Source organism: Pseudovibrio sp. M1P-2-3 (genome assembly GCF_031501865.1).
In the GTDB taxonomy this organism is placed as follows: domain Bacteria; phylum Pseudomonadota; class Alphaproteobacteria; order Rhizobiales; family Stappiaceae; genus Pseudovibrio; species Pseudovibrio corallicola.
The window spans coordinates 1,547,153-1,662,136 of sequence record NZ_JARRCW010000001.1 but is presented as its reverse complement, the minus strand read 5'-3'; the positions used below and the strand labels follow the sequence as shown (position 1 = coordinate 1,662,136).

At 49.1% G+C, this 114,984-nt stretch carries 115 protein-coding genes and 7 tRNA genes (2 of these 122 only partly in view); 39 read left to right on the top strand and 83 right to left on the bottom strand.

All coding sequences use genetic code 11. The annotated features are described in order from the left end of the window. The 4 genes from P6574_RS07650 to P6574_RS07635 all read right to left on the bottom strand — a co-directional run. Nucleotides 1–324, bottom strand: the 5' portion of a protein-coding gene (locus P6574_RS07650) for an NADH-quinone oxidoreductase subunit A (RefSeq protein ID WP_310619763.1). The gene continues 42 nt to the left of window position 1, outside the view; 324 of the gene's 366 nt are visible here — the first part of the coding sequence; it begins with the start codon at nt 322–324; the stop codon falls past the left edge of the window. Nucleotides 325–1,144: 820 nt separating this feature from the next. Beyond that, a tRNA-Asp gene (locus tag P6574_RS07645) sits at nt 1,145–1,221 on the bottom strand. A 42-nt stretch (nt 1,222–1,263) separates the two neighbouring features. Then, a tRNA-Asp gene (locus P6574_RS07640) sits at nt 1,264–1,340 on the bottom strand. Nucleotides 1,341–1,376: 36 nt separating this feature from the next. After that, nucleotides 1,377–1,453, bottom strand: a tRNA-Asp gene (locus P6574_RS07635). A 393-nt stretch (nt 1,454–1,846) separates the two neighbouring features. Here P6574_RS07635 and P6574_RS07630 point away from each other — a divergent pair. Together P6574_RS07630 and P6574_RS07625 are read left to right on the top strand one after the other, a co-directional pair. Beyond that, nucleotides 1,847–2,002: a hypothetical protein gene (locus P6574_RS07630; RefSeq protein WP_310619762.1), complete on the top strand. Its 156-nt coding sequence runs from the start codon at nt 1,847–1,849 to the stop codon at nt 2,000–2,002. 51 nt (nt 2,003–2,053) lie between these two features. After that, nucleotides 2,054–2,980, top strand: a complete 927-nt coding sequence (locus tag P6574_RS07625) for a peptidoglycan-binding domain-containing protein (RefSeq protein ID WP_310622119.1) — start codon at nt 2,054–2,056, stop codon at nt 2,978–2,980. A gap of 102 nt (nt 2,981–3,082) precedes the next feature. Here the strand turns inward: P6574_RS07625 and P6574_RS07620 are convergent, their stop codons facing one another. The 13 genes from P6574_RS07620 to P6574_RS07560 all read right to left on the bottom strand — a co-directional run bounded on the left by P6574_RS07620 (nt 3,083) and on the right by P6574_RS07560 (nt 14,604). Continuing rightward, on the bottom strand, nt 3,083–3,514 hold the full coding sequence (locus P6574_RS07620) for a hypothetical protein (protein WP_310622118.1): 432 nt from the start codon (nt 3,512–3,514) through the stop codon (nt 3,083–3,085). Nucleotides 3,515–3,779: 265 nt separating this feature from the next. Further along, a tRNA-Val gene (locus tag P6574_RS07615) sits at nt 3,780–3,855 on the bottom strand. Between the two features lie 56 nt (nt 3,856–3,911). Next, nucleotides 3,912–3,987, bottom strand: a tRNA-Val gene (locus P6574_RS07610). Between the two features lie 326 nt (nt 3,988–4,313). Beyond that, complete coding sequence (locus P6574_RS07605) at nt 4,314–4,589, bottom strand: HU family DNA-binding protein (protein ID WP_310619761.1); 276 nt, start codon at nt 4,587–4,589, stop codon at nt 4,314–4,316. A gap of 186 nt (nt 4,590–4,775) precedes the next feature. After that, on the bottom strand, nt 4,776–7,205 hold the full coding sequence (lon, locus tag P6574_RS07600) for an endopeptidase La (protein WP_310619760.1): 2,430 nt from the start codon (nt 7,203–7,205) through the stop codon (nt 4,776–4,778). A gap of 343 nt (nt 7,206–7,548) precedes the next feature. Beyond that, nucleotides 7,549–8,814, bottom strand: coding sequence for an ATP-dependent Clp protease ATP-binding subunit ClpX (gene clpX / locus P6574_RS07595; RefSeq protein WP_310619759.1), 1,266 nt, complete (start codon nt 8,812–8,814; stop codon nt 7,549–7,551). 252 nt (nt 8,815–9,066) lie between these two features. Then, the gene (gene clpP / locus P6574_RS07590; RefSeq protein ID WP_310619758.1) at nt 9,067–9,702 is read right to left on the bottom strand and encodes an ATP-dependent Clp endopeptidase proteolytic subunit ClpP; all 636 of its coding nucleotides are present in this window, start codon (nt 9,700–9,702) and stop codon (nt 9,067–9,069) included. Nucleotides 9,703–9,990: 288 nt separating this feature from the next. Then, a complete protein-coding gene (gene tig, locus P6574_RS07585) occupies nt 9,991–11,337 on the bottom strand; it encodes a trigger factor (RefSeq protein WP_310619757.1) in 1,347 nt (448 codons plus the stop codon). A 247-nt stretch (nt 11,338–11,584) separates the two neighbouring features. Continuing rightward, a tRNA-Leu gene (locus P6574_RS07580) sits at nt 11,585–11,667 on the bottom strand. A 16-nt stretch (nt 11,668–11,683) separates the two neighbouring features. Continuing rightward, a complete protein-coding gene (locus P6574_RS07575) occupies nt 11,684–11,839 on the bottom strand; it encodes a hypothetical protein (protein WP_310619756.1) in 156 nt (51 codons plus the stop codon). Nucleotides 11,840–12,092: 253 nt separating this feature from the next. After that, a complete protein-coding gene (locus tag P6574_RS07570; protein ID WP_310619755.1) occupies nt 12,093–12,278 on the bottom strand; it encodes a hypothetical protein in 186 nt (61 codons plus the stop codon). 423 nt (nt 12,279–12,701) lie between these two features. After that, on the bottom strand, nt 12,702–14,186 hold the full coding sequence (locus P6574_RS07565; RefSeq protein WP_310619754.1) for an NAD(P)H-hydrate dehydratase: 1,485 nt from the start codon (nt 14,184–14,186) through the stop codon (nt 12,702–12,704). A gap of 16 nt (nt 14,187–14,202) precedes the next feature. Then, nucleotides 14,203–14,604, bottom strand: a complete 402-nt coding sequence (locus tag P6574_RS07560; protein ID WP_310619753.1) for a VOC family protein — start codon at nt 14,602–14,604, stop codon at nt 14,203–14,205. Nucleotides 14,605–14,701: 97 nt separating this feature from the next. Between P6574_RS07560 and P6574_RS07555 the strand changes: the two genes are divergently transcribed. The 3 genes from P6574_RS07555 (at nt 14,702) to glnA (ending at nt 16,842) form a co-directional block, all read left to right on the top strand. Continuing rightward, a complete protein-coding gene (locus P6574_RS07555) occupies nt 14,702–14,905 on the top strand; it encodes a hypothetical protein (RefSeq protein WP_310619752.1) in 204 nt (67 codons plus the stop codon). A 59-nt stretch (nt 14,906–14,964) separates the two neighbouring features. Beyond that, nucleotides 14,965–15,303, top strand: coding sequence for a P-II family nitrogen regulator (locus tag P6574_RS07550; protein WP_310619751.1), 339 nt, complete (start codon nt 14,965–14,967; stop codon nt 15,301–15,303). A 129-nt stretch (nt 15,304–15,432) separates the two neighbouring features. Continuing rightward, the gene (gene glnA / locus P6574_RS07545; RefSeq protein ID WP_310619750.1) at nt 15,433–16,842 is read left to right on the top strand and encodes a type I glutamate--ammonia ligase; all 1,410 of its coding nucleotides are present in this window, start codon (nt 15,433–15,435) and stop codon (nt 16,840–16,842) included. Between the two features lie 104 nt (nt 16,843–16,946). Here glnA and P6574_RS07540 read toward each other — a convergent pair whose 3' ends face one another. The 4 genes from P6574_RS07540 to P6574_RS07525 all read right to left on the bottom strand — a co-directional run bounded on the left by P6574_RS07540 (nt 16,947) and on the right by P6574_RS07525 (nt 20,577). Continuing rightward, nucleotides 16,947–17,486, bottom strand: a complete 540-nt coding sequence (locus tag P6574_RS07540) for a hypothetical protein (protein ID WP_310619749.1) — start codon at nt 17,484–17,486, stop codon at nt 16,947–16,949. A 659-nt stretch (nt 17,487–18,145) separates the two neighbouring features. Next, the gene (locus P6574_RS07535) at nt 18,146–18,922 is read right to left on the bottom strand and encodes a transporter substrate-binding domain-containing protein (RefSeq protein ID WP_310619748.1); all 777 of its coding nucleotides are present in this window, start codon (nt 18,920–18,922) and stop codon (nt 18,146–18,148) included. Nucleotides 18,923–19,207: 285 nt separating this feature from the next. Continuing rightward, complete coding sequence (gene arsB / locus P6574_RS07530; protein ID WP_310619747.1) at nt 19,208–20,248, bottom strand: ACR3 family arsenite efflux transporter; 1,041 nt, start codon at nt 20,246–20,248, stop codon at nt 19,208–19,210. Beyond that, on the bottom strand, nt 20,245–20,577 hold the full coding sequence (locus P6574_RS07525) for an ArsR/SmtB family transcription factor (RefSeq protein WP_310619746.1): 333 nt from the start codon (nt 20,575–20,577) through the stop codon (nt 20,245–20,247). The genes arsB and P6574_RS07525 overlap by 4 nt, the downstream gene beginning before the upstream one ends. A 216-nt stretch (nt 20,578–20,793) precedes the next feature. Here P6574_RS07525 and tyrS point away from each other — a divergent pair, with 216 nt between their 5' ends. Next, nucleotides 20,794–22,047, top strand: a complete 1,254-nt coding sequence (gene tyrS, locus P6574_RS07520) for a tyrosine--tRNA ligase (protein ID WP_310619745.1) — start codon at nt 20,794–20,796, stop codon at nt 22,045–22,047. A gap of 52 nt (nt 22,048–22,099) precedes the next feature. Here tyrS and P6574_RS07515 read toward each other — a convergent pair whose 3' ends face one another. Then, complete coding sequence (locus tag P6574_RS07515) at nt 22,100–23,368, bottom strand: MFS transporter (protein WP_310619744.1); 1,269 nt, start codon at nt 23,366–23,368, stop codon at nt 22,100–22,102. A 214-nt stretch (nt 23,369–23,582) separates the two neighbouring features. On the opposite strand from P6574_RS07515, the gene P6574_RS22080 reads away from it, so the two are divergent. Both P6574_RS22080 and P6574_RS07510 read left to right on the top strand, forming a co-directional pair. Further along, a complete protein-coding gene (locus tag P6574_RS22080) occupies nt 23,583–23,990 on the top strand; it encodes a DUF2165 family protein (RefSeq protein WP_405048078.1) in 408 nt (135 codons plus the stop codon). Further along, nucleotides 23,987–24,178, top strand: coding sequence for a DUF2165 family protein (locus P6574_RS07510; protein ID WP_310622117.1), 192 nt, complete (start codon nt 23,987–23,989; stop codon nt 24,176–24,178). The genes P6574_RS22080 and P6574_RS07510 overlap by 4 nt, the downstream gene beginning before the upstream one ends. A 76-nt stretch (nt 24,179–24,254) precedes the next feature. On the opposite strand, the gene P6574_RS07505 is transcribed toward P6574_RS07510, so the two are convergent. After that, nucleotides 24,255–27,527, bottom strand: a complete 3,273-nt coding sequence (locus tag P6574_RS07505; protein ID WP_310619743.1) for an AsmA-like C-terminal region-containing protein — start codon at nt 27,525–27,527, stop codon at nt 24,255–24,257. A 212-nt stretch (nt 27,528–27,739) separates the two neighbouring features. On the opposite strand from P6574_RS07505, the gene bcp reads away from it, so the two are divergent. The 3 genes from bcp (at nt 27,740) to P6574_RS07490 (ending at nt 30,410) form a co-directional block, all read left to right on the top strand. Further along, nucleotides 27,740–28,222 (top strand): thioredoxin-dependent thiol peroxidase, encoded by a 483-nt coding sequence (gene bcp, locus P6574_RS07500; protein ID WP_310619742.1) that lies wholly within the window; start codon nt 27,740–27,742, stop codon nt 28,220–28,222. Between the two features lie 17 nt (nt 28,223–28,239). Beyond that, nucleotides 28,240–29,061 (top strand): ferritin-like domain-containing protein, encoded by an 822-nt coding sequence (locus tag P6574_RS07495; protein ID WP_310619741.1) that lies wholly within the window; start codon nt 28,240–28,242, stop codon nt 29,059–29,061. A 203-nt stretch (nt 29,062–29,264) separates the two neighbouring features. Continuing rightward, on the top strand, nt 29,265–30,410 hold the full coding sequence (locus P6574_RS07490; protein ID WP_310619740.1) for a M23 family metallopeptidase: 1,146 nt from the start codon (nt 29,265–29,267) through the stop codon (nt 30,408–30,410). Nucleotides 30,411–30,622: 212 nt separating this feature from the next. On the opposite strand, the gene prfB is transcribed toward P6574_RS07490, so the two are convergent. The 3 genes from prfB to P6574_RS07475 form a co-directional block, all read right to left on the bottom strand. After that, a protein-coding gene (gene prfB, locus P6574_RS07485; RefSeq protein WP_310619739.1) for a peptide chain release factor 2 occupies nt 30,623–31,754 on the bottom strand; the annotation gives its coding sequence in 2 pieces (ribosomal slippage) (nt 30,623–31,684 and nt 31,686–31,754; 1,131 coding nt in all). Nucleotides 31,755–31,870: 116 nt separating this feature from the next. Continuing rightward, complete coding sequence (locus P6574_RS07480; RefSeq protein ID WP_310622116.1) at nt 31,871–34,327, bottom strand: penicillin-binding protein 1A; 2,457 nt, start codon at nt 34,325–34,327, stop codon at nt 31,871–31,873. A gap of 205 nt (nt 34,328–34,532) precedes the next feature. Then, nucleotides 34,533–35,801, bottom strand: coding sequence for an N-acetylmuramoyl-L-alanine amidase (locus tag P6574_RS07475; RefSeq protein ID WP_310619738.1), 1,269 nt, complete (start codon nt 35,799–35,801; stop codon nt 34,533–34,535). Nucleotides 35,802–36,550: 749 nt separating this feature from the next. Between P6574_RS07475 and P6574_RS07470 the strand changes: the two genes are divergently transcribed. The 6 genes from P6574_RS07470 (at nt 36,551) to aat (ending at nt 45,103) form a co-directional block, all read left to right on the top strand. After that, nucleotides 36,551–39,538, top strand: a complete 2,988-nt coding sequence (locus P6574_RS07470) for an Rne/Rng family ribonuclease (RefSeq protein WP_310619737.1) — start codon at nt 36,551–36,553, stop codon at nt 39,536–39,538. A 276-nt stretch (nt 39,539–39,814) separates the two neighbouring features. Next, nucleotides 39,815–41,278 (top strand): M48 family metalloprotease, encoded by a 1,464-nt coding sequence (locus tag P6574_RS07465; protein ID WP_310619736.1) that lies wholly within the window; start codon nt 39,815–39,817, stop codon nt 41,276–41,278. A gap of 45 nt (nt 41,279–41,323) precedes the next feature. Continuing rightward, nucleotides 41,324–42,067, top strand: coding sequence for a DsbA family protein (locus tag P6574_RS07460; protein WP_310619735.1), 744 nt, complete (start codon nt 41,324–41,326; stop codon nt 42,065–42,067). Nucleotides 42,068–42,572: 505 nt separating this feature from the next. Then, complete coding sequence (gene accB, locus P6574_RS07455) at nt 42,573–43,037, top strand: acetyl-CoA carboxylase biotin carboxyl carrier protein (RefSeq protein ID WP_310619734.1); 465 nt, start codon at nt 42,573–42,575, stop codon at nt 43,035–43,037. 13 nt (nt 43,038–43,050) lie between these two features. Then, a complete protein-coding gene (gene accC / locus P6574_RS07450) occupies nt 43,051–44,400 on the top strand; it encodes an acetyl-CoA carboxylase biotin carboxylase subunit (protein ID WP_310619733.1) in 1,350 nt (449 codons plus the stop codon). A 37-nt stretch (nt 44,401–44,437) separates the two neighbouring features. Continuing rightward, complete coding sequence (gene aat / locus P6574_RS07445) at nt 44,438–45,103, top strand: leucyl/phenylalanyl-tRNA--protein transferase (RefSeq protein ID WP_310619732.1); 666 nt, start codon at nt 44,438–44,440, stop codon at nt 45,101–45,103. Here aat and P6574_RS07440 read toward each other — a convergent pair. Further along, a complete protein-coding gene (locus P6574_RS07440; RefSeq protein ID WP_310619731.1) occupies nt 45,092–45,628 on the bottom strand; it encodes a DUF2155 domain-containing protein in 537 nt (178 codons plus the stop codon). The genes aat and P6574_RS07440 overlap by 12 nt on opposite strands. Nucleotides 45,629–45,875: 247 nt before the next feature. On the opposite strand from P6574_RS07440, the gene P6574_RS07435 reads away from it, so the two are divergent. Next, nucleotides 45,876–47,939, top strand: coding sequence for a mechanosensitive ion channel family protein (locus P6574_RS07435; protein WP_310619730.1), 2,064 nt, complete (start codon nt 45,876–45,878; stop codon nt 47,937–47,939). A gap of 322 nt (nt 47,940–48,261) precedes the next feature. On the opposite strand, the gene P6574_RS07430 is transcribed toward P6574_RS07435, so the two are convergent. From P6574_RS07430 to P6574_RS07420, 3 genes are all read right to left on the bottom strand, one after another. Then, nucleotides 48,262–51,102, bottom strand: a complete 2,841-nt coding sequence (locus P6574_RS07430; RefSeq protein ID WP_310619729.1) for a valine--tRNA ligase — start codon at nt 51,100–51,102, stop codon at nt 48,262–48,264. 273 nt (nt 51,103–51,375) lie between these two features. Further along, nucleotides 51,376–52,737 (bottom strand): TolC family outer membrane protein, encoded by a 1,362-nt coding sequence (locus P6574_RS07425; protein WP_310619728.1) that lies wholly within the window; start codon nt 52,735–52,737, stop codon nt 51,376–51,378. A 367-nt stretch (nt 52,738–53,104) separates the two neighbouring features. Continuing rightward, the gene (locus P6574_RS07420) at nt 53,105–53,764 is read right to left on the bottom strand and encodes a protein-L-isoaspartate O-methyltransferase family protein (protein ID WP_310619727.1); all 660 of its coding nucleotides are present in this window, start codon (nt 53,762–53,764) and stop codon (nt 53,105–53,107) included. Nucleotides 53,765–53,792: 28 nt separating this feature from the next. Here P6574_RS07420 and P6574_RS07415 point away from each other — a divergent pair, with 28 nt between their 5' ends. Continuing rightward, nucleotides 53,793–54,059, top strand: a complete 267-nt coding sequence (locus P6574_RS07415) for a hypothetical protein (RefSeq protein ID WP_310619726.1) — start codon at nt 53,793–53,795, stop codon at nt 54,057–54,059. 511 nt (nt 54,060–54,570) lie between these two features. On the opposite strand, the gene P6574_RS07410 is transcribed toward P6574_RS07415, so the two are convergent. The 3 genes from P6574_RS07410 to P6574_RS07400 all read right to left on the bottom strand — a co-directional run bounded on the left by P6574_RS07410 (nt 54,571) and on the right by P6574_RS07400 (nt 64,784). Next, nucleotides 54,571–63,342 carry a non-ribosomal peptide synthetase gene (locus tag P6574_RS07410; RefSeq protein WP_310619725.1) on the bottom strand — a complete coding sequence of 2,924 codons (8,772 nt, stop codon included), beginning with the start codon at nt 63,340–63,342 and terminating at the stop codon, nt 54,571–54,573. Between the two features lie 43 nt (nt 63,343–63,385). Continuing rightward, nucleotides 63,386–64,512, bottom strand: a protein-coding gene (locus P6574_RS07405; RefSeq protein ID WP_310619724.1) for an IS3 family transposase whose coding sequence is annotated in 2 segments (ribosomal slippage) — nt 63,386–64,248 and nt 64,248–64,512 — 1,128 coding nt in all. Because the reading frame shifts where the segments join, the coding sequence is not laid out codon by codon here. A gap of 104 nt (nt 64,513–64,616) precedes the next feature. Next, nucleotides 64,617–64,784 (bottom strand): hypothetical protein, encoded by a 168-nt coding sequence (locus P6574_RS07400; RefSeq protein ID WP_310619723.1) that lies wholly within the window; start codon nt 64,782–64,784, stop codon nt 64,617–64,619. A 499-nt stretch (nt 64,785–65,283) separates the two neighbouring features. On the opposite strand from P6574_RS07400, the gene P6574_RS07395 reads away from it, so the two are divergent. After that, the gene (locus P6574_RS07395) at nt 65,284–65,796 is read left to right on the top strand and encodes a ClbS/DfsB family four-helix bundle protein (protein WP_310619722.1); all 513 of its coding nucleotides are present in this window, start codon (nt 65,284–65,286) and stop codon (nt 65,794–65,796) included. A 459-nt stretch (nt 65,797–66,255) separates the two neighbouring features. Here the strand turns inward: P6574_RS07395 and P6574_RS07390 are convergent, their stop codons facing one another. Together P6574_RS07390 and P6574_RS07385 are read right to left on the bottom strand one after the other, a co-directional pair. Further along, the gene (locus P6574_RS07390) at nt 66,256–67,041 is read right to left on the bottom strand and encodes an SDR family NAD(P)-dependent oxidoreductase (RefSeq protein WP_310619721.1); all 786 of its coding nucleotides are present in this window, start codon (nt 67,039–67,041) and stop codon (nt 66,256–66,258) included. Nucleotides 67,042–67,154: 113 nt separating this feature from the next. Next, nucleotides 67,155–67,991, bottom strand: coding sequence for a cyclase family protein (locus tag P6574_RS07385; protein ID WP_310619720.1), 837 nt, complete (start codon nt 67,989–67,991; stop codon nt 67,155–67,157). 326 nt (nt 67,992–68,317) lie between these two features. Here P6574_RS07385 and P6574_RS07380 point away from each other — a divergent pair, with 326 nt between their 5' ends. Further along, nucleotides 68,318–68,824 (top strand): hypothetical protein, encoded by a 507-nt coding sequence (locus P6574_RS07380; protein ID WP_310619719.1) that lies wholly within the window; start codon nt 68,318–68,320, stop codon nt 68,822–68,824. Nucleotides 68,825–68,908: 84 nt separating this feature from the next. Here P6574_RS07380 and P6574_RS07375 read toward each other — a convergent pair whose 3' ends face one another. Continuing rightward, entirely contained in the window at nt 68,909–69,817 is a 909-nt protein-coding gene (locus tag P6574_RS07375) for a DNA methyltransferase (protein ID WP_310619718.1), read from the bottom strand. Between the two features lie 12 nt (nt 69,818–69,829). Then, on the bottom strand, nt 69,830–69,988 hold the full coding sequence (locus tag P6574_RS22075) for a Com family DNA-binding transcriptional regulator (protein ID WP_405048077.1): 159 nt from the start codon (nt 69,986–69,988) through the stop codon (nt 69,830–69,832). Between the two features lie 326 nt (nt 69,989–70,314). Between P6574_RS22075 and P6574_RS07370 the strand changes: the two genes are divergently transcribed. Beyond that, nucleotides 70,315–70,881 carry a DUF1993 domain-containing protein gene (locus P6574_RS07370; protein ID WP_310619717.1) on the top strand — a complete coding sequence of 189 codons (567 nt, stop codon included), beginning with the start codon at nt 70,315–70,317 and terminating at the stop codon, nt 70,879–70,881. A gap of 144 nt (nt 70,882–71,025) precedes the next feature. Here P6574_RS07370 and P6574_RS07365 read toward each other — a convergent pair whose 3' ends face one another. Then, nucleotides 71,026–71,559 carry a DUF6362 family protein gene (locus tag P6574_RS07365; RefSeq protein WP_310619716.1) on the bottom strand — a complete coding sequence of 178 codons (534 nt, stop codon included), beginning with the start codon at nt 71,557–71,559 and terminating at the stop codon, nt 71,026–71,028. A 229-nt stretch (nt 71,560–71,788) separates the two neighbouring features. Between P6574_RS07365 and P6574_RS07360 the strand changes: the two genes are divergently transcribed. Next, nucleotides 71,789–74,545: a VCBS domain-containing protein gene (locus P6574_RS07360; protein ID WP_310619715.1), complete on the top strand. Its 2,757-nt coding sequence runs from the start codon at nt 71,789–71,791 to the stop codon at nt 74,543–74,545. An 81-nt stretch (nt 74,546–74,626) separates the two neighbouring features. On the opposite strand, the gene P6574_RS07355 is transcribed toward P6574_RS07360, so the two are convergent. Genes P6574_RS07355 through P6574_RS07345 form a run of 3 tightly spaced genes read right to left on the bottom strand, consistent with a single transcriptional unit; the run spans nt 74,627 to nt 75,941 of the window. After that, a complete protein-coding gene (locus P6574_RS07355) occupies nt 74,627–75,439 on the bottom strand; it encodes a DnaB-like helicase C-terminal domain-containing protein (RefSeq protein ID WP_310619714.1) in 813 nt (270 codons plus the stop codon). Further along, complete coding sequence (locus P6574_RS07350) at nt 75,415–75,711, bottom strand: hypothetical protein (protein ID WP_310619713.1); 297 nt, start codon at nt 75,709–75,711, stop codon at nt 75,415–75,417. Before P6574_RS07350 ends, P6574_RS07355 begins: the two co-directional genes overlap by 25 nt. After that, the gene (locus P6574_RS07345) at nt 75,708–75,941 is read right to left on the bottom strand and encodes a DnaB-like helicase N-terminal domain-containing protein (RefSeq protein ID WP_310619712.1); all 234 of its coding nucleotides are present in this window, start codon (nt 75,939–75,941) and stop codon (nt 75,708–75,710) included. The genes P6574_RS07350 and P6574_RS07345 overlap by 4 nt, the downstream gene beginning before the upstream one ends. A 226-nt stretch (nt 75,942–76,167) precedes the next feature. Between P6574_RS07345 and P6574_RS07340 the strand changes: the two genes are divergently transcribed. Both P6574_RS07340 and P6574_RS07335 read left to right on the top strand, forming a co-directional pair. Next, nucleotides 76,168–76,341, top strand: coding sequence for a hypothetical protein (locus tag P6574_RS07340; protein WP_310619711.1), 174 nt, complete (start codon nt 76,168–76,170; stop codon nt 76,339–76,341). Between the two features lie 92 nt (nt 76,342–76,433). Then, nucleotides 76,434–76,507: transfer RNA gene (locus P6574_RS07335), tRNA-Cys, on the top strand. Nucleotides 76,508–76,886: 379 nt separating this feature from the next. On the opposite strand, the gene P6574_RS07330 is transcribed toward P6574_RS07335, so the two are convergent. From P6574_RS07330 to P6574_RS07315, 4 genes are all read right to left on the bottom strand, one after another. Next, a complete protein-coding gene (locus tag P6574_RS07330) occupies nt 76,887–77,147 on the bottom strand; it encodes a hypothetical protein (RefSeq protein ID WP_310619710.1) in 261 nt (86 codons plus the stop codon). A gap of 281 nt (nt 77,148–77,428) precedes the next feature. Beyond that, complete coding sequence (locus P6574_RS07325; protein WP_310619709.1) at nt 77,429–77,671, bottom strand: DUF1653 domain-containing protein; 243 nt, start codon at nt 77,669–77,671, stop codon at nt 77,429–77,431. Nucleotides 77,672–77,686: 15 nt separating this feature from the next. Then, nucleotides 77,687–77,839 (bottom strand): hypothetical protein, encoded by a 153-nt coding sequence (locus P6574_RS07320; RefSeq protein ID WP_310619708.1) that lies wholly within the window; start codon nt 77,837–77,839, stop codon nt 77,687–77,689. A 16-nt stretch (nt 77,840–77,855) separates the two neighbouring features. Next, nucleotides 77,856–78,305: a DUF4326 domain-containing protein gene (locus tag P6574_RS07315; protein ID WP_310619707.1), complete on the bottom strand. Its 450-nt coding sequence runs from the start codon at nt 78,303–78,305 to the stop codon at nt 77,856–77,858. An 83-nt stretch (nt 78,306–78,388) separates the two neighbouring features. Between P6574_RS07315 and P6574_RS07310 the strand changes: the two genes are divergently transcribed. The 8 genes from P6574_RS07310 (at nt 78,389) to P6574_RS07275 (ending at nt 82,897) form a co-directional block, all read left to right on the top strand. Continuing rightward, nucleotides 78,389–78,886 carry a hypothetical protein gene (locus tag P6574_RS07310; protein ID WP_310619706.1) on the top strand — a complete coding sequence of 166 codons (498 nt, stop codon included), beginning with the start codon at nt 78,389–78,391 and terminating at the stop codon, nt 78,884–78,886. Between the two features lie 73 nt (nt 78,887–78,959). Continuing rightward, entirely contained in the window at nt 78,960–79,637 is a 678-nt protein-coding gene (locus tag P6574_RS07305) for a hypothetical protein (RefSeq protein WP_310619705.1), read from the top strand. A 57-nt stretch (nt 79,638–79,694) separates the two neighbouring features. Continuing rightward, entirely contained in the window at nt 79,695–80,003 is a 309-nt protein-coding gene (locus tag P6574_RS07300) for a cupin domain-containing protein (protein WP_310619704.1), read from the top strand. 115 nt (nt 80,004–80,118) lie between these two features. Beyond that, nucleotides 80,119–80,625, top strand: coding sequence for a hypothetical protein (locus tag P6574_RS07295; protein WP_310619703.1), 507 nt, complete (start codon nt 80,119–80,121; stop codon nt 80,623–80,625). 153 nt (nt 80,626–80,778) lie between these two features. Then, entirely contained in the window at nt 80,779–81,564 is a 786-nt protein-coding gene (locus tag P6574_RS07290; protein ID WP_310619702.1) for a S1/P1 nuclease, read from the top strand. Further along, complete coding sequence (locus P6574_RS07285) at nt 81,561–81,797, top strand: hypothetical protein (RefSeq protein WP_310619701.1); 237 nt, start codon at nt 81,561–81,563, stop codon at nt 81,795–81,797. The genes P6574_RS07290 and P6574_RS07285 overlap by 4 nt, the downstream gene beginning before the upstream one ends. 408 nt (nt 81,798–82,205) lie before the next feature. After that, on the top strand, nt 82,206–82,409 hold the full coding sequence (locus tag P6574_RS07280) for a hypothetical protein (RefSeq protein ID WP_310619700.1): 204 nt from the start codon (nt 82,206–82,208) through the stop codon (nt 82,407–82,409). A 32-nt stretch (nt 82,410–82,441) separates the two neighbouring features. After that, nucleotides 82,442–82,897, top strand: a complete 456-nt coding sequence (locus P6574_RS07275; RefSeq protein ID WP_310619699.1) for a hypothetical protein — start codon at nt 82,442–82,444, stop codon at nt 82,895–82,897. 9 nt (nt 82,898–82,906) lie between these two features. On the opposite strand, the gene P6574_RS07270 is transcribed toward P6574_RS07275, so the two are convergent. From P6574_RS07270 to P6574_RS07145, 26 genes are all read right to left on the bottom strand, one after another. Then, entirely contained in the window at nt 82,907–83,119 is a 213-nt protein-coding gene (locus tag P6574_RS07270) for a hypothetical protein (RefSeq protein WP_310619698.1), read from the bottom strand. Then, nucleotides 83,116–83,307, bottom strand: a complete 192-nt coding sequence (locus P6574_RS07265; protein WP_310619697.1) for a hypothetical protein — start codon at nt 83,305–83,307, stop codon at nt 83,116–83,118. Before P6574_RS07265 ends, P6574_RS07270 begins: the two co-directional genes overlap by 4 nt. Beyond that, nucleotides 83,300–83,725, bottom strand: coding sequence for a hypothetical protein (locus P6574_RS07260; protein ID WP_310619696.1), 426 nt, complete (start codon nt 83,723–83,725; stop codon nt 83,300–83,302). The genes P6574_RS07265 and P6574_RS07260 overlap by 8 nt, the downstream gene beginning before the upstream one ends. Then, entirely contained in the window at nt 83,722–84,192 is a 471-nt protein-coding gene (locus tag P6574_RS07255) for a lysozyme (RefSeq protein ID WP_310619695.1), read from the bottom strand. The genes P6574_RS07260 and P6574_RS07255 overlap by 4 nt, the downstream gene beginning before the upstream one ends. Nucleotides 84,193–84,253: 61 nt before the next feature. Further along, nucleotides 84,254–85,219: a hypothetical protein gene (locus P6574_RS07250; protein WP_310619694.1), complete on the bottom strand. Its 966-nt coding sequence runs from the start codon at nt 85,217–85,219 to the stop codon at nt 84,254–84,256. Beyond that, nucleotides 85,216–85,617, bottom strand: coding sequence for a hypothetical protein (locus P6574_RS07245; RefSeq protein WP_310619693.1), 402 nt, complete (start codon nt 85,615–85,617; stop codon nt 85,216–85,218). The genes P6574_RS07250 and P6574_RS07245 overlap by 4 nt, the downstream gene beginning before the upstream one ends. Then, entirely contained in the window at nt 85,614–85,967 is a 354-nt protein-coding gene (locus P6574_RS07240) for a hypothetical protein (protein ID WP_310619692.1), read from the bottom strand. Before P6574_RS07240 ends, P6574_RS07245 begins: the two co-directional genes overlap by 4 nt. A 3-nt stretch (nt 85,968–85,970) precedes the next feature. After that, complete coding sequence (locus P6574_RS07235) at nt 85,971–92,447, bottom strand: host specificity factor TipJ family phage tail protein (protein ID WP_310619691.1); 6,477 nt, start codon at nt 92,445–92,447, stop codon at nt 85,971–85,973. Further along, complete coding sequence (locus tag P6574_RS07230) at nt 92,411–92,821, bottom strand: hypothetical protein (RefSeq protein WP_310619690.1); 411 nt, start codon at nt 92,819–92,821, stop codon at nt 92,411–92,413. The genes P6574_RS07235 and P6574_RS07230 overlap by 37 nt, the downstream gene beginning before the upstream one ends. Then, nucleotides 92,818–93,345: a DUF1833 family protein gene (locus P6574_RS07225; RefSeq protein WP_310619689.1), complete on the bottom strand. Its 528-nt coding sequence runs from the start codon at nt 93,343–93,345 to the stop codon at nt 92,818–92,820. Before P6574_RS07225 ends, P6574_RS07230 begins: the two co-directional genes overlap by 4 nt. Then, entirely contained in the window at nt 93,342–93,707 is a 366-nt protein-coding gene (locus tag P6574_RS07220) for a hypothetical protein (RefSeq protein ID WP_310619688.1), read from the bottom strand. The genes P6574_RS07225 and P6574_RS07220 overlap by 4 nt, the downstream gene beginning before the upstream one ends. Then, on the bottom strand, nt 93,704–95,875 hold the full coding sequence (locus P6574_RS07215) for a GumC domain-containing protein (RefSeq protein ID WP_310619687.1): 2,172 nt from the start codon (nt 95,873–95,875) through the stop codon (nt 93,704–93,706). Before P6574_RS07215 ends, P6574_RS07220 begins: the two co-directional genes overlap by 4 nt. A 229-nt stretch (nt 95,876–96,104) precedes the next feature. Next, nucleotides 96,105–96,434, bottom strand: coding sequence for a hypothetical protein (locus P6574_RS07210; RefSeq protein ID WP_310619686.1), 330 nt, complete (start codon nt 96,432–96,434; stop codon nt 96,105–96,107). Between the two features lie 9 nt (nt 96,435–96,443). Continuing rightward, on the bottom strand, nt 96,444–96,863 hold the full coding sequence (locus P6574_RS07205) for a phage tail tube protein (RefSeq protein WP_310619685.1): 420 nt from the start codon (nt 96,861–96,863) through the stop codon (nt 96,444–96,446). A 2-nt stretch (nt 96,864–96,865) separates the two neighbouring features. Then, entirely contained in the window at nt 96,866–97,261 is a 396-nt protein-coding gene (locus P6574_RS07200; RefSeq protein ID WP_310619684.1) for a DUF3168 domain-containing protein, read from the bottom strand. Beyond that, nucleotides 97,258–97,737, bottom strand: coding sequence for an HK97-gp10 family putative phage morphogenesis protein (locus P6574_RS07195; protein ID WP_310619683.1), 480 nt, complete (start codon nt 97,735–97,737; stop codon nt 97,258–97,260). The genes P6574_RS07200 and P6574_RS07195 overlap by 4 nt, the downstream gene beginning before the upstream one ends. Next, a complete protein-coding gene (locus tag P6574_RS07190) occupies nt 97,737–98,057 on the bottom strand; it encodes a phage head closure protein (protein WP_310619682.1) in 321 nt (106 codons plus the stop codon). The genes P6574_RS07195 and P6574_RS07190 overlap by 1 nt, the downstream gene beginning before the upstream one ends. After that, nucleotides 98,057–98,641 carry a head-tail connector protein gene (locus tag P6574_RS07185; protein ID WP_310619681.1) on the bottom strand — a complete coding sequence of 195 codons (585 nt, stop codon included), beginning with the start codon at nt 98,639–98,641 and terminating at the stop codon, nt 98,057–98,059. The genes P6574_RS07190 and P6574_RS07185 overlap by 1 nt, the downstream gene beginning before the upstream one ends. Beyond that, entirely contained in the window at nt 98,641–98,766 is a 126-nt protein-coding gene (locus tag P6574_RS07180; RefSeq protein WP_310619680.1) for a hypothetical protein, read from the bottom strand. Before P6574_RS07180 ends, P6574_RS07185 begins: the two co-directional genes overlap by 1 nt. 64 nt (nt 98,767–98,830) lie before the next feature. Then, nucleotides 98,831–99,997 carry a phage major capsid protein gene (locus P6574_RS07175; RefSeq protein WP_310619679.1) on the bottom strand — a complete coding sequence of 389 codons (1,167 nt, stop codon included), beginning with the start codon at nt 99,995–99,997 and terminating at the stop codon, nt 98,831–98,833. A gap of 11 nt (nt 99,998–100,008) precedes the next feature. Beyond that, entirely contained in the window at nt 100,009–100,851 is an 843-nt protein-coding gene (locus P6574_RS07170; protein ID WP_310619678.1) for a head maturation protease, ClpP-related, read from the bottom strand. Beyond that, nucleotides 100,829–102,061 (bottom strand): phage portal protein, encoded by a 1,233-nt coding sequence (locus P6574_RS07165; protein ID WP_310619677.1) that lies wholly within the window; start codon nt 102,059–102,061, stop codon nt 100,829–100,831. Before P6574_RS07165 ends, P6574_RS07170 begins: the two co-directional genes overlap by 23 nt. 1 nt (nt 102,062) lies before the next feature. Next, on the bottom strand, nt 102,063–103,850 hold the full coding sequence (locus P6574_RS07160) for a terminase large subunit (protein ID WP_310619676.1): 1,788 nt from the start codon (nt 103,848–103,850) through the stop codon (nt 102,063–102,065). Next, on the bottom strand, nt 103,847–104,305 hold the full coding sequence (locus P6574_RS07155) for a P27 family phage terminase small subunit (RefSeq protein ID WP_310619675.1): 459 nt from the start codon (nt 104,303–104,305) through the stop codon (nt 103,847–103,849). The genes P6574_RS07160 and P6574_RS07155 overlap by 4 nt, the downstream gene beginning before the upstream one ends. A gap of 132 nt (nt 104,306–104,437) precedes the next feature. Continuing rightward, entirely contained in the window at nt 104,438–104,794 is a 357-nt protein-coding gene (locus tag P6574_RS07150) for an HNH endonuclease (RefSeq protein ID WP_310619674.1), read from the bottom strand. Between the two features lie 316 nt (nt 104,795–105,110). Beyond that, nucleotides 105,111–105,362 carry a hypothetical protein gene (locus P6574_RS07145; RefSeq protein WP_310619673.1) on the bottom strand — a complete coding sequence of 84 codons (252 nt, stop codon included), beginning with the start codon at nt 105,360–105,362 and terminating at the stop codon, nt 105,111–105,113. A gap of 78 nt (nt 105,363–105,440) precedes the next feature. On the opposite strand from P6574_RS07145, the gene P6574_RS07140 reads away from it, so the two are divergent. Both P6574_RS07140 and P6574_RS07135 read left to right on the top strand, forming a co-directional pair. Continuing rightward, on the top strand, nt 105,441–106,484 hold the full coding sequence (locus P6574_RS07140) for an SDH family Clp fold serine proteinase (protein ID WP_310619672.1): 1,044 nt from the start codon (nt 105,441–105,443) through the stop codon (nt 106,482–106,484). Further along, entirely contained in the window at nt 106,481–106,681 is a 201-nt protein-coding gene (locus P6574_RS07135) for a hypothetical protein (RefSeq protein ID WP_310619671.1), read from the top strand. Before P6574_RS07140 ends, P6574_RS07135 begins: the two co-directional genes overlap by 4 nt. Nucleotides 106,682–106,759: 78 nt before the next feature. Here the strand turns inward: P6574_RS07135 and P6574_RS07130 are convergent, their stop codons facing one another. Next, nucleotides 106,760–107,506 carry an HNH endonuclease family protein gene (locus tag P6574_RS07130; RefSeq protein ID WP_310619670.1) on the bottom strand — a complete coding sequence of 249 codons (747 nt, stop codon included), beginning with the start codon at nt 107,504–107,506 and terminating at the stop codon, nt 106,760–106,762. A 223-nt stretch (nt 107,507–107,729) separates the two neighbouring features. Between P6574_RS07130 and P6574_RS07125 the strand changes: the two genes are divergently transcribed. After that, a complete protein-coding gene (locus P6574_RS07125; RefSeq protein WP_310619669.1) occupies nt 107,730–108,347 on the top strand; it encodes a sulfotransferase family protein in 618 nt (205 codons plus the stop codon). Between the two features lie 170 nt (nt 108,348–108,517). On the opposite strand, the gene P6574_RS07120 is transcribed toward P6574_RS07125, so the two are convergent. The 10 genes from P6574_RS07120 to P6574_RS07075 are packed head-to-tail and all read right to left on the bottom strand — an operon-like array spanning nt 108,518 to nt 113,480. Continuing rightward, a complete protein-coding gene (locus tag P6574_RS07120) occupies nt 108,518–109,123 on the bottom strand; it encodes a transcription termination/antitermination NusG family protein (RefSeq protein WP_310619668.1) in 606 nt (201 codons plus the stop codon). 38 nt (nt 109,124–109,161) lie between these two features. Beyond that, a complete protein-coding gene (locus P6574_RS07115) occupies nt 109,162–109,488 on the bottom strand; it encodes a hypothetical protein (protein WP_310619667.1) in 327 nt (108 codons plus the stop codon). Next, nucleotides 109,485–110,261, bottom strand: coding sequence for a DNA cytosine methyltransferase (locus P6574_RS07110; protein WP_310619666.1), 777 nt, complete (start codon nt 110,259–110,261; stop codon nt 109,485–109,487). The genes P6574_RS07115 and P6574_RS07110 overlap by 4 nt, the downstream gene beginning before the upstream one ends. After that, nucleotides 110,258–110,974, bottom strand: coding sequence for a Rha family transcriptional regulator (locus P6574_RS07105; protein ID WP_310619665.1), 717 nt, complete (start codon nt 110,972–110,974; stop codon nt 110,258–110,260). Before P6574_RS07105 ends, P6574_RS07110 begins: the two co-directional genes overlap by 4 nt. 33 nt (nt 110,975–111,007) lie before the next feature. Then, complete coding sequence (locus P6574_RS07100; RefSeq protein WP_310619664.1) at nt 111,008–111,379, bottom strand: hypothetical protein; 372 nt, start codon at nt 111,377–111,379, stop codon at nt 111,008–111,010. Beyond that, complete coding sequence (locus P6574_RS07095) at nt 111,379–111,669, bottom strand: hypothetical protein (RefSeq protein ID WP_310619663.1); 291 nt, start codon at nt 111,667–111,669, stop codon at nt 111,379–111,381. The genes P6574_RS07100 and P6574_RS07095 overlap by 1 nt, the downstream gene beginning before the upstream one ends. Nucleotides 111,670–111,684: 15 nt before the next feature. Continuing rightward, nucleotides 111,685–111,996, bottom strand: a complete 312-nt coding sequence (locus P6574_RS07090; protein ID WP_310619662.1) for a hypothetical protein — start codon at nt 111,994–111,996, stop codon at nt 111,685–111,687. Next, nucleotides 111,965–112,783, bottom strand: coding sequence for a hypothetical protein (locus tag P6574_RS07085; protein WP_310619661.1), 819 nt, complete (start codon nt 112,781–112,783; stop codon nt 111,965–111,967). Before P6574_RS07085 ends, P6574_RS07090 begins: the two co-directional genes overlap by 32 nt. Further along, nucleotides 112,780–112,998, bottom strand: a complete 219-nt coding sequence (locus P6574_RS07080) for a hypothetical protein (RefSeq protein WP_310619660.1) — start codon at nt 112,996–112,998, stop codon at nt 112,780–112,782. The genes P6574_RS07085 and P6574_RS07080 overlap by 4 nt, the downstream gene beginning before the upstream one ends. Further along, nucleotides 112,995–113,480, bottom strand: coding sequence for a hypothetical protein (locus tag P6574_RS07075; RefSeq protein ID WP_310619659.1), 486 nt, complete (start codon nt 113,478–113,480; stop codon nt 112,995–112,997). Before P6574_RS07075 ends, P6574_RS07080 begins: the two co-directional genes overlap by 4 nt. A gap of 145 nt (nt 113,481–113,625) precedes the next feature. On the opposite strand from P6574_RS07075, the gene P6574_RS07070 reads away from it, so the two are divergent. Both P6574_RS07070 and P6574_RS07065 read left to right on the top strand, forming a co-directional pair. Beyond that, a complete protein-coding gene (locus tag P6574_RS07070) occupies nt 113,626–113,799 on the top strand; it encodes a hypothetical protein (RefSeq protein ID WP_310619658.1) in 174 nt (57 codons plus the stop codon). An 87-nt stretch (nt 113,800–113,886) separates the two neighbouring features. Beyond that, nucleotides 113,887–114,270 carry a hypothetical protein gene (locus P6574_RS07065; RefSeq protein ID WP_310619657.1) on the top strand — a complete coding sequence of 128 codons (384 nt, stop codon included), beginning with the start codon at nt 113,887–113,889 and terminating at the stop codon, nt 114,268–114,270. Here the strand turns inward: P6574_RS07065 and P6574_RS07060 are convergent. Next, on the bottom strand, nt 114,267–114,515 hold the full coding sequence (locus P6574_RS07060; RefSeq protein ID WP_310619656.1) for a hypothetical protein: 249 nt from the start codon (nt 114,513–114,515) through the stop codon (nt 114,267–114,269). The two genes, P6574_RS07065 and P6574_RS07060, sit on opposite strands and share 4 nt — an antisense overlap. Nucleotides 114,516–114,703: 188 nt before the next feature. Here P6574_RS07060 and P6574_RS07055 point away from each other — a divergent pair, with 188 nt between their 5' ends. Further along, a protein-coding gene (locus P6574_RS07055; protein ID WP_310619655.1) for a helix-turn-helix domain-containing protein crosses the window boundary here: on the top strand, nt 114,704–114,984 show its 5' portion. Its footprint extends 52 nt past the window's final position; only the first 281 of its 333 coding nucleotides appear in the window; it begins with the start codon at nt 114,704–114,706; the stop codon falls past the right edge of the window.

The following is a 114,984-nucleotide window of genomic DNA, read 5'->3' as shown; positions in this document are numbered from 1 at the left end:
ACCGATAGTCAGAACACCAAGGAACACCATCATGCTTCCAAAGCCGTACCAACCCAGATCCCCGAAGGAAACAGCCCACGGAAAGAGGAAGGCAACTTCTAAATCGAATATGATGAACAGGATCGCCACCAGATAAAATCGGATATCGAATTTCATCCGGGCGTCATCGAAGGCATTGAAACCGCACTCATAGGCGGACAGTTTTTCTGAATCGGGGCTTTGATACGCCACAAGGAAAGGCGCAACAAGCAGTGCGAGCCCGATTACAAGAGCTATACCAATAAAGACAACAATCGGGAGATATTCCCTTAGGAGGTCTTCCATTTTATTTTCGCGTCCCTACGCGCAAATGGCCATGCGGCGATAGAATTCTGGAAGCGGCATTTTAGACTATTGAAAAGCTAAAATCTGCCACATTGCTCCGCACGATTAACTTAGCCCTACGCACTACGCAAGTCCTTAAACTACAGGAAAGGCGTAAGGTTTTATGCTTCAATTGAGCCAGCATATAACGCAAGCAGTAAGCGAAGCTCTAAAACGGCAGGTTTCCAAGAGATTTAATTTCTTGACATTTTAACTCATGTTTAGAAAAAAAATAAGGCAAACCTCTTGAAAACTTCTCTTCTAATAGCCATTTGGCGCGGAATCGCTCCACATTTCAGTGCGCTCTCAATGCAGAACTCTTCGTAAATCAAGGTAAAGCGTTCCTTTAAAAGCCACAGAAACTCCAAGAATATCAGGGGTACCTGAGCAACTCCAGCCACTCCGTCCAAGGGGCCAGTATGGCACCTCCCCCCTCCGAGATATGGGACAAAGCTTCTAGAACAAGCAAATCTCGACCTATAAATTTCACAACCAACCCCAGATCGCTCTGACCAGTTTAACCAAAACTGGAGAGGAGTGCACGCCCTCAAATAATGAGCAGCGCACTTCAAAACAGATGCACAAAAGTGGCAGCACTTTCCTTTAGGAGCGCAACACTTTGTATTGATAGAGCTTGAATAATTGAATACTTCCAGACTTTCAGAAACTGAAGGAGAAGATCAAGGAAAGAGTAGTTTGAAAACCAAGAAGACCAGAAGGCAAAAACACGAAACGCCGCTACTCATTGGAGAAGCGGCGTTTTCGTATATAAAACCTTGAGTGGCGCGAGTGACGGGACTCGAACCCGCGACCTCCGGCGTGACAGGCCGGCACTCTAACCAACTGAGCTACACCCGCCCAAGGTATATATTTCTTTCCGGGCCACCATTCTTTAAAGAATGGCGCGAGTGACGGGACTCGAACCCGCGACCTCCGGCGTGACAGGCCGGCACTCTAACCAACTGAGCTACACCCGCCCCCGGAACCAACTCAACAAACACAACTCCTTAGACTGGCGCGAGTGACGGGACTCGAACCCGCGACCTCCGGCGTGACAGGCCGGCACTCTAACCAACTGAGCTACACCCGCTTTTGTCTGAAGCAGCAGTGTGTTGCTGTCTGGTGAGCGCTGATGTACGGCCTGACCGATGCGAAGTCAAGCGTCCTGTTTTTAGTTTATGTGAATTCTTTAAAAAAGGTCCTCTTCCTGTGAAGATTTAGAGCTTTTTGGCCTCTAAATGTGGATAATGATCCCTTTCCACAGGGTGAATCTACGTTTTTTGTCAAAGACCTGAGGGAAAAAATAAAAAGTTCCGCTAGAAAAATTTCTTTGGCGCACACAAACATGCCCCATCTTTTTAAAAAACATCTCCCACTTGCTATAAATCATCATAAATACCTAATAAAATTTGGTGTAATTTTTCATTACACACGCTAACATGGTTTTAATTCTCATTTATTCATCAGCCGGGATACACTTTTTATGGCATTTGGAAATAAGCTCAGCGCGATCGCACTCTCTCTTCTCATGGGGTCGACCGTTTCGGTAAAGGCTGACACCGCCGACCTCCTGATCGGTCTTGGTGCAGGCGTTATTGGCAAAACACTTCTCGACCAGTCCGCAAAGCAACCTCAATGACGCTCTGCCCCGGTACAGCACTCCGGCGTAAGGTTAAGCCGCGCAGATGCCATACAGGTACAAATGCGCCTGAATAAACTGGGCTACGGTGCGGGCCGCCCCGACGGGGTTATGGGCCTAAACTCCCGCCGCGCCGTTCGCGACTTCCAAAGAAGTATTGGTGAGTATCCAGATGGCTATCTTACAGCAGCGCAAATGGCAAAACTTTTTGCCATGACAGACCCGCAAGCACCCACTCATATAGCCCCTGTCGCCCACGCCCCCGTGGTGCATGCACCGGCAGCCCCTATTCAGGCACCTGCAACAACCAACAACTTGAAAAAAAGCGTTGAGATCAACCAGATCTATATTAACGCATCAGCCGAGGCGACAACCAACCAAGCTGCTCCCGCAGGTTCCACCAAGAGACCACTTCTTGACCCCCTCGCCCCGCCGACAACAATTGGACTTAGCACCCGCATGCGAGTTCATGATTTAGAAGAGATGCTTGGAGCAAAAGGGTATAAAGAGTGCGCAACCGCAAATTATGTGACAACCTGCAAACTGACCACAGGAACCCTTAATGAAACTCTGGTAGTTGCAACCATTGACTCCATCATTCACACAGTGCACCGGGTAATCACACTCTCAGCTCCCGCTCCCCGCTCTGCCATTGATAAAAAGATGAATGAGTCTTTCCCGACCCTTGCCAAATTCTCCAAGATGCGCGCCAGCACAAGCAGCGCTTGCACTATGGACTTTACCAATAACCGTGGCTTGACCTACAAGCGTATAAACGCTGTTGGAGATGCTGCCCTAACCACACATGAAGCCAACAATGGTTGTCAAGACTACTATGCTGTTGAATATGGCAGTGCTGAGACAGTCAGTACAATTGAAGTCCTGCTTCACGATGGCAAGTTGATTACCGCTGCTTTGGAAAATGGAAGTGACGTTTTCCCACAAAATGCGGCACTTACTGAAGATCTACAATTTTAATAATCACAACTTGTGCAGGGCAACCATTACTGCCCTGCACGAAACCTCAATATATCTAAGGCTCAAGCATCTTCTTGTTCCCTTTTTGAAACCCGCGGTGTCCTACGCTGGCTTACTTTCCCGCCACTTCACCACCGCAGCACACACCAAGCCAAACAGCATATGACCGACCAGTGAAGCCCATGTGAGCTGGACAAAGCCGAGGAACGGGGGAAGACCCGCAATCCAGTGGGCCATTATGTAAAGAGCAAAAACCCACAGGCCCATACCAAAGCCCAGACCAACTATCCACCAGGGAAGAAATGGCAGTATGACACGCGCAATGGGCCGGGCAATATACAAGTAGCCGATGGGATAAAAAACAACACCCACCACCAGATGAATCAGCTCTGCCGTCAATAGGTGACTAAACCCAAAGACCGACTGCACCAGAGCAGCAGGCTCCAAGGGGCCACCCACCCAGTACGGAGTAATGAAGCGTGCCCAGATCTCCCAAGTCAGATCTGCGGCAATGCCTGCCAACAGGATGGTCATAAATGTTTGAAATGTGAGAGGTGGGCAGATATGTTCGTAGCCACGCCCACCGACGTTTTGCTTGCCTGTCATTTCATGCTCCCGTTGTTCGGGTGGCACCCTAAATAAAAGGGTGAGCGTCCCACCAAAGAAGGATCAGGACACAACCTTTGCGGACTTTACAAAGAGTATAAACCCTAAAGATATTAAGGAGTTTGAAAGAAACGACTTATTCAGCGTTCCAAACAAAAACAAGAACAACTTAGTTTTGAGGGGAATAATAAAATGGTGGGCGATGAGAGACTCGAACTCCCGACATCTTCGGTGTAAACGAAGCGCTCTACCAACTGAGCTAATCGCCCGACTTGCTTCATAAAAGCATTTAACAACTATTTGCCAATCCATCTCAAAGGAGAAATGGTGGGCGATGAGAGACTCGAACTCCCGACATCTTCGGTGTAAACGAAGCGCTCTACCAACTGAGCTAATCGCCCGACTTGCGCGTGTTGCGTCGTCGTTGGAGGGGTATTTACAGAGCTCCTTTCCTCTTGGCAAGGGCCAAATTGCATTTTCAACAAAAGCACTGTGCGTAAAAGGGTTTTTCCCCCTCCCCTTTGGAAAACTTTGCTTTTCCGGAGGGATTATCCCCTTCAACTCTCCGTATTTTTATAAAAAGAACCCGGCACTCAAGGAATGCTGGGTTCTTGAACTTTAAGCGTGGCACCCAAACAAATTACTGCTGCCTTGGGAGCCTATACGCAAATAAAATCAAACCTGTGAAATGCCTTAATAAAACCTGCCACAGATTAAGAGTGAGCTCTTAGGAGTTCACTGCGTCCTTCAAGCCTTTACCGGCTTTGAACTTGGGAGTTTTGGACGCTGGGATCTGGATAGCTTCGCCAGTGCGTGGGTTACGGCCTTCAGTTGCGGCACGCTCAGAAACAGAGAAGTTACCAAAACCAATGATCCGAACCTCATCGCCAGACTTCAGTGTCTCGGTGATAGCTTCCAGAGAAGCTTCAACGGCTTCACCTGCCTGCGCCTTTGTCAGACCGGTTTTCTCTGCTACCGCTCCGATCAGATCATTTTTATTCATGACAGTCCCTTTCTAAGTCACTGGGGGGATCCCTTAGATTCGTAGTTCCCCGTTGCCGGACATTCAAACTATTTAACGGGCAAATCAAGATGAAAATGGCAGGAAACAGCCATTTTATGGTGAGTATCAACCAAAAAAGCCTCGAAACTTGTCCGAGGCTTTCGTTCTTAGGGTTCAAGCAAGCTTCTAGTGAGCAATTACACCCGATTTTTCATCGGACTTACCCATAGACTCTGTGGCCTTAGCCTGATCTTCTTCTGTCCATTCAATTGCTTCCGGCATACGCACAAGCGCATACTGCAAGACTTCATCCATCCGTGAAACTGGAATGATTTCCATTTCATTTTTCACGTTGTCCGGAATGTCAGCCAGATCCTTGGCGTTATCTTGAGGGATCATAACGGTGTTAATACCGCCGCGCAAAGCCGCAAGAAGCTTCTCTTTAAGCCCACCAATTGGCAGAACCCGACCGCGCAGTGTAATTTCACCGGTCATAGCCACATCTTTGCGGACCGGAATTCCGGTCATAACCGAGATGACGGCTGTTGCCATTGCAATACCTGCTGATGGGCCATCCTTAGGCGTTGCGCCTTCTGGAACGTGCACATGCAGTTCGCGCTGGTCAAACAGCGGTGGCTTGATACCGAAATCTTCAGAACGGGAGCGCACATAGGACGCAGCTGCGGAAATAGATTCTTTCATCACTTCACGCAGGTTACCCGTAACGGTCATTTTGCCTTTACCCGGCATCATGACACCTTCGATCGTCAGCAATTCACCGCCAACTTCAGTCCACGCAAGGCCGGTGACAACGCCAACCTGATCCTCTTCTTCAACCTGACCATAGCGGAAGCGCGGCACACCCAGATAATCCTCGACGATCTGCTCATCCACTTTGATGGTCTTTTTATCGTTCATCAAAATGTCTTTAACAGCCTTACGAGCGAGCGAGAACAGTTCACGCTCCAAATTACGTACACCTGCTTCACGGGTGTAAAGGCGGATCACTTTGCGAAGTGCATCATCAGAGGCTTCAAACTCACCCTTTTTCAGGCCATGATCTTTAATGGCTTTAGGCAGAAGGTGACGGCGGCAGATCTCGACCTTTTCATCCTCTGTGTAACCAGCAATTCTAATCACTTCCATACGGTCCATAAGTGGGCCGGGAATGTTCAGTGTATTAGCTGTGGTTACGAACATGACGTTGGACAGGTCATATTCCACTTCCAGATAGTGATCCATGAACGCTGAATTTTGTTCAGGATCAAGAACCTCGAGCAGAGCGGAGGATGGGTCACCGCGGAAATCCATTCCCATCTTGTCAATCTCGTCCAGCAGGAACAGAGGATTGGACTTCTGCGCCTTTTTCATGGACTGGATGACTTTACCGGGCATGGAGCCGATATACGTGCGCCGGTGACCGCGAATTTCAGCTTCATCACGCACGCCGCCAAGCGACATACGTACGAACTCACGTCCGGTTGCCTTCGCGATGGATTTACCCAAAGATGTCTTACCAACACCTGGAGGACCAACAAGACACAGGATTGGACCACGAATGGTGCTTGCCCGCTTTTGAACCGCCAAGTATTCAATAATGCGTTCTTTGACCTTTTCCAGACCATAGTGGTCCGTATCAAGAACCTTCTCCGCCAAGGCCAAATCGTGCTTCACCTTGGATTTGCGGCCCCACGGGATACCCAGCAGCCAATCCAGATAGTTGCGAACCACGGTTGCTTCCGCAGACATCGGGCTCATCTGCTTGAGCTTTTTCAGCTCCGCGTGGGCCTTTTCCTTGGCTTCTTTGGAAAGCTTGGTTTTCTCAATACGCTCTTCCAGCTCACCCAGTTCGTCGCGGCCTTCTTCGCCGTCGCCCAGCTCCTTCTGAATGGCTTTCATTTGCTCATTCAGATAATACTCGCGCTGGGTTTTTTCCATCTGGCGCTTAACACGGGAGCGGATACGCTTTTCAACCTGAAGAACGGAGATCTCCCCTTCCATCAAGCCAAGAACTTTTTCTAAACGGTCCGCAACGGAAACTGTTCCCAGAATCTCCTGCTTCTCATGAATTTTAATCGCAAGATGGGATGCAATGGTATCTGCAAGCTTGGACGAATTTTCAATCTGATTGACTGCACCCAGAACTTCAGGGGAAACCTTCTTGTTCAGCTTCACGTAGTTTTCAAATTCAGAAACCACGGAGCGGCCAAGAGCTTCCACTTCCACAGCATCAGCATCTGCTTCAACAAGCGTCTGCGCTTCAGCCTCAAAGAGGTCTTCACGGTCGGTAAACTTTGTAATCTCTGCGCGGGAAACGCCCTCTACGAGAACTTTGACTGTGTTGTCAGGCAACTTGAGCAGCTGCAGAACACGCGCCATCGTTCCTAGATTATAAATATCCTCAGCCTTCGGATCATCCTCGGCTGCATTTTTCTGTGTTGCCAGAAGAATATTCTTATCAGAGGCCATAACCTCTTCCAGAGCCCGAATAGATTTTTCGCGCCCTACAAACAGCGGCACAATCATATGAGGGAACACGACGATGTCACGCAAAGGAAGCACTGGGAAAATGGATTTTTCCGCACTTTCGACCATTGGCGTCTGATTGTCGGTCATGTTGTATCCTTTCCTAGGGTACCCCGCGAATATGCAGAGTACTGAAATGCAGCGGGACCACAAAAATAGTGGCTTTTCTTTAAGGCCGATCCACTTTGCCTCATGAATGAGCACAAAATCAGATCGCCATACTGCCTGTCCATTACATTAGGTGGCGAGCAAGCCCCCATGTGTCAAGCGCTGAAGACCGTGTTGGCTTTATCCAGCTGTTGATAGCATGTTCACATGGGAATTATCCCGCGTAATTCAATGGGGTTTACTTAAATTAACCAGAGTTATGCAAAAAAATACGGACGCATGGGTTTCCCCAAGCGCCCGCATCACACTTTGAAATCAATAGATCTTAAGCACTTGTGGCGGAGTTTTCCGCTCTGTCCTCGTAAATATACAAGGGACGCGCATCTCCATCGACAACTTCGGAAGAAATCACAACTTCCTTGACGCCTTTCAGGCCTGGAAGCTCATACATGGTTTCAAGAAGGATCGCCTCTAGAATGGAACGCAGTCCACGTGCACCGGTTTTGCGCTCAATTGCCTTGCGGGCCATAGCCTTGAGTGCATCCTCATGGAACGTGAGTTCAACGTTCTCCATTTCGAACAACCGCTGATACTGCTTGACAAGTGCATTTTTCGGCTCGCTCAGAATTGTAACGAGAGCATCCTCGTCCAGATCTTCAAGCGTTGCGATAACCGGCAGACGGCCAACAAACTCTGGAATGAGGCCGAATTTAAGCAGATCTTCCGGCTCAAGATTACCGAACAGCTCTCCTGTTTTACGGTCCTCAGGCGCCATAACCTGTGCCTGAAAACCAATGGAGGTTGAACGGCCACGGTCCGAGATGATTTTATCCAGACCAGCAAAAGCACCACCACAGATGAACAGAATGTTGGTTGTATCAACCTGAAGGAATTCCTGCTGCGGATGCTTGCGACCACCTTGAGGAGGTACACTTGCAACAGTGCCTTCCATGATCTTCAAAAGCGCCTGCTGAACGCCTTCACCAGAAACATCACGGGTGATGGACGGATTTTCCGCTTTACGCGTGATCTTGTCCACTTCATCAATATAGACGATACCGCGCTGAGCGCGTTCCACGTTGTAATCTGCGGACTGAAGCAGCTTGAGAATGATATTCTCAACGTCCTCACCCACATAACCGGCCTCGGTCAGCGTGGTTGCATCTGCCATTGTGAAAGGAACATCAAGAATACGGGCGAGTGTCTGTGCCAGAAGTGTTTTACCACACCCTGTTGGACCAACCAGCAAGATGTTGGACTTGGCCAGTTCCACATCATTGTTTTTCGTTGCGTGGTTGAGACGCTTGTAATGGTTATGAACCGCCACAGACAGGACCTTCTTGGCCTGCCCCTGCCCGATTACGTAATCATCAAGAACATTGCGAATTTCTTGCGGTGTTGGAATACCATCACGCGTCTTCACAAGAGAGGATTTATTCTCTTCGCGAATAATATCCATGCAAAGTTCAACACACTCGTCGCAAATGAACACAGTCGGCCCAGCAATGAGCTTACGAACCTCATGCTGACTCTTACCGCAAAACGAGCAGTAGAGCGTATTTTTTGAGTCGCCGCCGCTGGCTTTGCTCATGAGTAATAACCTCGCATCTTTCGAGGGGGACACCCTCTGAACCTAATCGAGTTGCCTTAAAACAAAGAGGCAACATTTCTGATTTAGCGCGTTTGCGCCGTCTCTTCCAGTAGTAACCGTTAGAATTTACTAGGAAAGCTTAATTGGCACTTTTAACACTGCCCTGCTTGCCTAGTAAATAAAACGGAGCACACCCACTTTATACCCAATCAGGCTAAGATGCGTGCCCCAAGTTTTGAAGGCCACCCCAAATTAGGAGTCATCTCCTTCCAAAAGACTATCTCTGCTTTCGATAACTTTGTCGATAAGGCCGAATTCTTTTGCTTCGTGCGCTGTCATAAAATTATCACGCTCCAGCGCTTCCTCAACAGCTTCAAGGCTTTGATCCGTGTGGGAGACATAGATCTCGTTGAGCCTGCGCTTCAGTTTCAAAATTTCCTGAGCATGCAGCATGATATCGCTGGCCTGACCGCGAAAGCCACCAGATGGCTGGTGAACCATGACACGGCTGTTTGGAAGAGAGAAACGCATTCCCTTTTCACCACCCGCCAAAAGCAGGGAGCCCATGCTGGCTGCCTGACCAATACACAATGTTGTGATCTTGGGCTTGATAAACTGCATTGTGTCGTAAATCGCCAGACCGCTTGTCACTATTCCGCCCGGAGAATTGATGTAGAGCGCAATTTCCTTGTTCGGATTCTCCGCTTCCAGATAGAGCAACTGCGAACAGATCAATGTGGCCAAATGATCTTCAACAGGTCCGGTCAGGAAGATGATCCGCTCTTTGAGCAGCCTTGAAAAGATATCGAACGCCCGCTCGCCCCTGTTGGTTTGCTCAACCACCATCGGCACCAAGCTATTCGTAAAGTACTCTACAGGATCGGTCATACATCATCCATTTTCTGAAGCTTGCCACTCCTTGCCAGCGGCAGCCCTGCATTAGCTGACAAATGCCCATGCAGTTAGTTCAAATTAACGAGTCGAATTTACGACTCCCCTAACATAGGGGATCTTTCCTTTTTCTTAAAGGCTTACTGGTGAAGGTAAACCCAAGAAGATTGAGAGTGACCTCCCAAGAAGAGCATATCTATCCCTCAAAACAAAAAAGCTCCCCTGAAAAAGTGGGTTCTCCACCACTTTTCAGAGGAGCTTGGAACAGACAAGCTAATCTAAAGATTAGATTTCGTCTTCGTCCTGCTTGAGCAGCTCTTCCTTGCTCACAACCTTATCGGAGATTTTTGCAAGTTCGAGAATGAAGTCGACAACTTTCTCTTCGTAGATTGGTGCACGAAGGGAAGCCAGTGCCTGCTGGTTGTTCTTGTAGAATTCGAACACCTGCTGCTCTTGACCTGGGAACTGACGAACGCGGTCGTACAGAGCCTTCTGAACTTCTTCTTCAGTAACCTGAACAGAGTTCTTCTCGCCAACTTCAGAAAGAACCAGACCCAGACGCACACGGCGCTCTGCAATCTTGCGGTATTCCGCTTTTGCTTCTTCTTCGGTTGTCTCTTCGTCTTCAAAGGTTTTGCCGGACTGTTTCATGTCCGCTTCAACCTGCTGCCAAACGCCGTTGAACTCGTTCTCCAGCAGCTTTTCAGGAAGATCGAAGGAGTACTCTTCGTCCAGCTTATCAAGCAAAGCGCGCTTGATTTTCTGACGGGTTGCTGCACCGTACTGGCTTTCGATCTGGCCGCGTACGATTTCTTTCAACTTCTCGAGATTTTCAAGACCCAGCTTTGTTGCCAGCTCGTCATCAATCACCAACTCACCAGGAGCTGCAATTGCTTTCACGTTGATGTCGAAAGTAACCGCTTTACCAGCAAGGTTTTCAGCGCCGTACTCTTCAGGGAAAGTTACGTCGATGATTTTTTCTTCACCAACTTTCATTCCAACGACCTGCTCTTCAAAGCCTGGAATGAACTGACCAGAACCCAGAACCAGCTGGCCATTTTCGTCTTCACCACCCTCAAACGGCACGCCATCCAGCTTGCCAAGGTAGTGCATTGTTACGCGGTCGCCGTCCTGTGCAGCAGCACCTTCTTCACGATCTTCGAAAGAACGGTTGCTTTCAGCAATCTGCTTAATCTGCTCGTCGATTTCTTCATCAGCGATTTCAACGATCGGGCGTTCCAGCTCAACAGCAGAAAAGTCAATAACTTCAAATTCAGGTAGAAGGTCATACTTCATTGTGAAGCCAAGATCTGCTTCACCTGCGAGTACTTTTTCGGCTTCATCATCAGGCAGATCAATTTCTGGCTGCAGAGCAGGTTTTTCCTTGCGCTCTTCGATTGTCTTAGCAGTTGTCTCATTGATGAGATTGCCAAGAAGCTCAGCCATTGCCTGACGGCCATAAACACGCTTCAGGTGGGATTTTGGAACCTTGCCTGGACGGAAACCGTTGATTTTCACCTTAGATTTCATATCTTCAAGGTATGCATCGAGGCGGGTTGCAAGATCAGATGCCGGAATGACGATCTTGAGTTCGCGCTTCAGGCCTTCGGCCAAGGTTTCTGTTACCTGCATGGTACTTTGCTTCGTCCTTGATTTAGAACGTGTACATCAGCAAATCCAAAAACCGGATCTACTTACCGTTCATGTGCGAAGCAATTATAATAATGGGGTAAGACACAAAAAGGGCAATATGACTATCGCCCGTAACCAAACCGCCAAAATCAGATCACTTCGAACTGAACTTAGACAACGCCCTCAACTATTTTGGTCTCCCTGGGGACGGTTGTTGTCTAGTTGCAATCCGTATCACCGGGGGGTTTGGTGCGGCTGGAGGGACTCGAACCCCCACGGTCTCCCGCCAGAACCTAAATCTGGTGCGTCTACCAATTTCGCCACAGCCGCAACGTTGGTTGGGCTTTTATGGGTGCAACCGATGTAAGTCAACCACCACCTGACCATAATCAGCATGTTTTTCCACCACATCTGTTTTTTTTATGGTTTTTTCTCTTAACCTCATCATTTCGAGTGGAAAAATGCGGGTGCACTGAATGGTAAACGTATCGCTAAAGTCCATTTTTATAGCTTTGTTATGCTCAAAAGCTGGCAATGGGCTACGACAGCTTATGATCGCCTGAGAACTGCCCTGCCAAGTTTATCACGCGCAGAGCCAGCGCATACGGTTAACGCCTACTCTTGAGCGCATTGCGGACTTGCCTACAGCATCGCAAGATTGAATGACCCTCTCCGCCCAGCACCTGAAGGCTTTATATTCAAAAATAGCCGGAGGCTGCATCTGCTTAAGCAAAGATGAAGTTCTCAGCACTGGTTTAACCGCTGTCTAAACTGATAAGTACAATCGGCCCACCATCAGAGGCAACCGCAGTGTCATCACTTTCGCTGGTCACACTCAGTTCGTCAAAAAAAGACGCACCGGATACAAACTCGATGTAATCAAGATCAACCGTAAAGTCGGTGATAATATCATCACCATCGCCACTGCCAAAAACAAACACGTCCTGACCTTCACCACGGCAGTTTCAATTAGACTGTTGCCATCAATTCCATAAAGAGTAAGCTCTGGGTCAAAGGGCGCATTCTCTTCACCAAACGAACTCAACGAGAGCAGGTAGAGGATTCAGACAGCATGAAACGCTGCGTCCAACCTTTGCGATAGCAATTAAGCATGTCGCGCGAAGGGTGATGAATAGCCCAATGGACAACACTCATTGCCTTACTGTTATCGATAAGAAAGAGAGGAAAACCAGCGAACAGACCGATCACGCAACTGCTGGGAGGTTGAGATCCATACAGTAAGGTCAGATCCCCTTACATCATATCAATGTAACCTGAGCGTAGATCAGCCTAAGGAATGCGGAGGGACACCAGCACGATATTCGCCTGCTACCCTTCGAACGGCATCCGGCCACCAAGGAGTTTCACTCTAGAATTTCCCAATAGACTTGAGGAACCGCGGAAATTAGATCTTCAGCAATAAGAAAAGGTCCGCAAAGTTCAGCTGCTCTCCCGTGAACCCAAACAGCCTGACAAGCTGCTTCGAACGCAGGTACACCTTGCGCCAGCAGCCCAGCGCACAGTCCCGCAAGTACATCTCCCGAGCCTGCGGTTGCCAACCAAGGTGTTCCGCTTGCATTTATAACAACTTCATTATCCGGGGAGGCGATAACCGTATCCGCCCCCTTCAAAACTATAATTGCACCGCTCCTTAGGGCCGCCTGCTGCGCCCTATCAACTTTTGACAGGTCTTTATTTGCGGCAAGGTCCGGAAACAGGCGGCAAAACTCTCCTTCGTGGGGCGTGAGGACAGTGTTTTTCCCGCTCTTTTGAATTTGTGAGAACAGTACTTCGGGGGTCACCTCAAAAGATGTCAATGCATCCGCATCCAGCACGAGCGCGCGACCACTTTTTAAACAAGTTAAAACATGTGAACGCGTCTCCCCGCCAATACCGGCGGCAGGCCCCACCACAACCGCACTATAACGAGGGTCTGACAGCACATCTTCTAGAGCACTGTCCATTACCATTACACTTGTCAAATGGTTTGCATGTACCTTCGCCGCATCGGCGCTGGCCACAACACTCACCAGACCGGCCCCAATTCGCTGCCCCGCCAAGGCGCTCAGGCGGGACGCACCCGTATGTAAAGCATCACCACTCACCACAGCAAGATGTCCACGGGAGTACTTATGCCCCAACCTCTCAGGGCTCGGGGTCACATCTTTCCAAAGCTCAATGGCATTCAGCTGTGCCAAGTTCCCAAGAGACGGCAAAGTGGACGATTTTACTCCGATATCGACAATTTCCAGCGCACCACACAATGAAGGACCTTCGTGAAGGTAATGCCCAACTTTAGGGCGAAAAAAGGAAACCGAAACATCTGCCTCAACACTGCACCCACGCGCACAGCCGGTTCTGCCATCAAGGCCGGAAGGCAAATCTACGGCAACCACATGAGCGGAACTTTGATTAATTGCACAAACCAGTGAACGCGCCTGACCTTCCAGATCCCGCGTTAACCCAGCACCAAACAAAGCATCAACAACAACATCATCCTCTGTCAACGTCCCAAGCGTTGAGAGCATCTCTTCATAGGAAATACACGGACGATCCATGGTGAGAAAGGCCGTGGCAGCATCTCCCTTCAACTGATTCGGGCGAACGGACACATAAACAAGGACCTCATAACCCGCTTCAACCAGATAACGGGCAGCAACAAATCCATCGCCCCCATTATTCCCCGGCCCCGCAACTATCAAAATACGAGCCTTTTGGGGTGAGAGACACTTACAGGCGGCGGCAACGGCACACCCCGCTTTCTCCATAAGATCAATGCCGGGCACACCGCCTTCAATCGTCAACCGGTCCGCCTGCCCCATCTGGGCAGGAGTTAGCAGTTCACTCATTACACTTCTCTTTCAGTTAAGGGCGCGGCGCAATCACAATATCCTGAGGTTGCGACAACTCGATCAAGTTCCCATCGGGATCCCTTATATATACAGAAAGCAACGACGATTTAGCTCCGGTTCTATAAACCGGCCCTTCCTCCACGGGCACCGCCTCTGTGGTAAGCCGGTCCATTGCCGCATCCAGATCTTCCACCAGAAAGCAAAGATCCGCAGACCCCGGCGTTGTTAACCGCGCCTTTGGCGAGGCTTTGGTTTCACTCACATGTAAATTGATCTTCTGACCCCCGAAGTGTAGAGCATGACGCCCTCCACCAAACACAACATGCTCCATACCCAGAATATCACGGTAGAAAGAGCAAGCAGCATCGAGGTCACTCACAGTTAGAACAATATGATCCAGCGCTATCAGCCGCATGAACGACTCCTGTTTCCATTGGTCCTCATCAACAGCTTAACGCCCTCCCCCTCCAAGAGCTAGACCCAGCGCGCCCTCAAAGGAAACAAACACCTACATGCCTGAAAAAACACCTATCAGCCTATTTTTTGAGCATCTGCATATTTTTCAGTCACTACACCTCGTAGATTTACCAAGGCCACTGCCTCTTTTTGTAGCCATTCAGCCATTTATCAAAACTGGCACGCTTTATGCTTTAAGAACTGGACGGCGGCTATATGAGGCCTGTGCGCCTCTAAATATAGATCAATTGGACAATTGAAGGGGCTCTGTTTTCGCTGTAACGAAAAGAAACCCGTCAATTAACCTGGGGTGGAGGCAATGAAGAAAATCGAAGCTATAATTAAGCCTTTTAAGCTTGATGAAGTGAAAGAAGCTCTACAGGAAGTGGGACTTCAAGGTATCACTGTTACTGAAGCCAAAGGTTTCGGGCGCCAGAAAGGCCATACAGAACTCTACCGCGGCGCTGAGTACGTCGTTGATTTTCTCCCAAAAGTGAAAGTTGAGATTGTTCTTAACGACGACTTAGTGGAAAAAGCAGTAGAGGCCATTCGCGACGCAGCCCAGACCGGCCGCATCGGTGACGGCAAAATTTTCGTCTCACACGTCGAACAGGCTATGCGTATCCGAACCGGTGAGACCGGCGAAGACGCAGTTTAATTTTCAGTTGAGACAATATCAACTGATCATAGATAGAGAAAAGTTGGTTCTTGGGGCATTAGAACCACATGTACTCCAACAGTTAATTACCAACGCAGCTTGCTGCAATAAAATAAAGGGTAGGACACTATGACAACAGCTAGCGAAGTCCTGAAAGAAATCAAAGAGAAAGACGTAAAGTTCGTAGATCTGCGTTTTTCTGATCCTCGCGGCAAAATGCAGCACGTCACAATGGACGTGTCGCAAGTTCATGAAGACATGTTTGCCGAAGGTGTTGCCTTTGACGGATCTTCCATCGCTGGTTGGAAAGCCATCAACGAATCCGACATGACTTTGATGCCGGACCCTGCCACTGCACACATCGACCCATTCTTTGCGCAGTCCACAATGTCCATTTTCTGTGACATTCTCGACCCGCTTTCCGGCGAAGGTTACAACCGTGACCCACGCATGACAGCAAAACGCGCAGAAGCATATGTGAAAGCATGCGGCGCTGGCGATACTGTATTTGTTGGCCCTGAAGCTGAGTTCTTCATCTTTGACGATGTTCGCTTCGCTTCCGACCCTTACAACACAGGTTTCAAGCTGGACAGCACTGAGCTGCCTTCCAACATGGACAGCGAATACGAGACCGGTAACCTTGGTCACCGTCCTCGCACAAAAGGTGGTTACTTCCCGGTTCCTCCTATCGACAGCTGTCAGGACATCCGCTCCGAGATGCTTTCTGTCATGACAGAAATGGGCGTTAAGGTTGAAAAGCACCACCACGAAGTGGCGGCAGCTCAGCACGAACTTGGCATGCAGTTCCAGACATTGACCACAATGGCTGACCACATGCAGATCTACAAGTACGTGGTTCATCAGGTTGCTCACGCCTATGGCAAGTCCGCAACCTTCATGCCTAAGCCAGTTTTTGGCGATAACGGCACCGGCATGCACTGTCACCTGTCCCTCTGGAAAGATGGTCAGCCAGGCTTCGCCGGCAACCAGTATGCAGACCTTTCCGAAGACGCTCTGTACTTCATCGGCGGTATCTTGAAGCACGCGAAAGCCCTGAACGCTTTCACAAACGCTTCAACCAACTCCTACAAGCGTCTGGTTCCAGGTTACGAGGCTCCAGTTCTTCTGGCATACTCTTCGCGTAACCGTTCCGCTTCCTGCCGTATTCCGCACACGACGTCGCCAAAAGCGAAGCGTGTTGAAGTACGTTTCCCAGATCCAACAGCGAACCCGTACTTGGCATTCTCCGCCATTCTTATGGCTGGCCTTGATGGCATCAAGAACAAGCTCCACCCTGGCGATGCAATGGACAAAAACCTGTATGATCTTCCTGCGGAAGAGCTTGCAGAAATCCCAACCGTTGCATCTTCCTTGCGTGAAGCTCTGGAATCTCTCGACACAGACCGTGAGTTCTTGAAAGCTGGCGGCGTTATGGATGACGACCAGATTGATGCTTACATCGAGCTGAAAATGGAAGAAGTGGAGCGCACTGACATGACTCCACACCCAGTAGAATTTGACATGTACTACTCCGTCTAATTCTTCAGCTCCTGCCTTTTATCGGGCATAGCAAAGAATAAAAGGCCCCGGCAGATTTTGTTTTGCCGGGGCTTTTTCATTCCGCGCCCTGTCATCGATCTTGCCTATCCCACGATACCGGGGGACCCCACCTGTCCGAGGGAATTGATGCCAAATACACCCGCTGGAACGCGTTCCAACCACGTCACTTGACCCGCCGGGATTCCAAGTCCCACTATTGTATTGATTTCACCGGTGTAACCAGCATCCCACGCACCAGCCACCGCATAGACCACCAGTAGATCATTCCATGCAGGCAGGGCATTAGGATTACCGCTGATCCCCAGACGCAACTGGTTCATGTCATTGGCGCTCACAACACCGGCATTAGCATGGTAAACAGAGGCCTGCGGCGCATCATTGGGATTGGTGGAAACCATGATCACCGATGCACAGGTTATAAGCCCGATTGCTGCTGTTGCCGTGGGGTTCTGTGTGGCATCAAGGGTTTGCTGTCCAAATTGGTTCACCCATAAATAATTGGGATTCGGATTTGGATTGATTACAGGGGTCGGACCCGGGTTTCCCGTTCCCGCACGCTGTATGAGCTGCGAGATGGTCATATTGGTCGTGCCTTGCAAAGGATCTGTTTGATATAAGGGCATCGCATCACACTCCTAAGTAGCAATAAATACACGACGCACCCGATGTGACTTTGTGAGCATCCGAGCCTTTTGCGATCCCATTGCGCAATTCATTTTTCAGATAATTTTATGACCACGTCTTTTTTCGAGCTTTGAGACCTTGAAAAGAATGCCCCCCCACACCATGTTAGGGTTCTAGCAAATTGGGAGGTTAGGAATGACTCCGCCTAATCAGATTTGAAATATCCCAAGCGAGCGCAATGGCTGGCACTATGACATCCGCCAAGGCGGACCCGGCCTCCTCAAGCGGGACAGATACATATTCTGACATATTTTTCGGAATGACTTCCCTTCATCACAGCTGATGAAAAGAAAGAGGGATTTAATTTATACCGTAGTTTGTTGCAGATAGCAGACCCAATCGCAGCCTATCGGTAATTCTCAGTTGTGAACATCAGGAAGTACCTCGACAGCACGGATCGAAACCAGCCAGCTTCACCATAATCAGCACCGAGAGCTGATTGAGATCACACTAAGAAGCGGCGGCGATCCAACTATAAAAGCCAGACCCTGCAGCCCGTATTTGCGGCGCAGGGTCTTTTATTTTGAACTATGCTCTTCACAGAAAAAGGCGGGAATGCCCCGCCTCTTGAGATCTTTAAATTACGTTGGCCGATGCATCAGTCGCCGTAGACGTCGAAGTCGAAGTACTTGTCGTTGATTTGCTTGTAAACGCCGTTTTCACGGATTGTGGTGGTTGCTTTGGCAAATAGTTCGGACAGCTCTTTGTCATCCTTACGCAGACCAACGCCTACACCTTCCCCGTGGATTTCAGGAATAGTGGACATCGTGCCCAGAAGCTTGCAGCAGGCGCCCTTTTCGGAGTTGATCCACTCGGACAGAACCACCACATCATCAACGATGGCATCAACGCGGCCGTTTTCCAGATCCAGCTTATATTCATCCGCAGATGGATAAACAGAAACTTCCGCGTCCTTCAGAACTTCATCAGCAAAAATTGCATGTGTCGTGCCAACCTGAACGCCGATAGTTGCATCTTTCAAGCCTTCTACGGAGGCCTCACTCAAATTGCTGTCTTTTGGAACGGCAATGGCTGGTGGTGTGTTATAGTACTTGGGAGAGAAGGAAATCATTTCCTTTCTTTCCTCAGTTGCAGACATGGACGCCATGATCGCATCATACTTGTTTGCCAACAGGCCCGGAATAAGACCTTCCCAGTCAACCGGATACCATTCACACTCCACTTTCGCAGCTTCACATAATGCATTGCCCAGATCAATTTCAAAGCCGACCAGCTCACCGGATGCGGTGGTGTAAGCAAATGGAGGATAAGACGCCTCTGTCGCGATCCTGATTTTTGTCCATTCTTTGGCCTGTACGCCGCCCGCAACAGAAACAGCAACCAGAGCAGTTGCCGCTAACGCCCAATTCTTCATAGAACTATCCTTGCTTTGATGAAGGAGCACCGAGCACTCCCTTAAAAATTTAGGATGGTTTGCCGGAGTGAGCCTCAATTTTAAAGCTCAAAAAATAAGCAAGCGACTATTTTAAGCCAATAGCCGTCAAAGCGTCGATTTATCGTTATTTTTATATATTGAAGAACGACTTTCTTTAAAAATCACAGGGCAGTTCCCACAGGTATTGGATATCTCTATGGAGCGGGTTCCACCTATTGGGCTAAGGGGGAGAATTCCCCCTCTTCCCCATTTACCTAAAATTCCTCACACAGCTGGAAAATAACGCCGTGTAGAGTTGGCCAGCGCGACCAGAGAAAGCATGACTGGCACTTCGACCAGCACGCCCACCACAGTTGCAAGGGCTGCGCCGGAGTTGAGGCCGAACAGGCTAATGGCGACAGCTACCGCCAACTCGAAGAAATTGGAGGTACCGATGAGAGCCGCAGGTGCAGATACCTGAAACGGCACACGCCACAAATACCCCCAGGCATAGGCCACAAAGAAAATGCCATAGGACTGGACGAGAAGCGGAATGGCGATTAGGGCAATGACAAACGGGTCTGCCAAAATGGTTTGCGCCTGAAAGGCAAACAGCAGAACCACAGTTGCCAGCAAGCCAAGAACTGAGAGGGGTTTAACCTTCCCTGTAAACGCACTAATGCTGTCCGCATCTGCCTTTTTTTCCAGCTGCTTACGGGTGAGATAGCCAGCCAGCAAGGGAATGATAACGTATAGCCCCACAGAAAGTACCAGAGTTTCCCAAGGTACCACAACATCCGTCACCCCGAGAAGAAATGCTGCAATGGGGGCGAAGGCGAACACCATGATGATGTCGTTGATGGACACTTGCACTAAGGTGTAATTGGCGTCTCCGCGCACAAGCTGGCTCCACACAAACACCATGGCGGTACACGGGGCAACGCCCAGTAAGATCATGCCCGCGATGTATTCCTTGGCACTGGCTGGATCCACGAGTCCCGCAAACACATGCTCAAAGAACAGAACACCAAGAAAAGCCATGGTGAATGGTTTGATCAGCCAGTTCACCACCAAGGTGATGCACAGGCCCTTGGGCTTTTTTCCCACATCTTTAAGGGAGGCAAAGTCCACGTTGACCATCATCGGGTAAATCATCACCCAAATAAAGAGAGCCACCACCAGATTCACGCTGGCGTACTCGAGAGAGGCTATAAATTTGAAGACCTCAGGCATTTGAAGGCCGAAGAACAGGCCAGCCACAATACAAAGCGCCACCCACACGGAGAGGTAGCGCTCAAACAGTCCCATTGGAGACGGTGCACTCATGGTTTTTCTTTCAAAATCGGGCTGCACTGCTCGTTAGCCTCTTGGGAGGCCGAGCAGCAGTTTTCGCGCAAGAACAAAATAAGAGATTCCACAGTCTGGCCATTGGCCGCATAGATGACTTTACGCCCTTCCTTGCGGCTGGAAACGAGGCCAGCTTGGGACAGATGTGAGAGATGGAACGAAAGGGTATTATGCGGGATGCCAAGCTGATCGCTTATTGCGCCAGCGGCAAGGCCCGTACTGCCGTATTCCATCAGTATTTTATAGACCTTGAGCCGTGTTTCCTGAGAAAGTGCGGCAAAGGCTTGGGTTGCGTTATTAAAGTCCATATGTCTAGAATAATCGACAGATAAGATCTGTCAAGAGCTCCCGTCAGACTACCACCTCCTTGGGCCGGTACTTAAAAACGATGCAATGGGGACAAGAAACTCGCCAAAACTTTCCTAAAAACAGATGATCTTACCTCAGAACTCGGGTATAGAGCTTGCAAAACTATTGGTTTGCCCTTTGCTGCGGGCACTTTCGTGATTGAACAGGTTTCTACTATGAGCGCATATAAATCGGAATTCATGCGGACCCTTGAGGAACGCGGCTTTATCCATCAGCTGTCAAACGCTGACGGCCTTGATAAACTTTGCTCAGAAGAAACCGTAACTGCCTATATCGGCTTTGACTGCACGGCCAAGTCCCTTCATGTTGGCTCTCTTGTGCAGATCATGATGCTGCACTGGTTCCAGAAAACCGGCCATCGCCCGATCGCCTTGATGGGTTCAGGCACCACACGTGTGGGTGACCCTACCGGTAAAGACGAAAGCCGCAAGGTTCTTAACGATGAGAGTATTGAAGAGAACAAAGCCGGTATCCGGCAGGTTTTTGAGAAATTCCTGACGTTTGGCGATACCGGCAACGACGCAATTATGATGGACAACGCTGACTGGCTGCTTGGCCTCAACTACATGGATTTCCTGCGCAATGTAGGGCGCTACTTCTCTGTGAACCAGATGATCCAGCGTGACAGTGTGCGCCTGCGTCTGGAACGTGAGCAGCACCTTTCTTTCCTCGAGTTCAACTACATGCTGCTGCAGGGCTATGATTTTGTAGAGATTTACCAGCGCACGGGCTGTCGCTTGCAGATGGGGGGCTCGGATCAGTGGAGCAACATCCTGTCTGGCGTGGACCTTGGGCGGCGCATGGAAGACAAAGAGCTGTTTGCTCTTACCACCCCGCTTTTGACCACATCTTCCGGTGTAAAAATGGGCAAGACAGCAGCCGGTGCCGTGTGGCTCAATGAAGACATGCTGTCCGTCTATGATTACTGGCAATTCTGGCGCAATACAGAAGACGCTGACGTAGAGCGCTTCTTGAAGCTCTTTACTTTGCTGCCGATGGACGAGATTTCCCACCTTGCAGCCCTTGATGGCTCTGAAATTAATGAAGCCAAAAAAGTTCTGGCAACCGAGGCGACTGCGCTGCTGCATGGACGCGACAAGGCGGAAGCTGCTGCGGAAACTGCCCGCAAGGCCTTTGAGGAAGGTGCCAATGCGGCAGGTCTTCCAACAATCGAAGTGGCTAAAGCTGAGCTTGAAGCCGGATTTGGCCTGCTTGGCGCCTTTGTAACTGCGGGCCTTTGCTCCTCAAACGGCGAAACACGGCGCAACATAAAGGGCGGCGCGGTGAAGATCAACGACAAGGCTGAGAGCAACGAGAAGCGCTCCTTGACCCTTGAAGACCTCACCGAAGACGGCGTTATCAAGCTTTCTCTTGGTAAGAAAAAGCATGTGCTGGTGAAGCCGGTTTAACGAAATACAGCAGTCCGTTGTTCTGGGCCGGAGGAGCACTTCTCCGGCCCTATTATTTGAAGCGCGCTAAATCCCTATCAGGGTGGTGGAACAGGGCCAAAACTATAACAGACGTTATTGCCAGCCCGAGCACCAGCGCAAACGCTGCCTGAAAACTTCCCGTACCTGCAACCACATATCCTGTAATAACCGGTGCGAGAAAACTGGAGATCGCCAGTGCGGTTGTGCTGATCCCCATCGCAAAGCCCGTGTGAGCTCGCGCCAAATCAACATAGACACTGCAATAAAGGCTCACTGCGGACAAAAATGCAGAGATTGCGAAGACAAGCAGCAGCGTAACCGTAAAAATGTTTTGCGCGAACAAAAGGGGAACAATGAAAATCCCCGTCATCAATTGACTGCCAATCATCAGGTAGCTTCTTGAGATCCGGTAGCTTTTTGTTTTGCGCAAAAGATAGTCCGACCACTTGGAATAGTACCAGATAACAAAGACGGAAACGAGCCAAGGCAAAGACGTCAAGAATCCCGCATGGGCGAGAGAGACCTGATAGGTGCTTAAAAAGAACTCCGGCAACCAAGCTATGAAGAAAAACAGATAGTATCCCAAAGTCGCAAGCGCAAAGACATTTGCCCAGTAACTGGGAATTCTGGAGACATACTGCCAACCATCGCGAAAATTCATGGAGGGAACGCCTGCGGGCTGAGTATTCTCCTGTTCAACAAGTTTCAGCTCGTCTTCCTTCATGAACTTGGAGTTTTTTGGATTATCCGTAAAATAATAGAGCCAGAGCGGTATCCAGAGTGCACTGAGCGCCATAAGCACAAGAAACTGTGCCCGCCACCCCAGATACTCCACCAAAAGAGCATTAAGAGGTGAGCCGATTGCCATGGAAAAAGGAACAGCCAAAAAAGTTCCCGAGATTGCAGTTGCCCGCTCATTTTCCGTTGTCCAGAGACTAACTGTGCGCACAGACGCGGGAAACGACGGCCCCTCGCTCAGGCCAAGGCAAAACCGTGCCAAATAAATGCTGATGAATCCAACAGCAAAACCAGTTGACCCAATAGCAATAGTCCAAAGGATCATAGAACCGGTCAGAGACACTTTAGGGCCATATTTGTCGGAAAGGAAACCACCGGCAAACGGAGACAGGATATACCCGATCCCAAATGCACCCAAAATATAGCCCATTTGTACAGTCGAGAAGCCAAACTCTTCCTGAATGGGCTCAATTGCAAAAGATATTGCAGACCTATCGATATAATTGACCGTCAAAATTATGAAGAGTAGAGCAATAATGATCCATCTGAAATTTCTGGTCATTTCTCTTTACCCAATACCTCCAGTTTGTGCAGGGGATCAATGCACTGAACACTTCTGCAACCTTGGTTTGATGCAAGGGTAGAGAGAAGGTTACTCTAAAGGGTAAACTCGCGCTATAAACTATCATGGTGTATTGCATGCCTGAAGTCGCCCTAATCGCTCTAATGCGCAAACTCACCGAACTGGCAAATGCATTCATAAAAGCCGGCAGGCAATGGGAAGCAAAAACTGCTTGACCAAGACAGATACTCTGGGCTCCACTTATCTGAGGTCTCTTAGCAAGAAGGCTCTCCTGATGGTAATGTTCCTACGACTGTCAAAATGTCTGCTCACGGCGAGTTTCGGCCTCTTTTCCTTGCTTGCTGCCCTCTTCAATGCACTTGAGCCCAGCGGTAACTTGTCTTTTTTAGAGGCAATCCTCGGCATGACGCATGTCACCCATGATTATACAGTTACTTGGAGATCCATTAGGTCCCCACCTCTTCAACTTCTTACCTTCTGGACAATCGTTTTGATTGAATTCGCAATTGCAGCGCTGTGTTTTGCTGGGTCAGGGAAACTCTTCCTATCCAGAAAACAAAATTCCGCTCAATTTCAGGAGGCTAGCTACTCGCCGCTATAGGGCTTACTCTTGCGGTTTTACTCTGGTTTACGTGCTTTATAGCAATTGCGGGAGAGTGGTTTTCCATGTGGCAATCTCTCGATGGAAATACTGTTCCAGCCGCCTATCGCTTCGTTTCTTCCGCGCTGCTCATACTTATATTTCTCAGCCTGCCGGAGAACTTTAATCATGAAAGTCCAAAGGCTTGACCTTCAAGCTTCTAACAGGTGACCACAGGCCAGAATGTTCTGCAGTCTTCTGTTTGAATGAATATGCCCTCCAGCACTACTGATAGGCAAACAATTGCCGGAATATGCCCGGCGCAATCGCAGAAACAGGGTTGACGTTAAACTTTGGCTTCTCGAAAGTTCCAGAGAGCTTGTAGGTTACTCCAAACAGACCGCCGCCGGATGAACCTCCCCCAAGAGCCTTTCCGATGATAGGAAGTTTGGCAAACAGATTATTGATGGCATAAACGGGCACAAAACTTCCTGTCAGGTTCAAGGTTTGTGTAGACAGATTGGCGCTCCCATCAATGGTCCCCCCCAAAATGGCTCCCACCAAAACACCCTCGTTGATGTTCACTTTGTTGCCACTTCGCGTAAAATCTAGCTGCATTTTCTGAAAGGATGCTTCTCCGCTTTTCACTGCTGCGGAGTAGACTTGGCTGCTGCGCGCAGACCTTGTATTCGTTGTCTTGACATTCTTTAGTGCCTTGATGGCGCTGTCATCGGTAATCGAGAAGTCCGTAACAACGAACCTCCCGTTCCAGTCGGCTTTTTTGGGCATCTCCACATTAATTTTCCCATGCCCACCGCGCATACGCCCGAACATATCGACAAAACGTAAAAGTTCGCCGGTATCAGCCGCGCTGATATTCATCCTCTCACCAATGGAAGTGCCCTGCATAGCTACATTGAAGGTGTTACGCCCGGATGTTTTCCCTGTTATGCGAAGGTTTTTCGGCTTCCCGCCGCGAATACTCACAGTCCCATCCATGGCGAAAACAGAGACCTTTTTGAAACCCAGCACCTGCTTCACGTTCATTGTCAGATCCACATCCCACTTGCTTGATTTTAGAGTGGGTTTGGAAAGGGAGGAAAAGACAGTTTTCAGCAAGCTTCGACCATCAAATTGCGACCCGCTGAATACTGTTTGATACACACCGTTCTTGCGGGTCTGAACAGAAAGTTTCGCATCATCGCCCGCAGACAAATTGAATTTGGAAAAGTCAGCCAGAATCAACTTGCCACGGCTGTCCAGCTTCAGGTTGCCGCGCACCTCGGCATCGCCGGAGATCAACGAAAAGTTATGGATTGTTTTACCTTGGAGCGAGCTTACAAGACGGAAACGAGCATTAGCCTTTTTCCCCTTTGGTTTTTCCCAACCGATGGGAGCAAGGGTTATTTTGGCCGCTGACAAATCAAGCCCGTAGACTTTCGTTCCGCCATTATCCTCATAGGAAACGCGCAAAGGTCCTTGAACAAAACTTGAAATATCTATGCCCAGATCTTTCAGGCCCTTCGCAGAGGTTTGGATAGTTACATCCTGACGCAAGTTATCCTTGGTCCCGTCCAGAGGCTGCGAAATATCGATATCCGCTTTGAGGCCGTTCAATAGGCCCCTCCCCTTGGCAGAGAACAGCGTTTTATCCACCGTGACGCTAAGGTCCGCATCCTTGATTATCTGTCCGGCAATTTTTGCTTCGCTGCTGAACTTCTTCGTCTCGACAGATGCCTGCCAGTCCACATCTTCAACCAGAATTTTTTTCCCAACCGGGAAAGAGGCCTGAATAGAAACCTGCCCTGTACCACTCAGCTGTATCGGTACAATATCCAGTTTTTCCAAGGTATGAAACGGCTCAGCATCCACAAGAACTCCCAAATCATCGGCCTTACCATCCAGTTTCACGGAAACTCCTGCAGGCTTGACCCCTTTTCGAGGCAAATTGAAAACCTCAAAAGTAACACCTGAAACCGCAACTGTGTTTCCATCTTGAAGGCGGAATTTTCCGTCTTTCCCTTCAATTGTCAGCTTTTCATCACCAATTACTCCAGTAGCTGACAGGCCAGTGACAACGGGGAGTGTGGACATTGGGCGCAGGGCCACATCTTCCAGCGAGAAAGTCCCGGTAACGTCATTGCCGGCCCAGCCATCCGTTTCATCAATTCCATCAAATCCACCCGGCCCAACAACGGCTGTCAAGTTGATACCGTTTGTTCTACCTGCCAAAACATGCTTCAAAATCCACTCTCGGGTTTTGGGCGCAATCATTATCGGCCAAAGCTGCTTGACCTGCGTGGCGGAAAGGGGCGAGCTTTGAACGGCAATGGCGACATACGGCCCCCCTTCCCCCAGACCGGCGGAACCTGCCGCACTCACATCAACCGTTGGCCCTAAAGCGCGCGCACTATCCAGATACAAAGTGGTTGTGGCAGGATCATAGCGCCCGTTAATATTGGAATTGTTCAGGAAAACGGGAGACCCCTTCACGTCATCAGGGGCTATCAAGGTTTCACTGGACCCAAGGGCAAAACCCCACTGTTCCCCGTGGATAGTCGGCGGACTAATCAGGCCGCCAAATGTAACGCGGCTATTTCCCCGAACCACATGAGAGCGCCCTACAACTATGTCCGGATCACCGCTTTGCATCTGTAGGTTTACAAGAATTCTATCCAGTATCACGTCCGTCTCACCCATTCGGGTTTCGATGGAAGTGGTCCGAAAATCAAAATTGCTATCAATAAAGTTTCCGGTTGTATCAAGGCGCGCCAGACCGCTGCCATATAAGCGCGTTTTTGCGCTGACCTTGGCTTTGTCTCCGAAGGTTGTAGGCAATAGGTCCAGAACGGCCACATCGCTCACATCCACTTCGATCTGCCTTTCACCAGTTTCTGGAATAACCTGACGGCGCAGATTCCAGCTCCACCGCCCCAAGCGGCCAGCAATACTGGAGGACAGCGAAAAGCTCACATCATCCAGAAGCTCCAGACGGGCATCAACTCCAGTTGCCTGAAACTCCTCTCCAAGAGACTTGATAGAAATAGCTCCATTATCAATATCAACTTCTTGCAAATTCCAGCGCTTCAACTCCTCGGCAAAGATCACACTAAACTTATCAAGAGCTACAATTCGGTTTTCCAGATTAGGTAAAGCACCCTGCCCCGGCGCTATATCCACTTTTGCCGAGGGGCGTTTGATTGTTATTGAGCGAGCATGAAGACTGCCAGTAAAAAAAGCCGCCAGATCAATCCCGATATCCACCCGAGGCACCAGAACTTCTGCCGAAGTCGGGCCATTCACGGAAATCAGGCTGTCTGACAGGACCAACGTTCCTTTGCCCAAGTCAGAAAAATCAACCTTCACGGACCCAATCTGGGCATCAATATTAGGTGATTGGACGGTGGTTCTTATCCAGGAGGACAGGAAGGGAAGAGAAATCGGCCCCCACATTGCCCTTAGGACAACACCTGTAAGCAGCAGGGCTAGAACACAAGAAACAATGAGTACAGCACGGTTTACACGTGATTTCTTTTTTACACTGGGCTTATTAGTCACAATAAAGCTGCTTTTCCTCAATTAGGGCCTTAATCCCTGTCCCCTAAAACTTGAATGGTCCGAATCATTACCTATGATATCCCTATTACAGGGCGGAGTTTCCTATGCGGACATACTTTCCCGTAGTTTTAACTCAAAGTTTTGGGCCATAACTTTTGGCAAAGCCAGAAGTGTGGGCCGTTTCTTTTTATAACCGGACCTCAGGAGATAAGATGTCCTCTACCAAACTTGAGCCAGGCGCACTCGCACCGGACTTTCAACTCCCCACCGATGGCGACGGCAGTTTTTCCTTGTCTGATAAAAAAGGCTCAATTGTTGTCCTTTACTTTTATCCAAAAGACAACACACCAGGGTGCACCAAGGAATCTATTGCGTTTTCACAGTTGAAGCCCGAATTCGACGCTTTGGGCGCTAGTGTCGTTGGCGTCTCCCCCGATACAGCAGCAAAGCATGACAAGTTCAAGGCAAAACATGAACTAAATGTCACCCTCGTCTCTGACACTGAGACAACTCTTTGTGAAAACTATGGAGTTTGGGTACAAAAAAGCATGTTCGGCAAGAAGTATATGGGCGTGGAACGCTCTACTTTCCTCATTGGTGCGGACGGACATATCGCCAAGGTATGGCGCAAAGTTAAAGTTGCCGGTCACGCGGAAGACGTTCTGGAAGCCGTGAAGGACCTCGGTACCCAGTAATGCATGAGAAAAATAACGTGAAAAATTGCAGCATCTCCTCTCTTGTGGAGGGTGCCAGACTGATTGTGTCGACACCCTCGCCAGAGGAGAAAGTTGCTCTTGCCTACCAAACTGCAGAACTGTGGTTCAAGAGGAAGCTCAGCATTCATCGGGCTTCGTTGGAAAAACCAATGCCCGACAGACCGGGCCGCCCGGCAAAGCCGCAACTGCTGGCCCCGAGAGATATGCCAAAGCGCGCCATTGGTGGCACTTCGGGAAAGCTTGCTCTCCTCCATTCCCTTGCGCATATCGAGCTAAACGCAATTGACCTTACATGGGATCTTATCGGCCGCTTCTGGCGGGAGCCCCTGCCCCGGTCCTACTATGATGATTGGGTTCAGGTAGGTCTTGAAGAGGCAAAACACTACTCCATGCTATCCAAACACCTGGCAGGGCTTGGCCATAAATATGGGGATTTGCCAGCCCATGACGGGCTTTGGCAAGCTGCACAGTCCACCGGAAAGGACATGATGGGGCGTCTTGCCATTATTCCTTTGGTTCTGGAGGCACGCGGGCTGGATATCACGCCTCCCATGATCGAAAAAGCCTACAAAAGCGGGGATGCCGAGACCGCCAAAATACTGGAAGTCATCTACCGTGATGAAAAGGGGCATGTGGCATATGGCGCAAAGTGGTTCCGCTTTATGTGCGACAGACATGGCCAACATCCCGAAAGTACCTTTCAAAAACTGGTGCGAAAACACTTCAAGGGGCCGTTGAAGCCACCGTTCAATGATCGGGCACGTTCAGAATCCGGTCTGACACCGGGATTTTACCGTCCACTTATCAAGCTGGTTTGACAAGAACCTCCTAATATACTTCATTAACCATTTAGATGTAAAAAAGTCACAAAAGCGTTCTTTATGTATTGAGTAAAATACTGCGGAGCCTGTAGATGATTTCTTCTGAAGTAAAACTGAAATACTATTTAATTCAGCTTTATAGGTGGCTTTGCGGCTTACATAAATTTTTGCTAAACTTGTGCAAGCACAGCAAATTTATTGTGGCCGCATTAACCCTATCTCTAGTTTTTCTTTCGCTCACCTTTATGGCATCAACTGCCTATTTCTATGCAAAAGGCAGTATTTTGAGTGCCTCTTTGAGGCAAAAGAATGAAAAGCTCACGGCCTACAAAGACCATATAATCTCTCTTCGAGGGCAGGTCGCACAGCTTACTTCAGCACAATCCCTCAGCACCCATAAAAGTGCTCAGTTTCTGGAAGAACTCCTTAAACTGCAGAAAAAGCTCGAACTCCGACACCAAAAAGTCGAAGACCTGATCGGGCTTGCCCACGACAAGGGACTGCTTCGTTTTGCAAAAATTACGCATCATATGCCACTTTCCCAAACGGATCCTTCTAAAGACATCCTGGGTCAACCCTCTAGTGGTATTGGAGGGATCCCTGTATTTCTGGATGATGAAGAAGAGGAGGCCAGCCTTGCCGGTCCTGATGGACAGCAAGAACACTCACAAGCTTCACCCCCTCTTCACTCAGGCGTTCAACATACATTACAACGGCAGGGAATGCAGGCAGAGCAAGCACTCGACTTTCTTTATGGTCGGGCCGAGCGGAACATTTACTCAATTATGAGATTGACCCGCCCCATTCACAAATGGCTGCCGCAAGCAAGCTACACACCCAAGACGGGACATAGTTTCGAAGACAAGGTTTCCCGCGCAAAAATGGCCATACTGTTCCACCATGTTCTCATCAATAAACTGGACAACATCCCATTGGCTGCCCCCCTTACAAACACAGCGCTAACCAGCAAATTTGGACGAAGAATAGACCCTTTTCTCCGAAGACCGGCATTCCATACAGGCCTTGACTTTAAAGCCCCTACGGGAACAAAAATTATGGCCCCCGCCAATGGGAAGGTCATATTCTCTGGCTGGAAAAGGGGCTATGGAAGAACCGTCTTTGTGCGCCATGCAAATGGCATAGAAACGAGATATGCACACTTGAGAACGCTTCTGGTCATGACAGGCGATACATTGAAAAAAGGTGAGATTCTTGGGTTAGTGGGCAGTTCTGGACGCTCTACCGGACCGCACCTGCATTATGAAACCCGCGTCAACGGCAAAGCTATAGATCCCATGCCCTTGATTAGAACCGGACAGGAAATAGACACCATTTTAAAAGGCTAGGCTACAGCGTAGCTGTGAAAAATAGACACCGACTTTCGGATTAAGATATACGTAAAAACAATAGCTTAAAGCGGTGAACTGCTCTAATTAAATATCTTGCCGCATCTATGGACAGGGTCAATAACAGCCAAAACCCAATAGGCAGACCCCTTCTCACAAACCTTTGTAACCCCGTATTCGTGTTCCAAAGGGCATGCGAGAAGAGGAGTGCTTTACTCGATATCCTCGATGGATGTGGGCCCGTCACCAAAAGCACGCTGAGCCAGCGCAGCTTCCATGAAGTTATCCAGCTTTCCATCCAAAACATCTTGAGGAGATGTGCTTTCAACGCCAGTCCGCAGATCTTTTACCAACTGGTAAGGCTGCAAGACATAAGAGCGGATCTGGTGGCCCCAGCCAATCTCTGTCTTGGCCGCAGCATCCTTGCTCGCCGCCTCTTCACGCTTTTGCAACTCAGCTTCATACAGGCGGGCTTTCAGCATTCCCCAAGCGGTTGCCCTGTTCTTGTGCTGGGAACGCTCGCTTTGGCACTGCACCACAATACCCGTCGGGTTGTGGGTGATACGAACAGCAGAATCCGTAGTGTTCACGTGCTGGCCACCGGCACCGGAAGCACGGTAGGTGTCAATGCGACACTCACTCTCGTTGATTTCAATATCAATGGAATCGTCTACCACCGGATAAACCCAGACAGAGGCAAAGCTGGTGTGGCGGCGCGCGTTGCTGTCATACGGCGAGATGCGGACAAGACGGTGAACACCGGCTTCAGTCTTCATCCAGCCATAGGCATTTTCACCTTTGATCTGCAAAGTCGCTGATTTGATACCAGCCTCTTCACCATCATTGTATTCCATCAAGTCCACTTTGAAGCCGCGCTGCTCGCCCCAACGGCGATACATGCGCAACATCATGCTAGCCCAGTCCTGACTTTCCGTTCCACCAGCGCCGGAGTTAATTTCAACGAAAGTGTCGTTGCCATCAGCTTCCCCGGACAGCAGGGACTGGAGTTGAAGCTGGTTGGTGGAATTCATCATATCGCGAAGGGCGGTTTCCGCTTCTTCGACAACGGACTGGTCCCCTTCCATTTCACCCATCTCAATCAATTCCTGATTGTCAACGAGATCCTGCTCCAGCTTACGCACGCCTCCGATGCTATCATCAAGGTTCTGACGCTCACGCATCAGCTTTTGCGCGGTTTGCGGATCATTCCAAAGGTTCGGGTCTTCAGAAAGGGCGTTCAGTTCATCAAGACGGACAAGAGCGACATCCCAGTCAAAGATGCCTCCTCAGCAGGCTTATGGCCTGCTTGATTTCATCGACGATGGCTTGCATTTCTGCGCGCATCTGTCACCTCATAAATTATATACTTTTCTTGCGGGCATACGCCCAAACAGTTGGAGGGCGACAATAGTCGCCCTCCCTTGAATTTGCAATCACTTAACAAGCACCAATAGCTCTTGTTAGTAAAGACCACCGGTCCCCGACATAACAGCTTCTCCCGCTTCTGGGGAAATGTCGGTGTAAACTCCGATCTCATCCTCAAAACCGATAATGGAATAGCTGTCTGGCGGCATGGTGCCCGGCTTAAACGCTTCCAAAATAGTACCTGCATCCCCCGCATCAGCCCGCAAGCCTGTTCTGCGGTTGATCGGCATAAGCTGGAGGCCTGCTGGCAAGCGGAACTCCACCGGCGGTGTATCAGCCAGAGCCTCTTTCATGAAAGAGGTGAAGATAGGTGCGGCCACACCGCCACCGGTTGCCCCGCGGCCCATGCGGCGCGGTGTATCATACCCGATAAACACGCCAACGGTCAGCTCCGGCGTAAAGCCCACAAACCAGGCGTCTTTCTCTTCGTTGGTTGTTCCAGTTTTACCTGCCACAGGACGCCCGACAGCTTTCACGCTGGTTGCAGTGCCGCGCTGGACAACACCTTCCATCATGGATGTGATCTGATAGGCGGTCATAGGATCCAGAACCTGCTCGCGCGTATCATAGAGCTTAGGTTCTTGTTGGTCGTTCCATTCCACTGCACGGCAGGAATTACACACCAACTGATCGTTTTTATAAATTGTTTTTCCGTAACGATCTTGAATCCGGTCAATCAAAGTCGGACGAACCCGCCTGCCGCCATTGGCAATCATGGAATACGCGGAGGTCATACGTAGAACGGTGGTTTCCCCTGCCCCCAAGGACATGGAGAGAACCGGCAACATGTCATCATAGATACCGAACTGGCGGGCATATTCAGCTACCACATCCATGCCCATATCCTGAGCCAGACGAACGGTCATCACGTTACGCGAGAGCTCAATGCCAGTACGCAAGGTAGATGGCCCGTAGAATTTGCCGCCGTAGTTCTTCGGACGCCAGATTCCAAGACCCGGCCCCTGTTCGATTTCAACCGGAGCATCGAGCACAACAGAGGAAGGGGTATATCCATTATCCAATGCTGCCGCATACACAAACGGCTTAAAAGAGGACCCAGGCTGGCGGTAGGCCTGCGTGACCCTGTTAAAGTTGTTCATGGAGTAGCTGAAGCCGCCCACAAGAGCCTGAACACGTCCCGTATTGGGATCCATGGCTACAATAGCGCCGTTTACCTCAGGTACTTGACGAAGAACATAAGACCCGCTGGAGGTTTTCTCCACATAGATAACATCGCCGGGCTTCAAGATCTCCTGAGCATTGCGAGGGGCACGTCGTTCAACCCGCGCCCACTTCATATCCTTCAGGTTAAGCTGGGCACGTTCACGCTCTGTGGAGTATTTTCCGTTTTCCAAGAGCTCCGGCCGCAGACCAACAATCGCCCGCTCATTACTCACAGAAAGAACAACGGCTGTTGTCCACTCCGAGATATCACGGGCCAGCTTGATCTTGTTGTCTTTTTGCACATTGCCAAGCGCAGTCCCCCAATCAGATGTAATGCTGATGTTGGTAATAGGACCACGCCATGAGCCACGCTCTTGATCAAATTTGATCAGGCCGTCCATCAAGGCCTTGCGGGCTTGTGCTTGCATTTTGGGATCAAGAGACGTCCTTACAGTCAAACCACCTTCTTTCAGGCGTGTTTCACCATAATTCTTTTCAAGTTCCTGACGCGTGGCCTCTTCAAAGTACTCTGCGCCATCCACAAGGGTTCCGGTCTCGCGCAGGCTTACATCAAGCGGCGTAGATTTGGCTTCCGCCCCTTCTTGCTCTGACACGTAACCATTTTCAACCATCCGGTCGATCACCCAGTTCCGCCGCTCTATAGCACGGTCGCGGTAGCGATAGGGGTGATAGTTGGACGGGCCTTTTGGAACGGCGGCAAGATACGCCATTTCGGCAAGACTCAACTCGTGAACGGACTTATCGAAAATGATGAGGGAGGCAGCACCCACACCATAAGCGCCAACTCCAAGGTAAATCTCGTTGAGGTAAAGCTCGAGAATCTGGTCTTTCGAGTAGGTCTGCTCAATCCGCAGAGACAGAATTGCCTCTTTGATTTTACGGTCGTAGCTGACTTCTCCGGTAAGAAGGAAGTTTTTCGCCACCTGCTGAGTGATGGTCGAAGCACCTACCAAACGACGTCCAGACCCGCTGTTGCGCAAGTTTGTAACCACTGCACGGGCAATACCTCTGGGATCAAGACCAATATGACTATAAAAGTCCTTATCCTCAGCGGAAATGAAAGCTTGCTTCAGTTTGGCCGGAATTGCCTCGATAGGCAGGAACAAGCGTTTTTCATTCGCAAATTCCTTCATCAAGGTTCCGTTCGACGCGTAGACACGTGTCAGAACCGGAGGTTCATAGTTTCTCAATGCAGTATAGTCCGGCAAATCCTCAGAAATCCTGTTGAGGTAAAACCAGACACCCACAGCACCAACAAGTCCAAGAACAACAGACAAACTAAACAAGTAGCCCAAAAGCTTTAGAATAAATTTCATAATTTCGGGTTCATCCTATCCCGCAGACTTAAACGTGAAGCCGCCATTTACGCCCATAATCTACGGTGACGTTCCTAACATTTCATAGTGATTAGCAACAGCTTGGTGCCCGACAGCTTATGCACCAGTACATCTCTTTTACTTGCCAATATGGCAATGCTGAGGCTTTCCTAGCAATCTTTATAGTTTTAACAGCTCAGTCCCCACTGGTCGAAGCAATTCTTCCTCTAAAATAACGAAGTACAGCTTGCACCAGTGCATCTGACGCCCGCTCACGCCATTCCTTGGACCCAAGCTGCTTCTCATCCTCCTGATTGGACAAAAAGCCAACTTCCACCAAGACGGACGGTACATCCGGACTGCGCAATACCTGAAAACCGGCTGCGCGCAATGGATTATTAATAACCTGCGTCGCGCTTTTCAACTCTTCCACAGCCAATCTTGCAAAATGAATTGAGAAGTTTTTTGTTTCCCTGCGTGAAAGCTCAACAAGAATGTCTGAGACTTCCGCAGGTTCTTCGGAAAGGTCTATGCCCGCAAGCACATCAGAGCGGTTCTCCCGATCTGCCAAAGCAGCCGCCATAGCATCACTTGCGCGCTCTGAGAGCGTATAAACGGAAGCGCCGCGAGTTATTTCCGCGCCCGAGCGCACAGAATCAGCATGAACCGAGATGAAAAGATCCGCCTTTAGTTCATGACCAATCTGGCGCCGCCCCCGCAACGGAATAAACAGATCCTCCTCCCGCGTTAAATGCACTGTGAATAAACCTTGTTCTTCCAGCTTTGCCTTCAGGTGCCGAGCAAATTCAAGCACAACGTCCTTTTCCAGCGTCCCCTTAATGCCAGTCGCTCCTGCGTCGATTCCACCGTGGCCCGGATCAATAACAATAACCGGGCGGTTAGCAGCTGTCTGCTCCTTTGGAACCTCTTGAGCAGACCTATCGGCGGCGACTGGAACCGGAACCCGAATACCGCTCAAAGGGCTTTGATCCACAAAAAGATCATGGGATGTATCCAGCAGTTCCATCACCAACCTGGCGGAGCGCCCCTCCTGCTCAGGTAGAAAAGATAGTTTTTCCACAATCGCCGGATGATTCAAATCCAGAACAATACGCGATTTTCCTTTGGAAATCTGACCATAACGCCAGGAATCGATCAGCCCCTCCCCCTTGGTGGAGCGGTCAGGATCAACCTGAAAACGCAGCTCCGGTAGGTCAACAATAATTCTGTAGGGGTTTGCCAGAAAGGAGACGCGGTAGTTCACATCCCCATTTGTTTCCATAGTAAAGCGTGTACGCTCCCCTTCCATTTTCACAGTGCCGGAGGTGACTTCCAACACGTCCTGACCCGCAGCAAAGCTGGATTTTGCCCAGCCAGCTTGAGCAAGCAGGAGGGTAAGCAGCGTAAGCGCAATATACTGTGTTACCGCTGAATGCAGTTTTTGAAACTTCCAATGCTGTATCATAAGCCCGTTTTACGATGTTTTCGGCAATCTGCCAGACCATAGCAAAAACCTTCGAGAACTTTAAGCTCTCATTAGCACTGGGAAACGGACTGTGAACCACAGTGGGAATAGATTTCCATAAGCTTGCTAAATCTGAATTCTAATCGTAAAAGAAAACTATAAGTTTCTGGCTGTGAACGCATTATGCACTCCCAGCCGCTCCCTTAAACTGAGCATTTCGCCAAGAATTCTGGGTGTATTTGCAAATACAGGGGTGGGCTTTTGAGCCCGAAATAACGCGAATCTTTTTGCGGTCCTGTCTCAGGTCTATTTATTAGAGGCATCTCCAGCAGAATGTTAAGCGTATGAAGACAAAGATGAACTATAAAGTTCACGGACGGTTTTTGCCCGTGAAAACTTGTAGATTAAGGTTTGGCCGGGTTTAGCTTTCAGGTCCCAGTTATTGACCGGCTCCCCGCCGCCGAACCAATGAGTTTTGCAGCACTTAGATTGCTGTTTGCCCGTCAACCAGAAGGTTGATGGTGGTCACATAAAGGCAGAAGGTTTGTTTAAGAAACGCGCATTGTTAAATGGAATAGGCTCAATCGGCAGTAACCGCGGAATTTTTGCGGATTACGCTGGCATGGCCGCGCGTCACCTCTGCTCTTTCGCAATATTACACTTCAAAAACAATGCAATCGCCGCCGGAACGTTGACGAAACAGGACGTCCTGCGCCGTTCTGGAAGGCTGATTGCGAGGATCGTACTACATGGCAAACAAGATGCTGATAGACGCGGCCCACCCGGAAGAGACCCGGGTTACGGTCGTTCGTGGGAATCGGGTTGAGGAATTCGACTTTGAAGCTGCCAACCGCAGGCAGCTTCGTGGAAATATATATCTAGCCAGAGTAACAAGGGTTGAACCTTCCCTTCAGGCGGCTTTTGTTGAATACGGTGGTAACCGCCACGGCTTTCTCGCATTCAGCGAAATCCATCCCGATTACTATCAACTCCCAAAAGCCGACCGTGAGGAGCTGGAGCGCCAGCTTGCTGCTGAGGCTGAAGCCAACCAAAAAGAGCGCGAGCGCCGCGAGCGGGAAGAAGCGGAAAGAGCAAAAACTGCTGCAGATGCTGAAAACGCTGAAAACTCTGAGGATGACGACGAAAATGCTGAGGAGCTGGATGCTGCACTCTTGGCAAGTTTGGACGCACCCTTTGAAGAGCATGCAGTAGAAGAGATTGTCCCTGACCCTGAAGAGGGAGAGAGTGAAGGCGAAGAGCCGCACAAAACTGCTGCTTCTTCCGCTAGTCTTGATGCAACCGCTTCCCAGACACACGGCGAAGCGGAAACTGGGGGGGAGGACGACGACACCTCTTCGCGAGACGCAAAATCAGAAGGTGATGCGCCAGAGGTCCGCAGTGAAACACGCATTCGCCGTCTGCGCGATCGCTATAAGATCCAAGAGGTTATCAAGCGTCGTCAGCTGTTGGTTGTTCAAGTTGTCAAGGAAGAGCGTGGCAACAAGGGCGCTGCTTTGACCACTTATATGTCTCTGGCTGGTCGTTACTCTGTCTTGATGCCAAACACAGACCGTGGCGGCGGGATCTCCCGTAAGATCACCAAGCCAACTGACCGCAAGAGACTGAAGCAGATTGCCGGTGAGTTGAACGTTCCTGAAGGTATGGGCGTTATTTTGCGCACAGCAGGCGCCAGCCGGACGAAAGCGGAAATCAAACGCGACTTTGAATACCTCATGCGCCTTTGGGAAAACGTACGCGAGTTAACCTTGAATTCTGCTGCGCCAACCTTGGTCTATGAAGAAGGCAGCCTTGTAAAGCGCGCTATCCGCGACCTTTACAACAAAGACATTGATCAGGTTATTGTGTCTGGTGAAATCGGTTACCGTGAAGCGAAAAACTTCATGCGTATGCTGATGCCAAGCCATTCCAAAAACGTTCAACCTTACCGGGATGCCACACCGATCTTCACACGTTACAGTGTTGAAGCTCAACTGGATGCCATGTTCTCCCCGCAAGTGACTTTGAAGTCCGGCGGCTATATCGTCATTAACCAGACAGAAGCTCTGGTCTCCGTTGATGTGAACTCAGGCAAGTCAACCAGAGAGCAGAACATTGAGGACACGGCTCTTGCCACCAATATGGAAGCTGCGGAAGAAATTGCCCGCCAGCTTCGTCTGCGAGACCTTGCTGGCCTTGTTGTTATTGATTTCATTGATATGGAAGAAAGCCGCAACAACCGCTCTGTGGAACGCAAACTGAAAGAATGCTTGAAAGCAGACCGCGCCCGCATTCAGGTTGGACGCATCTCGCACTTCGGCCTTTTGGAAATGTCTCGCCAGAGATTGCGCACAGGTGTTCTGGAAAGCTCTTCCTCACCTTGCCCGCACTGTCACGGCTCCGGCATTGTCCGCTCTGTTGAATCCGTTGCCCTTTACATTTTGCGTGCACTGGAAGACCAGCTGCTGCGCGGCGCAACACACAACATCACGGTCAACACACCGACCGATGTCGCTCTTTATATCCTGAACCAGAAGCGTGGCCACATCACCGAGCTGGAAAAGCGTTTCGGGCTCAGCATTACTCTTGCAGCAGATGACAGCGTCAGCGGTCAGCACTTCACGCTGGAACGTGGTGAGCTGGCAACTCCTGTTCACCTTCCTGCAGAAGACAAAGCTTCTGTTCAACCTGACACCCTGCTCATTCCAGAGGAAGAGAGTGAGGGCGAAGAAGAGAACGAAACTGAAGATTCTACAGAAGAAGAGCAGAAGCCAACTGAACGTCGCCGTCGCCGTCGCCGTCGCCGTCGTGGCAGCCCTGCATCTTCCGAAGAGGACATCTCAGATACACAGCAAGGTGAAGAAACTGACGAAGACGCCCCTGCTCTGGCAGCAGAAGGTGAGCAGACAGACGAAGCAGCTGAAAACGCTGGCGAAGACGCCTCTAGCGAGGAACAAAGTTCAGATGATGAAGACAGCGACTACCGTCGTCGCAGACGGCGCGGAAGACGTGGTGGCCGCCGTTCTCGCAAACCTTCTCAAGATGAAGCAGAAGCAACACAAGAGTCTGCCTCTGAAGGCGAAACAGCCCCTGTAAGCTCCGAAGGTGAGACAAAAGAAGTAAGCCCGGCTCCCGAGCAAGCGTCAACTCCTCAAGAGCAAACGCAAAGCACAGAAGCGGTGACTTCTGCAAGTGCTGAAGCCGAAGCGTCTGAAGCATCTGCTGAGGCGGGTGAACAGGCTGAAGCTAAACAGGAGGACAGACGTCGTCCACGCCCTAGAAGGCGCCCACGCAGAGCCCCTGCGAGAGCCGCTGAAAGTGCCGCGCAAGATTCTGAAATCACAGAATCCGCTCCTGCACCAGAAGCCGCGCCTGCAGCTGAGGCTGCACCGGCATCAGATGTCTCTTCTCCTCAGGCAAGTGAAGAAGCAGCTGCGCCCAAGCCAAGAACGCCGCGCCCCCGCAGACGCCCAACGTCTTCACGGCCACGGCAACCTCGCGAGACAACTCCGGCAAAAGCTGAAGGTGCGCCAGCGTCCAGCACACAAAGCGTACCTGTAAAAGAAGTTAAAACCGAAACAGCGAAACCGGCACCAGAGCCCAAGCAGGTGGCCCCGGCGCCACAAAAAGCTGCTCCAGTGGTCACCAGTGAAAAGGTTGCACCAAAGCCTGCAGGCACTCCGGAAAAATCCGGTAACCAGCCCAAAAGCGGCTGGTGGCAGCGAAGGTCTTTCTTCTAAAAAAACACGAGGGCGGCGAAAGCCGCCCTTTTTCTTTGCCTAAAATTTTTAAAAAGTGCCCTCACTCATTTGATTCGCAGCATTTCAAAGCCACATTGGGCTTGGCCTCTTTTATAAGTCACTCCAAAACATGAATTTAAGCATTTGTATTTGCTTGCTTATTCTAGTTTTTCACAGCACATTAAAAACCTCCCCCCCACTGCCCCAATTCAGCCTTGCTCGGATGGTTAAGCCTTCATTGAAGGGATATGGTGTAAACAACTAAAACGTTTGGTTATGCCAGAGGGCTATACAGGGGGGCGTGTTTTGCTGAAATCTATCTGCTCAACATTTCGATTCAATTACTCGGTAAAAGACTTGGTGCCCAAACTGGCCCGAAGTTCAGTCGCATCTGTAACGGCGCTCTCTCTCCTTTTTTCAGGGCTACCGCTCTCTAGCGCACAGGCGCAGTCCAAAGTGCCGCTGGTACGCGATGCGGAGACGGAAAACCTGCTGAGAGACTACGCCCGCCCAGTTTTTAGAGCCGCTGGCCTGCCCGCCAACCAAGTTGAGATCATCCTCGTTAACGACAAGAGCTACAACGCCTTTGTCCCGGACAGCCGGAGAATGTTCATCAACGTCGGCGTGGTCATGACCGCCAAGACCCCAGAGGAAGTTATCGGCGTCATCGCTCACGAAACCGGCCATATCACGGGTAACCATCTCGTTCGCATGCGTCAGGCGGCGGCAAATGCCCGCGTCATTTCAGTAATCGGTATGATCTTGGGTGCTGGCGCCGCGGCTGCAGGTGTTTCGGCAGGAAGCAGTGCTGTTGCACAAGGCGGCGCTGCCGCCGCTATGGGAGGTGGGAGCCTCGCACAAAGAACATTTCTGGCCTATAAGCGCTCGGAAGAATCTGCTGCCGACCAAGCTGCTCTCAAATATCTGGAACGCACAGGTACCTCGCCAAAAGGAATGCTGACCTCCTTTGAGAGAATGGCAGACGCTGCTTTATTTTCCGCACGTTATGCGGACCCTTATGCTATCAGTCACCCGATGCCGCGTGATCGCTTCAACGCCCTTCAGGTGAAAGCAAAGAAAAGCCGTCACTTCAACAAGAAGGTTCCCTCACAGCTCCAGCAGCGCCACGATATGGTGCGGGCAAAGCTTGCCGCGTTCACATCCCATCCAAAATCGACTTACCGGCTCTACCCCCGCTCCAACAAATCGCTCCCCGCCCAATACGCGCGCGCGGTTGCCACCATGAAATCTTCCAGTGGCAAGAAGGCAGCAAGAGCCATTGACAAACTCATAGCGCAGCAGCCCAACAATCCGTATTTCTATGAATTGAAGGGGCAGGCTCTTCTTGAAGGTGGAAATCCGGCTGCCGCCATTGCACCATTCAAAAAAGCCCTGTCTTACATGCCGCGCAACCCGCAGCTGGAAATTTGGCTTGGCTTTGCTCTCGTTGCCTCTGAGAACCCGCAGTATCTGCCGGAGGCCAAGAGAATACTGACAACCGCTCTCAGGCGTGATCCGAACTCCCACATTGGTTACACCCAACTGGCCATTGCGTACGGGCGCACAGGCGATACCGCTATGGCAGATCTTTCGACTGCCAAAAGCCTGCTTGCCAGAGGAAACCTGAGAAGTGCCCAACAATATGCGGCTAGAGCAAAAAAGAAGATGAAAACCGGCTCCATTTCATGGCAACAGGCCGATGACATCCTATCTTATAAAGTCAACAGGGCTTTGCGCTAGCTTTGATATGAGGTAAACAGTGCCAATTGGCACTATGGAGATAGAATGAATAAGCACGTTCGCAATGTACTCTCCGGCTGTGCAGTTATGCTTTTGCTCCCGTCGATTTCGGCGGGCGCTGCAGAAACTGCCCCCGACAAAGAGGCCGTAGAAAAGATCGTACGCGAGTACCTTCTGGAGAACCCGCAGGTCATTGCTGAAGCCTTGACTGTTTTGGAGGAGCAGCGTGTCGCGCAGGAAGAACAGGCCCGTAAAACGGCAATGTCCCAAGTCTCAGAGCTTCTGTTCAATTCCGAAAACCAAGTCACTCTTGGGAACCCTGATGGGGATGTAACCCTTGTCGAGTTCTTCGATTACAATTGCGGTTACTGTAAACGTGCTCTTGGCGATACATTCCGTTTGATTGAAGAGGATAAAAATCTCCGCGTCGTTCTGAAGGAGTTTCCTGTTTTGGGACAACCTTCCGTGGAGGCTGCGACAGTTGCCATTGCCCTGAACCAGATCGCCCCCGAGAAGTATGAGGAATTCCATAGCCTCATGCTCTCCTCCAGAGGCCGTGCCAACAAGCAGTCCGCTTTGGATACAGCAAAGTCAATTGGCGTGGATACAGTTCGACTTCAAGAGGCAATCGACGCAGGCGTTGCACAGGCTACACTTCAGGAAGTCTACAGTATTGCAGGTACTCTTGGCCTCACCGGCACCCCCTCCTACGCAATTGGAGATGAAGTTGTTGTGGGCGCAGTTGGGTACGACACTTTGAAGAAGAAAATTGAAGCTGAACGTCAATAAGGTGCCCAAGTAACAAAAAGGGCAAATTATCCGGCGAAAAACTTTAAGTTCTGCGTTTAGAAGCGGGTTTGGGTCTTTTCCTTAATCCGCTCTGAATTTATAAGGTTCCAACTGCTGACAACTCGTAGTTCTAGGGGAGTTCATTTAAAAGTAGGAAATTTCTTGATTTTCCTGGGAACTGCTGGTCTGCCAATAATTTGGCACTTATGAACCTTGAGTTTTTGCAGGCTAAGGAGCGCTCCAAAGAGATCCACTTCAAATGAGTGTGAGCCTTTGGATAGCAGGGCTAATTTGAGCCTTCGGGCTCAAAATGCAATTGAGACCATAGACCTACTTCTCAGGTCCTTGGCAAAAAGAACACTGGTGCAACTATGGGCTTAACATCCTTCGGGCACTAGAGAAAAATAACACTCGTCTGCATACTGACTTCATTGTAGGCGGACACTTTATTTGATGGTGACTCTGGCTTCCGTTGCCTGAGCAACACAAACTGGACGATTAAACGATGACGAAACCAAAAAAGTTTGACCAGGATCTGATCCGTCAGCTCGCGACCCTTCTGGATGAAACGAATCTTACAGAAATTGAACTTGAGCAAAATGACTTCCGCGTTCGCGTCGCACGTCAGGCAGCAAACGGAGCCCAAACAATAGTTGCACCAGCAGCCGTTGCTCCAGCAGCAGTTTCCGCCCCAGCTCCAGTTGAGGTTGCGGTGTCAGCAGACCCAGCCAACCACCCTGGTGCCGTCCCATCTCCAATGGTTGGTACTGCTTACCTTGCGCCAGAGCCTGGTGCCCGTGCTTTTGTTGAGGTTGGTGCAAACGTTCGCGAAGGCGACACCTTGATCATCATTGAAGCGATGAAAACCATGAACCAGATCCCGGCACCAAAGTCCGGTCGCATCACTGCGGTTCTCGTCACGGATGGTCAACCTGTAGAATTTGGCGAACCTCTTGTCATCATCGAATAACGGACGGACTCCGATGTTTTCAAAGATCCTCATCGCAAACCGCGGCGAGATCGCACTTCGTATCCAGCGAGCTTGTAAAGAGCTGGGCATTTTGACTGTTGCTGTGCACTCCACAGCCGATCAGGATGCGATGCATGTGCGGCTTGCCGACGAAAGTGTCTGTATCGGTCCGCCCGTTGCCAGAGACAGTTATCTGAATATCCCGCAGATCCTTGCTGCCTGTGAAATCACAGGTGCAGATGCAGTGCACCCCGGTTATGGCTTCCTTTCCGAAAATGCCCGTTTTGCGGAGATCCTTGAAGCCCACGGCATTACCTTTATCGGCCCAACTTCCGACCATATACGGATTATGGGCGATAAGATCATGGCGAAAATCACAGCCAAAGAGCTTGGTATTCCAGTGGTTCCCGGTTCGGACGGCGGAGTGACACCGGACGATGATATTCATGCTATTGCCAATGAAATTGGATACCCTGTTCTCCTGAAAGCTGCCGCAGGTGGTGGTGGCCGTGGTATGAAGGTAGCCAAAACACCGGACGAGCTGGAAACCGCATTCTCCACCGCACGTTCAGAAGCCATGGCGGCTTTTGGTGACGATGCCATGTACATGGAAAAGTACCTTGGCAAGCCGCGTCATATCGAAGTGCAGGTTCTGGGTGATGGACAGGGAAATGCCATCCATCTGGGCGAACGCGACTGTTCACTGCAGCGCCGCCACCAGAAAGTGTTCGAAGAGTGCCCTTCCCCAGCCTTGAATGACGCTCAACGTCAGGAAATTGGTGAAATCTGCGCTGACGCCATGCGCAAGATGAAGTACCGCGGCGCCGGCACTGTTGAATTCCTCTATGAAAATGGCGGGTTCTATTTCATTGAAATGAATACCCGTTTGCAGGTGGAGCATCCTGTCACCGAGATGGTGACCGATATCGATCTGGTTCATGAGCAAATTCGCATTGCCAGTGGGGCGACTTTAGGCATCAGTCAAGAAGATATCCGTTTCACGGGTCATGCCATTGAGTGCCGCATTAACGCAGAACATGCACGCACGTTCACACCTTCCCCAGGCAAGATCACCTATTACCACCCACCGGGCGGTCTGGGTGTGCGCGTGGATTCTGGTGTCTATCAAGGCTACAAAATTCCGCCATACTATGACAGCTTAATCGGAAAGCTCGTGGTACATGGACGTACGCGTCTTGAATGCATGATGCGCCTGCGCCGCTGTTTGAGTGAATTTGTGGTAGATGGTATTGAAACAACAATCCCGCTCTTCAGGGAATTGATGGACAATCAGGACATCGCAAATGGAGCCTATGACATTCATTGGCTAGAAAAGTTCCTGGAGATGGAAAAGTCTCTATAAAGAACAAAGTGCTTAAAAGGTAGTTGGTGGACCATCCATGCTTTTGGAGATTACCCCGCAAGTTCTCTTGAAGGCATACGCCTGCGGCGTGTTTCCTATGGCTGAATCTGCTGAGGACCCAACACTTTTCTGGGTTGAACCCGAGCGGCGGGGCATCTTGCCGCTCGATCTTTTTTATGTCCCCTCCCGCTTGCGCCGTACAATCAGGTCAGACCGATTCCACATCAAAGTTTCGCAGGATTTTGCTGGTGTCCTCAACGGGTGTGCGGCTCCAGGTGCCGGGCGAAGCAATACATGGATCAACAGCGAGATCAGGCGCTTGTATTCCGCCCTCTTTCAACTGGGCCATTGCCATAGTGTCGAGGTCTATTTCAACGACAGGCTTGTTGGTGGTCTCTATGGCGTCAGCCTTGGCTCAGTATTTTTTGGGGAAAGCATGTTCTCTTTTGAAAGGGATGCTTCAAAGGTCGCACTGGCGTTTCTCGTTGCCCGCCTCATAAAGGGGGGGTATCAGCTGCTGGATACACAGTTCGTTACCGATCACCTTATGCAATTTGGCGCAGAAGAAGTACACCGGGACACCTACATACAAATGCTGGAGACCGCCTTGCAAAAGCAAGCGGACTTTTACCACCTTGCCGAAACAGCTACCGGCAAGGAAATTCTTCACATTATTGATGAGGCAAGTGCTCTAGAACCGTAGCGGATTCGGCCATGGAGCGGGAACTACACCAGAGCTGACGAAGTCTTTACCTGCCAGATAATCAACTTCCGGGGCATTAGCTACATCCGGCCCCTCGTAGTTCTCCGGCGGCGGCACGTCGGAATATTTCTTACACCCTACCAGCCATACGTCATAGACCGCATGCTCGATTGCGTGAACACCCGGATTTGCCGCAAACATCCAGCCGCCGAATATGCGCTGAACCTGATTGCCCAGTGTCACTTCATCGACTTCCAAAAAGGCCGTGGTTTTCGCGGTCTCTGTGGGCGGGCGTGTGTAGCAGACTTTGGGCGTTACCTGAAGCGCGCCAAATTGAACGGTCTCGCCCATATAAACGTCGAAGGAAATGAGACGGCCTGTCACCTTATCCAAGCCTTTGAACTCGGCAACAGGATTATCAATTTTTGCAGCCGCAGCCTCGCTGAGCCCGAAACCACCTGCCAATATAGCAAGGCTGGCGGCAACTGAAGCCTTCCATGAAAGTTGCTGCAATCTCTTAAACATACTTAACCATTCCGCGATGTAAACGATTCACCCGAATCTACCTTTAGTCTGTAGCAAAGGTGTATAAGCCCGAAAAGGTCATTTTGGGGCAAAACTGCCATAAACCCGATATAAAATAGAGGATTGCCACACCTCAATGCATATTCGCCGTAAAATTTAACCCAGTTGAATTCACTGGAACCCACGTAAAGGTTTATCTACAACAAATCTTCATACTTCAAAGAATAGCCTTTTTGGAGTGTATTTTATGGTCCCGTGTCCTCCCCGTACATCCATGCAAACCCTCATCGCACTTATTTTATGGGCATGTTCTGCTTTCATGTGTTTGGCACAGGAAACCACGGGTACTCAAAACGGCACCCCCTTCAAAGCAAAGCAACTTTCTCAACTGTATCAGGGCAACGCCAAAGCAATTGATTTTTTAGAACGTTACCCCCTCGCTCCCCTTGATACCAGCTCCCCCCGCGCCACGCTTGAAAGCTTTACCACCATCATGGATGAAGCTAGCAAGACCGTTCTGGAAGCCTATCAAAGGTCGAGCTTGTCTCCAATAAAAACGGGCGGTTCCCTAACTCCTTCGAGTGATGTGCAAGGCGATATACGGATCGCTCGGCTTCTTTTTAACAAAGCCACGGAAACTTTAAACCTCTCGCAAATACCTCAGGCTGAAAGACAGCAAACTGGCCTTGAAGTGGCTATGTTAATGAAGGAAGTGCTCGACAGGCTGCCCCTACCTGACCCTGAAAGTATTCCGGGCAAAGCAGCTGGTCTTTATGACTACAGCCAGAAAGATCTGCCGGATTCATGGCGAATTCCCTTCTCACGTATCATCATAGGTAAGCAAACAGAAGGTCCCAACGCAGGCAGTTACACCTTCACGCCCCAAACGGTGGCCGCCGCCTATAAGTTCTACAACTCCATAAAAGTACTTCCCAATAAACAAGGGAGTACTGATGATTTTTTCAATTTTTACAAGAGTAGCCCTGAAGGGCTTCTTCCTCCGGCGTGGTTCGAGCTTGTACGCCAGCAGGGAGACTGGATTATGCAAGAGTCCGGGGGGCTAGCCCTATGGCAATGGATTGGCTTAGCGGGCTCAACAGTGGTGGCCGTATTATTTTTATGGCTGCTCACCCGCATTATAGGCAGCAAAAGAAAGAAAACAGAACCATTTGGAAAGAAGCGTATTTCCTCCCTGTTGATGCCCGTCATTTGTCTTTCCACATTGCAAGCCTACCAGTATGTCGCCATAAATCAAATAAACGTAACCGGACAGGTTCGCACTGGCTTGAGCCTTTTTGTTGAAGCGGTTTCCTGGCTCGTCCTGTCTTTCATCGTCTACCGGCTCATTAACCTGATTGCCCAACACGCAATCACGCGCAATATCAATGCCAATAAGCTTGACCAGAGCATTTTACGAACCGGTTTTTACCTTTTGTCTATCGTGGCAGTTTTAGCAATACTTGCCATAGGTGCCACCCGGATCGGGATTCCTCTTTACGGAGTTATTGCGGGTTTGAGTGTAAGTGGCCTTGCTCTAGCACTTGCCGCCCAGCCCACCATGGAAAACCTTCTAGGTGGCATTAACTTGTATGCAGACGACATTCTCCGTATCGGGGATTTTTGTAAATTTGGCGAAACGATGGGAACTGTGGAGCAGATCGGCATCCGGTCCACGCGTATTCGCTCAAAAGACAGAACCCTCACAACCATTACCAATGCCGATCTGGCAAAGATGAAAATCACCAACTACACCAAACGTGATCGCAATTATATGCAACACATTATTGGTCTTCGATACGAAACCAGCCCGGACCAAATTCGCAAGATCCTGCTTGATATGCGCAACTACATTATCGCTCACCCCAAGACACTCACCCAGACTGTACGCGTAAGACTGGTGGAGTTTGCAGATTGTGCGTTAAATATAGAAGTCAAAGTGGAAATTAAAGAACCTTCCTATGATAAGTATCTAGGCATTCAAGAGGACATCCTTCTCTCTCTTTATGAAATCATAGAGGACAATGGTTCCGACTTTGCCTTCCCCTCCACCACCACTTATTTTGCCAAGGATACGGGCCTGAATGCCGAGCGAAAAGAGTTCGCAGAAGGTGTTATAAACAATCTGCGTTCAACCAGTGACCTCCCCTTTCCCGATACCCCCGAGATGATAACCAACGGACAGGAAAAAACTGGCTTCTGGCCCCCAAAAGACAGTGCACTACGTAAACTACAAGAAATATCCAAGAAGCTTCACGGGAAAGATAAGAGGTCTTCTAAACCTACTCCCAAAGACGGACAGTCTGCCGCTTAAAGCTCTGCGATATTTTATAGAAACACCTTAAAGCTATAACTGATTGTTTTTGCGCGTACCTTTTTCCAAAAACCGATCTCCCCTTTGCTGAGATCCGCTTTAGAGCGTGCTAAGTTTGATTGCATTCATTCAAACGATATGAATTCGCTTTAAATAAAGGGATTAGAGTGTGAGGTGTGAACGTGAATAATCCCAACACGCTCTAAAAACGAATAAAGGGCAAGACCATAAAGTAGGTCTCACCCTTTATTAGAGATGACGTTTTAGAGCCATGAGGGGTTGTGTTGAATCACCTAACCGCTTTAAATTATTCTAGAACACATCAACCCAATGCCGCCAAACGGGCCAAGGCTTCACCAACCTTGCCCTTACGCTCGGTCAGTTCGATGACTTTTTCTTTTTCACCCGCAACAACGTCTGCTGGAGCTTTTTCCACGAAGCGTGGGTTCTCGAGCTTTTTGCTGATCTTGGTTAATTCCGCTTCAATTTTGCCAAGGTCTTTTTCAAGACGGGCTTTTTCTGCGGATAGATCGATGACACCGGCAAGTGGCAAGCACACGGTTGCTTCACCCACAACGATCTGCGCCGAGCCCTGTGGTGCTTCATCTGCAACCGCCACAGATTCTGCGCGAGCATTTTTCATGATCGCAGCTTCGTGAATTGCCAGACGCTGCTTGGTAAGCTCTGAAGCCCCTGTCAGCACTACAGGCACACGCGCACCGGCTGGAACATTCATTTCAGAGCGTACGGAACGGATCTGGGAGATCATTTCCAAAAGCCAGTTGATTTCTTCAGCTGCCGCCGCGTCTTCACCAATTGGCTCCGGCCAGCGGGACAGCGCAAGGATGTTGTCGCGCTTGGTTACGCCATCGCCTTCAACAGTGCGCGACCACAGCTCTTCAGTAATGAACGGCATGAAAGGATGCAGAAGTTTGAGAATTTCATCGCGAACCCAAGCAGCAGTCGCACGGGTTTCACGCTTTGCTTCCTCATCATCTCCATTAAAGATCGGTTTGGCCAGCTCCAGATACCAGTCACAGAAGGTATTCCAGACAAAGCGATAGGCACCGCCTGCCGCATCATTAAAGCGGTAAGTATCAATAGCTTCGGAAACTTCGCGCACAGAGCGGCTCATCTCCGTCACGATCCAGCGGTTTACAGTCTGTTTTGCATGGGCGGGATCAAATCCTTCCACACGGTGACACTCGTTCATCTCGGCAAAGCGGCAAGCATTCCAGAGCTTTGTCGCGAAGTTACGGTAGCCCGCAACACGAGAGGTTGCCAGTTTGATATCACGGCCTTGAGCCGCCATTGCCGCGAGTGTGAAGCGCAGCGCGTCGGCGCCGTATTCTTCAACCAAAGCCAGCGGGTCAATCACATTGCCCTTTGACTTGGACATCTTGGCACCCTTTTCATCGCGAACAAGGGCGTGGATGTAAACCGTATCAAACGGTTCCGTCTTCATGTAGTGCTTGCCCATCATCATCATGCGGGCAACCCAGAAGAAGATGATGTCAAAGCCGGTTACGAGAACAGAAGTTGGATAGTAACGTGCAAGTTCGGGTGTCTTATCCGGCCAACCGAGCGTAGAGAATGGCCACAGGGCAGATGAGAACCATGTGTCCAGCACGTCTTCATCGCGGTAAAGGGCAATAGATGCGTCTTCACCAGCATCATGGCGGGCGATGGCATCGTTGGTCTCCAGAACCTCTACAGGCTTGCCATAGAAGGCCTTAGCCGCAGCGATAGCATCTTCTTCGCTCTTTTCAACGAAGATCTTACCTTCCGGGCCATACCATGCAGGGATGCGATGTCCCCACCACAGCTGACGGGACACACACCACGGCTGGATGTTTTCCATCCACTCATAGTAGGTCTTATCCCAGTTACTTGGCACGAACTTGGTACGCCCTTCACGCACAGACTCAAGAGCAGGCTTTGCCATTGTTTTGGCATCCACATACCACTGGTCGGTGAGCATAGGCTCGATTGGAACGCCGCCCCGGTCCCCATGAGGCACCATGTGGGCGTGATCGACAATCTCGTCCAGCAAGCCTTTTTCTTCCAGTGCGGAAACAATCAGCTTACGCGCCTTAAAGCGCTCCATACCGTGAACAGATTTGATGGTTGTCTTCAGTTCGTCAGTTTCAGAAAGCCCCTCAAGGAAATCGACATTCTCATCCAGAATGATATTGGCTTCCCGATCCATGATCGAAATCATACGCAGGTTATGACGCTTGCCGATATCAAAATCGTTGAAATCGTGAGCAGGTGTAACTTTCATGGCACCGGTACCGGTGTCCATTTCCACATAATCATCAGCAATGATCGGGATACGGCGGCCAACCAGCGGCAAAATGATTTCTTTGCCCTGAAGAGAGGCAAAGCGCTCATCATCAGGGTGAACGATAACAGCCGTATCACCCAGCATGGTCTCCGGGCGTGTGGTGGCGATGACAATGTAGTCGCGCTTTTCAAAGGCGGTTGGCTTACCGTCTTCGTCAAACTCCACCGGATAGTCAAAGGTCACACCATCAGCCAGTGGATAGCGGAAGTGCCACATCTTGCCTTTGGTTTCAAACTGTTCAACTTCCAAATCGGAAATAGCGGTGAGCAATTTCGGATCCCAGTTCACTAAGCGCTTGTCTTTATAGATCAAGCCTTCTTTATGCAGGGAAACAAAGACCTCAAGAACGGCTTTGGAGAGCCCTTCATCCATGGTGAAGCGTTCGCGGGACCAGTCACAAGAGGCGCCAAGGCGTTTGAGCTGGTTGAAAATCATCCCACCGGATTCGTTCTTCCACTTCCACACGCGTTCAACAAAGGCTTCACGGCCAATATCACGCCGACCGATATTACCGCCGTCAGCGGCCATCTGGCGCTCAACAACCATCTGGGTTGCAATACCCGCGTGGTCCATACCCGGCTGCCAGAGAACATCGCGCCCGCGCATACGCTGGTAGCGAACCAGAATGTCTTGCAAAGTGTTGTTCAGCGCATGGCCCATATGAAGAGAGCCTGTCACGTTGGGGGGCGGAATCACGATGGAATAAGTAGCAGCGCCGTCTACAGCGCCTGCACCAGCCTTAAATGCTCCGGCTTTTTCCCATGTCTCGTAAATCCGCGGTTCAACAGAGCCCGCCTCATATGTCTTGTCCAGCATAATTCTTTTCTTCCAAATTCGAAGGTTGCCACGGTGTAAACCGGATTGGGGCTCCACTGTCAACTCCATGACACTGGGAGGATGCACCTTTGCAAGCTATATAAACGGGTTCATTCTTTACAATTGGAAATTCTTGGATCAAAAGCCCAGTTACGCTCGCCATTTTTACACTCAGCAACACCATCAAGCCGGTAAAGCACGAATCTAATTCTTCTATCCACCTAACGAAAAAAGGGGCCGAAGCCCCCTTTAAAATTTCACTTAAGCTGTAAACTAGCGTCCATCAGGAGTGCGTAAACCCAGCCATTTATCGCGAACTTGATTGTAATGCTCAGAAGCATCGTAGCGCGGACCAGTCAAGTTAAGCTGATCGTAGGTCAAATGCCCAACAGAGGAGAGCAGAGTGTAAGCGGCGACAACTTTGTTACGCTGAGCTGTCACCAGTGTTACGCGCGCATCAACAAGATCACTTTGAGAATCCAGCACATCCAATGTGGTGCGCTGACCAACCCGTTGCTCTTCAATCACGCCTTCCAGCGCCAGCCGGGCTGCTGCAACTTCCACTTCAGCTGCCGAGATAGACGCTATCGCCGAATTCAGGGAGCCCCATGCAGAGATCGCCCTTGCGCGAATTTCATCACGCGCCACATCCACAAGGATCTGCGTCTGACCCAAATCTTCTTTAGCCTGCCGCACGGTGGAGGATACATAACCAGCCTGATAAATAGGAACGGTGAGACGGCCATAAACAGAAGCTGTTCTGGTTTCCGATCCGCCGTTTCCGCTAGCGCTCGCTGGAATGGTATTTTTATTGTAGGAGAGGTTTCCTTCCAAAGACAACTCGGGAAGCAACTGTCCTTCTGTGGATTTCACTGCGAAAAGCGCGGCATCCACTGTATGCAAAGCAGCCCGAATGGAGGGATGTTCCTTTTGCCCGACAGACACAACCGAAGAAACGGTCTTCGGCAAAAGCGAAGCCACATTGGTGTTCGCACTCAACCTTTTAGGATCTTCTCCAACAACCTGAACAAAAAAGGCTCGGCTGGCATTAAGCTGCGCCAAAGCCTGATTGAGGGAAGATTCAGAACTGGCGCGGCCAGCTTCGGACTGTGCCACATCGGTTCTAGTGCCTTCACCCACAGCAAAGCGGTCCTTTGTTGCCCTCAGGTTTTCGTCCTGAAAGCGCAAATCGCTGCGGTAAAGGGAAACAAGAGCTGTATCGCGGATCACATCCATGTAGGCCGTAACCGCATTCAGCAGCGTAGACTGCTCCGTCGCTTTCAATTCTTCCCGCTGAGCCAACACAATTGCCTCGGCTTGGCGAGTGGAGTTCACCGTCTGGAAACCACGAAAAATCGTTTGCGTTAGCTGGGCCGCAACCGTGTAGTCATTATATGACTGCGATAGATTAGTGCTACGCGGGAGGTCATTGAAATTAACTTTACGATGGATATGCCCAATACTTGCAGATCCATACAATGTTGGCCGCCAGCCAGAAAGAGCCTGCGGTACGTTTTCATCATAGCTGCGAAGCTGTGCACGGGCCGCATTCAATGACGGGTTGTTCTGGTATGTGAGAGACAGCGCTTCATTGATCGACAAGGCACTTGCAGACCCACCACCTGATAAGACCATGAATCCAGCCAGGGCGGCTGCTTTAATCTTCAAGGAAACCACTATTAAAGCCCCAATTCCAACGGTTGCACCGTTAACGCTTTTAGCGCGAGTTTAAACTATTCCAAATCACTATATAGCTTCTAAAGCAAGTCTACGAAATGGATCCTTGGTTAATTCAAAAAGAAACTTCTAAAGTGGTGAAAACGAGCAACAATCAAGAAAAAAGCTCGGCCCCAGAGAAACCCCTAAATTTAATAACCAAATATTAACAGGGAATTATTGCGAAATTTCCTCGCAATACAACCCCCACCAAAAGAAACGCATCATTCTATAGGTGAAAAATAAAATTCCACCATCTAATTCAGCAGTTTAGCAGCAGCGCTTTCTAGAATTTAAATTCCAGTTCCTGCTCGAATCCCGGCAGGTGCGGCGCATTTGCATTAAAACCAAAGCGTGATGATACTGTTCCCGCACTTTTTTGGTAAAGGTTGGCAACCCCTGCCCCGCCAAGACCTTCAACAGCAACAAGACGACCACCATCTTTCAGCTGTTCAAACAGCTCCGAGGAAATCTCTTCCACGGCACCATCTACAAAAATCACGTCGTATGGGGCTTCAGCCGGATAGCCAAGTTTGTGGGTAGCCTCGACCACGGCAGCATTTTCTATACCTGTCTCCACAAGATTCCGGCTCGCAATCTCCACAAGCTTCGCATCCTGCTCAATCCCGACAACCGAGTCGCACAGTTTGGAAATTACAGAAACACCATATCCACTGGATGCACCGACAACAAGAACCACATCATCCTTGGCAAATGCAGCCAACTGGACCATCTTGCCAAAGATATGCGGCTTGGCGCTCTTGCGCGAGCCATCATCCAAAACAGGCAGATCCTCATCGATATAGGCCAAAGAGCGCTTATCTTCGGGAACGAAATGCTCGCGAGCAACCTCTCCCATGGCACCAAGAATTCTCAGGTCCGTGATATCATTGGTCCGCAACTGGTTATCAACCATTTTCGTGCGGAGCTGTGCGTAGTCAACCATAACGCCCTCAATCCCAAATTAGATAGTTATGCGTTCAATATCGCTCTCGAAGCCGAATGACAAGCGAACTTGCCATGAAATCTACCTCAAATGGCAAGTCAACAAACAGCTTGCTTTATATGAGGCTTTACAAGGCCTTAACGGAAGAGGCATTACACATACTCCGCAAGCTTCCCTTTTTGGCAGGCTTGAAGCGGTGGAAAAGTGCATTTTACACAAGCCTTACGCCAGTTTTTTGCAAAAGCGCTTGGCTAACAGGCAAAAATACCGCAAAGCCTCCCGCACCACTGGTTAGGCATCGTGGCAGAGTGGTAACGCAACGGATAGCAAATCCACTACACAGATAATTTTAAGTGTCTGTAATTACATAAAAAACCCCCATTTTCATATTGCCAAAAAGTACCCATTTAAGCCCTGTTTGAGCGTCATTTACCTAACATTCCCCTTCCAAAGCCCGCTCTTATCGTTGTGCTGAACTCAATAGAAACTCATTAGACTGTGAGTAATCCGGGTCGGTGATGCCGGTTCAAACTTACCGCTGAACGCAAGGCCTAGATCAAGTATTTTGCAGGTGATTTTTTAATGTCTGGGAAAGCTGGGCACGAGGTTCGCTTGATTGTGCCGATTTACGTCAAACCCTTTGTTAAGCGCCAGAAAAACGCTCTTTGATAAATCAACTCCAACAACGGCAAGGTTCTTCATGGTTGCGTCCCTCTTTTTCCAAAAGCTACACTCTGCTCTGTATTGCAGAAATACGCCGGGAGAGGCATCTATTCCATCACTACCCCTTATAGTCTCAAGAACATTCAGTGCATTAACCGCCAACGTATGGGTTCAACTAGTTGGCCTACCATGTCGTTATCCACCTTTGGTCCATGCCGTGATGAAATTTGACCATCAATAAACACTGTACCCATAGGTCCAATAGTTAGTTTCTCGTGAGTGTCTGCGGTGTCTTTTTGAACATTACGATTTGGGTCAAGGAACTGCGACACGAACCATGTAGCTGGATGGTTTGGCGTTTTTCGTACCTGTTTTTGAACACGCTTGTACCACCATTTCCATTTCACCGGTTGCAGGTTTAGTCCTGCCCTACGTGCGGCTTCAACGACAGTTTCAGCCGTTGGAGCAGAATACTCAAAGATATGGGTTGGCATTTGAACTTCTTTATCTTCAAACACGGCCTCCAAGATCATCGAGGAAGCCCGGTTCACGTTAATCCAAATAATACCAGCCGGTAAGTCTGGAACCGCTCTAACTTCTTTGGCTAACTGAATAAATGCTGTTCCAGAGTTCCGGGCATCATAATAACCCGTATTAGAATCGCCAATGATCAGGCCAGGACGGTGCCAGTTAACATTAAAGCCACGTTCCCTAGCCTGAGCGAGTATTTGCTCACAAACCCATTTTGATAGAGCATAACCCGTATTCATTGGGGGATGGTCAGATAGGGAAGTTGTTTCCTCAACCTTACCTGATGCAATACCGGCAAACACACCCATCGTTGAGATAAAGTGTAACTTCTTAGGACGACCTTCTGTCATGAGTGAGAGCAGGTTATAAAGACTGATCACATTGGGGCAGCGCAGTGAAGAATAGGGCTTTACAGTGTTCACCTCTGCTCCATTGTGCAATATAAGGTCTGTTTCTTCGCAGAGCTGGTTCCAAAGCGAATCTGATAAATTGAGTTTGGGCTCCGAAAAATCTCCATTGATGACCTCAATTCGCTGAAGTGTTATGGCAGATAAGTGTTTAGGTTCGACACTCGACAAAGCAGTGAGAAGGCGAGTTCTTGCGTGTTCTGGAGTGTCTCCTCGCACCAGGCATTTTACCTTTGTATTCGTCGTAGCCAATAAGTCTCGTAGTAGGTAGCGGCCAAGAAATCCCGTAGCTCCTGTAAGTAAAACGGTGCTATCATCTTTTAATGTTTCTGGAGTTCCTTTTTGCGGAGGAGGGAAGCCTTCAATACGGTTGATGTCCTTTCGGGCAAGAGGAAGACCAGACCTTAATGGCTCATCAACACCAACATCCAGTCTTTCTGCAAGCTTTGAAATAGTTGGATATTCAAATACTGTTGCCACGGTCAACTGGAGCCTAAATTGGCTATTAATTTGTGTCACCAGCCGGATAGCTTGAATAGAGTCGCCGCCAACTTTGAAGAAGTTTGTATTCACCCCGATCCTCACCAAGCCGAGTACCTGCGACCAGATGGAGCTGAGTTGACGCTCCACATCACTGCGTGGTGCGGAATACGCCTCTTCACTTAAGACTACCTCTGGCGCAGGAAGTGCCTTACGGTCCAGCTTGCCGTTGACCGTTAATGGTATCGCATTCAGCTCGACAAAAATACTTGGCACCATGTAGTCGGGAAAAGTTGAGGACAGGGCTGCGCGTAGGGTTTGGGTAAGTTCAGCCCGCTGTGCTGTGTAAGGAATGTTGCTGAAGAGCTGATCCGAGGTGGTGATATGCTCAAACAGATGGTCAGTGAAGATTTCCTGCACCTCCGTTTCTTTGAGTGGGCGGAACAGGAGTGTAAATTGATCTGCTTTTCCAGACCGAGGATCCAGGAATATCTCCAGACTCTGGTGATTGTCCCTTGCAAAACTATGTAAAGCCTCAATGTCCAGAATACCATCAGCCTTAAAGTCTACAGTTGTCAGAACCTCGGATACCCGCGTCAAACTGGGTGCGGCCCCTTCTTGATATAATGCTTGACAATTAGCCCAGACCCGTTTGTTGGGATAACCATCAATGATCAGACCGCCTCCAGACATGTGATCTTGCAACCAAGAGCTAAGGTTTTCACTCTGCGAATAGCTGAAGCGGGGAAGTGTCAGGACTGGTATAGATTTGGCAGGTGCCCGATCAATCTTGAGGATGACATCGTAGCGGAACCGGTTCATCTCATGGTTTGCGTCCCCGCGCTTGGGCAAGATTTGGACATGTGAAACAGCAGGATGATCTGTGGTGAGTTTGATAAAATACTCAGGGTTAAGCAGGAGTTCCTTATCTCGATAGGCCAACCAGCGGGCCCGTTTTTGGGCCTCACCCAATCGGGATTCGGGGGCCAGATACGCCTGAACTGCGAAGTGGAAGCTCTCCAGCAGGCGGTGGTCACGCACATCGCCAATAAAGATTGTTCCATGGTCTTGAATGCAACTGATTGCATCTTCCAATACCTGCTCGAAATAAGCTAGGCCGGGGAAGTACTGTACGACCGAATTTATAACTACAGTATCGACTGAAGTATCTCTACACAGCGTGCCAACTGCGTCCGCATCGCACACAAGTCCGGTGATCTTGTCGGCTTTGCCAAGTGCGACAACCGTTTTCTTAAGCCGAGAGATTGCAGCTTCGGAAAAATCCGTGGCTGTATAGTGCTCGCATACGTCTAGCAGTGGGTAAAGCAACAACCCCGTACCACAGCCGATTTCCAGAATATGCTTTGGCTCAAGTGCTGTGATGCGTTCAATCGTTGCCGCTACCCACTCCCTCATCCCACTTTCCAGGATGGGTTGGCCTGTAAACGAGCTTTCCCAGCCAGCAATGTCAAAGGTTTTGTCCTCCGCTGTATCTCGTTCATAGGCTGATTGATACAGTCCTTTCCAAGCCTCAACAGCGTCTTTGGTATGGGTGCTGAGCAGTGTCTGTTGTGCCTCTTGCGAGGGCACATAGTACGCCGCCAGATACTGGCTTTGCTCCGCTCCCGGGCGAGTCTGGGCCACAACCACCGCTTGTTTGACTTGCGCCTGTGAAGTCAGGGCCTGTTCGACTCCACTCAGCTCAATGCGATATCCTCGGATCTTGACCTGAAAATCTGTGCGGCCAACATACTGTAAGTCTCCGTTGTCGAGCCAGCGGACCAGATCACCGGTTTTATACAGCCGGGTGTGGCCATTGGTGAGGTCGTCTTCACAAGCAAAGGGATTGGCAATAAAGCGTACGCTGGTCAAGCCTGGACGGTTCAGATATCCTCGGGCCAGACCGACCCCGCCAATGTAAAGCTCCCCAAATGCGCCAACAGCAACCGGCTCAAGATAAGGGTCGAGTACATAGCAAGTGATATTGGCCAAAGGTTTGCCGATGTTGGTATTGCTGTCGCCAGTTTTATAGGGATGCCTCGATGCGCAAACAGTGCTTTCCGTCGGCCCGTACGCGTTGATCAGGGTTCGCCCCTTTGACCAGAACTTCATCACTGATAGTTCGCAGGCCTCTCCCGCAATTACCAAAGTCTTCAATTCTGGAATTTCGCGATGCGACAGTACTTTAAGTAATTGGGGTGGGACTGTAGCCAGTGTAATTTTGTTGTTAACCAGATACTCTGAAAACTTAATATTCTCAGCCTGCAATACTTTTGGACAAATATACAAAGAGGAACCGGTTACTAATGGGGCAAATAATTCAGAAACAGATGCGTCAAAACCAAACGAGGCATATTGCAGCACATGGTCATTCCCTACCAGACCGAGGGTAGATGTTTCATTTTGGGCAAGGTTAATAACCGATTGCTGTGCTACCATGACTCCCTTGGGTTTTCCGGTTGTACCTGATGTGTAGATTACATAGGCAAGGTTTTGCGGACCGCTGATTAACCCCAAGTTGGCGCAGCAACACTCCTCAAGTGCGTGCTTGTCGTCTATCGCGATTATGCGCGGTGGCTTGCTCATCTCCTCTATCCAGACCCTCAACTTTGGGGCATGACACAGTTGCGTGAGCAGCAGCGGGACACGGCTGTCTGTCAACATGAAACAAGCCCGAGCCTTGGGATAGTCCGGATCAATTGGAAGATAAGCTCCCCCGGCCTTGAGCACCGCTAGAATACTGACTACGTTCCCCAGACCGCGCTCCAGAAAAAGTGCGATCAAGGTGTCAGGGCGAAGCGGCTCCCCAGCGTGAGCTTGATAGTCCCGGCAGATGGCGTGGGCCAGTTGATTTGCCCGAGCATTCAGCTCGAGGTAAGTGAGTGCTTCGTCTTCAAACGCCACGGCAATACGTTCCGGCGTTCTTAGAACTTGCGCCTCAAACAGATCAGTCAAAGTCTTGTCTTTGGGGTACTGAGCGTGTGTTTGGTTCCAGTCGCGTACCACCAGATCGTATTCTCGCGATGGCAGCAGCGTATAATCAGAAACCGGTAGCTCCGGCGCTGCAACGATGCCAGTGAGCAGAATTTTAAAGTGCTCAGTAAAACGCTTGATCCTAGCCTGTGTGAACAGACTGGTCGCATATTCGATCCGCCCTGTGATCGCCTCCAGACTTGCATCCATAAACAGACTCAGGTCGAACAACGCGCGCTTGAACGTGTCGTACAAGGATACGGGCTCTACTCCTTCGATTTGCTTTCCGGGGAAACTTTGCAGGCTAAAACTGTGTTGAAAAATGGGATGACGGCTGCGGTCCCGTTCAACTTCCAGAGCACTGACCAGCAGTTCAAACGGGATATCCTGATAGTGCTGGGCTTCACTTAAATACAGATGTACAGTTTGCAGCAGATCTGAAAACGACTGCCGCCCCGCCACCTGTACCCGCAATGCAAGCGTGTTGACGAAAAAACCGATCAGGTTTTCCACCTGCGGGTAGTGCCGGTTTGCTGTGGCCGCGCCAAATACAATATCGCTCTGTCCGCTGGTACGGCTGAGCAGCACTGCGTAGGCACTGCGTAGCAACGTGTCGAGACTGACCCTTCGCGCCTTAGCCAGTGCTCGAAGTTTTGTCGACAAGCCCGCATCCAGCGCAAAGGTTACTGCATCCCCCTTGTAGTCAAACTGGGCAGGGCGCGGAAAGTCCGTTGGGAAGGCAAGCGTCTCATAGCCGGCCAGACGCTCTTTCCAGTAGGTCAGTTGGGTGTGAAGGCGCTCACCCGACAGGTAGCCGCGCTGCCAGACAGCAAAGTCCTTATATTGGATCGTCAGTTTCAGAAGTTTCAGTGGGGCCCCATGGACGTAGTGGTGGTAGAATAGGGCAAGATCGTTCAAGAGGACCTGACTGGACCAGCCATCAAACGCCACGTGGTGTAAGACCACTAGAAGATAGGCCTGCTCGCCGACAGTATAGATAGTAGCCCGGATTGGAGGCTCTCTCTCAAGGTCGAAGGTCTGGTAGATCGCGCCTTTGAGGGCGTCTTCCCATTCAGTTTCCTCCAAAAAATGTTCATTTACTAAGAAAGGAGCTTGGCAAACTTTCTGATAATAGGTCCCGTCAGCATCTTTTATAAAATGGCTGTGCAAGGCTTCGTGGCGGGCAACTATGGCAGCAAGACTGACTTTTAAGGCGGTACAGTTCACCGTTTCCGACAGACGGAACAGCCTAGGGGAATGATAGGCGCTTATGCCTCCCTCATACTGGTCAATAAACCACAGACGCTCTTGGGCAAAGGACAGGGGATACTGCGCCTTCTCGGCGGCCTTCGGGATGACTAGTTGGGCTCTTGACGTGTGGCCTAGAGCTTCAGCCAAAGCCGCGATCGTGCGATGTTCAAAAATCGCTGCCACTGTCAGTTGATGCCCAAGTTCTTGATTAATCCGTGTCACCAGCCGGATAGCTTGAATAGAGTTGCCGCCAATTTTGAAGAAGCCTGTGTTTACGCTGATACGTTTCAACCCAAGCACCTGCATCCATATGTTACAAAGCTGGCGTTCCAGATCATTTTTCGGCGCAACATACGCCTCTTTACTCAAGGCCGTCTCTGGATCGGGAAGGGCCTTACGGTCCAGCTTTCCGCTGACCGTCAGTGGTAAGGCCATCAGTTTGATAAATACACTGGGCACCATATACTCTGGAAGGGTTGAAGACAGGACTTTGCGTAAAGTGTCATCAAAGTCTGCCCCATCGCATGCGGGATCTGAGGGTACATAGTAGGCAACCAGATACTGGTATTGTTCCGACCCAGTACGGGTATGGACTACGACCAAGGCCTGTTTGACTTGCGGCTGCGAGGTCAGGGCCTGTTCGATCTCACCCAGCTCAATGCGGTATCCGCGGATTTTGACATGAAAGTCGGAGCGGCCGACATATTGTAGGTCGCCATTATCAAGCCAGCGGACTAGATCTCCGGTCTTATATAATCTGGCACCCGCCCTTCCAGAAAATGGATCTGCAATGAACCTCTCCGCAGTCAACCCTGATCGCCCTACATAACCGCGGGAAACTTGAAGTCCTCCGACTACGAGTTCACCTAGCACACCAAGAGGAAGCAGTTGGAGATGCTCATCCACGACATAAGCTTCTGTGCCGGAAATAGGCGATCCTATTGGGACAGAGCCACCTACAAAATCTTGTGGCACTCGAAATCGAGTTGCGCAAACAGTATTTTCCGTTGGGCCATAGGCATTTATGTAATCAAATAGTTCTGCTGCCTGTTTGGAAGCATCTGGCGGCGCTATATCCCCTGCGTTTACTAAGCACTCCAGCCCAGATGGTTTAGCTTTAACGATATCCTTTAAAAAAAGTGGAGGGAGAGTAATGGCCTCAATTCTGTGACTATCAATAAACTCAATAACGTCTCTGCCGCTGTTTCGGACTTCGTTGGGAATAGTAATCAGGCTACCTCCACACCAAAATGTCATTAAAACTTCCGATATTGATGCATCAAACCCAATGGATGCAAACCAGCCAACCCTCAACGCTTTGCCACCAAGAAAGTCTTCCCCTTGGAATTTTGCAAGCTGCACAGCGCACTGGTGATTTACCGCAACCCCCTTTGGCCTCCCTGTGGAGCCGGATGTATAAATTACGTATGCGAGGTTATCCGGTGAAACGATCGGTTTCTGATGCGCAGGTACAAACGCGTAATTTGAACTAATCTTAAAACTAACCTCCGGCGCATCTAAACAAATAAACGTAGTGTTCAGACCTTTTATCGCAGGCCTCAGTTTCTCAATAAAAGGGCTGGCTGTCACGATTACTTTCGCTGCAACATCCGACACCATGAAGTTGAGACGTTCCGCAGGGTAGTCAGGATCAAGGGGCATATACCCCCCTCCTATTTTAAACAGAGCAAAGAGCGTCGTAATTAGGTCTACTGACCTTTGTAAACAAACTCCGACAACCATTTCAGGTCCGACTGCCAAACCAAGTAAGTACTGAGCCAGATGGTCAGAGTCCTCATCCAGTTGCGCATAGGTTAGGCTCTTCTCTCCTTCTAAAAGCGCTATTGAATCCGGTCTCATGTGGGCTTGTTTTACTAATAGGCTAGTAATATTTGCGGCAGGAGCTTGATCCATTTTCGCAATATTGAAGGTTGAGGTGACCAGTTCTATTTCTTCCTCTCCCAGTAATGGGAGCTCCCACAACTCAGTTTGTGTACTGCTGACCATTGCCGCAAAGAAGTTCTCGAACATAGAACCAATATGTTGCGCAGTGCTTGCGTTAAACAACTGAGACGAGTACGTTAGCTCACCAATCAATCCTTCGACAGTTTCCGTTAACTCTAGACAAAGTTCAAATTTTATTTTTTCAACTGGAGTTTCTCGGTAGGCGCAAGCCGAAAGGTCGCGCAATCTTATGTCGCCTTCACCCTCTGGCGTATTTTGTAGAACGCATAAAACTTGAATAATAGGTGCGTGTCCCATTGAGCGATCGGGTGCAATAGCATCAACTATGGCTTCAAAGGGAATTTCAGAATGTGAGAACGCATCAAGAGTTATTTCTCGGTTTAATTGCAATTGCTGAAATACAGTTCGGTCTAGATTTATCCGTTGGCGAAGGGCAACTGTGTTGACGAAGAAGCCACAAAGTCTTTCTAGATCTGTCTGCGATCGCCCTGCGACCGCAGTACCCAGTACAAAATCATCTCCAGCGCCAAGACGGGATAGTAAAACAGCAAACACTGTTTCAATAACCATAAACAGAGTTGCATCAGCTCGCTGACTTAACTTCTTTGCTTCTTCTATTATCTCAGTTGGAATAGAGATTGGAACAGCGCCGCCTTGATAGTTCATTGCGCTAGGTCGCTGCCTGTCAACTGGTAGATTGATTGTAGAAGGTAGTCCTTGTAACTCCTCTTTCCACCATTCGATATCCTGTTTTATCTCTTTCCCTGAATATGTCCTTCGTTGCCACACTGCGTAATCGGCATAGTGCATAGGTAAATCTAAAATATTTGCCTTCTGCCCGCCCAGCTCCTCTTCATAAAGCGCTTCTAATTCAGAATATAAAACGTCCAAAGACCAGCCATCTAAAATGATGTGGTGGCCTCCAATTATTAGAAGGTGAGATCCATCAAATAGTTTTATAACAGTCGCCCTGAAAACTGGGCCTGTCTCCAAATCAATCGGACGAGCCAGTAGACCGCTGATGCGAGCTTTTATTCCCTCTTTATTTCCAGAAAAGTCTTCTTGAATCTCCAGACTGAAATTTGCAGTAGTGGGAGATATGATCTTCTGGTGAGGTACTCCATCCTCACCAGCGATGAAAACTGTTCTCAAACTCTCATGACGGACAACTAGCTTTAGCAGCGCTTTTTCCAAAGCTCTTAAGTCAAGGTTACCTTTCAGATGGAATATTGGTTCCACATGATAGGCAGTACCCGCGTTCTTATCGAACTGATCTAAAAACCAGAGGCGCTCTTGCTGATAAGACAAAGGAATGAGTGAGCAGCCCCGTTTGAGTGGTCCGCTTTGAAAGTTAGTGCATGGTTGGCCTTTGGTCTATCGGAATAATGACTTCCGGAACTGGAGGGCGGTAGCCCAGAGCACTATGCGGTCGTTTGGTATTGTAGTGTTTCCTCCAGCGTTCTATGATTATTTGAGCTTCATGTAGCGAGTAGAAGATTTCTCCATTCAATAATTCATCACGCATTCGCCCATTGAAACTTTCGCAATATCCGTTTTCCCAAGGCGATCCTGGCTCAATGTAGGCTGTTTGGGCTCCGACGGATTTGATCCACTTTTGAACCGCCTCCGCCACGAACTCCGGGCCGTTATCTGAACGAATATAGGCAGGTATGCCGCGCAGGATAAACAGGTCCGTCAGCGCATCGATGACTTCGCTCGCATTCAGCTTTCGCTTCACCCGAATAGCAAGGCATTCACGCGTATACTCATCCAAAATATTCAACGTTCTGAATGCCCTGCCATCATCAGTGCGATGATGGACAAAGTCATAGGACCACACGTGATTGCGATACTGTGGCCGGAGACGTATGCAAGACCCATCATTGAGCCAGAGCCGCCCCTGTTTCGGTTGCTTTATGGGAACTTGCAGCCCCTCCCGTCGCCACAGACGTTCAACACGTTTATCGTTCACTTGCCATCCAGCCTCTCGGAGCAAAGCGGCAATGCGACGGTAACCGTAACGGCCATATTGGCGTGCCAGCTCAATCATATCTGCAACCAGCTGATCTTCATCCGCTCGCCCTTTGGGGAAGCGACGCTGTGTGGAGCGATGCTGACCAAGAACACGACAAACACGCCGCTCGGAAACCTTCACCTGACTGCGTATATGGTTAATGCAGGCTCTGCGACGAGCAGGGCTCAGAAGTTTCCCTTTGCAGCCTCCGTAAGGATCAGCTTGTCCAATGTCAGATCAGAGACCGCACGGCGCAAACGTTCATTTTCTTTCTGCAGCCGCTTCAGTTCCTTGAGTTGCTCCGTACCCATTCCGCCATACTTCTTCTTCCAACGGTAATAGGTTTGCTCGGTAACGCCGATCTGGCGGATCGCATCCAAGCGCGCCATTCCTTGCCCCATCAGGACTTCAACTTGCCGCAGTTTAACGACAATCTCTTCTGGTTTGGGTCTCTTGATTCCCATATCGAGTCCTCCGTTTTCCTAATCATAAACGTGGACCACTTCTTTGGGGGAGGCTCAGTCACGTGCACGGGCGTGAGCCAAAACAGGAACACCTAACTTCATATTTACAACCGGCGAGTATGATGTACCGCACCATCAGAAATATAGGGGTGTTCTAAAGCAATCATGTCCGCACCGCCTTGAACTATAAGATTTGCAACGGGAGAAACCTGTATTTTCCATCGAAAATAACTCATAAAGCCAGCAGAATTGACTAGCTTCATTTTAAGCATGTATTTTGGCAATATAATGAACATTTGGTAGATTAACATTGACTGTGCTGTCTAGGCGCAAGCCTTGTAATCAGAATATCTCCGTGGCGATACTGCCTCTTTCACAATCTAAGAGTCCATTTAAGAATTGTCTTTTCGTGCAATTCTCCTCACCATTGCGATGCTGGTTCTCCGTTTTGATGGTGGTGCAAACCTGACCTCAAAACGAAAATGAATAGCGCTTTATAACTTTTTCATTGATTAAGGGGCTTTTGATTACTGCTTTGCAAACAGCCTCTCAATCTCCGCCCCTATCTCAGGCTGGAAGCCCCGCGCTTCGCGCTCGTACACGCCCTTACTGCCCATATAAGCGCGGTATCAAAGCTATTAGCTCAGAGTCTTGAAGAGCCAAAGACAAAGTCATATCATCCCAATAGTTGCACTTACCGATAATGACTACCTTTAGCAGTAACACCCGCATTGTGATGTATTGGTGTTATTTGGAAAAGAGACGGTTCACATGCCGACCCCAGCCTCCCGTGACGAGTTGCTCAACGCAATTGAAGTGAATTTTGCAAAACTGTTCAAAGACCTAGAAACAGTCCCGGATGCACGATGCCGGGAGGCAACGCTTGAAGGACATGCCAAAGGCACAATGATGGATGTGCATAATCTGGTTAGTTATCTGGTTGGGTGGAATCATTTGGTCCTGAAATGGATAAATCTTGATGCTAAAGGCGCACCTATTGATTTTCCAGAAACAGGGTTTCAATGGAACCAACTCGGCCTGCTTGCTCAAAAATTCTACTCAGACTACGAAAACACCGCCTTCGATCAGCTTTTAAAAGACTTCAAAGGCGCCAAGCAGGAGATTGTCAAATTCATTTCAGATCAGTCAAACGAACGCCTCTACGGCTCAAACTGGTATGAGAAATATACCTTAGGACGTATGATCCAGTTCAACACTTCATCGCCTTATGCCAATGCACGTACAAGGCTGCGTAAGTGGAAACGAGCAAACGGCATAGCATGATTGTGGTGTATACCGGCCACTTTTATATTGTTTTCGCTCAATCGGCACTCCACAACTACAGGTGTCAAAGCAAATTTATCCTCGGTAGAGTGTGCGCATTCGGCCTCGCTGATCTACCGTTATTAGATCTGAGCTTACCATCCCTTTTGTGTCAAACGCAGGCAACATGTACCCACGCAAGGCAAAGAATTCCACGCTTCACTGGCTTTAATATGTAGCCCCAGACATCAGGCGCACATCCAGATCCAGTGCTGCAAGTTCTCTGATAAAGCGGGTATTTTTTGAGTTTATGAGTGGGTGATGGATGGACGCCTCCTATACAAGTAGTCATGACACCACTTTGGTACGGTAAAGCCTGAAAGGGGCGTCCCAATACTCATTTTATGAATCCTAATTCCATGTCAAAAACATACCCGCTGGTATTACTCGTTATCCTTTTGGGAGGCATTTCTCCCTCACCTAACCTGCCGTGTATCCACCGTCAGCATAAAGAATATGCCCCGTATAAAAATCAGAGGCGCGCGAGGCAAGGAACAGCAAGGGGCCTGCCAAGTCTTCGGGTTCGCCAAGGCGCCCCTTTGGGACGCGGGTTAGAAAACCTTTACGTACTTCCTCGGCGGTATCATTGTCTTCGAACATCCATGCCGTCAAAGGAGAACGGAAGACCGTCGGTGCAATTGCATTAACGGTTATTCCTGTTGGACCTAGCTCGCAGCCCAATGCTCGGGTGACCCCGTTTATGGCTGCTTTCGAGGCGCAATAAGCGGTGTACCCCGCAGGATGACCCAAGATGCTGCGCGCAGAACTGACGAAGATGATCTTACCGTATCGGTTGTTTTTCATCTGCGGTACCGCTGCGCGGGCAAGCAACCAGCTTTGGGTCACGTTGGCCTCCATGATTGCATGGAACGTTTCGGGGCCCATCTCATCGATCAAAGCCACTTTGTTCATACCAGAAGCAACAACGAGGATATCGAGTTTTCCAAAGCTGTTGACCGCTTCCTCGACCAAGGCTTGGCAAGATTTCTCATTGGTCGGGCGAGAATTTACCGCAACGACGGTGCTCCCCAGTGCCTCGCATTCAGTGGTGATCTTTTCAAGAGCCCCTTGATTACCCGTTGCCAGAACCAATTTGCAACCGGCCTCTGCCAGAGTACGCGCTGCGACCTGTCCAAATGCCCCTGACGCCCCAGTAACCAATGCAATATTTCCTCTTATATCAAACATCTTGTGGGGATCAGACATCTTATTTGTCCTTAGTCTTCTAGAGGGTCCAGAATGGTAACAGGCGTCTTGTAAATGTGGTTTGAGCCAGTTCAGATTGTTCGCACTTAATCGATTGTTTGGCCGGAGTACTCTTAGAACTCCTCTCCAGATTCAATACGATACATCTGTTTCTTGTCGATCATCGCAACGAGACGAATGATACAACCATCTCCGCGATCCCAGTTCCAAGGGAAGAAGGCAAAAGTACAGCGCTTACCGGTGACAGCATCCAGATCACCTCCAACGTTCTCAATGCCTAGAATACCTTTTGAAAACAACATATTGTGCACTGGTTCCCATTCTGGGAAATCGACATTCCACGGTGTTCCTCCCGACCATTCAAGATACTCTTTTTCTAGATGAGGTAAGATCGGTCCATTGCGCTGGGGGCCAATGGCAGTTGCTAATGGATGGTCGTTTGCTTGAGTGTCGTGCCCAACAACTTTCACACCTTTCTCGATCATCCACTCAGCCGCAGAAGGTACCAGCCCTGGGCAGTAAGCAAAATAATCTCCGTCTTCGTATTGTTTATGCCAACCTGTATTGATAAGCAGAACATCCCCTTTACGGATTGCGTGGCCGCATGCCTTGTCTAAATCTTCACCTGTAATCTGCTCCCATTTATTTTTGGGAACGGATACGACTAGGCCAGAGCCGAAGAAATGCGCGAGGGGCACTTCGTCTATAAATGGAGTTCCTTGTACAACATGTGCGGGGGCATCAATATGGGTGGTAACGTGCATAGTTGTCGTAATTGTTTGCGACAGGACACCGGATTTTGCCATATAGTGTTTCCGGTTAATCTGTACATCTTCAAAATACGGCCAGTTGGGGCATTGGAAACCATATCTATGGCTTAGATTATAGAACTCCAGACCCATACTATTGTCGGTATCCCCCTGAAACTCAATGCCGCGAATTTCAACCATCGGGTATGCCTCCTTTGCATATTGGGAAACTAGTGTCAGTTTAAAACTGTACATGCAAAGACATTGCCATCTATGAACACGCCTCAGATTGAAAGGGTTTCATAAGTTATGGCAATGCAGGTTTACAGTCACCTATCCGGCCCGGTTGTGCGGTCTTTACCTCTGGCCTAATGGAATTCGTAGACCAACACCCAATTAAGTTGACACGCTCAAAGCTCCGGCAATGCCACAGGTTTAGTTGGTCTCTGTTTCCCTTGTTTTGTGCCCCAAGAATCGCCTAGTAATTATCTTCATTTTTGATAGACCTCAGCGGCGAGTTTGTAGCGATGGATTTCGATTTCGAGAATTTCACCACATTGATTAAGTATGCTGACAGCGGTGTCAAACTCACTGATAGGGCAGCCGGTCTAGCCAAGTCTATCAAGGACCTTGTAGGTTCTTCTAAGACGCCGGGCGACCAAGAGCTTAAAGCTCTTGTCGTGGAGCTGATGAGTGAGGTTACTGATGCGAAGCTGGCGAATGTTGAACTGAAGACGCAACTTCTGACGTTGAAGCAAGCCGCGGTAAATGCGCAGACCAAGGCTGACGAATTTGCACGCTATGAGCTTTGGGAGACGCCAGCCGGTCAACATGTGTATCGCCTTAAAGAGCAAGCCGCCAAGGAAGAATCCACGCATTACCTTTGCCCAACTTGCAAGGAAGACGGTATCAAAAGCATCCTTCAGGGACATCAGAGCTCTAAAGGCTGTCAGAGGTGTCAAGCCTGGTTTGATTTCCGAGGGCATGACGTTGAAACCTCCACTAAACGGACGCGCCCCAAAAAGTATTATTGACTTTTGCACCGTTGCCTCCTCACTAGTCACTGATTATTAGCATATGCTCCGTTTTCTGGCCTATTCTGCTCCTTCAAGGCAGGCTTATTTAAAATCAAAGCCTGTGACCTTCCCCGCCGCCTCTGTGGCAGCTTTAGGGTCACCCTTTACAAAGACCAGTACATTCTGGTGTGTCTTTCCCAGCTTGCGCCCTGCTTCAAAGGCCCCGCGAGCCCGTAGAGGCAACGAGCCTGCTTGCGTTACCAAAATTGCATCATTGTAGAACTTGAGCCCTGCATCCTGGCAGGCTGTGATTGTATCCTTCACAAAGCCCCGGCTGATCCCGTGACGGTCTCTAAAGTCGCCGACGACAACAACTGCAAAGCGGTCTTGTTTAAGCCTTGCCGCTGATTGCTTCATTGCTGCCCTGAAGGCCCCTAAAAACACGTCATAGGGCATGTTTGATAGGTCTGCCGGGTCTTGTGAATATTTCTCCAAATCCCCATAGGGCGGGCATGTCAGGATAAAATCAAACTGCCCGCGTACATGCTTATAAAGCTGTACCGCGTCCCCTGCTTTCCATTTTGGCTTGGGTTTAATGCCGATCACATCAGCTTGCGCGTCGTTGGCCTCTACCTGCTCAGGCCTAAGGTCTACCCCTGTGTAGTGACGCCCCATAAAAGACGCCACCAAACCACGAACAGAGCCCCCCGCGAACGGGTCCAATACCTTCCCTTCTGGAGGGCAAAACCAAGCATAGCAAAGCTCAGTCAAAACAGGATCAAAGATACTCTTAGAAGCCCAAGAGCCCACAGGCCCAGTACCCCCGTTGCTCTCTTTCCATTTCTGCATAGCGTTTTTGTAACCGCTTATCAGGTTGTCCTTGCGCCCTTCCCCGCTATCAATGCCAAGTTCAAGCCATTGCTTCTTGCGCTCCTGCCATTCACCCGATCGGGCACTCAAAACAGAAAACGGAGGTATTATAAAATCACGGCTTAGCGCCCCACTACTCATTCCAATGCATCTCTATGCTTGATGCTCTGGGCACTCGTGTATGGGCTCTATTGGCCTCAACTGATTTAATGTGCCGCAGCGGCGACACTTGATCTCTACTTTGCCAGAAATTGCGCCCTGCTCGCTTTTAAACAGCAAGGCATTACACTTACCACAACGGGTTGATTCCACTTTAATTCTCGGTGCATATAGCGTCCCTGCTCATTTTCGCAGTGAGTAGCATTGGCGGGAGCGGTAATATGCTAAGTCTTATCGTGCGGGCTTGTCGTCATAAACTTTGCCCGTAGCTTAGGAGGTTGCACCCTCCAAGCCTCTCGCCTCATTCAGCAAGATAATAAAAAGCCCCTGCCTTTCTCCAGTCCTCCAGATAGTGAGGTGGGTACTTTGACAGGGGCGGATTAAACGCTAGGAGATCAACTCTAGCGGCCCTTGCCCGTTATCTGGGAATCATCTGATAATGTTAACTCAGATAGCTACGAAAAGGAGAGGCCGTTCCAATGCCACTAACCAACCTCCTTGTACCCACCTACGCTCAAATGCTGCGAGGGCTTTCGGGTTGGCTCGATAAGGCACAAAAGCAATTGCCGAAAGCAGAAGCCGAGGCTTTGTTATCTGCGCGGCTTGCGCCTGATATGTACCCCTTGTCGTCTCAAGTTAGTTTTGCCTGCTTCCAAGCTCTGGAAGCGACATACCGACTTAGAGGTGAATCTGTGCCGGACGCATTAAAACAAATTGCCGCCGATGGTCAAAATGCAGCAGAACGCCCTGGTTCAATTGCAAATGCTCAAGGCCGGATTAGTGAAACTATCACGTTTCTTAATACTCTTGATGCAAACTCGCTTGATGCTGGTGCGGAACAGCAGATTTCGCTTGAGCTCCCCACAGGTATGATTTTTGACATGACAGGTGAACAATATGCGCGGGACTGGGCACTGGCCCAATTCTACTTTCATCTGATTACGGCTTACGCGATCCTGCGAAATCAGAAGATTGAACTAGGAAAAGCTGATTACGTGCCACACATGTTCGCTTACCTTCGCCCCGAAACAATGCCGCAGGATTGAATGTACTACTCCTGTTCAACAACATAAGCAAAAGCCAATCAGCTCCCTGAATGGTCTTTGCTTATGGTACTCAACACTGTCGTTCATACCCATCTCTCTAAAGGCTGGCCGTCCTGTTTTAGAGTGGGTTTTGATGAGTACAGCCTAAGCCGCAAGTGTTCTCATCTTATCTGAATAGATACCCGATTTAGGCCTAAACTGTCCAACCAATAATTCACTTGCAAATGTTGTATTTTGCATTCTATTACAAACACTTAGCATAATATCAGCTAGAGCCTTATGCAGCCTGTAATGCGCTGTAGATTTTGCTAGTCCTATCTTATCCAAAATGCGCTTAGGCTGGATCTTATAGGCATAGCAGAAGACCATGACAGCCAAGGCTTTTCTGTCTTGATCTTCCTTGACCAAGCTTAGCCAGTTCCATGGCTCTTCCATTCTTGAGATTGCAGCAGCATCTGGCCTTGCCATGTTTCGCGCCTTCTTCTCTGCATCTGTCAGTTTCAAGGCTACAGATTGAAGGGCTGCCTCCCACTGCTCCTCTTGCCCCGGCTGGCTATCAGGCCAAAAGGTTCTAGGCTGCCCCGGATAGGCTCCCCTCACCTTTGCCAAACGCATCACCACTTGGGCCTCAATCAGTCTATCTAGGATAACAGCTTCTAGAGCAAGAATGTCGCTCATATGGGCTCCTTAAAATGGAAGAAGTATGCTAGCTGAACTTAGCAGATTTCCCTCAATTTCGCAGCAAAATTAGCTCCAATAGAACCGTTATTCGGCATCACCAACCGCCCAAATTTACCTGCCTGCATCAGCAACTTTTAAGTTAACACTTTGGCCGCACACAACTCAAAATTAAGCTTCACACAAGTTTCAGCTCCCTAAGTGACTGTGCAACTTTGGAGTTTATTTAATGCCTAACACAGCACCAATTTCCTATCCGGTCATCGTTAATGCTAACGAACACGGCGTAGTTTCAATTCGAGTTATTTTTCAAGACGCTGATCTTTTGGATGGCCACTCCCTCATTTTGAATAATGACGAAATGATCGGCACAGGTACTGTGATCGATGACGACACCTTCCACTACGATCCGGGCACAGCCTTTGACTATTTAGCTGCAGGCGAAACGACAACAGACACCTTCACTTACACAGTGACAGACAGTGCCGGAGAAAGCTCCAGCTCAACAGTTACAATCACAGTCACCGGCCAGAACGACGGACCTGTAGCTGTTGCTCTGGAAGCCGAAACCGATGAGAATGCACCTGTTGTTGTTGCACCTGAATTTACAGATCTGGACACCAACGACACCCACACTTTCACAGTAGATACGACCGACACAATCGGCTTAGTGATCATTAATGAAGACGGCACGTTCTCTTATGATCCAAACGGTCAATTCGACCACCTGAACGCAGGTGAAACCGCCACGGATACTTTCACTTACACCGTGACAGATAGCCAAGGTGAAAGCTCGACTGAGACAATTACTGTCACAGTGAACGGGCTTAGCCAAAACACTCCACCAACCACCTATCCGGTGGAAATGGAAGTTAGTGAAGACGGTACAATCAAATTCCGCATCATCTTTGAAGATCCAGATGTATTTGACACCCATACCTACTCAGTGAACACAGACGGTATGGAAGGTGTCCTGACTGAAACAGAGTGGGGCGTATTCCTCTATACCCCAAATCCCGCCTTTGATTATCTGGCCAATGGTGAAACAGCAATCGACACCTTCACCTATACGGTGACAGATAACCACGGTGGCAGCCATACCTCCACAACCACTATTACTGTTATCGGCGAAAACGACGCCCCGGTTGCCTCAAGTATGGAAGTGACCACCACAGAAAGCTCTGCAATTGATATCACGCCTGACTTTGTGGACCCTGACATCAACGACACCCACACCTTCACCGTGGACACAACCAGCACCACCGGCACTGTAATCATTAATGATGATGGCACCTTCACCTATAATCCAAACGGGCAGTTTGATGCTCTGAACAACGGTGAAAGTGCAACGGATACATTTAGTTATACGGTGACGGATAGTGAGGGCGAGAGTTCTACAGAAACCGTTACGATTACGGTTGAGGGGGAGAGTGAACTTTCAGGAGTTCCGTTCAAGCTAGTTGCCTCGGATGGTGAAGAAAATGACCTCTTTGGCAAAAGTCATGATTTGAACGACCATGGTGTTGTGGTCGTTGCTTCTAACGCCGGCACACCAGCCGGTGTGATCTACGTCTATACTCCTGATGATGATGGGTATAGTGAAGAAAGAATTGTACCTTCAGATACTGCAGGTATGAGTGCTTTCGGAAGACCGGTTGTTGTTAATAATTCCGGTGTCATTGCAGTCGGTGCGCGTGGGACGAATATCGATCAGGTCGAAAGTACAGGTGCGATATATGTCTATACGCCGCAAGAAGACGGTGGCTACTCTGAAGTGAAGCTAACCGCATCTGACGGTGAGTATAGGGACTACCTAGGCCATATGTTATCGATGAACGAGAATGGGGTGATTATTGCTTCTGGCCCAAATAACGAACCCGATGATATTTATATCTTTACTCCTGATGGATCAGGTAACTATACGGAAACAAAACTTCCTGCTTTTTATAGTGATACTGATACTGACATTGTCAACGATATCACTGTGAACGATCAGGGCGTTGTGTTTGCTGGCGGGTCGGGTGAGATAGTTCATATATTCACCCCCGATGGCGCAGGTGGCTATACGGAAATGCAGCTGGCTGCATCTTCTCCCAATTCCCAATTCGGGAGAAACGGGTATGTTCAAGCCAATGGAACTATTGTCGTTACTTCAATAAGCTCAATCTTTTTCTTCGAACCGGATGGAGAAGGAAATTACAGTGCTTCCAGATTAGCTACAGGATCGGGTTTTGGCGGATACGAATTTTCTATTAACGATTCTGGAGTGATTGTAGTGGGTGCACCCAGCTATAGTTTCATCTCATCCTCCTTAAATAAATATCAAGGTGTCGCCTACGTTTATGTGCCCAACGAAACTGGGGGGTACGACCAGATCACACTTTCCGCATTTGATAAACAGCATTGGGACTTCTTCGGGCAATCCGTTTCGATCAATGAAGATGGGATTATAACCGTTGGCGCTTGGTATGACGATGATAAAGGCGAGGATTCTGGGTCCGTCTACATCTTCGTGCCAGATGAAAACGGTAACTACGTCGGTGCTGACGGGACAGTCTATGAGCCCTCCGACACACCTCCAGTGATGCAGACTTACGGTGTGGTCCCTCTTGAGTTCATCGGTAACGACGCAGCAGAGACATTTCTAGGAGGTGATAGCGCTGACACCATCAACGGCAATGGCGGTGACGACATCATCACTGGCGGCGCTGGAGATGATCAGCTAACAGGTGGCACCGGAAACGACATCTTCGTATTCAACGCTGGCGACACTGGCCATGATATCATCACAGACTTTACAGCAGGTGCTGGCTCTGAGGATGTGATTGAGTTTGAAACTGCTCAGTTTGCTGACTTTGATACTGTTCTTGCAGCAGCCGCTGATGTTGATGGGGATACTGTAATCACCATTGATGCTGATACCTCTGTTACGCTCACTGGCGTTCAGGTGAGTGATCTGCATCAGGATGACTTCTTGTTCGTTTAAAAAAGTTTGGCTTTATAAGGGATAATTTTCCTTAGTAGCAAAGCGAATAGACCCCGTTCAAATTGAGTGGGGTCTTATCCCTCATAGCAGCGCGCCCTCCTCGAATGACCTGTTCTCATGGAAAGTTGTTGTTGCCCCGTTCCAGTAGACCTGAGCTTTCCTGTTCGCCTGCCCCATGCGCACTTTGTCTGCGTGGAGTTCGGCTATTCCTTCCCATTCACCGCAGCGTTGTTGCCATTCAATGTAGGCCTCTGAGCCTGTATCCAGTGGCTCATTGCGCTTTAGGGCGTCTTCTGGTCTGTGAATGATAATAACGTTATCGGCCTGCTGTTCTACTGCGCCGCCGCCATAGAGATCGTCTCTCTTGATCCTTTGCAGCGGGTCGCGGGCTTCGCGCTTGTCGTGGGCTATGGCAATGACAGGAATGCTCAAGTCCTTCGCTATAAACTTGCTGTATCCCACCACATACTCACAGCGAGCGGGTAGCTTGTCCGGTGCGTTCATGCGCTTATCGTCTACCGCTGTCATTTTGATAGAGTCCAGAACAATCAAGGAAAGTCCCATTCGCGCCTGCATGGCTGCTGCCTTCCTGTGCACCTTCTCAATGGTGTTGGTTGAGCCCGCTGAGAGATGTAGGGGCATTCCCTCAAGGCTTTGAGCTGCTATGTAAAGCTTCTCTTCCTCTTCTGCTGTGAGGTTTCCTGTTCTGATTTTATAGGTAGGAATCTGGGTGATTGCTGAGAGCCTGCGTGAACTCATCTGATCCGCTGTCATCTCGTTTTGCTCATAGAAGACAGGCCCTGTGTTGAGTGCCACCTTCTCACAAACACCATAGGCAAGAGCTGACTTACCAACGCCGGAGGGAGCGCCTAGAACCAGAAGTTCCTCAGGCATAAGCCCGCCTGCAAGCAAGTCATCAAGAGGCTTAAAACCTGTAGGGATTGCCAGCCCCCCCCCGACCCTTGAGCCTCTTTCATCTGCTCATAGACATTCATAGCGCTTGCATGAACAGTGACAGGGCCTTTCTCTGCCCCCTCATCTGCTATCTTTTGAAACTCTGCTGCTGCCTTGTCTGCAATCTCAGTGGCTTTTAAGTCTTTACCTGCCAAGCTCTTTTGCAGCATGGCTTGCACGTTCTGGAGCTGGCCTATCTTGTGCCTGTTCACCAAAGCCTTGCCACAAGGTCTTCCTCTCCCTGATAGGGTGCGCCAGCCTCAACCAAGTGCAGGTCAAAACCTCCTTCTTTCAAACAAGAGGAAAGGCCAATCCAAACCGCTTTCCAGATAGGATCAAAGAAGTGTTCAGGGCTGAGCGTGTCAGCAACTTCCCAGTAAAGGTCTGGGGTTCCTAGAAGCCGCGCTAGGGCCTGCTGTTCAACGGATACTAGAGTGTTCATGCAGCCACCTTCTCAAACTGCCTGACCATGGCTTCATCAAAGCTATATACAGAGCTGGTAGGTACGCACAGGTTGAGTTTAACCCGTTGAAGGGCATCCGCCGTATTCATAGGAACTCAACGACCACAAACCGCAGGTGGACGAATGAAGAGTTCGAAGCTGTCTTTACAATCCTACCAAGGCACATGACGCCTGCCCTACTGGCAGAGGTCTCACCCTACATGGCTTGCGTGTAACTTATAGTAGTGAGCTTAAAGAGCTGGGATTTTCTCACGAGGAAGTGGCTGAGGCTATTGGCGATAAATCAGTAGCAATGGGCAAGCATTTCTCTCACAGGGCAGAAGCCCGCAAATTTGCCGAGAGGGCGATAAAAACTCTATCCAACAAGAACAGCTTATGAACAGAAATTGCCTAACACTGAGGATAAAGTTGCCTAACATGCTTGACTACAAGCGGGAAATGATAGAAAAGCCCTTTCAACACCACTGGTTAGGCGTCGTGGCGGAGTGGTGACGCAGCGGATTGCAAATCCGTGTACACCGGTTCGATTCCGGTCGACGCCTCCAACCTCTTTTCTTCCCCTTGATTTTATTAATTTATTTAGCGTTTATTTCCCACTTTTGGGGAACCTATAAAAAGTGGGAAACTTTCAACGGAAATTACTTTAGTTCCGTTATCTACAAATTTCTCCACAATGAACTCAAACAGACAAATACCTACTTCTCTACTATTATAGATGATATGGCGGACACGGAGGGATTCAATTAGAAATTGAACCGCAAAACTGAAACAGTAATATTTTATATATTACAATAACTTAACATAATTACCTACCTATATATAACCATATGAATTTAGAGAATGTTATGTAGTTTGTTATGTAATTATGCAGCTGGCTGATTGATTATATACACCTACACAAAAGTAAAAAAATACAGTCAGTTCTCAATCTATAAACGGTTCTTCAATCACCACATTCGCTTTTACAATTTTATAGTTTCCATCACTTATCTTGCGCATTTTTTCTACTTGTTCTTCTACGAATTCTTTGGTGTTACAGCCATATATTTCACTTCTAAAATAAGGCGCATTTTCAAAGGACACCTCTGTAGGTTCTCCATGAATTCCAATATCTATGAATTTTTTTGTAACGCTATTAACAATGTAAAATACGCTTTTGTCGATCAATCGAGTTTTTTCTTCCATATCTGAACCTTTCTTTTTACTTTACCAAAAAAAGGGGATTTTCCTTTAGTTTTACTCTTTCCAGTCCAGCATTTATTCACTCCACATGCGCCCAAGCAATCGCATATGGAGCATCACTATTACTGTTCTCATCACGTCTAGAGTAGACATCAGCCCAGTCAAGAATAGTATATTCTTCGTTCTGATGCTGGAATTGAAAATACCCATCACTCAACTTCAGAAGAATAGGAACACTATTCGGGCAGTTCTCCATATCAGTGTGCCAGTTAATATCGCTCACGCTATTTTAAGGCCTTATTGGGATTGTTGATTTCGACTGGCATAAACCGGCCATCAAGGAACTCTTTGAACGGTCGGCACCAAAGAGGTCCTTTTCCCTCCACTGAGTGGTATAAAATACCCGGTTCATTTGTCGCTTCTATCTGACAGGTGGCGAACACGGTATATATGCCGCCACTCTTAACGTGCTTCCAGAGTGTTCCAACTTGAGTATCTCCAAGACTGTCAGTGCGTTTTATTTCCATTTCACTCACCTCCTGCTAACTGGATTGCTTCGGTTCTCTCAGCCACAACACAAGCGCCACAATGACAAGAAACGCAGCAACAGCACCGGCTAATGCGAAGCCGAAAAAGATGTCTAGAGTTTCAAGAAGCGCCCAAACGGCTAAGCTGCAAATCATGGTGCGCCACATGTTTCACTCTCCGGCCTTATTGGGATTGTTTGGAAATTGCTTGGATAATCGCATCACCGTGGCAGTGCTTTGGGTGGCAGTAACAAACCAAATCTTTGCCAACGAGGGGCGACAAATCCAGTTTGGGCAGGACCTCACATTTAAAGCGCTCAATGACCTGTTCGCGGGTACCGTGCCTGCCAACTATAAACGGATTGCCCCACGGCGAGCCGCGACCGATATAAACCGCATCGATCGGCGCTGTATTATGGTGCTTGTTATGCACTCGCTGTTCTGGAGCATCGTTACAATCTGGGCAAGGAATACCTTTCTTTTCTTCTACTAATGTGCACTCAACCCAGCCACTATCCCAGCCGCATTTTGCACACATGAAGTGCCCATTCCCATCTCCAGCATCCACGATATGCGCCTTGTTTAGACGCTTGCTACGAGCCTTGGTAGGTAAGTCAAAAAGTAATTCCTGCATATGACGCACCCTACTTTTCATACAAATATATAAAAGCATAACAACTTGACTCAGTCAAGCATTTATTAGACAAATATAAATAAATGCAGGAAAAGAAAGGCACTGCCAAAGTGGTAGGAAAAGTCCCAGAAGATATAGAGAAAAGAGCGCTTATTACGCTCTATAAATACCTGCCCAGTCGAAGCGAACAGATCGCGGCTGCCAGAGCTTGGGGTATCCGAGAACTATTATTCGATGGTGAAGATATCTCTGCGGTTCTAATTGAGGATGTTTCAAAAGTCAGAACAACCAACTGGGCCCCAAAGCTCCCACTGCGACGTGCATTAATGGCTGACTTCAATACCGGAAAGTGCAACAACCATGTTGTATTCTTTGCAAATCCGCTTTGTTTGGGGTGGACTGAAGCACTTGCCAAAGAGCTTTCATCCGCCATTTTGAGCGGTGGAGGCGGAATCTACATCCACGACATGAGCCGACTTTACAAACAGGGCGACGAGTTGGACGCTTTGTGGTCAGAGTGGCAACGCCAACTCACGAATGCCACTCAAGCAGATTATCGCCAGCGAAGAAGATCAAAATAAAAATAAAAACAAACCGCCCTAGATGAAGGGTAACATAGTTTAAAACAAATACCTTAAAGGAATTGATAGGCGTATGAAAAGAGTTAAGCGGTTAAGTGATTATGACGACGAGAAGAAAAAAGAATTTATCTCTAAATTGCTTATACATGATGTTGCTCAGGAAATGTCTGATAATCAGACTGTCATTGAGACTATGAGCAGTGTTATTTCTCAAGTGCCGTTCGCACAAAAAGGGCTGATCTATTTTTTTCAAAACAGAGATCATTTTGGGCTTACTCCAGCTGGAGCTGCGAACCTAACTCATACTTTGGTTACAGGAATGGTAACAGAGTATGCAAGGTGTTTTACAGGTGGGGTTAAGAAAATAGATCCAGCTAAAGTATTTAATGAGGAAGAGCTAAATTTACATGAGGCCTTAATAACTGACCGTTCAAAGTATTTTGCGCATGACGTCAACGACTCTAGGGAGACATACATAAATTTAAAAGTTTCCACTAAAGAAGAGGAATATTACTTTGAACCTACATATAGAAGGACAGAATTTCAAAGTCAGTACATAGAAACCCTCAATAAATTAGCAAAAAAAACTCTTAATCATTTAGAACATGAGAATAAAAAAAACGACCATATACTTCAAGAATACCTTTCATCGCAAACTATAGATGATCTTCGCTCTTTAAAAGACTTTGATTTTAGTGAAAATAAGAGAAAAAATAAATCAAAGCGCCAACCTAGGCATAGGCAATTGTAGTCCAACTAAGGAGACTTCTACACCTTATGCCAACTTCGGAAGGATTGGAGATCCATTTTGCAACATAAATTGATAAATACCTTGGAAACCGCTTCCAACTTGAACACAAATTGGAAGTCTGTAATTTTGGCCGAACTACCAGCTTCTAAGATCAAATTGTTTCGTATTGACCCTAATGGCTTAAGCCCAGAAATCCACGAGAATTATCCAGAAGCATTGTTGGTTATCGAAGGTCATCTGGATTTGCGCCTTGGTAAAGATCTTGTTCGAATGAAAACTGGCGACTTTCAGCTAATACCCAAAGGGACAGTCCACTCCATTGAGCCCGGAGGGCACGGAATAATGCTCCTAATCGATCCTGAGTAGCTCAAGTTGCTACAGCAAGGAGCCTGATGAGAAGTACATAAGTCCTAAAAAGGAGAAAACCATACCAAACAGAATTATCACATATACTCTTTTTCTGAGACAATAGCGACGTATTATGGCCGACTACAGTAATGAGATACCCAATGAACTGAACCTTGATGCCTTGAGGCGTGAAAAGCACAATCCTTGGATGAGGAATGAAATTTGCTACAATGCTGATAAAACAAAGTTTGTAGCCGCCTTTGATATTTTGGAAATCTCCATGTGCAACGAAATGGGCCCAGTAGTTTGGGGTTCTATTTCTGACGGTAAATATACAATTGAAGGTTATATCAATAACTATATTGTTTTCTGCCATCAGCCACGTTTTGCATTCTGGAAAACCCAAAACTCATTTTTCATTCGCATTGGGAGCAAGAAATTATGCCAAACGCCTTCTCAATTACTCATTGATTTTTCTCGTGGCATTCAGCTTTTAGTTAGCTCTTCCAAACCCAAAGTTAAGACACAAGACATAGAGCATTTCACAATTGGAAGTGACTTTATGAATACGAGACAGCAATTGATGGTTGCTCTGGGAATTAATGATCTCGATACTAAGCTTGCTTTCCCCATAAATTAGAAAGCAGACGGACAATAGGGGCGGCATCTCCAACCGTAAAACAAGTCCCAAAAAGGAGGACTTCGACATATACACTCCAAGAAGTCCCAGTTGCACGCCCTTGCCTCTACCTGCATATTGTAAGAAATTACTAACAGGCTATTCGGGGTATTTATGTTCAAGGCACTTTTGAAGACGACGCTTGTCGCCGCGGCGGTAGCTGCACCACAGGCTGCATTTGCATGGGGGCAAGACGGCCACCGAATCACGGGCTATATTGCTCAGGAACACCTAACTGCAAAAGCTCATGAATCTATCTCAGAAATATTGGGCAATGAGACATTGACGGAAGTCTCGACTTGGGCTGACTTTATGCGTTCCAGTGACGAAGACTTCTGGAAAAAAGCTGGCCCATTTCACTACGTCACGATCCCCGTTGATGTAAAATACGAGGATGTAGGGGCTCCAGAGCAAGGCGATGCAGTTTCAGCTCTGGAGACATTTAAGGCCACTCTGAAAGACCCAAGTGCCTCTCTGGAGGATAAGAAGCTCGCATTGAAATTCACAGTGCACCTTATCGGCGATGTTCATCAACCACTCCATGCGGGTAATGGAACGGATAGGGGTGGCAATGATCACTATGTCAAATGGTTCGGAAAGTCTTCAAACTTACACCGCGTCTGGGATAGTCAAATGCTGGAGGGGCAGCGCCTTTCTTACTCTGAATACGGTGACAGACTATTACGCCGGATAGATGAAAGCACCATTGAGAAGTGGAGCGATACTAACCCAGTAAATTGGGTGAATGAAAGTGCCGGCATTAGAGACACAATTTACCCCGACAAGGGCGCAAAACTCTCCTATGACTATACTTTTGAGCATAGAGTTATGATAGAAGAGCAGCTATCCAAGAGCGGGATCAGAATGGCAGCTTATTTGAATGAGCTATTCGCGCAGTGAAGAAGTCAGGCCGCAAGCGTAGAGAACTGAAACACGAAGAGATTAGGCAGGTTGACTACCTGACTAAAATCTGGCGCTGGCTGGTTGCGTTTGGCTTTTTTACGATTGCTGGCTTCTGTATACATTACATAATAAATGAATTCAGGCTTGAGCAGTACGAGCTTTCTTTTACCGCGCTGTTCATAGCCTTTGTTTTTGTGGCTGCAGGTGTCGGGATTATTAAAAGAACTTGAGATGCTGCCCCGCCGCTGGCAGCTCTTTAATGTTATGCCTGAACTGGCTTAGGAGCCAAATCAACCCACTTTACCCATAGGTTTGACATCAGCCGAGCGGCTTCCCTTCGACCTAAGGTTTCATCTACGACCCTGAAAGCCTTGTCGATCGCCGCAAGTTCTGACTCTGCATAAGCCCAAACTGCATGTTTTGTATAAGCAATATACATAGTTTTACCTTTCATTATAGGGGAAAATTCCCCAATAACAACGGTAAGTGCAGCACAACTTATAATCGTCTAGCTGTGTTCTCCACTAGCTTTAATTTGGGTTATTTTAGCCTGTATGTTTCATCTACATAGAATTGAGATGTCCCCCCTTTTTTGAGGGCGAATCTGATAGGCTCGTTCCTATTTAAGGGAGGAAATAATGTATCAGGCAGATTATACGGCTATTCGCGGGACAGTCAGGCTTCTGGCAGATCAGGCAAAGCTTTTATCGGGTGAGCAGCAGAAAAAGACCCATGACCTGATTACAACTTACCATTTCACAGTAGGGCGGGCTCTGATTGATATTGGAGATTACATAGACCTGCCCCTCTATCTGAGGAAGATAGAGAATGGGACACACTAACAGCGTAGTTATAGTCCAACTAAGGAGCTAATATGGCTTACATCCGCCATATTCAGTCTATTCCAACCCGCAAACACCCGTTGGAAATTTATACCAATATGCAACTTCTATTGTCAGGAATAGAATTATCAGAGTTCTACAAGGGGCACTACATGCGGGCCGTTGCATTTCTTTCTCTAATGTTTTTGGTTGGCTGCGCTGGCTCACCTACATATATGCGTATGTTAGAAAGAGATGGAACAATTCGTATTGATAGCCATCCCGAAGCAATAAACTACGACTACGTTGTCTCAATTAGGAACATCGTAGACATTGGCTTCAACCCTAGTAACAAAGAAACTAGGGAGGATGTCGCTCTGAAATATGTTCAGCAACAGTGCCCTAGCGCCTTCATTGTTAACGAAGAGGTTATTGAAATGGGTAAGTACCTTACGGGCAGAGATGCCCGCAGCTACAAGATATTTATCAAGTGCGGTAACTCTATATAGGAACACACCTTAGGCGCTATCCTCAACTTCTTCCAGTTCCTTCAGCTGCCTTTTCTTGATCCGGTTGTCCAAGATCCTCCCGCGAACAAGCAGAAGCATTCCTACAACCGACCCCACGAGAAGCGCTCCTTGTAAAGCTGGCTCCACATATATGCTCCAAGCCCCTGCGGCCCCAAGTCCGCTAAAGCCGAGGAAGTATCCAAAATCAGTTTTGGGCATCATCTGGCAGTTCCTTTTAAGTTGTCTTGAACATGTCCATAAAATCTGAGCCAGCCTTTTCGCTTGGCATCACAGGCAATCAATGCAGCTCTATGCCGGATAGCATCGCGGCCCTTGTCCCCCGTTACGCCAGGGTCTTTACATTTTTTCGTTAAATCTGCAGGTGGATCCGGAAGTCTCTGATCACTCACCGAACTGGAGTGCTTGCATCCGCTCAATATAAGCGGGGTCAGTAGGGCAAGCAGACACCCCACCATTTTCCAATTCAAGTTCATAGCTATTCACCTGCTCTTGAAGGGTCACGACTTGCTCAACTCTTTCGAGCAATTCAGTGTTTGCTTGTTTGGAAATTAACTCACGAGCTGCGGCTAGTTGCTGTTGCGCCTCAACTTGCGCCTTAAGATTGATCAGCTCGTCTTTGCGGTCATAGTAAACAGCCGAGAAGAACCAGACAGAAACGCAAAGCGCAAATATCGCAATAACAGAAGAAAGAGACTTGGGAATGCGGGGATCAAGCCGCGCAAAGTAGGCCACTACAGCCAACATCAAAGCCGCATAGGCGATCAAATTGAAGACACCTACTTTGAACATAGAGAGAAAGAAGCTCATCCCTTCACCCCCTCCATGCATAGCTCATATTCAGCGGCCCGACGATTGACCAAGCCTTTGACTCTTCGACCCCCTGCTCTGTTGTACCAAGTAGCCGCCTGACAGGCCCCAGCTAGATCACCACGGTTTAACCGCTTGACTGCAGTTGAGCGACAAAAAGCACCAGTACCGATGTTGTAAGTCAAGGAGACAAAAGAGATGTAGGATTTGATCGGGATCTCATCTGGCTTATTGAGACAAGTCCGCATTCCTGCTTCATGGCGCTTCAAGCTTTCAAGAAGCATATAAGAGCATTGGTCTTTGGTTTTCTTGTCACCAAGCTTTACGCCTTTGGTTTCGCCGTAGCAGATCGTCGGCACACCAACTAAATCCACATAGGCCTCTGTTCGCAGCCCCTCCCATACTCCCACGAAGGCAAGCACGACTCCAATCACGGCCCCAGTGAGCCGAGTCTTTGTAACTTTCATGATTGATTTCTCCATGAAAAACCCGCTTCAATGAGCGGGCAGAACAGTTTGGCAGGGGGGATTAAATGTAGTCTAAGTTCGACTGTAATTCGGGAATCGTATTAACAACCGTACCCGCTAAATCAGTATATTGTTGTAGCATTCGACCTCGATAACTATAGTCTGGAAATGAGTTTCCAGCTACATTCAGCTCCGTGCAACCAAAGTGATTGATTAATCCACCTAGCGGCTCGTCACTGAAATGAATGTCGCATTCTTCAAACGTCAACGCCTGTCTGATTCCTGCGAAACGTGCCGCTCGAAACGGTGAGGCGTATGAGCTTTTTTCTAATTCTTCATAGCCCCCCGCAGAGCTTGGGACCTGAATACTCAAATTCTCACAAACCAACGCCGTAGTGCCTCTCATACTCACGCCACGACACCCTCGGAGGGTCCCGCTATGAAGAAACCTATCAAACGTTAACTGGGGCTTACTCCCCTGTTCGCCTCGAAGTTGAATTACCCGGTTTGAAACATCTACTTGAACAGAAAAGTTATAGTCCTCAAGAAGAGTAACTTCGACCGACCCATGAGCCGGAGTAAGCTCCATTGCTCGTGCAATCGTCAGTAGAGGCGCTGAGGAGTTTCCGACTGCGTTATCATCACCTAAAACGGAATCAACGTAGAACTCTCGCTCAAGCTCAAGATTTGTATTTCTCAGCAGCTCAACGTATTCGTTTATTGTCGCTGCTTTGCTGCGTTGCTCAGCTAGTAGTTCTGCTACACCGCGCGCCAGCTCACTTGTGGAATCCCGACCGATAGCGTTGAGCACAATAAGATAGTCGATACCTGTTTCACTTTCCCCTTCATAAGCGTGGAAGAGCGTGAGACTTGTATTTGAATTTACGGATTTAATGGCATACTTCGCAGCAGGCCCAAGGTCGAGCACATCCCCCGCCCGCACAAAACTTCCGAAGCTTGTTCCGTACCCAGCCACATGCTTCGAGCCGTTATTTAAGTCAATCGTTCCTGTGTTGTAATATGTCATGCGCCCGCCTCTATTGTGGCCCAGTCAATGACAAGTGCCTGCTTGATCTGTGTAAGGGTTGTTGCTTGTTCTATCGTGGTTTTTGCCCCGCGCCTTGCCCCTTCAATGCGAGCAGATATAATGCGCCAGCTCTCTGCGTTTTGGATCACGAGAGCAGCAATATCAGCGAGCGTGGAACTGGTTGCGCTTGCTTCTGCTGCTATATGCGGGATCAACGCGGGGTCAATTGCAGTGTTAGCTTGATAAGCCAAAGCCTCAGCATCTTTGGTTAGATAAACCATCGCCTGAGCGCTCCCAGTTGTCACATACTCGCAGCGTCGCTCTTCTGCTTGTTGGTCGATATCTGCAAAAGCTTGAGCTTTGAAGTCATCAATATGCGGGTTCAGATCAATTATCACAACTCAAGCCTCCAAGATTTTTCTATGTAAGGAAAAGGTGGTTTGACGGTCACATCAAACGTGCCGCCAATTTCAATTGATAGCGCCAAGGAAGTGTCAGTCAGAGCATAGGTTTGCCCATTTATGTCAACTGTGCATCCAGCAGGTAGATCAGACCAGACACCTTCAACCGGCTCAGGTAGCGCGGGACGGTCAATAACAACCCCGCCAAAGACATACTGCAACCGCCCATCTGCATCACCTTCGAGTACAGCTTGCCCCATGTCACCTTGAGCAAAGAAATCATCCACGGAGCAGTAGCCAGAGCCAATAACCTGGCCCGTAGAAACGTCATATAGAATATAGTTCATGAGCTACTTCTTATAGTTTGTAACAGTCAAACAGCGATTTTCCACGTACCAGTCATCAAGGTCGGACTTGTTTGATATTGCCAGCTTGTAAGTTCTGGATTCTGCACCGGGGTCGTCGTCTATATAAGTAAAAGACAAAGACCCTCGCCCTGCTGCGACAGCGTCATCGCCGGAGCCAGCTATGTAGGTATCCCAGTTGATATGGCATTCTTTTAAATCTGTGCCATCACGTCGAATATGAACAGCAGGCTGGTTCAAATTGGTGTTTTTTGATTTGGCGAAAATAAATGCCTGACAATCAATTCTTACTTCACCACCATCAGTTGAAATTGTAGTGGAGGCAAACTCGGTATTCGTGCTTTTCCCTGATGATTGAAAGTAGCTCCTTTTCGTGATTGAGCGATCTTCCAGCAGCTGTGTAGTGATAGCAGTACCACCAAGGGTTAGCTTGTCAGTCGTGATTTCATTGATGACAGCATCATCGATATACGCAGTACCATTTGTAAATACGAATGGTGCAGCGGTTGCTGTTCCATCAGTTATAACGAACTTGTCGGACTTGATGACAAAATCAAAATACTCTGTTCCGTCCGCTTTTTTCACACCCTTAATGTAAAATCCTGCGTCACTGTCGCCAGTTTCAACGCGTACAACAAATTTTGCCTCAAGCCCATCAACAGACGATGCAAGCGCTGATACAGAACTTTCATTGTCTCCGACGCGAGTTGAAACAGATGTGAGACTACTGGACAGCGAACTAATATCGCCCTCAGCGCTCGAAACCCGAGTAGTCAACGCCGTGGTTGCGTCTGCGCCTGCTTCTACATCGTCTTCAGTATCCTTTACCCGCACCTTTAGACTGCTGATCCGGTTAGAGTTACTGATAATTTCTCCCTCATTGTCCGTCACACGGGTAGTTACTGCATCAACTGCACTCGCGTTAGCGCTAATATCATCCTCGGCATCGTTCAAGCCGCTCTGTAAACTCGTCACATCGCTGGAGATCGAGGTGATACTCCCCTCTGCGCTCGTAACCCGAGTGGTGAGCGCCGAGGTTGCGCCTGCGCCTGCGTCAATATTATCTTCTGCATCGTTTATGCGTGATCGGATGCTGCTAATGCTGCCTGCATGAGACGTTATTTTATCATCGTGTTTAACGACCTCAGTGTTCAGTAAGTCGACAGCACTCGCATTAGCGTTGATATCATCCTCGGCATCGTTCAAGCTGCTCTGTAAACTCGTCACATCGCTGGAGATCGAGGTGATACTCCCCTCTACGCTCGTAACCCGAGTAGTCAATGCTGTGGTTGCATCTGCGCCTGCTTCCACATCGTCTTCAGTATCTTTTACCCGCACCTTCAGATTGCTGATCCGGTTAGAGTTACTGATAATTTCTCCCTCATTGTCCGTCACACGGGTAGTTACTGCATCAACTGCACTCGCGTTAGCGCTAATATCATCCTCGGCATCGTTCAAGCCGCTCTGTAAACTCGTCACATCGCTGGTGATCGAGGTGATACTCCCCTCTACGCTCGTAACCCGAGTAGTCAATGCTGTGGTTGCATCTGCGCCTGCCTCCACATCGTCTTCAGTGTCTTTAACTCTCGATTTTAAATCACTAATCTTGCTGGTGTTGCTGCTGATGTCACCCTCTGCGCTCGTAACCCGAGTGGTGAGCGCCGAGGTTGCGTCTGCGCCTGCGTCAATATTATCTTCTGCATCGTTTATGCGTGATCGGATGCTGCTAATGCTGCCTGCATGAGACGTTATTTTATCATCGTGTTTAACGACCTCAGTGTTCAGTAAATCAACTGCACTCGCGTTAGCGCTAATATCATCCTCGGCATCGTTCAAGCTGCTCTGTAAACTCGTCACATCGCTGGAGATCGAGGTGATACTCCCCTCTACGCTCGTAACCCGAGTAGTCAATGCTGTGGTTGCATCTGCGCCTGCTTCCACATCGTCTTCAGTATCTTTTACCCGCACCTTCAGATTGCTGATCCGGTTAGAGTTACTGATAATTTCTCCCTCATTGTCCGTCACACGGGTAGTTACTGCATCAACTGCACTCGCGTTAGCGCTAATATCATCCTCGGCATCGTTCAAGCCGCTCTGTAAATTCGTCACATCGCTGGAGATCGAGGTAATACTCCCCTCTGCGCTCGTAACCCGAGTAGTCAATGCTGTGGTTGCATCTGCGCCTGCCTCCACATCGTCTTCAGTGTCCTTAACTCTCGATTTTAAATCACTAATCTTGCTGGCGTTGCTGGTGATATCATCGCCTTGATCGCTAACTGTTGAGTTGAGAGAACTAAGAGCGCTGGCATTGCTATCAACCCCGTCTTGCGCGTCAGTAAGATCGCTTTGGAGGCTGGTTATATCAGATGACATACTGCTAATGTCACCCTCTGCGCTCGTAACCCGAGTGGTGAGCGCCGAGGTTGCGTCTGCGCCTGCGTCAATATTATCTTCTGCATCGTTTATGCGTGATCGGATGCTGCTAATGCTGCCTGCATGAGACGTTATTTTATCATCGTGTTTAACGACCTCAGTGTTCAGTAAATCGACAGCACTCGCATTAGCGCTAATATCACCCTCGGCATCGTTCAAGCCGCTCTGTAAACTCGTCACATCGCTGGTGATCGAGGTGATACTCCCCTCTGCGCTCGTAACCCGAGTAGTCAATGCTGTGGTTGCATCTGCGCCTGCTTCCACGTCGTCTTCAGTATCTTTTATCCGCACCTTCAGATTGCTGATCCGGTTAGAGTTACTGATAATTTCTCCCTCATTATCCGTCACACGGGTAGTTACTGCATCAACTGCACTCGCGTTAGCGCTAATATCATCCTCGGCATCGTTCAAGCCGCTCTGTAAACTCGTCACATCGCTGGAGATCGAGGTGATCCCCCCCTCTGCGCTCGTAACCCGAGTGGTGAGCGCTGTCATAGCCTCGGAATTCGCATCAATGCCACCTTCTGCGTCAGAGAGATTACTTTGGAGGGCTGTCACACTATTTGAAAGCGTTTCGATTTCGTCAGCGTTATCACCTGTCGTTGTTTCAAGTGACTGGATTGCCGCACCATGTGCATTAACTGAGCCTGAGAGGTTTGATAACGATGAGTTCAGCCCGGTGATGGAGGTTGCGTTAGAGGTGATCCCCGTTTCCGTGCTTTCAACTCGCGCCTCGATAGACTGTAATGCGGTTGCTTGACCGCTTATTTTCCCATCGGAGCTTTGGAGCCGCGCACCAAGGCTTGTAATCTCCTGTGCTCTTGTACGTCCTTCCTGCTCAACGAGCGTGACGATATTTTTATATTCCGCTCTGTCATACTGAGTTGAAAACGCTTGATAAATTACCGCTTCGTTTGTTTGATCAAGCCGCCCTTCGATTTCGTTAATTTTGCTGAAAACATCAAAAACATTGAGCGACGCGATTTCTCTTGCCTCGCCCACTGCGTCTGCAGCTTCTTGTTTTGCCTCGCCTACTGCATCTATCGCATCTTGTTTCACTGCGGCGGCTGCATCCGCTGCATCTGCTGCCCCCTGCGCAGCCGCGTTCGCTGCAGCTAGCGCCTCTTGTTTTGCCTCGCCTACTGCATCCAGCGCATCTTGTTTCGCTGCGGCGGCTGCAGCTAGCGCCTCTTGTTTTGCCTCGCCTACTGCATCCAGCGCTTCTTGTTTCGCTGCGGCGGCTGCATCCACTGCATCTGCGGCACCCTGTGCAGCCGCGTCCGCTGCATCAAGTGCATCCTGCTTTGCGTTATTGATATCCGTAGCAAGGTCTACCGGTGTTTTGAATTCATCAGCAACCGCATCATAAAGCTGAGCTGCGGTTGTCACCACGCTCCCCGCAGGTAGCACAATAGCCCGCGTTTCTTCAGGCACACTGGCGTATTTCCAAGGCCCCTGTCCAGCGGCTCCAATGGCGCAGACACGCACTGCGAAAGCATCGCGGGAGCAGACGAAATCAAAGGAAGAGTGAAAACCTGAATATTTACGGTCCCACGTTACGCCATCGTCTAAACTGGTTTCACAGATATAGCCTTCTGCCCCCGCGACTGGAACAATTTGCACTGACAAAATAGACTCTGCGGCTTCCAATCCGCGAGATGCAAAAAACTGCATAACCTGCGGCAATTCCACCGATGGGGGCAGAAGTGAACCGACAGGACGCTCCGGAACGGACACCCCGCTTGAAGCCAAGTAGACCCTTGGATCATCTTCCTTGAGGGTCAATGTAACATGGTTACCTTGAGGCTCAGCCCCAACAACAATCCCACGAAAAGTAAAACTCGCCCCTTCACCAACTGCATAGCTCGGAGCCTCGTCACCGCTATCAAGCAAGTGTCGCTGTAGTTCGCCGTAGTAGTCCTCCCAGAATTCAGTATCATCACCATCAAGAGTAACAACACGCGAACCTTCGAACCATGTGATCTTAATAGGCCCCCACGGCCCGCCATCTTTTCTGCGCACGAGAAGATATGTATTGTCAGGGTCAGTTTCCGGCTCTTCTGAAAGCGTTAAATCAAGGCCGTTAAATCCCTCAATAACGCCCGACCGTCCCCATTTCTGCGGCACATGGGATTGCACCTCAACCACATCCCCGCGCTGTAGGATTCGCCCTTCCAGTTCTGTTGTGAAGCGAATGGTACGCCGCCGGAATGCGTTATCAGCAGCAATGTGCATTCCTTCCGACCACGCATGATCTCTATCAGAGACACCCATCATCCGAATACTGGTAGGCCGAGAGCTACTAGAAGTCGCCAGTGAGCACCGGACTGTATCCCACCGCCACGTCTGCCCATCCATGTACTCAACGAGAATGTCATCGGCGTAATCATCGCTTAACAGCGTTTGGTTGATTTCAAGCGAGCCTGCAACGATATTGCGATCTGTAAAGACTTGTCGGGGTAGGCCTCTAGGCTCATCTCGCACCATCGAGACAGTGTGCCCCACAAAGGATAAGGCCGAGCGACCAGCGGCTAGGATGGTGTTGAGCGCATCGAAAATAGTGGTTTGGCTATCAAAGACACCGTCAAAAGTATCTGGGTTTGAAGCCCATACACTATCGTAGTGCATGAAGGTGGCGTAGTCGATGTGCGTATCCGACAGGCCCGCGCCATAAACGCTATTTCTCATCACATCGATAGCCGCCCAGCAAATCGAGCGGCTTGGCTGCTCCACCCAAGCAGACCCATTCCAGACAGGCAGAATACGGGTCTGCACAATAGAAAACTGCTTTGAAGCCGCGCCCTGCAACTGCTCATTTGCCCGAATTTTAACGGCCGTTGTCGAGACATTGGCAAACGATTGCGGCCCGTCAAGGTAGGCCCGCAAGCCTCCCCACTGCATCACCTTGGCGTCGGTAGTATTGTCCTCATCAAATTGATCGTGGCGCAAGATACGCACCTGATAGCGCCCGCTCGGCACCTTCTTTGAAAACGTCTTTCGCTTGGCTGTCTTGGTTTTCATTCCCTTGTCATAGGAAGCGAGGTTCTGCCAGCTGCCAAGCGGATCGCCGTTGTCGTCAATCTCCTGATACTCAATATCAAACTTGAAGGTCGCTTTATGGTAGCTGCCATCATCATTGGTCTTGTAGCCGCCAAGCGGCCAGACCACGTCCACCGCTAACCGCTTTGCCGTTTCGCCCGCTGGCACTGCCACAAACGGCCCTAGATACTCATTGGTTTTGATGGTCTGTGAACCGACTTCTTCCGAGGCTTCAACCTGTACTGGAAAGAGATCTATCTGCTCACCGGGCTCGTACTGCTCAATCTCCAAATCGGTATACGTGGAGGTGTAGCCGTCCTCCGCATCCCAGATTTTTGTCTCACCGATATAGATCTCGTTTACTTCCGAGCGCCCGCAGCCGCGCGAAAACAGGTAGTACACATATTGGTCATTGTCTTCATATTCTTGGTACGGGTCAGAAGCATAATCCAATACCATCTTAAAGCGGCCATATTGGACGGGAATAGGTTGGTAAAGCCGCGCCGTATTGCCCACTGCATTGATTGTATACGTGGGAGAGGATGCAAGCGTTTCCCGCTCTTGCGCTGAGGATTTTGGAGCAAGTAGGGTATTTACAAGTAAGCCACCTGCGGTGGTGATAACCCCGCTGACAATCGCCGCCCCAGCTGCCCCGATAGCCGGGAAAGCCGCCAAAGCTGCCCCACCTGTAACAGCTGCCAATGCGGCCACAGCAATCATACCAACAATGCGCATCACGGTCTTGCCCGTATCACCGCCCTCACCGCCAGCAGGCAAAACTAGAATTTCAAAGCAGTCCCCCTGCTTTAGCGCCAAATCCCAACCATTATTTTTGCGCAAGACTGGTAGGCCATTGACGCAAGCAACAATAGGGAAACCTTTAGATAGGCCAGAGCGCTCAACCACACTTGCAACAGTCTCACCGTCAAAGACAGTAAAGGTGTGTGGTGTGCCTATTGGCTTTTGATGAGGAATCGAAAGAGCTTCCATCCTGCAAACCTCAAGCTTGAGAAGGTTTCAAATTGCACGGCTGGCTCATGTGCATGCAGCACCCCACCGCTGTTGAATGAGAGATAAACGCCTATGTGCTGATAGAGGTCAGGGCGCTTTGCCATCATCACCGCGCACCCGTGGGCTGGTGCGCCCACCTCAATCCAGCGGGAATATTCTTCGTGAGACCGAAAGGCTTTAGCTCTGGCAATTGGCCCCTCTGCCAACTCGCAAATGGCAGGCAAGCCCTTTTGTCCTAGAATTTCCTGAGCTTCACAAAAAAGCCCCCAACAGTGGAGGCCGGGGGCGGTATTTGTTTTGGAATATGGCTTACCGATTAAAGAACTCAATCGGGTGATCTGGTCATCTATCATAGGGCAAGTGTTGGGAACTCTTCGGGCCTATATGTCTTGTGCGGGAAGCCTCTATTTTGCCAATTGTAAAGCTGGCTGGTAGCAGTGACACGATCCGCTTTGATCTGGATAGTTTTAATTTCCAAGCCCATTAAGTTATGTTGCGGGCCTTCTAGTCCCTCAAGGAACTCTCGATAATTCAGAAATATAGGCTCGCGCATATCTTTTGCCGCCTCCAGATATGGCGCAACTTCATGCACGGCATTGTCAATCCAGACTTGAAACGTTGGCATAGAGCCCTCGACAATATCAGGAAGCTCAAACCCGAACGGCACCGCCATAAACTCCACTTCTTGCCCCGAGTTGTAAGGCGCGTCATCTTCAAGTTTGAATGTACGGCCAATGCCTTCGGAAACAAATCGCAACGGCACCACTTCACCGTCTTGAATAAACGAAGAATGCGTCAGCTCCACTGTTGACCAAATCACTGCCGATGTTGTGGAGGCATAGGCTTCCTCCATAGCCTCTGTCATTAAATCTGTCATAGCGTGATTGTCAGCTCCATAGTCACTTGGACCGTGCGCCCGATACGTTTAAAGCTCAGGCTCGCAGGGTTGATTTTGACTTCTTTCTCAAAGTAATCCGTCTCAAGTAGCACCTTCATATTGAAGCGCCGGTGTCCTGTATAAAGCTCGCCCTCAAAGAAAGCCTTGAATGCCTCACACTCAGCAAGCGACATTGGAACCGTCTGCTTTTGCTTGCGAAAGTGCATATTGGTGACGTGCCGTTCCCGTGTGTTCCCAGCCTCGAATGAAGTTGAGACAGGAGGAGAATAGGCTTGAACCACGTCAATGCTATCCAGAAGCGGCGCATAAGGAACACTGGAAGGCCAGTTGATTGGAGTCATGTCTTGCGGTCCAATTTGTACTGCCCTGAAATCGCCCGAGGGATTTGCGATTGACCGGAGCTAATTCGCCCCGCAATCCCGCGATCGACTTCCTTGATAATGACCTGTAAATCAGTACGCCCACCGCTTTGCCGTTGCTGTACGTCAGCAGTAGTGCCCGGTGGAGTAGACACATTCACATTGATTTGTGGTGGTGCACTTGGCGCGACAACAGGAGCCGCGCCCATGACAGAGACTTGCGGGATAGCGCTTGGAAGCATGATTGCAGGCGGAACGCTAATCTCTGGGATTTCAGGAGTCGCGCCTAGCTTTGAGAAGTCAGACAAGAGGCCCATAGTCCGGCCCATGACTTTATCGGTTACGACAGACTCCCCGCGCTCCAAAAGGGCGAGATATTCATCGGGAAGTAGTCCATCATGGTACACCGGAATGCTGGTAACGGCAGATTGAGCTGCTGCTGAAACGCCTTGTTGCACTCCGCCGCTAAATAGATTTCCAAGCCCGCCCCCGAATATGCCTGCAAAAGGCCCCTCGCCTGAGATAAGGGCCTGTAAAAGAGGGTCTGCAAGCTTGTTAAGCATTGTGTCTAGGAGACTGTTTCCAGTTTGAATACCTGCGTTAAACGTCCCCCAGACATCATAAAAAAGCGACTGACTAAGCCCCGCAACTTCATTAAGCTGCTCTTGTTTTTGTCTTTGTGCATCTATCTGGGTGACAAGCTGTTCAATCTGTTGTTTTTGAGCATCCGTGGCCCCTGCTCCTGCTGCCCTCAGTTCATAAGAAAGGCGGCGCTGTGCTTGTGTTTGCGTTAAGGCTGCTTGCTCCATTTGAAGCGCCTCAATGACACGATTAACGGACTCTGCTTCTCTTACTGCCGCTCTGGCGTTGTCATTGCGTGTCCCTACAACGTCATCAATTCCTAGGATTGGCTTGGATGTAGGCAGAGTACTGACACGCTGTGTAGGATGAATAGTAAGTTCTGTACCGCCGGAGTTACTAGACGCCGAAGCATTCGTTTTCTTAATCAGGCTTTGAGTAACTGCTAGATTTGCTCGCAAATCATTGATTTGTTCTTGTTGTCTATTCGCCGCCTCTTGGATCAGCTCATCTGAGTAACTGACCCGAGGACCATCATAAACGCCATGCTCTCTTTGAAACTCGGCTTGGACCTGTTGCAGCTCTTTAAGCCGCCCACGTCCTTCTTTAAGAGCTTGCTCCAAACCTTTGTCTGTAAAGGATAATCCCTTCGAGATAGCGCTTGCTACATCCTCAACAGTAATCGGACTAATGTCCCCTACCTGACCATTAAGCCAGCCCTTAAAATCTCCAAACCCTGAGCTTGCCTCCTTCTTCATTTCCCGCAGCCACTTAACGCTCGCTGCCATGTTTTCATTGAAGTTAATCATATAAGGCGTGATATCGATAAGAGCTGCTTTGAGCTGCTTGTCCAGCGCATCGGAGGCATTGCCGAGCCTGTTTTGCAGCTCTTCTGCCTGCTCTAAGATTTCATCTTCAATGATATTGCCGAGCTGCTTTGCTTTTTGACCGGATTCATCAAATGCTTTTGATCCTTGCTCAAGAACCCGCACCAGATCAGCGCCTCGCTGCCCAAAGGCAGCTTTGGTAAGAAGCGCTTTTTCTTCTGCGCTTTGTGCGTTCGCTACTGCATCAGCATAGAGCTTCAACCTTTCTTCATTTGTTGTCGCATTCAACAGCTGCTCAAGCAGGCCACGATTTGCACGGCTCAATGTATTGTAAAGCTCACCCGTTCCGTACTTTGCCTCTCCCACGCCTATAGTGAATTTTCGTAGAGCGGTTTCAAGAGTGGAGATCTCAACTGATGACTCCCCAGCCATAAAGCCCAAGGTTTGGAAAAATTCACCGGAAAACCCGTTCTGCCTAGCAGTTTTAGCAACTCTGTCGAAGTCCTCTATACCCTCCATAGCCTTATCTATTGCGCCGCTGAATGTTAGAGCGCCTGCGATACCGCCCGCAAAACTAAGACCAGCAAGTGTTTTGGAGAATTTCCCAGCCGTAGCTGATGCCGCTTTTATGGAGCTATCAAAGCGGCCCACCGCCTTTTGGCTTCCCCGCATCGACTTGTTGACAGCGCGGTCCATACGCTCAAGCTTCTTCTCCACGTCTTTCGTACGCGCTTCAAAGAGCATGATTACTTTTTCAGAAGCATCAGCCATATGATCTAACCGTATTTCTCAAGAAGTTGCTTGAACTCTTCGCGGTCTGAGCTGGTAACGTGCCCTGCCTGCTGCGGCCGGTTAATCTCACGCCATCCCTCAACTGCCTCGATGAACTCAATGTAAGAGGATTTCCAAAATATCTCGGGTGTCCACCCAATGTGAGGTAGCCACCTTAGCCACTGCCGAAACGGAAAATGCTCTAAGGTCTCTCCGCCTCGGCTTCCGGCTTTTTTTCCTCCACCTCAGGACACAAGGCGGTCATCAAGGCTTCCATAATAAACGGGAATTGCAGTATCCCCGTTTGGCTCTTCCATGCTTTGTCAGCATCTCCGGCAACTGTCAGAGAAAGAACACCAGCCTTTAATGTGGAGGCCTTTTGCGATCTAATATCAAACAGAAGCTGAGAGATATTAACCCCGCCTGTGGCCTGTTCAAACTGTTCCAGCCGCTCCATTTCCGCGCATAAAATGAGGTCATGCTCTCCAATTTTAAGAGCCACCTCACCCCGTGCTTTGTTTGGCTTTTTCACAGTGACCTCTTACGTTTCCGCTGTGAAGGTCACTTCACCAGACATTTTCAAGGAGATACTGAAACCAAGAGCCTCTTCAAGTTCGCCGGTAAACTCAAAGGTTTCAATAAGGGCGCTACCTTCGTAAGTTCCTATGCCCGGGACAACCACCTGAGTTTCTAGAGCACTTGGCCCCAATGCTGCTTCATTCAATGTCTTGAGAACATCGTCGCTTTGGCTAATTCCCGAGCCAGAGAGGGCAACTGATTGGATGCCATAGATAGATGAGGAGCTAAGCTTTTTAGACGCATCATCCTTATCTGCAGTGGTTGTATCTGACATGTTATTACTCACCGACAAAGAGCGAGATTTAATCCCACACACTTGGTCATAACTGCCGCCATCGGACTTGATTTTAAGCAGCAGTATTCTGCCTTGTTGTTCAGCCATATCTATTCCTCTCTACAATGGATTTTAAGGGTGATTACCCCGTGCATTGCTTCCGCTTCGGGGTCTTCAAGGACTAAGGTTTTCTCAATGTAAACATGGCAGGAACGCAGCCCTTCAACCGTCAATTCACTTGCGTGAAAAGCCGAGTAAAGCGCATCCAAAATGGTATTAACTTCTTCTTTGTCCGTCTTCATCGACCAGACATGAAGGTCTAAGAAACGGTCGGTTCCATTAAACCCGCTCACATCATCGGAGATGATTTGCCAATTGCCGATTTGGATTAATGGGTGCCGCGCATCATCATCGGCCTGATGATCCAGAACAGAATGAGCGCCCGTGTTAGCGCCAAGAATATTTTGGCGTACAGCAATCTGTAATGCATTGGAGTAGCTGCTCATTTCTTGAGTGCATCCTTGATTGATTTGTTCATGGCGCGGCTCATACGGCCCTTATGCTTCTTTCTGACATTGCGATAAGCAGGCCAAAAAAATGGCCGCGCAGGAGTACCGCTTCTATTGCCTTGGGTTTTGCGTGATTTGCGGAATTTCCGCGCATGTCTTGCGGCTGTACCAAACTCCACGAATTGCCAGTAGAACATCATCACAATGCCCCAACCGGACGAGCTGTGGCTCATCACCCTATCGTCTTTATGAAAGTCCTCTTGCTTGGCTTCTCGTAGATTGACGGCTCGAATTGAGTTTTTGAGCCTTCCTGTTTCCCCCGTTGGAGCATTCAGCTTTGCATACTCTGCAACCTCTTGAGCTGAGCGCTTTTGCGCCTTCTCAACTTCCTTGTCTAAGTTAGGTGCAATCTTGCGCAGCCGTGCCATGCTGCTTTTGAAATTTGGATTGCTGAGCTTAATTCCATCAGCCATCAAACAGCCTCCAGATACATCTCTATGAATTTCTTGAATGTGTCAGGCGTAACCGAGAGGATATTGAACTCAACGCCGCCGAGCGTTGCGCGGTCGCTGGTAGTGATCTGGGAAGCTTCTGAGCAATACCGGACTGTTAGAACGCCGGAGGCCGGAGCATCCAATCTGCCCGCCTCTACGCGCTCTTTCATCCGCTCTTGCTTGAAGCCCGCCCAACATGAATAAGATTCTGTCCAAGTAACAGTCTCACCACCGCCAGCGCTCACAACAGCGCCACGCACCAAGAACGCCGCCCGCTCCTTAAGCATCCCAGCTTGCATTAGAATTTCCTGAAACGGTACTTGTTGAGAAGGAATTGCGACGACAGGGGCACTTCACTTGCGCCTACACCAACAGCTACACTTTCGCTGTGTTCAAACCAGTGCCCTATCATCATCAACATTGCGGTTTTGATATCGGCAGGCACGTCCTCAGCCCCGCCGTAGCCCGCAACGAACTGGATAGAAACGGCGCTTAAGCTACCATTTATTTCAGGCCATGACACGCCGCTTTTGAGCTGAATGAACGAGCCTAGATAGCTATTGCCAAGCTCATAATTAACATCGCTGAAAACCTGTTCTTGCCCGTCTCTGTCCAGATACTTAACAGACACAGAAGAAACATCAGGAAACGGCAGTGTGATAGCAATATCATAGCCAAAGCAGGAGCCTTGAATCTGCCATTCCTGATTACATAAGCACCTGCCTAGAGTACCCGAATAGCCGTCCAAATGAGTTGTAGCCGTATCAATGAGAGCCTGTATCTCAGTGTCAAAATCCGAGCTATCGACACGGCAATGCCGCTTTGTCTCTTCCAGAGATAGGACTTGCTCGGAAGGAGGGGTAATCAAGACAGGTGGTTGCATTATTTTGACGCCTTGTAGCCGTAGACAGAACCAGAAAGGCCGGAGGCTTTAATCTGCTCTTCTGTCATGCTTTGCTTGCGGTCTTTGGTATCTGTTGGTTTGGCTTGTGTGGTCTTTGCTGTCACTTCCATTTCTCCATGAAAAAAGGGGCAGTAATTGCCCCTTTGTTGAGTTGATATTTTGCAGGGCTTAAGCCATGCGGATGACCTTCATGCATTCGGTGTTTTCAGCACCGCCGCCTACGCGCTTGGTGGTGTAGAACTGGACGTTGGGCTTATTGGTAAGCTCATCACGGATAATACGAACACCGATGCGATCAATGATCTTGTACCCGCGCTTGAAGTCACCAAAGGCGATTGGGATTGCCCCTGTAGTCATATCTGGGAACCCGCCAACGTCAGTGAGAGGGTACCCCAAAAGGGAAGAAGGTTGCCCTGCAACTAGGCTAGGCTGCCAGAGGTAATTCCCATCATTATCTTTGAGTTTACGGATTGCCTTTTGACTATTCCGGTTCATCAAGAAGCGGGCAGAGCCTTGGAAGGTGGATGGGAGGTCATAAATCAGGTCAAGCAGTTCGTCGGGGGTAACACCTGTCGCAGAGGCTGCAACAACTTGTTCGATAGGCCCTAGAGGGTTGGCGCTAGCGTTTGCCTCCCCATCAACGTAAGTAAGCAGCCCTTTGGGTTTTTTATTGCCATCCCCCGCAATAAAAGCCAAGTTTTCCTGAACTGAAAACTCCTGTTGAACTTCACTTGCTAGCCAGCTTTCAATGTTGATTTCTGCGTCATCCAGCAACTGCCGAGTTGCGGAGGGGTTAGCATAAATTTCTCCAGTTGAGAATTCCATTTGGGCGAACTGAGGGCTGTTTGTATTTGGTCTGGCGTCCGTTTCACCTACCCAGCCAGAACTTGCCCCATGTAGATTGAGCAGCTTGGAATAACCATCCTTTGAAGTGCTTATCACGCCGCAGACTTGACGCATTGGTGAGATTTCAACCAGCTTGTCGGTGATGGTTCGGTCCCACTCAATAGGAGTGACATAGCCCCCTTTTTCATCAGTCCCTTTACTTAGGGACGCTTGAATTTCACCTGCCCGAACATGTGCCTCAAAGGCCCCTGTGTACTCAGCATCAACAGGACCGTTAGCACCACCATTGAGCTGATTGGCGGCGATTTGAATGTTGGCTTGGTCAATCGCGGCCTGCATATCGGACACTGCGTTGTTAATGCGATCAAGTTTTTCTGTAACGATTACATCGTCAGCTTTAGATTTTATCTGCTCATCACTCGCAGCCTTGAATTCAGAAAAGGTCTTTTGCAGCTCACTTACAGCTGCAACTGCTTCAGGAGTTGTCATTGAATTTCCCTTTAGGATTTCAGAGTTTCAGTTGCGGCTCTCACCGCGCTCACAAAATCGCCAGCTACGGCTTGGCTTTGCGGGTCCGCTACGGCTGAACCCTTAAGGTCACCAATGAGGCTACGGCGCTCATCGCGTGATAGTCCTGCCCTCATAAGGGCGTATTCTGTTTTACGTTCAGGCTTTAACAGCTCTTCCGCTTCTGCCCGTGTTTGGTCGTAGGAAATTTGGTCACTTGGGAGATAGGAATCTGCAAGGCCCTTAGATACAGCCTCGGAGCCGCTGAAATTCGTCTCTTCTGCCATCCACGCTTTTAGCTGTATTAGGTCGATGCCTACTCTATCGGCATAAACACCAGCCATTGCGTCATCAACACGGTCCAGCGCGTCAACTGCTTTCATGTGCGCATTCCGGTTACCATAAAGACCAACAGAACCAAGATGGATCATGAGAGTCCCTGCTTTGCTGATCTGAATTTCGTCGCCAGCCATTGCAATTACAGAGCCAGCAGACGCCGCTTGCCCAAGAATGCGGACTGTGACTTTCGCGGGGTGTTCTTTCAAAAGGCTGTAGATTGACACGCCTTCAAAGTAGCTCCCCCCAGGACTGTTTATATCAACAACCACATCCCGATCACCGATAGACCTTAAAGCCGCAGAAATACGGTTCGCAGTCACGCCCTCAGGATTCATAAAGCTTTGCCCAATCACCCCAAGGATTGAGATTTTATTGTCTCCTGACTTAGCGCTGATTAGGCCTGCATCCCACGCATTGTAGGCCTGCTCATCAGGCATAAACTCGCATGTCTCAGGAAGTGAAAACGCTTGAATTTCAGGTAGATTCCGTAGTGACATTTGTAGCCTCTTTATGTGCAAAGCCTTTGCCTAGATCGGCTGCCCGTGGCCGATCATCCAATTCTCGAACCTCTTCTTGCAGTAGCCACGGATGATGCCCGCCCGCGCCGAGAGCTAAGGCCCAATATTCAGCTTGCTCCTTCATTGATCCACGAAGAAGCGCGTTAGCGTTATACTTGGCCTCATATTGAGTAGCTTCCCGATCACTCAGGAGGTCGCGCTCAATCGCTTGCTCCCAAGCAACGAACCAAGGATTCAGGCCGTATCGAACAAAGAACTGCCCTAGAACGTCAATCCCAGATCCCCATGAGGTATCATCTACGCCGAGTAGTGGCCTTGGGACGCCAAAGGGTCGTGCTATTTCTTCTATTTGATGTTTACGGGTTTCTATGTGCTGACTATCGCGGCCCGTTTGGTTGAAGGTGTTTGCTTTCAACCCTTCTTCTAAGATTAGCCATTGGTGAGCGTTATCAGCGCCCTCGTGCTTTTCCATTGACTTCTTAAGTCGATTGAAAGCCTCATCTGACAGCGCACCAGTAGCCTCAAGCGCCCCACCAGCCAGCATTCCTTTAGTAAAGAGCCTTGCCGCCGCTTTTTCCGTCTGGATCGCGAGGCCGATAGCCTCCGCAGCTTCCTTGACCAACGAAACGCCTGTTAGCCCGTCATGCGAAATGCCATAGGAAATATGGAAAACATCTTTCCAGTTGAGTGTGATTTGCCGACCATTAGGACTTGTGTACTCATACAGAACATCAAAATTATCAAGCTGCTTGGGCTTGATCCGCTCATTACTGATAGGGATTAAAGCTATAGGCTTTTGACCGCTCCAAATTATTCTAGCGTAAGCATCCCCATAAACGAGTGCTCGATATTGCATTAATGAACGGAACTGGAATCGTGTTTGCCAGTTGTTTGGCTTTTGAAGCAGAGAGTATAAAGGATGTTGCTCAGCCTTATGTTTAGTATCCCTCTCTCTCAAGTGCAGCGGCAAATTACCGATACAAAACGAGATAAGAGAAACGCAGCGCATAAGAGTTGTATTCTTCAGCGCTTTTTCAACTGTAACAGTAACACCGGACTCTGTTTCTGCACCCGCTCCGGAGCGGATAAATTCCAAAAACGCCGGATCATCAAATCCGCGAAACGTCCCAGCCGAACTTTGCGCTTTTGGTGCAAGAGATTTGCTTTTAAAATAATCAAATAATCCCATTCTACACCATTCTAATCCCGCGCGTTTCGTAGACTGAAGGGCCTTGGCTAAACCGCTCCCGACAAGTCGCCATACCTATCGACATTGCCATAGACACCATGCCATCAATGCGCCCCGTAGCCTTCTCTTTGTCGAACATGCGGTGCCCTGTTCTATTCTCTGCATAGGTGCAGTTTCCTACGCAGTTATTCATCATCAGGTTCCGCTCAACGGTGGTCCGCTGCTCTAAGACTGCATTCTCGAATTTAATGATAGAGTCAGGCATCCAGAGGTAAACTTCCTGTTCGCCTTCCGGTTTGGTTTTGTCGACTTCAATCACTTTCTTTTGGAAGCCTTGAGGATGTTTAATAATTGGGAGGCATGCACCTATTTCGTTTAGGTGATCCGCTAAGTTATCTAGCCCGTATTCGTCACACCCAATTTGTTCAGGCTGTACTCTGCCGCAAATTTCAGCAATTGCTTCAGCTAGCCAGCGCCAAGAAATGCGAACGCCTTTAACTGGTTCAATATACCCCTGCTCAGCCCATATATCGTAGTCGCGACCGTCTTCTTGTGCGCGTTGTCTCAAGGTGTCAGCAGGTGTCCAAAACCATGTTTTGCTTTTGAAGATTTGAGCGTCTTTTGTATCGTCCAGAACCCATGTCAGGGAAAAGGCTGTAAAGTCTTTCGTCCTTGATAGATCAAGACCACCATAGCAAGGGTAGCCCGCCTCGATCATTTCCCGTTCATCGACTTCGCCAACGCATTTCATCCAAACTTCGCGAGAAAATGCGGCTGTTTCTGAATCCGTCCATTCGCAAAAGTGAAGCCGCGCTATGCCATTCCTGCGCCCTAGAATATCCTTGGCCTGCTTAACCTGAATGGCAAGGTATTCCTCAGTTAAGATTGTGCCGAGTAATGGGTTAGGCTTAATCCAACAGCTCGGGTCATTCTCCCAATCGTCCCCCTCATCCAGTGAGCAGACGAAAGAAAAGGTTGTGTCATCTTCAACAAGTCCATGCGCCACGTTCTTTGCGTGGGTGTGTTCCTCATAACAGACTGAATGTCGGTCAGTCCCCGCATTCGTCGCCATAGCAAGGAGCGGCTGTTTCCTCTGCTTAAATCCACGTTCCAGCATATCAATTGTAGTTCTGTCTGGATGCTCATGGACCTCATCGCAGAGAGCCATATGAGGGCGGTGCCCCGATTTCTTTTTGTCGGAAGATATTGGCTTAAAAATCCGCTTATCCCCTTGCTTCCCTATATAGGTAAGCTGGTAAACAGGCTCTACTCCTGACGCTCTAATAGCCTTGGCTAGCGCTGGTGATTGCTCGCGCATAGCCACAGCATCCTGAAAGAGAATATCAGCCTGATCTTTTTTGGCGGCAGCAGAGTATATTTGCGCTCTATTTTCTCCATCCTTCAAAAGTCCCACCATACCAATACCTGCCAGCATAGGGGATTTTCCGTTGCCCTTCCCTTCCTCATCATAAAAACGCCGGAACCGCCGAAATCCTGTCTCTTTATTCTTCCAGCCGAAGATAGAGCCTACGCGAAACTTTTGAGAGGGGTGTAAGTGAAAAGGAATACCTTCAAACTCGCCACCGTTCAGCCTAAGCTTACGAGGGAAAAACTCAATCGTATCCAGAGCCGCCTTTGCGTCCCAGATTAGGCCGCGCTTATGCCCGTCCTCCAAGTCAGTCAGGTGCCGCCGTGCAGAGGCGCGAATGTGCGGCCCCGCTACTATACGGCCTGCGTCCACATCCTCCGCCCAAGCCGTGACAGGATCACGCTCAGGGTTTGTTCTCATGTAAAATCGGAATCGTTACCAGTTGGATTGACAGCAAGGCCAGCAGTAAAGGCTCTTGAAGAAGATGGGGTTAGCCCATATTCACGCGCTAGCGTCAGGATATGACTGAATGTCTGATTGCACTGAGCGACCTCTGGATAATTCTTGATTTGGTCGCCGTTCCGGCCAGAGACTTTATAGGTATTCCCGTTTTCAGAAAGGAACTCTTTTAGTTCCTGAAATTCTACCCATTTCACGCAATACTCGACAAAAAGGGGTATAAAAAGGGGATTATTTAGCCTAGAATTACTCGATAAACAGAGCGATGGAGCAAGACGATCCCACATCTTACGCACATCACCTTTGATGTAATCAGGACGCAGCTCACGCGCCCTTTGTTTAGCGATTTCAATACTATCGCCTTCAAAGCCTGTGCCTATACTCACCACATCAGCCGTTGGATTTTTGCCTCTCATCGTGTCTCTTCCTCTGGTGGGTTTTCTCATTTCAATTAGAGCTTTTTGTGCGCTTTTCCCCCAGTCCGGTCTTAGAACCCTTATATTTCCAGACTTTAGACCCCCCCACCCCTTGGAGCAGCGAACTGATACCTAACGCCCTTGCCTTCCTCTATTGGCAGGATGAGCCGGATCAACCGGCCACCCCTCATCGTCACAATCAGTCGAGTAGCCTCTTTTCTCTTGCAGCTGTTTCTGCTTGTCGTGATAGGCTTTGCTGACTGTTTGGATGTTATCTAAATCCCAGAAGAGTTTGGGATCTCCTTTGTGGGGAATAATATGATCTGCTATTGGAGAGTTTGGCTCAGGTTTCTTACCGGATAGGATCTCTCCAGTCTTCTGGCATCTATACCCGTCTCTTACTAAAGCCTTCTGCCTGAGCCTGTGCCAACGCTTTGTGTTGTACCAGCGCCTGTATTCTTTGGCCGCAGCACTTCTATTGTCAGCCATTTAGCAACCCATCCTATCAATCACACCAATCTAGTGGTTATGTTGGAATATGGTTTTTATTGACCCGTAGGCATGTGAAATGGAATGCTAACAGTCATCTCTTAGGCATGGGCCGTGGAACGGGTGTTGCTACAGTACGGCGCGGGTTATGTGTTCCACCCTTTGTTATCGGCTTACTGTGCTGCTCCGTTCTTTCTGATATGGCCTTCTTTATAATCTTGCGAATTTGTTTGCGTTTGTGCCCTTCGCGTAGCCTAGCCCTGATATATTGAGTTAAAGCCCAAGTGAGGATTAGGTAGCGTAGGCTTTTCATTTCTCAATCATCCTCCGTCAGTCTATCCAATGTCTCTCTATAGTTCCGAACGCAGTACTTATGTGCCTCTTCTACTGTTGGCCTCTGGTCCTCTGGCACAGGCTTAGCAATGCGTAGCTTGATCCTACGGCCTTTACTGTCAGTGTAGTGCTTTTGGTAATCACTCAGACCCACTCCCATATGCTTCATTACCTGTAACCAGCAAGTGACATTGAATGCATAAAGGCCAAGCCACGGGGCTGTGAGTGCGTCCATGTTTTCTCTCGTTTTAGTAGTTTTTGGGGGTTGTTCTTACTCATGAATGACGGGCTAGCTTACCGTGGGAGGTGTTACATGGCGTATTCAGACAGACTCACTCTTTTTGAGAGAATTCAAAAGCTAAGAGAATCCAATGTAATTCTGTATGCTACCAGCGACAGACCTCACATGGAGGGGCAGATAAACAATGATGCTTTTGATTATTTTGTCCGGCACTTAGACAGGTTATGGAGAAATGGTACCCAAAAGATCAGTTTAATACTTCATACTTCTGGCGGCGATACCTCAGCCGCTTGGCGTATAGTCAATCTTTTGCGCATTTTCTGCGATGAGTTAGAGGTCATTATTCCAACTAAAGCGCATAGTGCAGGAACGTTAATTAGTTTAGGCACTGATAAGATTATTATGACAAAGCAAGCGACATTAGGACCTATTGACCCAAGCTTGCATGGTCCTCTTTCTCCAGAAGTTCCAAACCAACCCCATCAAAGAGTTGCGGTTAGCGTTGAGGCTGTACAAGGATATCTCGACATAGCCTTAAATGAGCTAGCCATCAGAGATGATGATAGTAAAGCACAAGTGCTTACGGAGCTATCCGCCAAAGTCCACCCACTGGTGCTTGGGCAAATATACCGTACCAGAAATCAAATTAGGGACTTGGCAGGCAACTTACTAGATCATCAAAAAGTTGCTCCTGACATTAAAGAGAGGGTTATTGAGTTTCTCTGTAGTGACTCTGGAAGCCACGACAGAACCATTAACAGACGTGAAGCACGTGAACTTGGCTTAAAAATTGAGAACGCTTCGCCGGAGCTTTATGAGTTATTAAGCGCACTATATGAAGATATAACCGATGAAATGGAGATGAGAACTAGTTTCTCACCGGATATACTATGCCGCAACTGCAAAAATCAGGATGCAATTCTACAGAATCCAGAGGTACAGTTTGCTTGCCCTCGCGTCTTGATAGAGAGCACGGAAGGTGGCAGTAGCCGCAGAGTAACGGAAGGAATAATTAAGAAGTGCACCTATACACACCAACCAAACCGAGAAATGCCACCACAAGAAATTCCAAGTTATGATGTGCAATTGGACTTCGAAGGATGGAAAGAAATATGACCGATAAATTTCTACGCGCCCCGCTAAGTTATCAAGACAGCGCCTTACCAGTACTTCGCTCAACCTCTCCGCAAAACACACATGCTACTCATAAAATGGGCTGGGATGAAAAAGCAGCTATTAGAGTTGATGACAATAGTAAGTTTGAGGCTGTGCATTTGCGTATAGTAGACGGTAGTGTAAAAACCCATCGTTAGCTTATCGAAATAAAAGCCCCTACCTTCCGCTATCCTCGGCTGATGAGCTGGGTACTTTGGTAGGGGCAGATTCCTATTTTACCCACAAACTTGGGTCATTTTAGCATTATATGCCTGAGATTCCCGTGGTGTGAATTGTAGCTTATAGATCAACACGACACGTTTAAATCTAGTCATGTATTCGCAATGAAACTTAGTATTTGGCGGCATCCAAGTAAGCGGTGACTGAGCGCTCTTTGCCCTATTTTCTCCCGCATCTACAGCAAACAGATTACGCTCATCGTTCGCAAACTGTACCCGTTTTGACTTGCTCCAGGTATTCGCTCCGTGGTCCCAGGCCCATTTAAGCGGCACTAGGTGATCTACATCCAGATTCTTGGATTCTAGATATACCCGATCCGTGTACGGGTCTAACCAACGCCCGCGAACAACACGGCAGCCATTAGAGGTATAGTTAGGCTTTTGTGTACTGAGTTTCGCAAGTAGCTCGTGGCGGGTATTTTGACAGTCGCCATCATCATCAATCCAAGAACCGAAATAATCCCGGTCGTACTTTCCTGATTTACTTGTGCCGGAGCTTGAAACGGCTTTCGGCGGTATTGCCGTATTACCTTTGTAGATATAGCCTTTGGGTAGTCTTCCTACCTTTAAGCATTCATCTAAGCTATCATAAGATGTGTAGTTCTTTGTCCTCTTGTACCATTTACTATCTGTTGCATGGCAAATCTTGCTCTTGGAGAGCTTAACAGGCGGCTCAGCATGCGCCCCAGTTGCTACAAATATTAATGATGCAAGCACAATCAGCTTGCGTTTAAGCCCGTACATTATGTCCACCTATATTCATAAAATAATCCTCTGAGTATACTCAGAGTGGAGGAGAAAATAAACGCTAGAAGATCAACCCTAGCGGCCCTTGGTAGGGTCTTAGAGGAGGATGCTAGGCGGACCTCCTTCAGTAAAGTTGAAGTAACTTAAATATGATTCGCTGCAGTTTTTTTGATGAGATAGAAGCTTTGTTAACGATATACAGTCGCTTTTGGAGTAAAACATGGGACTTTCTATCATTGGCACAGGTTACCCGAGAACAGGTACTGTCTCGCTGAAGCTCGCACTGGAAACTCTTGGGGTTGGCCCGTGTTACCATATGTCAGAAATACTTCCATTCCCAAAGCGTCTAGCTATGTGGCAAAATATAGCCCAAGGAGATAAGCCAGACTGGGATCAAGTATTTAATGGTTATAAGGCAGCATGTGATTGGCCTGCCGCTCTTTTCTGGCGAGAACTTGCCTCCTATTACCCAAAAGCAAGACTTATCTTAACAATCAGAGATGCTCGTAGCTGGTACGAAAGCATGGAAAGTACAGTTCTAGCTATCCTACGGAAAAATTTAGGCCCCTCTTTTCTATCCAATGACTTAATAGTAAAAAAAGGGTTCAACGGGAATATTGAGAACCGCGACGTTATCATCAAAAGCTACGAGCAGAATATTAAGAATGTTCAGGATGCCTTCTCAAAGAACCGTCTCCTGACCTATTCCGTTCAAGAAGGCTGGGAACCACTATGTGACTTTTTGCGCAAACCTGTCCCCAGCACACCCTTTCCTAAAGCGAACTCTCGAAGCGACTTTCATAGGTTTCAGTCTCAATTAAGTAAGTTGCCGGCATAGTAGCCAGACACCAGCTCCTCAAAATTCCGGCAATAAAAACCCTTCGCGCCAACTCCGCTTTTCAGCGTCTTGTGTTGACTGGGTCCACGTCTAGTTCGCTACGTTTGGTATGGCGACTTAGTCAAGCCCGTGCACTAGAGATCCGCTAGATCGTCCTGAGCAAAACTATATTAAGCAAGCGCGAGACTGTCAATTGGCACAACTGCCGATTTAACTGACCCTGTGTCTTTCAGGTCAACACGTACTGATTTGCCGCCGCCCCGTATGTCTCGCACTGTCCCCTCTACAGTTCCGAATGCACCTGCAACCAGCATCACATTGTCACCAATGGCAAAGTGTTTGCCTAGAATATTCTTCTGCTTGAACTGAGCGTCATGGGCTGCATCTACAATATTCACCATCTCTTTTACGCAGACCACATGAGGCTCAATATCCTTCTTACTCGCAAGGAAGGTTTCCACGCCATCGCATCCGCGTAAATGGCTTGTTGTTAACCCGTCCCTTGGATCCAGCCCAACGAATACATAGCGCACAAACATTGGCCTGCTGTTGTCCAAGTGCCGCTTTGAGCGTGGCGCTTTGCGTGTGTATGGCATCATAGGAAGCCAGACCAGAGGAGTAATCGACTTGAGACTTTGGTAGGCTCGCTCCTCACAATTGGGGTTTGTCTGGGCAACGTACCAATTGAATTTACCAGACTCCACAAATGCTTTGATAAGCTCGTAATCCCGCTGCATTGCCCGATTTGTCTCTTTTTTGTTACCTAATGTGCTCATGTCTATGCCCACCGCTTTCTATTGCCCCGAAAAGTGAATTAACCGCCTGAATTACTGTTAGGTTTTGATGAGTTCCTTTCTCTAGCTGGAGAGCGACAAATAAGCTCTTCCCTTTGCTTGAATACTCCGCCTTGATCATACAGCCCTCCATTAGCCACCAGATCCAAAACAAGAGGCTCGTACTCACCGTTCCTGTCCTTGTTCAGCAGCCTTCCATTTGCGAAAACATGATAATCATCACCTGCGTAAAAGCACCCGTACCACTCCATAATGCTTGGAATAGAGGCTCTGGAGCATTGAATGATTGAGTTCTCGCAAGCATCCTCATTGATGAATTCTAGGGTTATAAGTCTGTCTGTGGTCATGCTGCCCTTGCCTCCTCAAACGCCTGGATAAACTCTGCAGCTACTTGAGGCACTATGGCGTTGCCAAAACCGCGCAGGCGTCCCACTGTTCCGGATACCCCATTAACCACCCCGAATGAGCCGGATTTAATTGGTCGTATTTTTCTACTCCAGCAATTGACCCGATCAACGTCGCTCCAAAAATCTGTCGCGGAACAGTGTCGTCTCTGAGCCTTCCATCCTTCCGGATCATGCCGCCCGACAAGTCGCCCCTGTCCTTGTAGTCCCTGGCTGTCGGAGTGGCCCAACCAGTATAGTCTCTGTCGGACGTGGGGAGCTTTGACGCTCGCAGCGCACAAATCCGCCGCCCCTGTGGCGTAACCCGTGTTTTCCAAGTCAGTTTGTACAATGTCGAGCCATTCAAGCCCTGCCTTGCTCGCAACTTGTTCTCCAAAGATGACTGGAGGGCAGCGCTCTTCAATGAGGCTAAACCAGGCAGGCCACAGGTGCCGCGCGTCTTTTGTTCCTTTTCCCTTACCTGCTGTCGAGAAGGGCTGGCATGGGCACGATCCGGTCCACACTGATCTTTCTTCCGGCCATCCAGCGAGCTGGAGGGCGTAGCTCCATCCCCCAATTCCCGCAAAGAAATGACACTGATGAAATCCTCTAAGTCGGTCTGGGTCCACCTCTCGTATGTCTCGCTCATCAACTTCCCCTCCTGGAATTAATTGCTCTGAAATCAGATTGCGCAGCCATTGGGCTGCATATGGGTCTATTTCGTTGTAATAGTTCACGCTGCCCCCTGCTCTTCCAATGCCCGCCGCCCCAGCTCCTCAGCCCACAACCGCGAAACCCATTCAAAGCCTTTTGGAGTAAATCGGGCCTGTCGGTATGCGTGACCGTTATCAGTCAAGCCTTCTGTGACTTTAAACCGGCCTGCTTCGATATGGTGCTTGTAGGGATAGATGCTGTTCTTATCCGCCAGAACGCCTCTTTGAATAAGGAAGCGTTTGAACTCCCGTTCATTAGCCTTGAGGTTCCGGCAAACTTCCCGAAAGTTCAGATTGCCAGTCTGGGCGCGGGTGTAGTTTTCAACGAAGGCAACGGCAGGCTTACTTTCTTCAATGACCTTCTGTTGGTCCTCGATGACCTGTTGTTGATCCGCTGCCAGTAAAAGAGCCTCTTTGAAGTTTTGAGGAACTCTGAACCCTGCCCCCGCCTGCTCTTCCAGCTCTTGCCAACGGTCAATGATAGCTTTGCGAAGCTTGACGCTGTAGCCAGCTACCAGAGTTAAGGTAAGGTCTTTCGGGAGCTTGTAGCACTTCTGGTCCCGCCCATACGTATCCTTAAAGATGCCCTCAAATTTGAGGCGATCTATTTCCAGTTCATCAAGCATCTTTTCAACGTCACGAATGACATTATAGTGCTCCTTACCCGTGTACTCAGCTATCTCCCGACTACTCATAGTCAAGGCATGGTTACTGTTTGCAGCTAGTAAATCAGTCATTCCAAATTCCTTTCTGGAGAAATAGTCGAAGCTTCAAGCATTTACGCTCTGGGTCATCACCTCTGTTACAGGTAGGAACACCCGCGCCCTGACTTCTACAGTCTCCCTTTTTGCAGGTTTTTTAGGCTCGCCATGATGCAGTTTTAGCAAGCCCTGAAAGACTTGATCTCGCTCTTCTAGGTCTGGCTTGCGCTTCTTGAACCTGCCCCTGATCTCCGCATCTATGAGCATTGTTTTGTCTGGGATACTGGTGCGTTGGCCCCACCAGTAGTTACGGATTTGGAGGAAGCGTTGAACGCCGCTCATACTCGCCTGAGCATCAAGTGAATACTCATGGAGATTGCCCGTGTAGTCTCGGATTGATTGTAAACGCTCGTTGTGGGACATGTTGTGCCAGTGTTTCATCACGCCGCCCTCCTCGTAATCAGCTCAATTGCCTGATCTGCATTCGTTACGATCTCCAGCCAGCCGCGCCAAAATTTGTGAAACTCCTCTTGGTCAGGTGTCAGGAGCTTTTCGACCGGCTGAATGGTTTCCCGTTTCACTTCGAGTAGGTGATTGACCCTGCGATAACCCACGAGCAAATCAGGCACCCCTCCACCAACAGCAGCTAGGCTTGTCACCGTTGCGCCTACACTGCGAAGGGCTTGGACAATTTCGGATTGATTAGCGTCTACTTTTGCGGCTCGCCTCATGCTGCTTGTCTCCCCTCACCTTCCAAGCCGCGCAATGGCGCTTTCAACGTACCCAAATAGCTTCCGCTGCTCCTCTAGCTCTTCCTTCACTTCAGCGATGGAAGGGCAGAATTTCAGCTTGCTAGGCAGGCCATCAATCGGGTGCGCCACCATCAGCCCCAACTCGTAAGGGTAGCGCTCAAACAGGGCAGCAAGAGCTAATCCAAATTGCTCGGAGTTGTTAAACTTCACTTCACGGAACGACCCGACAAGCCTTTCAGCAAGAGTGATTGCCTCTTCTTTCGAGGGCTGGTTGTCACCCAGTGCTGCGGCGCTGAGTTGCTTCAAGCTCGATAACTGGACCTTCGACAAATTCGGATTGCGGGTCCACATCCGGCTCATGAGCTCCTTCGCATCCCGCGTCCCGTCTGAGCTTTGCAAATACTCCCGCCATGTCTGGTTGTGAGCTTCTGGCAGGCGGGCTTTCCCTTCTACGACGGACAAGTTCACGACACCAGTTTTCCCAGATCGGGTTCCAGTCGAGCTTGCGCCCTGCTGGCCCTGAGATTGCGCTGTAGTGGTTTTTGAAGGTGATTTCTGCATGGATTATCTCCTCGGCGCTCATGTCGAGCGAGGTTGCTTTGTCAATATTTTCTTTTGAAACAGTCCAATCATCAGGAAGGCGGGTCCCCCTATTTTTCGGCGGCTCTGCCGCCTCCCCCTCTTGGGGGGATAAAGGGGGGATAGTTTTTTTATTTTTATCTTCTTTAAGTGTGGTTACTTGTTGGTTATCTGTTGGTTGCTCGTTGGTTATCTGTTGGTTGCTATTCTGGTATTCATCCCACTTAACTATTGATATTATTGTAAATTTTCTGGTTGATCGTTGGTTGATTTCCCCTGTATCTTCGAGTTTTTTTAGCGCTGTTCTGATTTGCTGCTCTGAAAGATCAAGCTCTACCGCAAGAGCTTTGCGGCCATAAACTCCGGCCCCTTTTGGTATCTTGTGGCCGCGATATTCCCGCGCCTCATAGTTAGCGGTCAGGAGCAAATGAATGAACACGCTTTTGGTTGGTGTGTCCCGATACCAACCCCACTCCTTGAACTGTCTATGCAGTTTGATATACCCCACCCTCACGCCGCCGCCCTCCCCGTTTCAAGCTCATGGATAGCCGTTACAGCCTCGCTCATGCTGTTGAATGTAGCCTTGAGATAAAGGCCCCTACGGATCAGAACCACGTATCCAGCGCGTACCTTATAGATGGCTTCTGGACGCTCAGGCTTAGGTGGATATACAAGCCTTGCGGAAGGGCAATTCTCATGCTTGTGGTGGGTTGTGAAAGGAGTAGTCATTCCGCTGCCTCCATCATTGCTGTAGGTTCATAAAAACTCGCTTTTGCGGCTGTGATTGCCTCTTCCAGTCTTTCAATGAGTGGTAGTGCCTCAGCTTTCTCAGCAGGGCATATACGACCGTCTGCAATGGCTCTGGTGAAGTTCTCGAACACCTGACAGCTTGCAGTCATCACATTGATTGCAGCTTCGTGAGGGCCGTTTGGACGGCTCGTGTCGAGTTTCCTTACCTCATAGCCAAGGGCCTCAAGGTGGGCTTTAGAAAAGATAGGCTCTAGCCCATCATTAACCATTGCTCGTTCCAAGGTAACCAATCCTAGGAGTGTAAGATTCTGCGAGTGTTGCGCCTTTTCACAGCGGTCTATGCTGGCCTTCGAAATACCCAATGTAACGGACGCAGCATCTCGACCAAACACGTCAAAAAGCTTTCGAGTTAGGGCGCAAACCCAGTTGTTTAAATGACTGTTCGTTCTTGATGCGTTCATAGTGACCGAGCCTTTTGGTTATCACGGTTACAGATGGTTTCGTATGCGTTACATTCCGTTACGTAAGCTTAAGAGAGCACCCCGCCCTAATGACCAAAAGGCGGGGCGCTCAGGTCACAGCACCGCAGAAGGAAAGAACGCTGCTATGGGGAACAAGAAGGCGGAAGATGCTAAAACTACCACCTCCTCTTTCAGTGAAGAGGATCGGGTAAATCTCATTGAGAGCATGGCCGTTAAGGCTCTTAGGCAAGTAGCAAGGCTAGAGGATCGCGTTAAGCGACTGGAAGAGGTCGCGAACCGGACAGCAACACTGCAATAACCCCCACCCCAAACCTTTCGAGCGCCCCGCCAATGTGCAAGGTGGCGGGGACGCTCGTTACACAGCAACTTGAAAGGAGATGTTGCTATGAAGATTGACTTGGACAGCACTAAGGGTGACAGAACCATAGCTGCTAAAAAGTGGGCTTTAGAAGACGTTGAGAAGTTAATTGCCGCATATACGGACGCAGCAACAGCCTTCTGGAAAGCTCGAGTGGAATGGGACAATTTCATTACAGGTACATCCCTTAAGTGGACGCCTGAACGCCCGCGAGACCAGAGCTTCATGTATGACCCAAACTGGATGTTTCTTTCCACTTTACAAGAGCGGGGAAAGTGTGGGGAAATTTCCGTGAGTGATGTAAATTCTCTAGTATCGAGCCTTAACATTCCGAGAGTTGATGCGTGCACCAACCCTGAGTACCTGAAAGGTTTAATTCTTAAAGCACTAAAAGAGAAGAATGCCACTTAAGCCGCCTCCCCGCTCACAGGGGCATTTTCATTATCTGCCCCTGTAATGCGTTTTTTGTCTTCGCGTATGAACTTGCGTACTTGCTTAGCGGTCTTGGTGCGGACATCTCCACCTTTGCGTAACCGATCTAAAAGCACAGGGTTATTCGCACTTTTCTTGCAGAAATAGACCGGACCAATCGGCTTACCTATCTCAGTGCGCCAAGCAAGATAGTCTTCTATTTCGGTTAGGAGATCATGTTTCATAGAGTGACTATGGTATGCAATTGCATATCTGTCAATCATCAAGATGGATTCTATTGCATCTACTGTAAAAAATAAGGAGAAGCGCGTGGTTTACTCAGATTTAAGGGTCCAATTACAATACGTCGGTATTATTGACGAGTTGCCGAGATTGCTACCGTCAAACAAACGAGCCAGAAATGATCGAAACAATGACGACTGACACCACAGAGACCTGGAGAGATAGGCTCGTTGCCGCTATTGAGGGAAGCGACAAAACATACCGCGCTATCTCCGCAGAGTGCGGGAAAGCGCCAGCTTACATTCAGCAAATGATTAAGATGAACAAGGAACCAAGCATATCAACTGCACTTAGGATATGCGAGGTTATCAACGTAAGTCCGGCTTACATCCTGCTAGGTCTAAATCTATCAAACAAAGCTGATGATTTTCTTCGTGTATTCAATGAAATACCCGAAGGAAAGCAGGACTA

Bases quoted from the DNA above. Each gene is read 5' to 3' on its own strand.
- P6574_RS07630 (WP_310619762.1), top strand. From the start codon at position 1,847: ATGGCATTTGGAAATAAGCTCAGCGCGATCGCACTCTCTCTTCTCATG.
- P6574_RS07620 (WP_310622118.1), bottom strand. From the start codon at position 3,514: ATGACCATCCTGTTGGCAGGCATTGCCGCAGATCTGACTTGGGAGATC.
- P6574_RS07605 (WP_310619761.1), bottom strand. From the start codon at position 4,589: ATGAATAAAAATGATCTGATCGGAGCGGTAGCAGAGAAAACCGGTCTG.
- lon (WP_310619760.1), bottom strand. From the start codon at position 7,205: ATGACCGACAATCAGACGCCAATGGTCGAAAGTGCGGAAAAATCCATT.
- clpX (WP_310619759.1), bottom strand. From the start codon at position 8,814: ATGAGCAAAGCCAGCGGCGGCGACTCAAAAAATACGCTCTACTGCTCG.
- clpP (WP_310619758.1), bottom strand. From the start codon at position 9,702: ATGACCGATCCTGTAGAGTACTTTACGAATAGCTTGGTGCCGATGGTG.
- tig (WP_310619757.1), bottom strand. From the start codon at position 11,337: ATGCAGGTAACAGAAACCTTGGCCGAAGGCCTGAAGCGCGAACTCAAG.
- P6574_RS07575 (WP_310619756.1), bottom strand. From the start codon at position 11,839: ATGGACTTTAGCGATACGTTTACCATTCAGTGCACCCGCATTTTTCCA.
- P6574_RS07565 (WP_310619754.1), bottom strand. From the start codon at position 14,186: ATGAGTGAACTGCTAACTCCTGCCCAGATGGGGCAGGCGGACCGGTTG.
- P6574_RS07560 (WP_310619753.1), bottom strand. From the start codon at position 14,604: ATGCGGCTGATAGCGCTGGATCATATTGTTCTAACTGTGAGTGACCTC.
- P6574_RS07555 (WP_310619752.1), top strand. From the start codon at position 14,702: ATGCCTGAAAAAACACCTATCAGCCTATTTTTTGAGCATCTGCATATT.
- P6574_RS07550 (WP_310619751.1), top strand. From the start codon at position 14,965: ATGAAGAAAATCGAAGCTATAATTAAGCCTTTTAAGCTTGATGAAGTG.
- glnA (WP_310619750.1), top strand. From the start codon at position 15,433: ATGACAACAGCTAGCGAAGTCCTGAAAGAAATCAAAGAGAAAGACGTA.
- P6574_RS07540 (WP_310619749.1), bottom strand. From the start codon at position 17,486: ATGCCCTTATATCAAACAGATCCTTTGCAAGGCACGACCAATATGACC.
- P6574_RS07535 (WP_310619748.1), bottom strand. From the start codon at position 18,922: ATGAAGAATTGGGCGTTAGCGGCAACTGCTCTGGTTGCTGTTTCTGTT.
- arsB (WP_310619747.1), bottom strand. From the start codon at position 20,248: ATGAGTGCACCGTCTCCAATGGGACTGTTTGAGCGCTACCTCTCCGTG.
- P6574_RS07525 (WP_310619746.1), bottom strand. From the start codon at position 20,577: ATGGACTTTAATAACGCAACCCAAGCCTTTGCCGCACTTTCTCAGGAA.
- tyrS (WP_310619745.1), top strand. From the start codon at position 20,794: ATGAGCGCATATAAATCGGAATTCATGCGGACCCTTGAGGAACGCGGC.
- P6574_RS07515 (WP_310619744.1), bottom strand. From the start codon at position 23,368: ATGACCAGAAATTTCAGATGGATCATTATTGCTCTACTCTTCATAATT.
- P6574_RS22080 (WP_405048078.1), top strand. From the start codon at position 23,583: ATGGGAAGCAAAAACTGCTTGACCAAGACAGATACTCTGGGCTCCACT.
- bcp (WP_310619742.1), top strand. From the start codon at position 27,740: ATGTCCTCTACCAAACTTGAGCCAGGCGCACTCGCACCGGACTTTCAA.
- P6574_RS07475 (WP_310619738.1), bottom strand. From the start codon at position 35,801: ATGATACAGCATTGGAAGTTTCAAAAACTGCATTCAGCGGTAACACAG.
- P6574_RS07470 (WP_310619737.1), top strand. From the start codon at position 36,551: ATGGCAAACAAGATGCTGATAGACGCGGCCCACCCGGAAGAGACCCGG.
- P6574_RS07465 (WP_310619736.1), top strand. From the start codon at position 39,815: ATGCCAGAGGGCTATACAGGGGGGCGTGTTTTGCTGAAATCTATCTGC.
- P6574_RS07460 (WP_310619735.1), top strand. From the start codon at position 41,324: ATGAATAAGCACGTTCGCAATGTACTCTCCGGCTGTGCAGTTATGCTT.
- accB (WP_310619734.1), top strand. From the start codon at position 42,573: ATGACGAAACCAAAAAAGTTTGACCAGGATCTGATCCGTCAGCTCGCG.
- accC (WP_310619733.1), top strand. From the start codon at position 43,051: ATGTTTTCAAAGATCCTCATCGCAAACCGCGGCGAGATCGCACTTCGT.
- aat (WP_310619732.1), top strand. From the start codon at position 44,438: ATGCTTTTGGAGATTACCCCGCAAGTTCTCTTGAAGGCATACGCCTGC.
- P6574_RS07440 (WP_310619731.1), bottom strand. From the start codon at position 45,628: ATGTTTAAGAGATTGCAGCAACTTTCATGGAAGGCTTCAGTTGCCGCC.
- P6574_RS07435 (WP_310619730.1), top strand. From the start codon at position 45,876: ATGGTCCCGTGTCCTCCCCGTACATCCATGCAAACCCTCATCGCACTT.
- P6574_RS07430 (WP_310619729.1), bottom strand. From the start codon at position 51,102: ATGCTGGACAAGACATATGAGGCGGGCTCTGTTGAACCGCGGATTTAC.
- P6574_RS07425 (WP_310619728.1), bottom strand. From the start codon at position 52,737: ATGGTCTTATCAGGTGGTGGGTCTGCAAGTGCCTTGTCGATCAATGAA.
- P6574_RS07420 (WP_310619727.1), bottom strand. From the start codon at position 53,764: ATGGTTGACTACGCACAGCTCCGCACGAAAATGGTTGATAACCAGTTG.
- P6574_RS07415 (WP_310619726.1), top strand. From the start codon at position 53,793: ATGCGTTCAATATCGCTCTCGAAGCCGAATGACAAGCGAACTTGCCAT.
- P6574_RS07400 (WP_310619723.1), bottom strand. From the start codon at position 64,784: ATGCTTAAAATGAAGCTAGTCAATTCTGCTGGCTTTATGAGTTATTTT.
- P6574_RS07395 (WP_310619722.1), top strand. From the start codon at position 65,284: ATGCCGACCCCAGCCTCCCGTGACGAGTTGCTCAACGCAATTGAAGTG.
- P6574_RS07390 (WP_310619721.1), bottom strand. From the start codon at position 67,041: ATGTCTGATCCCCACAAGATGTTTGATATAAGAGGAAATATTGCATTG.
- P6574_RS07385 (WP_310619720.1), bottom strand. From the start codon at position 67,991: ATGGTTGAAATTCGCGGCATTGAGTTTCAGGGGGATACCGACAATAGT.
- P6574_RS07380 (WP_310619719.1), top strand. From the start codon at position 68,318: ATGGATTTCGATTTCGAGAATTTCACCACATTGATTAAGTATGCTGAC.
- P6574_RS07375 (WP_310619718.1), bottom strand. From the start codon at position 69,817: ATGAGTAGTGGGGCGCTAAGCCGTGATTTTATAATACCTCCGTTTTCT.
- P6574_RS07370 (WP_310619717.1), top strand. From the start codon at position 70,315: ATGCCACTAACCAACCTCCTTGTACCCACCTACGCTCAAATGCTGCGA.
- P6574_RS07365 (WP_310619716.1), bottom strand. From the start codon at position 71,559: ATGAGCGACATTCTTGCTCTAGAAGCTGTTATCCTAGATAGACTGATT.
- P6574_RS07360 (WP_310619715.1), top strand. From the start codon at position 71,789: ATGCCTAACACAGCACCAATTTCCTATCCGGTCATCGTTAATGCTAAC.
- P6574_RS07355 (WP_310619714.1), bottom strand. From the start codon at position 75,439: ATGCCTGAGGAACTTCTGGTTCTAGGCGCTCCCTCCGGCGTTGGTAAG.
- P6574_RS07345 (WP_310619712.1), bottom strand. From the start codon at position 75,941: ATGAACACTCTAGTATCCGTTGAACAGCAGGCCCTAGCGCGGCTTCTA.
- P6574_RS07330 (WP_310619710.1), bottom strand. From the start codon at position 77,147: ATGGAAGAAAAAACTCGATTGATCGACAAAAGCGTATTTTACATTGTT.
- P6574_RS07325 (WP_310619709.1), bottom strand. From the start codon at position 77,671: ATGGAAATAAAACGCACTGACAGTCTTGGAGATACTCAAGTTGGAACA.
- P6574_RS07320 (WP_310619708.1), bottom strand. From the start codon at position 77,839: ATGTGGCGCACCATGATTTGCAGCTTAGCCGTTTGGGCGCTTCTTGAA.
- P6574_RS07315 (WP_310619707.1), bottom strand. From the start codon at position 78,305: ATGCAGGAATTACTTTTTGACTTACCTACCAAGGCTCGTAGCAAGCGT.
- P6574_RS07310 (WP_310619706.1), top strand. From the start codon at position 78,389: ATGCAGGAAAAGAAAGGCACTGCCAAAGTGGTAGGAAAAGTCCCAGAA.
- P6574_RS07305 (WP_310619705.1), top strand. From the start codon at position 78,960: ATGAAAAGAGTTAAGCGGTTAAGTGATTATGACGACGAGAAGAAAAAA.
- P6574_RS07295 (WP_310619703.1), top strand. From the start codon at position 80,119: ATGGCCGACTACAGTAATGAGATACCCAATGAACTGAACCTTGATGCC.
- P6574_RS07290 (WP_310619702.1), top strand. From the start codon at position 80,779: ATGTTCAAGGCACTTTTGAAGACGACGCTTGTCGCCGCGGCGGTAGCT.
- P6574_RS07280 (WP_310619700.1), top strand. From the start codon at position 82,206: ATGTATCAGGCAGATTATACGGCTATTCGCGGGACAGTCAGGCTTCTG.
- P6574_RS07275 (WP_310619699.1), top strand. From the start codon at position 82,442: ATGGCTTACATCCGCCATATTCAGTCTATTCCAACCCGCAAACACCCG.
- P6574_RS07270 (WP_310619698.1), bottom strand. From the start codon at position 83,119: ATGATGCCCAAAACTGATTTTGGATACTTCCTCGGCTTTAGCGGACTT.
- P6574_RS07260 (WP_310619696.1), bottom strand. From the start codon at position 83,725: ATGAGCTTCTTTCTCTCTATGTTCAAAGTAGGTGTCTTCAATTTGATC.
- P6574_RS07255 (WP_310619695.1), bottom strand. From the start codon at position 84,192: ATGAAAGTTACAAAGACTCGGCTCACTGGGGCCGTGATTGGAGTCGTG.
- P6574_RS07250 (WP_310619694.1), bottom strand. From the start codon at position 85,219: ATGACATATTACAACACAGGAACGATTGACTTAAATAACGGCTCGAAG.
- P6574_RS07240 (WP_310619692.1), bottom strand. From the start codon at position 85,967: ATGAACTATATTCTATATGACGTTTCTACGGGCCAGGTTATTGGCTCT.
- P6574_RS07235 (WP_310619691.1), bottom strand. From the start codon at position 92,447: ATGGAAGCTCTTTCGATTCCTCATCAAAAGCCAATAGGCACACCACAC.
- P6574_RS07230 (WP_310619690.1), bottom strand. From the start codon at position 92,821: ATGATAGATGACCAGATCACCCGATTGAGTTCTTTAATCGGTAAGCCA.
- P6574_RS07225 (WP_310619689.1), bottom strand. From the start codon at position 93,345: ATGACAGATTTAATGACAGAGGCTATGGAGGAAGCCTATGCCTCCACA.
- P6574_RS07220 (WP_310619688.1), bottom strand. From the start codon at position 93,707: ATGACTCCAATCAACTGGCCTTCCAGTGTTCCTTATGCGCCGCTTCTG.
- P6574_RS07215 (WP_310619687.1), bottom strand. From the start codon at position 95,875: ATGCTCTTTGAAGCGCGTACGAAAGACGTGGAGAAGAAGCTTGAGCGT.
- P6574_RS07205 (WP_310619685.1), bottom strand. From the start codon at position 96,863: ATGGCTGAACAACAAGGCAGAATACTGCTGCTTAAAATCAAGTCCGAT.
- P6574_RS07200 (WP_310619684.1), bottom strand. From the start codon at position 97,261: ATGAGCAGCTACTCCAATGCATTACAGATTGCTGTACGCCAAAATATT.
- P6574_RS07195 (WP_310619683.1), bottom strand. From the start codon at position 97,737: ATGGCTGATGGAATTAAGCTCAGCAATCCAAATTTCAAAAGCAGCATG.
- P6574_RS07190 (WP_310619682.1), bottom strand. From the start codon at position 98,057: ATGCAAGCTGGGATGCTTAAGGAGCGGGCGGCGTTCTTGGTGCGTGGC.
- P6574_RS07185 (WP_310619681.1), bottom strand. From the start codon at position 98,641: ATGCAACCACCTGTCTTGATTACCCCTCCTTCCGAGCAAGTCCTATCT.
- P6574_RS07175 (WP_310619679.1), bottom strand. From the start codon at position 99,997: ATGACAACTCCTGAAGCAGTTGCAGCTGTAAGTGAGCTGCAAAAGACC.
- P6574_RS07170 (WP_310619678.1), bottom strand. From the start codon at position 100,851: ATGTCACTACGGAATCTACCTGAAATTCAAGCGTTTTCACTTCCTGAG.
- P6574_RS07165 (WP_310619677.1), bottom strand. From the start codon at position 102,061: ATGGGATTATTTGATTATTTTAAAAGCAAATCTCTTGCACCAAAAGCG.
- P6574_RS07160 (WP_310619676.1), bottom strand. From the start codon at position 103,850: ATGAGAACAAACCCTGAGCGTGATCCTGTCACGGCTTGGGCGGAGGAT.
- P6574_RS07155 (WP_310619675.1), bottom strand. From the start codon at position 104,305: ATGAGAGGCAAAAATCCAACGGCTGATGTGGTGAGTATAGGCACAGGC.
- P6574_RS07150 (WP_310619674.1), bottom strand. From the start codon at position 104,794: ATGGCTGACAATAGAAGTGCTGCGGCCAAAGAATACAGGCGCTGGTAC.
- P6574_RS07145 (WP_310619673.1), bottom strand. From the start codon at position 105,362: ATGGACGCACTCACAGCCCCGTGGCTTGGCCTTTATGCATTCAATGTC.
- P6574_RS07140 (WP_310619672.1), top strand. From the start codon at position 105,441: ATGGCGTATTCAGACAGACTCACTCTTTTTGAGAGAATTCAAAAGCTA.
- P6574_RS07135 (WP_310619671.1), top strand. From the start codon at position 106,481: ATGACCGATAAATTTCTACGCGCCCCGCTAAGTTATCAAGACAGCGCC.
- P6574_RS07130 (WP_310619670.1), bottom strand. From the start codon at position 107,506: ATGTACGGGCTTAAACGCAAGCTGATTGTGCTTGCATCATTAATATTT.
- P6574_RS07125 (WP_310619669.1), top strand. From the start codon at position 107,730: ATGGGACTTTCTATCATTGGCACAGGTTACCCGAGAACAGGTACTGTC.
- P6574_RS07120 (WP_310619668.1), bottom strand. From the start codon at position 109,123: ATGAGCACATTAGGTAACAAAAAAGAGACAAATCGGGCAATGCAGCGG.
- P6574_RS07115 (WP_310619667.1), bottom strand. From the start codon at position 109,488: ATGACCACAGACAGACTTATAACCCTAGAATTCATCAATGAGGATGCT.
- P6574_RS07105 (WP_310619665.1), bottom strand. From the start codon at position 110,974: ATGACTGATTTACTAGCTGCAAACAGTAACCATGCCTTGACTATGAGT.
- P6574_RS07100 (WP_310619664.1), bottom strand. From the start codon at position 111,379: ATGAAACACTGGCACAACATGTCCCACAACGAGCGTTTACAATCAATC.
- P6574_RS07095 (WP_310619663.1), bottom strand. From the start codon at position 111,669: ATGAGGCGAGCCGCAAAAGTAGACGCTAATCAATCCGAAATTGTCCAA.
- P6574_RS07080 (WP_310619660.1), bottom strand. From the start codon at position 112,998: ATGACTACTCCTTTCACAACCCACCACAAGCATGAGAATTGCCCTTCC.
- P6574_RS07075 (WP_310619659.1), bottom strand. From the start codon at position 113,480: ATGAACGCATCAAGAACGAACAGTCATTTAAACAACTGGGTTTGCGCC.
- P6574_RS07070 (WP_310619658.1), top strand. From the start codon at position 113,626: ATGGGGAACAAGAAGGCGGAAGATGCTAAAACTACCACCTCCTCTTTC.
- P6574_RS07065 (WP_310619657.1), top strand. From the start codon at position 113,887: ATGAAGATTGACTTGGACAGCACTAAGGGTGACAGAACCATAGCTGCT.
- P6574_RS07060 (WP_310619656.1), bottom strand. From the start codon at position 114,515: ATGAAACATGATCTCCTAACCGAAATAGAAGACTATCTTGCTTGGCGC.